Genomic DNA, 115,343 nt, shown 5'->3' with positions numbered 1-115,343 from the left:
GATTTCTACGTTTGTGATAAACAAGGATGGGAAGTATTTATATGCTAATAAATCATTTGCAAATATGTTCAATTTGACAAGAGAAGATATTATAGGAAAATATAATAGTAATTATTGGCAAAATGAAATTTGTGAAGGATTTGAAGTGAATAATAGAGAAGTATTTGAGAATAAAAGACCTAAAGTATTTCACGAAAAACTTGTAGTTGATGATAATATTCAGTGGAATAAAAGTTACAAATGTCCAGTATATGATGAAAATGAAAAATTTAAATACATAGTGGCTACATCCGAAAAAATTAATTTATCAAAAAATGTATCAGAAGACCTATACAAGAACTTTAATAAAACAATAATTAAAAGTGATTACAATGACATTAAGGGAAGTAATACTGATTTGAGGAAAATACTAAGTAATATTGGACAACGGATACTAGAACATACCCAGGCAGATGGTTTATCAATACTTATGTATGACAATCATAAAGAAGGTTTAATACCATTCATAAAATTAAAAAATTCTAATAAATATCTTGAAAGTTTAAAATTTATACCATGTAAAATAGATGAATTATACTCGAATAAAAATAAAAATTATTTCAATATTCTGTACTCTAAGTCAAAAATAAAAAACTTACCAATTTGGGAGAAAATATGTATGGATGATTTGAACTATGCAGGTAACTATAGAATAGAGTTGAGTAATGAATTTATTGGAATTATAGTTTTAAGTTATAATAATAATAATTCACCTAAATATAACTATGATGAATTTATGAAACATATATGTAATAAAATAGCCATGATTGTTAAAAATGTTAGGCTTTCAAATCAGGTATTTGTTGAAAATAAAATGCGTAAGTATACTGAAAAAGAGCTAGAACAGTACTTAAAAGTTTCTGCTGATTTAGTATCCATGGTTGGAAAAGATACATATTTTAAAAGAGTTAGTCCAAACTGGTATAATGTTTTAGGTTGGACAGAAGACGAATTATTATCAATGCCAATAAAAGATATTGTTCATCCTGAAGAGGTGGAGTGTTTTAAAAATAAAAATTATGCAGATAAAGATGGTGAGATCACTAGACATGTTATTCGATTTCGACATAAGAAAGGCCACTATGTTCATCTTGAATGGAGTAGCATGTACATATCTAATCAAGAAGTATATGTGACTTCGGCAAGAGATATTACAAAAAAATTAGAAACAGAAAAAGAAAAAAGAAAATTACAAGAAGCTGTTCAATTAGAAATTGTGAAAAATGAATTTTTTTCAAATATATCTCATGAATTTAGGACACCAATAAATATATTAATAGGTACGATGCAACTTATTAATAAAAATATTGAAAAAAATAATATCGATGTAGAAAATTTAAAGAAGCATCTTAATTATATAAAGCAAAACTCTTATAGATTATTAAGATTAGTTAATAATTTAATAGATATAAGTAAGATGGATACAGGAGTATATGAGCTAAGATCATCCAATCAAAATATTATAAATGTAATTGAGGATATAACTCTTTCTGTGGCAGAATACACAAAAAATAATAATATAAATCTTATATTTGATACAAATGTTGAAGAGTTGATTACTTTTTGTGATCCAGATAAGATAGAAAGAATAATGCTTAATCTTTTATCAAATGCTGTAAAATTTACACCGGAGAATGGATGTATTAAGGTTGATGTTAATGCTACTGAAAAGGATGTAATTGTTTCAGTTTATGATACTGGTATAGGTATTCCAGAGGATAAATTAGATATTATATTTGATAGGTTTGGGCAAGTTGATGGTTCATTTAATAGGATGTGTGAAGGTAGTGGTATAGGATTATCATTAGTTAAAAACTTGGTGGAAATGCATGGAGGAAAAGTTCATGTGAAAAGCAGGGTTAATGAAGGATCTCAGTTTACATTTACAATTCCTATTATATTAAAAGAAGAAAATAATAAAGACTATGATTCTGATAGAAAATTTAAGCACGTGGAAAGATGTGATATAGAATTTTCAGATATATATAGTGTGTAAATAAAAAGAGCTTTTAAATACTAGATTGTAATAGCCTCCTATACAAATATAGGGGGTTATTATTTTGTTAATTTATTATTTTTTGTAAAAATATAGAAATTTTTGTTATTGTTGTGCTACAATGGTTACAAAAGGGTTACAAAAATTACAGAAAAGTTACAAATGAGGTGATGTGTGGAATATGATTTTTAACAAAAATACAAAAAATATTTCAAAAGGAATAGCTGTAGGTATGCTAGCTACAAGCATTATGCCATCAGTAGCTATAAATGAAAATGTAGAAGCTAGTGAAGTTAGGAGTAGCAAAGTTGTAGAAGTTACATGTGATGCTCTTAATGTTAGAACAGGATCTAGTACGAAACATTCTATAGCAGGTACAGTAAGAAAAGGAACAAAACTTGAATATATATCAACATGCAGTAATGGATGGTATAAGGTTAAATATAAAGGTAGCACTAGATATGTAAGTAATAAATATTCAAAATTAAAAGGTGATTCAACTTCAACTTCTAGTTCAAAAACTGTGCAAGTTACAGGAAGTAGAGTTAATATAAGAAGTGGAGCTGGAACAAAATATTCTATAGTAGATACAGTAAGTAAGGGAACAAAACTTAAATACATATCAAGATGCAGTAATGGTTGGTATAAGGTTGAGTACAAAGGAAAAACAAGATATATTACTGATGAATATACTAAAATTTCAGGATCAACAACTACATCAGATTCAATAAGAAAAGTAGGTAAGGTTACAGCGTCAGCACTGAATGTAAGATCAGGTGCTTCAACTAAACATAGTGTTAAAAAAACAATTAAAAAGAATAGTGTTGTTGGTGTAATATCATCGTATAGTAATGGATGGTCTAAGGTAAAACTATCAAGTTCAACTACAGGATATGTATCAACTAAATACTTAAAGGTGTATGCTGGAGACTCAAATGACATAAAAGTAAGTTATACGTCATCGTCTTCCTCATCATCTTCTAATAAGCCATCAAGTAATTCGAAACTTGATAAAGTATTATCTACTGTTAAAGCACAAGTAGGTAAACCATATGTTTATGGTGCTGCAGGACCTAATTCTTTTGATTGTTCAGGGCTTACATATTATGCTTATAAAAAAGCAGGAATTTATTTAAATAGAACATCTAGAGATCAAGCCAAAAATGGAAAACATGTAAGCAAAAGTAATTTAAAAGCAGGTGACTTGGTATTTTTTAATAGTGGAACAAATTCTATTAGACATGTGGGCATGTATGTTGGTAATGGTAAATTTATTCACTCACCAAGTCCAGGAAAATCCGTAAAATATGAAAAATTATCAACATCATATTATGTTAAAGGATATGTTACAGGAAGAAGAATAATCTATTAGATTAGTGTTATTTAAAAGGTAGTAGTAGATTTAAAAATATGTGTATTTGTCAAAAATCACCTCTTTATGAGGTGATTTTTTTATTATGTAGTATAAAATATAAGGTGAAAATCGCATGAAAAATAAAAAAAATAAAAAAAAGTTCGTAAAAAACTTGTAAAAATTTGGAGTAGCGTATATAATTAAAACTGAAAAGACGAACGATAATATGAAAATATATAATTTAGTTTTGATTAGGGGAGAGTTTTATGAACAAGAAAGTAATTTATCAGCTAGACGGAAGACCTAAATTAACAGAAGCAATACCGTTAGGTTTGCAACATATCTTGGCAATGTTTGTAGGAAATGTTACGCCACTTATAATAATTTCAAATGTTTTAAGCCTGGATGCATCTACAAAGGCATTGTTAATACAATGTGCCATGTTTGTATCTGGTATAGTAACATTAATACAATGTTATCCACTTGGGCCAATAGGAGCAAAGCTTCCTATAGTAATGGGAACTAGTTTTGGTTTTGTACCTGCTGCTACAGCAATAGGTGTTAAATATGGGATAGAGGGAATATTAGGAGCTTGCTTAATAGGAGCACTATTTCAGATATTAGTGGGTGGATTAGTATTAAAGCATATAAGAAAATATTTCCCGCCAGTAGTTACAGGGATAGTAGTTTTAACTATGGGAATCGCACTTTTACCAACTGGAGTTAATTATTTTGCAGGTGGTGTAGGAGCAGCCGACTTTGCTTCACCATCAAATTTATTTTTAGGAACAATCGTACTTATAACAGTTATATTTTTTAAACAATATACTAAAGGAATGCTTAGTATATCATCAGTACTTATCGGATTAATAGTTGGATACTTAGTAGCTATACCTATGGGTAAAATAGATTTTTCTTCTTTATCTCAGGCAGCATTTGTATCTGTACCAGTACCATTCCAATTAGGATTTTCATTCCATATGGATGCTATAATAGCAATGATATTTGTATATATGGTTTCAACAGTAGAAACTATAGGAGATACAACGGCCATTGCAAACTCTGGTCTTGATCGTGAAGCTAGTGAGAAAGAAATAATTGGAGCGGTTTTAGCAGATGGTATAGGAAGTTTCTTAGGAGCTATATTTAATGTACTTCCAAATACGTCTTTTGGTCAAAATGTTGGTATAGTAGCTATGACAAAAATAGTTAATAGATTTGTTGTTGCTACAGGAGCTTTCATATTAATAATAGCAGGTATATTCCCAAAAGTAGGAGCTCTTATATCTTTAATGCCAGCTAGTGTATTGGGAGGAGCTTCTATAGTAATGTTCTCTATGATAGTAGTAAGTGGTATAAGACTTATAACTACTGATAAATTAACTGAAAGAAATGCAATGATAATTGCTGTGTCATTAGGATTAGGACTTGGAGTTGCTTATGTTCCAGGATTCTTTGATGCTTTTCCAGAGTCTATACAATTAATATTTGGAGAATCTAAAACTGTATTACCTGCCATACTAGCAGTAATACTTAATATGGTTTTACCTAAAGAAGACATGTGCGAAGAAAAAGCACTTACTGCATAAATAGAAAAAAGATGTATAAGAAATTCTTATATGTCTTTTTTTATTAGGATAATAAAATGTTTATAAATACGAACATTATTTTAAAAAAACAATAAAATGTTTAGAAAAAAATAGCTAGTTATGATATAATATACAAGGTTAAAATTATAATGACAAAATATATTTTATGGGAGGAAGTATTATGTTTACACTAATGGAATTAGTGCAACCTCAGTCACTTGAAGAAGCTTATGAGATACTTACAAAAAGAAAAAACAATATAGTTATAGGAGGTAGTGCTTTCCTTAGAATGGGGAAAAAAAGAATAGGTACTGGGATAGATTTGTCTGCCTTAAACTTAAATATTATAGAAGAAAGTTCAGATTATATAGAAATAGGAGCTATGACTACACTAAGAGATTTAGAAGTTAGTCCTATATTAAATAAATACTTTGATGGAATTTTACCAAAGGCAGTTAGGGATATAATAGGTGTTCAATTTAGAAATGTAGTAACTGTTGGAGGAAGTGTATTCTCTAGATATGGTTTCTCTGACTTAATTGTAGGTTTACTTGCGCTACAAACAGAAGTAGAGTTATATAATGGAGGAAGAATACTGTTAGAAGAATTCCTTAATAAAAAATATGAAAAGGATATACTAGTTAAATTATATATAAAGAAAAACGATACAAATGCTATATATAAATGTATGAGAAATTCAAGAAGTGATTACCCTATATTAAATGCAGCTGTATCTAAAGAAGATGATAACTTAAAAATATGTGTAGGAGCTAGACCTCAAAGAGCAACTGTGGCTTATAAAGCAAGCGAGTTTTTATCAGAGAACGAATTAAATGAAGAAAATATAATAAAAGCAAGTGAAATAGCTGCTGAAGAATTAGTATTTGGTTCAAATATAAGAGCTAGCAAGGAATACAGAAAAGCTATATGTAAATCATTAGTTAAAAACGCTTTAATGGAGGTATCATCATGTTAATCACAATGAATGTAAATGGAAAAAAAGTTGATATAGATGTGGAAGCTGACGAATATTTAGTAGATACACTAAGAAGAGTAGGAAATCTAAGTGTAAAAAGAGGTTGTGACACAGGATGTTGTGGTCTATGTAGTATATGGATAGATGGAAAACCAGCTTTATCATGTTCAACATTATCTGTAAGAGCTAATAAAAAAAATATTACAACAATAGAAGGTTTACAAGAAGAAGCAAGTGAATTTGCTGAGATACTTGTAAAAGAAGGTGCAGAGCAATGTGGTTTCTGTTCACCAGGATTTATAATGACTGTAATAGCTATGAAAAGAGAGTTAGAAAATCCAAGTGAAGAAGAAATAAAACATTATTTAACTGGAAATCTATGTAGATGTACAGGATATATGGGCCAACTTAGAGCAATAAAGACATATATGGGGGTAAAGTAATATGAAAATAGTAGGTAAAGGCATAGAAAAAATAGATGGAATGTCAATAGCTACTGGTAAACCAGTATACACAGATGATTTAGCAGCTAAGGAAGCCTTAGTAGTTAAAATACTTAGAAGTCCACATCCTTATGCAGTTATAGAAGAAATAGATATAAAAAGAGCCATGATGGTACCCGGAGTTGAATGTGTTTTAACATACAAAGATGTTCCACAAAATAAATTTACTTTAGCAGGGCAATCATTTCCAGAACCATCTCCTTACGACAGATTAATATTAGATAAAACAGTAAGATATGTGGGAGATGAAGTAGCTATAATAGCAGCAAAAGACGAAAAAACTGCAATAAAAGCTATGAGGATGATAAAAGTTAAGTACAATGTATTAACTCCAGTAATGGACATGGAAAAAGCTATAGACAATGAAAGTATAGTACATACAGATGATTTACATTGTAACTTTGATATAGGAATGGAAAGAGAGAGAAATATAGTATCTAAACATTTATATGAAAAAGGCAATATAGAAGAAGAATTATCAAAATGTGATATAGTTGTAGAAGACACATATTATACTCAAGCACAATCTCATGGGATGATGGAAACTTATAGAGCTTACAACTACTTAGATCATATGGGAAGATTGGTTGTAGTAAGTTCTACACAAATACCTTTTCATGTAAGAAGACATGTAGCAAGGGCTTTAGATATACCATCAAGCAAAGTGAGAGTTATTAAGCCAAGAATAGGTGGAGGTTTTGGTGGTAAACAAACGGCATGTGTGGAAATATTTTCTGCATTAGTTACTTTAAAAACAGGAAAACCAGCCAAAATAATATATGATAGAAAAGAAACTTTTACATGTACAACATCTAGACATGCAATGAAACTAAATGTAAAAGTTGGGGCAGATAAAGATGGAACAATAAAAGTTATAGATATAGATGCTCTATCAGATACAGGAGCATATGGAGAACATGCTTCTACTACATTTGGACTAGTTGGAGAAAAAACTATGCCTATGTATGGAAAGTTAAAAGCTGCTAGATTTAAAGGAAATGTAGTATATACTAATAAAACGCCATCAGGAGCATTTAGAGGATATGGAGCTACTCAAGGATGTTTTGCAGTTGAAGCAACTATAAATAAGTTAGCAACTAAATTAAATATGGATCCAGTAGATGTTAGGCTTAAAAACATAATAAAAGAAGGAGAGATATCTCCAGCTTATGATAAGCACTTAAATAGTGTTGCATTAGATAGATGTATTAAAAAAGGTAAAGAACTTATAAAATGGGATGAAAAATATCCATCTAGAGAAATATCTCCTACAAAAGTAAGAAGTGTTGGAATGGCACTTACTATGCAGGGCTCTGGAATAGCAGGAATAGACACAGCATCCATAGAAATAAAATTAAATGATGATGGGAACTACACATTACTTACTGGTTCTACAGATATGGGAACAGGGAGTGATACTATCCTTGCTCAAATGTGTGCGGAAATTTTAGAAACTACAATGGACAAAATAGTAGTAAACTCGGCAGATACAGATTCTTCACCATATGATCCAGGTTCTTATGCATCAAGTACTACTTATGTTACAGGTATGGCTGTAGTAAAAGCTGCAACAGAACTAAAAAATAAGATAGTAAATCTTGGTTCAGAAAGATTAGGACTTAATAAAGAAGATGTGGAGTTTGACGGAAATTTTGTAAAGTCACTGGATGGAGATAAATCCATATCAGTATTTGAATTAGCAGTAGACGTGACTGTTGGACCTAATAAAAACCAACTAATAGGATATGCTACTCATGGAAGTCCAGTTTCGCCACCACCATTTATAGCAGGATTTGTGGAAACAGAAATAGATAAAGAAACTGGAAAAGTTGATATAATAGACTATGTGGCAGTAGTTGACTGTGGAACAGTAATAAACAAAAACTTAGCAAAAATACAAGTAGAAGGTGGAATAGCTCAAGGTATAGGTATGGCATTATATGAAGAAGTTGTTTATACAAGTAAAGGTGAATTAGCATCTAATACATTTATGCAATATAAAATACCAACTAGAAAAGATGTGGGCAATATAGTAGTAGATTTTGAAGAAAGCTATGAGCCAACGGGGCCATTTGGTGCAAAATCTGTAGGTGAAGTTGTTGTAAATACACCATGTCCAGCAATAGAAAATGCAATTTATAATGGTATAGGCATAAATCTAAATACTTTACCTATGACACCAGAAAAAGTATTTATGGCCATGATGGAAAAGTAATGAACTTAATTGACGCTTTTGATATAAAAAATAAAGACATAATAACTATTGTGGGAGCAGGGGGAAAAACATCTTTGATGTTCTCTGCTTCCTCTTTACTTAGAAAAAATTATAAGGTGTTAGTTACAACAACGACAAATATATACGTTCCAAGTGGAAAGTTTTATGACAAGATGATTATGCTAAGTGAAATAAAAGATGAGAATTATAAAAAACTAATAGAAAAAAGTAACAATGGAGTTTATGTGATAGGAAACAAAATAGCAAATAACACAGTGGCAAATAAGCTTAAGATAAAAGGTTTAAGCTTTGGAGTATTAGATAAAATAATACCTTACTTTGATATAGTAATAATAGAAAGTGATGGTTCAAAGGAAAAGCCACTAAAAGGATGGAAAGATTCGGAGCCTGTTGTTTATGATAAAACTACAAAAACTGTAGGAGTAGTAGATATTAAAACTATAGGATTAAATATTAATGAAGACAATATTCATAGACTAGATGAATTTTTGGAGATTATAAATGATGAAGAATCGCAAAAAGTAAAAATAAAACATTTAAAAAATCTTATCTTAAATAAAAGTGGATTATTTAAATTCTCTGAAGGAGAAAAAATTTTATTAATTAATAAAGTAGAAGGCATAAGAGATAAAAGAAATTCTGTTTTGCTTACAAATAAAATAAAAGATGAAAATTCATCCTATATTAATAAATTTGTATATGGAAGCATACTACAAAATGAATTTTTAGGTTAAGAGTAAACATACTACCCAATATAGAAGTATACTGTTATAAAGAACTTAGAAAATTATGAAATATTGTATAAATATAGAAAATATATTCAAATGTGTAGTAGTATAAAATTAGAAGCTTATAAACTAGTATCTGTATTCTTATTAGAAGAAGAATAGCTTTTTGGAAAAATAATGATTTTAGGAGAATTATGAAATGAATAATAAGGTAAATAATAATATAGCTACTAAAAATTTGAACAGTTCACAAAACTATAACAAAGATAAGAATGTGTATTTTGCATATTATATAGCAGGGTTAATAATATTGGCAGTATTTTTAAATTTAGCTGTAAAAATTGATAGTACAGATGAGTATTATGAAAAATATTATGTATTAGAAGAGTACATGAATAATTACGAAGATATACACGATAATCAAGACACAGATGATAATGAAGACATGGACAATAATGAAGATTTAGATAATAGTAATGAAAATAATGAGTATATAAATGAAGACGAAAATCCTCATACTGATACTTACACAAATGAAGACTATTAAAACATTTTTAATGAATTAACAAAAAGGATGATAAGCTTGATTTCAGCAATAATTATGGCCTCAGGATTTTCAAGACGTATGGGTCAAAACAAACTTCTTATGAAGTACAATAATAAGTTTTTAATTGAGTATACTTTAAATATAATATCAGAATGTGATTTTAAGCAGAAAATATTAGTTACTCAATATGAAGAAATAAAAGAGTTTGGAGAAAAATTAAATTATAAAATAGTAAGTAATATGTTTCCCAATAAAGGTCAAAGTGAATCTATAAAATTAGGAGTGAAAAACTGTGATTATTGTGAAGGATATATGTTTTTTGTTGGAGATCAGCCTCTTATAAATAAACAGGATACGGAAAAGCTAATAAAAGTTTTCAAAGAAGATACAGATTACATTGTTATACCAACGTATAAAGATAGTAGCGGAAACCCAGTCATATATCCAAGTGCATATAAAGAACAGTTGTTAAATTTAAAAGGAGATAAAGGTGGTAAAAGTATCATAAAATCTTCACACAAAATAAAATATGTTAATGTTAGTGAAAATACTCTATTTGATATAGATAATATAGATGATTTTAATAATCTTTTAAGAAGAAGGTCAGAAAATGAAAAAGGACTTAATAGTAATTAGGGGTGGTGGAGACATAGCCACGGGAACAATACACAAGCTTCATAGATGTGGATTTAAAATAGTAATTCTAGAAATAGAAAACCCATCTGCCATAAGACGGTCAGTTTGTTTTAGTGAAGCCGTATACGAAAATAAAATTGTTGTGGAAAATGTTATATGTGAAAAAGCAAATAATTTAGAGGAAGTATATAATATCTTAGATAGAAATAACATTCCTGTGATTATAGATCCATCTGGTGAATATATTGAAAAATTGAGACCATTGGTATTAGTAGATGCCATATTAGCAAAAAAAAATTTAGGGACAAAAAAGGATATGGCGCCAATAACCATAGCATTAGGACCGGGGTTTTGTGCAGGAGAAGATGTGGACATAGTAATAGAAACTCTGAGAGGTCATGACTTAGGAAGAATAATAGAAAAAGGATATGCCATTGCCAACACAGGTATACCTGGGTATGTAAAAGGAGTAAGCAAAGATAGAGTAATATATTCACCATCATCAGGGATAATATCAAATATTAAAGAAATTGGTGCTATAGTAAAAAAAGGAGAAGTTATAGCTAAAATAATTAATGCTGAAAACGAAACTATAACTGAAGTAAAAGCTACAATAGATGGAGTTTTGAGAGGAATAATTAGAGACAAAAGTAAGATAAAAGAAAGATTAAAAATAGCTGATATTGATCCACGTATAGAAGAAGTCAAAAATTCTTATACCATTTCTGATAAAGCTAGAACAATAGCTGGTGGAGTGTTAGAAGCTATATTATATATGAAACAAAGACATGAGGGTAGATAAATGGACGAAATTTTATTAAAACAAATATACAATGAAGTGAAAAAAGGATACAAAGTGGCTTTTGCCACAATAACAAAAACAATAGGATCTACTCCTGGTAAAATGGGAGCAACCATAGCAGTATTTGAAGGTGGTAATGTTATGGGCACTGTTGGTGGTGGAATGATAGAGCATAAAGTTATAAATAAATGTATGGAATGTTTGAAAACCGAGGGAGATTGTAACTTTGAATATACTTTAAATAATTCTGGAAATTTAGGTATGCAATGTGGTGGAACTGCTTATGGATATATAAAAGTATTTAAACCAAAGCCTAAACTTTTAATAATAGGCGGTGGACATATAGGTTTGGCACTATTTAAAATAGCTAAAAATTTAGACTTTTACACTGTTGTAGTAGATGATAGAGAAGAGTTTGCAAATAATGATAGATTTGAAAATGCAGATGAGGTTTATGCTGGAGATATAGCTAAAATAGTTGGAGATATGGAAATTAACGATAATACTTATGTTATTATAGCTACCAGAGGCTATGAAGGTGATCTTATAAGTTTAAGAAGTGTAATAAATAGAAATGCCAACTATATAGGTATGATAGGTAGTAGAAAAAAATGGATTAAGGTTAAAGAGACTTTAATTGAAGAAAATGTAAATGAAGAAAAACTAGATAATGTTTATGCTCCTGTTGGTATAAATATTTCATCCAATGATGTGGAAGAGATAGCTTTTGGAATAATGGCTGAAATACTTTTTGTTAAGAATAGAGGAAGCCTAACTCACAGGAGAGATAAATAGCTAAATGATAAGGGTATGTCAAGCAGTGATATGCCCTTTTTAAACTAGATATTTTATTTGTAATGAATTAGGTAAAACATTTATATATAATGTAAATATAGAAAAATTTTATTGAAATAATATAAAGGTAGGTATTGTATGAAAAAAATTAATAGAATTTCATCATTTGTATATATAAATATGAGTATATTAATTATAAGTATATTTTTGAATTTTATATCAATTTTTAATGATTCAAACTCACTTAAAAAAAATACTATTATAGTTTCCTTATTAATTACAATGTTAATAATTATATTTGTAATTTTACCAATATTAAAAATTTCAAAAATAGCACCAGAAAAAAGTCCATCTTTTAGAATAGAATCTGACAAAGAAAATATCTCAACATTTATAAATATAGTAGTAGAAGCATATACAATTTTAGTTGTTTTGCTAATTGTTGCTTTGGTTTTTATGTTGTTTGCTAACTTAATAAGTGTAAAAATTGTTTTATCAATTATATCTGTTTTATTTATACCAGCCATATATGTAATGGTTAGAGTTGGAGGAATAGAGGAGAAAAAATGATTATTATAAAAAAACATTTAATTGATGTTCATACTACATTATGTAAGAAGGAGCACAGTATAATAAATAATTATTGTACTGTGCTCCTTTTTAAAGCGTTTATATTAATTCATAAGAATGTAAAACTTGTCTAATATAGCACATCATTTTATGGATTCCTTCTTCGAAAGAGTCATTTGATCTTTTAACCATAAAGTTGTAAAGCATGCTTTGATATATTAATATTATCATTTCACTTATATTAGCAATATCATTATTGTCTAAATTAGGATTTTTACTAACTATATTACTTAAAATTAAATTATCTCTTTCATATATGTTACTTAATTTTAATAAAGGCATAAGTTTAACTGTATTATTATCTGAGTTAGAAAAAATCTCTGAGCAAGTTTTTATTGTCTCTTCTACTATTTCATGATTAAACTCACCAAAAAAAATGGAGTGGAATTTATCAGGATATTTAAAAGAATGTTTACAAAACAACTCCCAAGACTTTAAATAGAAATCTACTGGACTAAGGTTGTGTTTATGTAATAAAGATAAATCATTAGCATATGCATGTAGATATTTTACAGATGTATAAAGAATAAGGTGATTAAGGTTATTAAAATAATTGTAAAGGGTAGCAACGTTATAACCTGCACTATCAGCTACCTTCCTTGCAGTTAAAGGTTCATTTTTATCAGATGATAATATTTCATCTGCAGCGTTTATAAAATAAGTCATCATCCTATTTTTTTGAATAGTTTTATTGTTATTTGACATTAAACTTCCTCCCAAAAACTTCTTAACTTTATAATATCATAAAAAAATATAAGTATCTATAAAATAAACGAAATGACAAAATAAACAATAAATTAAATATAAATAAGATTAAAAAATAAACGTGTTTACAAAAGGTGAAATTATAGATATAATTGAAGAAAAAAGTAATAATAGGGGGAAATAACATGATAGTATTAAAAAATGCACGTATTATACCAGAGTTAACACCAGGGTTTGAAGGACAATATGCAGATATAATTATTGAAGAAGAAAAAATAGCTGAAATATTACTAGCTAATTCAGCAAATTATTCTCAAGCACATGTAATTGATATTGAAGGAAAAACAATTACACCAGGTCTTATAGATGCCCATGTTCATGTAGATTTATGTGGAATGAATACTTTTGAGGAAAACGTTCAGCCAGATACTTTTCGTGTTATTAGAGCATTAAAACTAGCTCAAGATAATTTACATAAGGGTTACACTACATTAAGAGATGTGGGAGATCGTAACAATATAGTCATATCATTAGCTAAAGCAATAAAAGAGGGATACTGTGTGGGGCCAGATATATTAGCTAGTGGAAAAATTGTATCACCAACAGAAGCTGGAAATAACTTCTTTGGAGATATGTATCATGAATGTGATAGCCCAGCAGAATGTGTGAAAGCAGTGAGGCAACATTGGCAAAATGGTGCAGATTTTATTAAGTATATGGGAACCGGAGCTATAATGAATCCTGGGGGAGAGCCGGGTGCATCAATTATTACTGATGAAGAACTTCAGGCAATTGTTGAAACAGCAGATAGAGTTAATTTACCAGTAGCAGGTCATGCACACGGAGCAGAAGGAATAAAGTCTGCTATTAAACTTGGTGTAAGAACTGTAGAACATTCAAGTATAATGGATGACGAATGTATAGAAATGTATAAAAATAGTGATAAAACATTTATGATTCCAACAATGGCTCCATTAACTCATTTCCTTGAGCATGCGGACCAACATCCAAAGCATTATGTTGAGAAAAGTAAAAAATTACATGATGTAATGTGTGAAGGATATAAAAAATCATATAAAGCAGGTATAAAGATGGGATTTGGAACTGATGCAGGTGTATATGCAGGAGGACATGGCGATGGGTTATATGAGTTTAAAGCTAGATTTAAATATATTGGAATTAAACCATTAGATTGTTTAATTCAAGCAACTAAAAATAATGCAGAAATATTATTAATAGATGACTTAGTAGGTACAGTTCAAGTGGGCAAAAAGGCCGATTTAGTTGTATTTGATGGCAAGCCAGATGAATTAATAGATGATTTGGATAATGTGTCATTAGTAATTAAAGATGGTAAAATTGTGAAAGCTTAATAATAGAATTATAAAAAAGATTTCTTGGCATGCCAAGAAATCTTTTTTTATTATAAAGAAAGGTCGCTTAAAAGTTTAACTGGAATCTGAACTTGTGTAACGTACTCATCTTCTAGAGAAGTCTCGTAAACATCTATTTTGTAAATCTCTATAGGGTCACCTAAAATAGTATATTTGTTGATCTCGATAAATTTGTAAAGCATTTCAAAAACTTGTTCATACTGATTATAGTCACCTTTGTAAGTATATGTAACATAGTATCCTTCATCTAAAACAAAGTTATAATCAGAAGAATCATCGTCTAATAAACAAAATGTATGCTTGTAATAATTATAAATTCCGCTGGAAATACTTTTAGAATCAAAAACAGCTCCAAAGTTGCTATTTCCTAATACATAAAACTTATCTTCAAATTTATCACTTAATTTTTGAATTAAATAATCATTATTTTCTGCAAAAGATTCGTTGGAATCCACTGTAAGTGCTTTTCTTTTAGTCATGTATAAAAGTTCTATTCTATTAAAAGTAGTATGTTCAATACATTTATCTATAGATGACAATCTTTTGCTTAAAGAGTCTTTGTGAGAATTTAAAACTTCGACCTTTTTTTCTATTAATTCAATTTCTTCAGAAAGCATTTTTCTAGTAGTTTCAATATTTCTATTTTCAATATATTCTTTGATTCTTTGCATAGAAAAATCTAGAGTTCTAAGCTCACGAATAAGATTTAAATTGCATATATCTTTAATTGTGTACATTCTATAGGAATTGGTATCTCTAGTAGGATTCAAAAGACCTAATTTTTCGTAGTATTTTATTGAATCTCTGCCTAATTTATATATCTTTGAAAGTTCACCAGTTTTATAATATTTTCTTTTCAAAAAATCACCTCAAAAAAATTAAAAAATATTTATTGACATGTGTATTATACCACAGTTTATAGTTTTATAGTGGAAGGAGATGAATAATATGGAAAGTTCAATAAGTTTAAAGTCACAATTTAAAAAGTATGTAATACCTTCAGTAGCAGCAATGTGGGTATTTTCATTATATTCAATGGTAGACGGGATATTTGTAAGTAAAGGAGTAGGTAGTGATGCTCTGGCAGCAGTAAATATATCTACACCATACATTAATATGTTATTTGCAATATCTATTTTATTCGCAACAGGGGCAAGTACTGTGGTTGCTATTAAATTGGGAAGTTCAGAAAATAAAAAAGCAAATGAGTATTTTACGTTGAATTTAGTTGTAATGGCAATTTTAGCAGCAATTATAATGTTAGTCAGTTTATTAAATTTAGATAAAATAGCAATATTTTTAGGAGCAACTAACTCAACAATGGTTTATGTTAAAGAATACGTGGGAACTATAATGCTATTTGTTTTATTCTATTTAGCTTCCTACTACTTAGAAGTACTAATAAAAAGTGATGGTTATCCTCACCTTGCAACAATAGGTGTAATAATATCTGCAATAACTAATATAGTACTTGATTATATATTTGTAATAAAACTAGGTTATGGAGTTAAAGGAGCTGCATATGCAACGGGAATAGCAAGAGTATTTTCATTCTCATTTTTCTTTATACATTTTTTAAGAAAAAGAGGTAAGCTTAAATTTACAAAATTCCATTTTGATTTTACTGTTGTTAAAAAAGTACTGTTTATAGGGATTCCAGATTCTACAACAGAATTAAGTGTGGCAGTTGTAATTTTAATTTTTAATCAAAGTATATTAAGAGTAATTGGTGAAAATGCATTAGTAAGTTATAGTGTAGTTTGTTATATAAACACATTGGTACTAACAACTATGATGGGAATAGCACAAGGAATACAACCTATTTGTAGTTACTATTATGGAAAAAAAGATAAAGACTCTGTACTTTCAATATTAAAAATGGGATTAAAAACAATAAAGATTTCATCAGCAGTATCATTTTTAATAGTATTTGTATTTGCAAATCAATTAGTATCATTATTCCTTAATAATGTGGATGAAGGACTATTTAATTATACAGTAAATGTTTTAAGATTATTTTCTCCAGCATTTTTAATAATGGGATATAATGTAATAACTTCAGGATTCTGTGTTGCTGTAGATATGCCAGTTCAAGCAGGAATAGTATCTTTAGGTAGGGGAGTTGTTGTAATAACAATCACTTTAATAGTAATGATTCTTATATTTGGTGGATTTGGTATATGGATCGCAACTCTTGTATCTGAGCTTATTGTACTTGCGATTTCTAAAAATGTACTTAAAAAGAGTAAAGAAAGTTTAGAATATGAATATAGTGAAGCGGTGTGAAATGAATAAGTTATCAAAAAGGTATATTGTTTACAATATATCTTTTTTCATTTAAAGTTAAATTTGTTTTTAAATTAATATATTTTATTAAAATATATTTGTTACAAAATACGTACAATAAATGTTTATTTGAACTTAATATATGTGTTATAATGATAAATGTATAAAAATATTAAAAAATATTAGTGAAATCTAATTAAATATACGAAAAATAGACATAATTTAGGAGATCAGAGCATGAAACAAATAAAAATAGAAGATGCCATAGGTTGTATTTTATCTCATGATGTTACAAAAATAGTACCTGGAGAATTTAAAGGAAGATTATTTAAAAAAGGCCATGTAATTAAAAAGGAAGACATACCTAAGCTTTTAGATATAGGAAAAGAACATATATATGTTTGGGAACCAAAAGAAGACGAGCTTCATGAAAATGATGCAGCAACAAGAATAAAAGATTTAGTTTTGGGTGAAGGATGCTGTATATCAGAAGAAATAAAAGAAGGTAAAATAGATTTCTTTTCTGCGAAACAAGGGGTATTAAAGATAAACAAGAACTCACTTTTAAAGTTAAATATGTTAGGTGAAATAATAGTATCTACAATGCACAACAATACTCCGGTTAAAGTTGGTGAAAAAATAGGAGCAACTAGAGTTATTCCCTTGGTAATAAATGAAGAAAAAATAATAGAAGCTGAAAAATTAATAAAAGAAAAAATAATAAGTGTAAAAGAAATAAAGCCTAAGAAAGCAGTTCTTATAACTACAGGAAATGAGATTTATAAAGGCAGAATAAAAGATGCTTTTTTACCTGTAATGAAAGAAAAGCTAGAATATTATGGTGGAGAGATTGTAAAACAAGTTATTTTACCTGATGATAAAGATATGATAAGAACAAATATTTTGAAATCAATAGATGAAGAAAAAGCCGACATGATAATTTGTACTGGCGGAATGTCAGTTGATCCTGATGACGTTACACCTTCAGCTATAAAAGATTGTAATGGTGAAATAGTAACTTATGGTGCGCCAGTACTTCCAGGAGCTATGTTTTTATTAGCATACTATAAAGATACACCTATTCTTGGAGTTCCAAGCTGTGCCATGTATTCAAAAAGAACTATATTTGATTTAGTATTACCAAGAGTTTTAGCAGATGAAAGATTATCTTTTGAAGATATAGCAACCTATGGAAACGGTGGAATGTGTTTGAATTGTGGAGTTTGTACTTTCCCTCATTGTTCATTTGGTAAATAGGAGAAATTAAATGATAGACAAATTTGGAAGAGAAATAGACTACCTTAGGATTTCTGTTACAGAAAATTGCAATTTAAAATGTATTTATTGTATAGATGACAACAACATATTAAACACGTGTAATAAAGATATTTTAAATGATGATGAAATAATAAAAATTGTTACACAGTGTGCCATATTAGGGATTAAAAAAATTCGTATTACGGGTGGCGAACCTCTTGTAAGAAAAAATATTGAAAATTTAATTTACAGATTAAGCAATATAGAGGGAATAGAAGAAATCTATATAACAACAAATGGTGTATTGTTACACGATAAACTAGAAATACTTGAGAGAAATGGACTTAGTGGAGTAAACATAAGTTTAGATTCTTTAAGGAAAAATAGATTTAAAGAGCTTACTAAATTTGATAAATTAAGTCAAGTTCTAAGTGCAATAGATAAAGCATTAAAACTGGGACTTAAAGTTAAAATAAATACGGTTATAGTAGATGATATAAATAAAGATGAAATAATAGATTTTATAAATTTAACTAAAAATAAAAATTTAGCTCTAAGATTTATTGAACTTATGCCCATAGGAGCAGCCAAAAAACATAAGAGAACAAATAATAAAGAAATACTAAATATAATAAAATCAAACTTTAAAAATGTAAAAAAAGAAAATAAGATTGAGAGAAGCGGACCAGCAAACTATATAAAAATAGAAGGCTATAAAGGGAAGGTAGGATTTATAAGTCCTATTAGTAGTTGTTTTTGTGAAGACTGCAACAGAATTAGATTAACTTCAAGTGGATTTTTAAAAAAATGCCTGCATTATAACTATGGAGTAGACTTAAAAAGACATCTTGATAATAAAATTTGCAACGAAGAATTAAATGCATTAATTTATGAAAATATTTATGATAAGCCAGAAAAGCATCTTTTCCTGGAAATCTGTGACAACAAAGAAAATAAATATATGAATCAAATTGGAGGATAGACAATGGGGAAAGTATTAGCAATTTGTATAAGTGAGAAAAAAGGAACATTAAAAACTGAAATAAATGAAGCTAAGTTTATAGAAGATTTTGGGATAGAAAATGATGCTCATGCAGGAAAATGGCATAGGCAAGTTAGCTTATTGGAATTTAATAAAATAGATGAATTTAGAAAAAAGGGAGCCAATGTGGATTTTGGAGCTTTTGGAGAAAATTTAGTTGTGGAAGGAATAGAGTTACATACTCTTTTAATAGGTCAGAAAATACAAATAGGAGATGTAGTGCTTGAAGTAACTCAAATTGGTAAAAAGTGCCATGATAAATGTCAGATATATTATCAAGTGGGAGAATGTATTATGCCTAATAATGGGATATTTACTAAAGTTCTTAATAGTGGAACTGTACAAGTGGGAGATCAATGTTTATTAGTATAAAAGTTATAAATTCTAGCTCATGCCATATAAAGGTATGGGCTATTTATATACTCTAAAAACTACAGATATAAAAATTATTGACAAATAATGTAGATATCTGATACATTTTCTGTGGGTAGTATTTTAACGAAACTGCACCATTTTATATTAAAGATTAGATAATCATAAAGGTTAAATGAAGTTGAAGGTAACACACTCTTATATAGGAGGTGGAAACTATAAGATTTGGGTTTATTGGAGCCGGAAAAGTTGGATTTTCCTTAGGCAAATACTTAAAAGAAAATAAAATAAATGTAATAGGGTATTATAGTAAGAACCCGCATTCTTCAAAAGAAGCGGCATTTTTTACAAATACTAAACAATTTCAAAACTTAAATGAATTAGTTAATAACAGTGATGTTATATTTATTACTACACCTGATTCACAAATACAACAGGTGTACAATGAATTAAAACAGTTGAACATAAGAGACAAGGTTATCTGCCATTGTAGCGGTTCAATTTCTTCAACAATCTTTTCAAATGTAAAAAATTACGGTGCATATGCTTATTCTATCCATCCAATGTTTGCTATTTCTAGCAAGTATAATTCTTATAAAGATTTTCAAAAAGCGTTTATTACCATAGAAGGTGATGAAAAATTTAAAGACTATTTTGTGAGTTTGTTTAAAAACTTAGGAAATAAAGTAGGTGTTATTTCCAGCGAAAATAAGATTTTGTATCATGCTGCTTGTGTTACAGTGAGTAATTTAGTTTTGGCCCTAATAAACAAGGGCGTTAATTTCTTAGAAACTTGTGATTTTTCCAGAGATGAGGCATTAAATGCTCTTTTTCCTCTTATAGAAAATAATGTGGAAAATATTAAAAAGCAAGGTCTGGTAGATAGTTTGACAGGTCCAGTAGAAAGAGGAGACCTATATACTATTGTAAAACACTGTGAAGTTTTAAATGAAAATGATAAAGAATTATACAAATTATTATCTAGAGATTTATTAGAGGTAGCGAAAATTAAAAATGAAAATAGAGATTATAAAAAATTACAAAACTATTTGGAGGAAAGATAATGAAAAATACAGTTGTAACATTTAGAGAGGCTAAACTAAAAAATGAAAAGTTAACTATGCTAACAGCATATGATTACTCAACAGCTCAAGCAGTAGATAATTCTGGAATAAATGGAATACTTGTAGGTGATTCATTGGGAATGGTAATGCTAGGATATGAAGATACTTTATCAGTTACAATGGAAGACATGATTCATCACACTAAGGCCGTGGCAAGAGGTGCAAAAAATAGTTTAGTTGTAGCCGATATGCCTTTTATGTCTTATCAGACTTCTGTTTACGATGCTGTAGTTAATGCAGGCAGATTAATAAAAGAAGGTAGAGCTCAAGCAGTAAAATTAGAAGGTGGTGTAGAAGTTGCAGAGCACATAGAAGCAATAGTAAAAGCATCTATACCTGTAATGGGACATATAGGTTTAACACCTCAATCAGTAAATACTTTTGGTGGATTTAAAGTGCAAGGAAAAAGTGAAGAAGCTGCAAAAAAATTAATTGAAGATGCATTAGCTGTGGAAAAATCAGGTGCATTTGCCGTGGTTATGGAAGGAGTTCCATCAAAATTAGCGGCTATGGTTACTGAAAAACTATCTATTCCAACTATAGGAATAGGAGCTGGAGATAAGTGTGATGGACAAATTTTAGTTTATCAAGATATGCTTGGAATGTTTAGTGACTTCACTCCTAAGTTTGTAAAAAAATATGAAAATCTAGGCGATAGAATGAGAAATGCCTTTGCTACATATATAGGTGAAGTTAAAAATGGTTTTTTCCCAAGTGAAGAGCATGGCTTTAAAATAGATGAAGATATTATAGAAAAACTATATTAAGGGGACTTAAACAATGGTAGTTATAGACGCAATTGATCCAATAAGAAAACAAGTAAATGAATGGAAAAAAGAAGGTCTAAGTGTTGGGTTAGTACCTACAATGGGGTATCTACACCAAGGTCACCAAAGTTTAATCGAAAAAGCAGCCCAGGAAAATGACAAAGTAGTTGTAAGTATTTTTGTGAATCCTCGTCAATTTGGGCCAAAGGAAGACTTGGCAACTTATCCTAGGGATTTTGATAGAGATAAACAAATTTGTGAATTTGCAGGAACAGATTTGATTTTTTACCCAAGTGCTGATGTGATGTATAATAAGGATTTTTCTACATCAGTAAATATGAGTGGTCTAACAGATAATTTGTGTGGTAAAAGTAGACCGACACATTTTACAGGTGTATGCACAGTAGTAAATAAGTTGTTTAATATAGTTACTCCAGATAGGGCTTATTTTGGACAAAAAGATGCACAACAACTATTTATCATAAAAAGAATGGTAAGAGATTTAAATATAAATGTGGAAATTGTAGGATGTCCTATAATTAGAGAAGAAAATGGTTTGGCTAAAAGTTCAAGAAATACATATTTATCTGATAATGAAAGGATGGCAGCAACAGTTTTAAATAAATCATTAATAAAAGCTAAGGATTTAATAGAAAATGGAATAAGTAATGTGGACTCTGTGTTAAATATTATTAAAGAAACAATAGAGTGTGAACCTTTAGCAAAAATTGACTACATTAATATAGTTGATATAGATTCATTGCGAAATGTAGATTCAATTGATAGATCTGTATTAGTTGCCATAGCTGTATATGTAAATAAAACTAGATTAATTGATAATTTCATATATGAAATTTATTGATTTCACATAATAATATGATTTGTTTTTATATTTATATATAGTTAATATTAAATATTTTAATAATATAAAATGTGGACTATATGTGTCCAGTTTATTTATTATTATTGAAAATATAACTTACAGAACATGAGAAAAGTATAGCTAATATTCAAAATATGATTATTATATTAGGGTAAATTATGAAACTATAAATAAATAATATAAACTGAATCAATATACTTTAGAATGTAAAAAATAAACTATAATTATAATTATATGAGGTGGAACAATGAATAAATTTATGGAACAAGCTAAATCAATAAAAGAGGATATTGTAACATATAGACGCAGTATTCACATTAATCCTGAAGTTGGGCCTGAGCTGCCAAAAACGAAAGCTTACGTAATGGATAAGTTAAGAGAGTTTGGATATGAGCCAAAGGAAATTTGTGAAAGTGGTATAGTAGCTACAATTGAAGGGAATAAGTCAGGAAAAACCTTTCTATTAAGAGCTGATATGGATGCACTTCCAATGACAGAAGCTACTTTATGTGATTTTAAATCAACTAATGGAGCAATGCACTCATGTGGTCACGATATGCATACTGCAATGTTACTCGGAGCAGCAAAATTGCTTAAAGAAAATCAAGATGAAATAGAAGGTACAGTGAAATTAGTATTCCAACCAGATGAAGAAGGATTTACAGGTGCAAAAAAAATGATAAAAGCAGGTGTTCTTGAAAATCCAAAAGTGGATGCAGCAATGGCAATGCACGTACATTCTGGCTCACCTTCAAATGTTGTTTTATGTGGACTTGGAACTAGTATAGCAGGTTGCAATAGATTTAGAATTGTTGTAAAAGGCACAGGTTGTCATGGAGCTATGCCTGAAACAGGAGTAGACCCAATAAATATTGCGGCTCATATCTACCTATCTTTACAAGAAATAATAAGTAGAGAAATATCAGCTACACAATCAGCTGTAGTAACAATGGGCAAATTTGTAGGTGGGGATGCACCAAACATAATACCCGGTGAAGTAGTTATGGAAGGTACTATTAGAGCTTTAGATAAAGAAATAGGTGAATTCATATTTAATAGAATAAATGATATAGTTATATCTACTGCTAAAATGTTTAGAGGAGATGCCAAATTAATAGAGCTTTCTTCAGTACCTCCTTTAGCTAACGATAATAATTTAGCATATGAAATTACAAATTATATGAAAGACTTAGTAGGTGAGAAATCTGTTGTTTTATTTGAAGGTGGAGGAATGGGATCAGAAGATTTTGCTTCTTATTCTTATGAAGTCCCAAGTCTTTATGTTATGCTAGGAGCAGGTACAAAAGAAGAAAATTCTTTATTTGGTAAGCCTATGCACAATGAGAAGGTTGTATTTAATGAAGATATATTACCTACAGGAGCAGCAATGCATGCATACAGTGCTATAATGTGGTTAAAAAATAATAAGTAACTTGGAAGGAAAGTGCAATGAGATTACTAGATATTCTATTTTATCTATTAAGAAGTAATTCTAAAGTTACTGTTAAGAATCTGGCTGAACTTTTTAATGTGTCTACAAAAACCATACAAAGAGACTTGGATAAATTATCAGTGCTTGGAATACCCATAATTATTTATAGAGGTGCAAATGGAGGTGTAGAGATAGATAAAAACTATATAATAGCAAAACATATATTGAAGTATAGTGATTATGATTCTCTATTATTAGCACTATATATAGGTGAAAATATAAGTAATACAATAAGTGAATCTTTTTTAATTGACAAGTTTAAAACTGTAGATAAAGAAAGGTGTTCTATGGTTTTAAATAAATTAAAAGAGCGATTTATAGTAGATTTATTTGAAGAAAAATTTGATGAAAAAGATATAATCTGCGAAGAAATAAATAAAGCTATGGACTATAAATCTTTTATAAATATAAAAATTGAAAATAAGAATTTAGAAGTATATCCTATTTCTTATGTTTTAAGAAAAGAAGGTTTGTGCCTATATTGCTTAAATAAAGAGTACATGCTTATATTGATTGATAAGATATCAAGTGTCATGATTAATTATAAAAAATATGATAAAAATATTATTAGCTATAATGAAAATAAGGGAAATATTAAGCATGGGAGTGTAAGTTATGTGCAAGGTTGTTAAAAGAGGGCATTTTTCCAGTGATGAAAAAGAGTTTACAGGTAAACATCTTGATAAATTATATAAGGCTGGGCAGGATTTATATTATTTATTAAATCAAGGATATAACATAAAAGGAGCATCAGTTTTTGTGGGCAATCACTACTTATTGTCAGAAAGACAAAGATTAGCTTTATCAAGAGCAATCTCTCCTGAGAAAAATATAAAGATTAGAAAAGAAAAAGAGATTAAGGATAATCTGGAAAATAGTATTGTAAATATTGATGGATTTAATACCATAATAACATTGGAAGTTGCCTTATCCAATTCACTATTAATTAAGTGTATGGATGGAACAATAAGAGATTTAGCAGGGCTTAGAGGAACGTATCGTATTATAGACAAGACAGAATTATCAATTATACAAATAGGAGAAACTTTAGAAAAACATAAAATTAAGAAAGCTAATTTTTACCTAGATGCACCAGTATCTAATTCGGGAAATTTAAAGAAAAAGATAGAAGAATTATTGAAAAACTTTGATTTTAAAGTGGAAGTGATGAATATTAATAATGTGGATTCAACTTTAGAAATATTGGACAATGTTATCAGTAGTGACGCGATTATTTTAGATAAATGCAAAAGTTGGATTAATCTAAACAGAGAAATACTAGATAAAAATATTGAAAATAATTTCTATGTTGAGTTTGATTTATAAAAAATAAAATTTGCATTTTAATTTAAAAATTGAAATTAAAATAGTTTTGATTGCAAAAAAACCATTTATTGTTTAAAAAGTATATTTACTTCAAACAATAAATGGCTTTGTATTTTTAAGCTAAAGATTTTATTTCTTTATAACAATCTAAATCAGTATAAAGTTCACTTGTATATGGATTTGTCTTAGTTTTTCTAGCTTTGTAAACCATATAAACAAATACTGCTATATTTGCAAGTAAAGCAATTAAACTTACTATAAATAATGCAGTTGTATTTTGTGATGCTTTTACTGAGAATTGTGATTGGTCTATAAATGATGGTACAGTCATAGCAAACATTACCCAAAATGCAAGAGTATGAGCACGGTGTTGCAACCAAGCACCTTTTCCAAATATAAATGCACATACAGTAGGTGCAAATAATAAGGCTATACCACAATACCAAGCATGATCTCCTAAACAGTTGTATGTATAAGCAAAGTTCCATAAATCATAAGCTATAATCCAGAACCAACACATATCTGGCCATAACATATCTTTACTTTTCTTCTTGCTAATACAAATTCCAAGCCAACCAGTGATAGTTATAATATTTAAAATACCTGCTATACCATTCATATAATTCCAAGAACCACTAGTTACCATCATACCTTCAAAAATTTGAGCATTATAGCCTAATCCACCAATTTGGAAATCACGTATAACTGCTTCCATAATGTTAATTGCAAGGATTAAAGGTGGGAAATATAAAACCCATTTATGATTAATTGCACCTTTCACATAGCGAATTAACCAAAATCCCATACATCCAGCTAAAGCTGAATAAACTTTTGCAAAGTGGAACCATGTTCCAACACTTGTGCCTTTTGTAGTTTTAGGCCATACAAAAACTGTTAAAATTATAGGTAATACTAAAAAACATGCGAATCCTGCCCACTTCCAGCGACGACTGAATTCATTAAGCAGCATAAGTACTGCGAATACTAATAATAACATTAGCCAATTGCTCATTGGCTGTGCTTCAAATAAAAACATTTTACTGTCCCCCAATATTAAATAATGATTCAATTTTATGAGTCATAAAATTATTATAATATTAGCACCACTAAATTATAAAAAACAAGTGTAAAAATATAATTTAATAATTCTGACAAAATAAGAAACCAGCTGAAAATATTGGAAAACCAACGTTAATAATGTTAAAAAATTATCTAAAAAAATATAAAAATAAATAAAAAAAAGCCGTCTTAATGACGAACTTTTTAATTTGAATTTTTTGGTTTAAAATTAGAAAGTATTAAATTTAAGTCAGATTCCATTCTAGATTCAAGATCATAACTTCCTTGGTAAAGACACCAATCAAATATAGCACCTCTGGAGATTCTCATTATTATCATAGTTAAGTTTGTAGGAGAAATAGAATTATCTAACTCTCCACTTTTAAGTGAATCTTCAACAATAGATTTAACCTTTAGTGCAATATGTCGATCAGGTTTTGTAGAGTATTTTCCCTCAATGGAAAGTAAGTTTTTGTATATTTCTCCTACAAATACCCATCCAAGTTCCTCCATCATCTTAGCACCTTCACATAACAGAAATAATAATTTATCCAGGTTAGAAGAAAAATCTTTTGATTCAAATCTATCCATAACTAATATATCTACTTGTTCATAAGCTGTATTAATTATTTCCATCTTTGACTTAAAGTGATGATAAAAAGCTCCTGTTGAAATTTCCGCAGCTTGGCAAATATCTTGAATTTTTACACTTTCAAACCCCTTTACCTTAAAAAGTTCAGTGGCTACTTGTGTAATTCTAATTTTAGTGGCAATAGCTTGCCTTTGTCTATCTGTTAATTTTTCCATGCAAAATACCTCTTTATAAAACTGCAATGTTATTACAGTAAGTTATATGATTATTTAGTATAGCATAAAAAAAAGCAAATATATAATATTATTTGCAGTAAAAAATAGATAAAAACATTAAGAGGATGTTTGCAAAATATGGTAACCTGTGATATATTTTAATTACAGAATGAGATTCGGTGAATCTTATTCTATATAAAATAATGTTATAAAATTAACAAAATGCTAAGGGGAGAGTTATGGATAAATACAAAGTAATCGAGATAAAGGAAAGTGTTTTCAGTAATAATGACGAACAAGCAGATTTACTTAGAGCAGACTTAAAAAAAGACAAGACTTTTTTATTAAATTTAATGTCTTCTCCAGGTTCAGGTAAGACTACTACAGTTCTAAGAACTATTGAATCCTTAAAAGATGAAATGAGAATAGGTGTTATGGAAGCAGATATAGATTCTGATGTGGATGCTGCAACTGTATCAAAAACAGGAGCAAAAGTAATACAGTTACATACAGGTGGAATGTGCCATCTTGATGCAGACATGACAAAGCAAGGTTTAGTAGAGCTTGGAACTGAAGATATAGATTTTGCAATATTAGAAAATGTAGGTAATTTAGTATGCCCAGCAGAATTTGATACTGGTTCTTCAAAAAATGCCATGATACTTAGTGTACCAGAGGGACATGATAAACCTTTAAAATATCCTTTAATGTTTTCAATTGTTGACGTTGTTTTAATAAATAAAATTGATGCTATGGAATATTTTGATTTTGATTTAGATTTAGTAAAAGAATATATTAAAAAATTAAATCCAAATATAAAAGTTATACCAATATCAGCAAAAACTGGTGAAGGTATGGATGAATGGATTGACTGGGTAAGACAAGAAGTAAAAGAGTGGAATAATTAATTTATATTTTATTAAAATTTAGAGGGGGATTATTATGGCAGTAAAAGAAAAGGTTCTTCAATTTGCAAATCAAGTGAGTGGAAAGAAGCCAGGATCTAGAGGGTATTTTGGTGTAGAAGATGCACGTTATAAAATTTTAGAACCTGTTGTAACGGATGAGATGGCAGAAGTTTTACTTTGTATGAAAATAAGACAAAAGACAACTGCAGAAAAGGTTGCACCTTTATGTGGTAAAAGTGTTGAAAGATGTAGTGAGCTTTTACTAGAATTATCAGAAATAGGTGTAGTATTTGTCAATGAAATAGATGGTGTAGATACTTTCTGGTATGAAACGTGGGTACCAGGAATTATGGAAATGATGGTTAATAAGAAGGATCAAGCAAAAAAATATCCACAAATTCCTAAGGCATTTCATGACTATGGAGTAGAAAATGGACCAAGATCTACAGGAAGTTTTCCTCCTGGAGTAGGGCTTATGCGTGTTATTCCAATAGAAACTGCCATAGATGGTGAAACAAGAAGAGCTTCTTATGAAGAAATATCAAAATATCTAAATGATAGTGATAAGTTCTCAGTATCAGATTGTTCATGTCGTACAGCAAGAGAAAGTATGGGCGAAGGATGTGGTCATCTAAAAGAAGACATGTGTATTCAATTAGGTCATGCAGCTGAATATTATATAAGAACAGGTAGAGGTAGAGAAATAACTAGGGAAGAAGCTTTTGAAATAATAAAAAGAGCAGAAGAAAACGGTTTGATGCACCAAATACCAAATTTAGATGGATCAGGAAAGACTCATGCCATATGCAACTGTTGTGGATGTTCTTGTTTAGCACTGAAAGGAGCAAATATGTTTGCAAATTCTGATATGGTACGTTCTAACTACGTATCTAAAGTAGACAAAGACAAATGTGTTGCTTGTGGTGAATGTGTAGTAAATTGTCCAACAAATGCTCTAAAACTTGGTCAAAAACTATGTTCTAGTAAACCTGTTGTAGATAAAATAGAAAGAAAAGAAACTCCAAGAAATACTAAGTGGGGACCAGAGAGATGGAATGAAGACTATAGAACCAATAGAGAGGATGTAGTAGAAAGTGGAACAAGTCCATGTAAAACTGCATGTCCTGCTCATATAGCTGTTCAAGGATATATAAAACTTGCTTCACAAGGAAGATACAAAGAAGCATTAGAACTTATAAAAAAAGAAAATCCATTCCCTGCAATATGTGGACGTATTTGTCCTAGAAAGTGTGAATCAGCTTGTACAAGAGGGGACATAGATTCACCACTTGCCATAGACGAAATCAAAAAGTTTGTAGCTGAACAAGATTTAAAAGAAGAGCATAGATTTGTTCCTAAAAAGAGACATGATTATGGTAAAAAGATTGCAATTATAGGTGGTGGTCCAGCAGGACTTTCATGTGCTTATTACTTAGCTATAGACGGATATAAAGTAACAGTATTTGAAAAACAAAAGGCTCTAGGAGGTATGTTGACTCTAGGAATTCCTTCTTTCAGACTAGAAAAAGAAGTAGTTAATGCAGAGATAGAAATACTAAGACAAATGGGTGTAGAATTTAAAACAGGGGTAGAAGTAGGTAAAGACATTACTTTGGATGAATTAAGAAAAGAAGGATATAAAGCTTTCTACGTGGCAATAGGGGCACAAGCTGGTAGAAGATTAAATATAGAAGGTGAAGATGCAAAAGGGGTTATCCCAGGGGTAGAATTTGTACGTGATGTTAATTTAGGAAATGATGCAAAACTTAATGGAAAAGTAGTAGTTATCGGTGGCGGAAATGTTGCTATAGACGTGGCAAGAAATGCCGTAAGAGTAGGAGCAGACAGTGTAGAAATGTTCTGTTTAGAAAGTCGTGAACAAATGCCAGCTTTAGAGGAAGAAATTGAAGAGGCATTAGAAGAAGATATAGTAATAAACAACTCTTACGGACCAAGTAAAGTAATTACAGAAAATGGAAAAGTAATAGGTGTAGAATTCAAGAAATGTATTTCTGTATTTGATGAGAATGGAAGATTCTCTCCAAAGTTTGATGAAGATAATATAAAAGTAGTAGATGCAGACTATGTTTTAATTTCAGTAGGTCAAAGTATAGACTGGGGTAATTTATTAGACGGTAGCAAAGTAGAGTTAAATCCTAACAATACAATTAAAGCAGATTCATTCACTTATCAAACAAATGAACCAGATATATTTGCTGGAGGAGATTCATATACTGGTCCAAGATTTGCAATTGATGCCATAGCAGCAGGCAAACAAGGTGCTATATCAATTCATCGTTTTGTTCAACCAGGGCAAAGTTTAGTAAATGGGCGTGATAGAAGAGATTATCATGAATTTGATAAAGAAAGTTTACAAATAGAAGGATATGACAATACACCAAGACAAAAAGCTGAGCATAAAACAGATATAAAAGCAAAAGAATCATTCAAAGATATTCGTCTTACTTTTACAGAAGAACAAATGAAAAAAGAAACAGAAAGATGTTTAGGTTGTGGTGCAACTGTTGTTGATGAATATATGTGCGTAGGATGTGGTCAATGTACTACTAAATGTAAATTTGATGCCATATCTTTAGTTAGAAAATATGACGCAGAAGGCTTAGCTTATGAAGAGCTTAAACCAGCAGTAGTTAAAACAACTATAAAACGTCAAGGTAGAATTGTAGCTAAGAAAGTTAAGGATATATTTGTAAAATAAAACAATAGATAGGAGTACTTATTATGGGAATTTTATATGAACAGATGACATTTCAGGGATGGGCAATATTCCTATTTGTATTATTAGCACTTATGGCTTTTAATGAACTTGGAAGATCAACAAAATGGACGGGAATATTGTTATTTATAATAGTACCTACATTTTTAACAATTTATGTATGGCCAACTACGGCAGCTGCAGGAAATGAATATGGAACAGGAACTTGGTTTAACTGGGTAAAAACATATTCTGCACTAGCTGGATGTGTTTGGTTTATGGCAATTAGATATATACCATCTTTACAAAAGAAAAAATGGGCACTAGCTTTACCAGCAATTATTTTAGCAGTTAACATATTAGAAGCTGCAATAAGAGATTTTCAAATATTCAGTTATGGATTAACTGGAGGAGGAGTAGTTGACAATCTTTGGACTATTTCTGGACCATGGAACATTATGAATGGTATAGCAGGAATATTAAACATAATCACAATATGTGGTTGGTGTGGAATATTCATATCAAAAGATAAAACAAAGGATATGATATGGCCAGATATGATATGGGCATGGATAATAGCTTACGATTTATGGAACTTTGCTTATACTTATAACTGTATATCAGATCACTCTATTTATTGTGGAGCCGCATTATTACTTTCATGTACTATACCAACATTCTTTATTAAAAAAGGAGCTTGGTTACAACATCGTGCTCAAACATTAGCTCTTTGGATTATGTTTGTTATGACTGTACCGCAATTTGCTGATAGAATAGCACCAGTTGCTACAACACATAACCCTACAGCATTCTTTGTAGTAAGTTTAGTATCTTTAGTAGCTAATGCAGCTTTAGCTATTTATCAATTTAGCAAAATAAGAAAAAATAAACTTAATCCTTTAAAGGATGAAATTTATAGACAGTCAAATGCTTATAGAGAAGTAGCTTTTGAAAATAAGTAGAGAGACAATGAGAGTAGGTGAAAAATTTGCATGAACTAGGAGTAGTAATTGAAGTTGTTAAAACTGTGGAAAAAGTTGCAGTAGAAAATGACTTAGCTAAAATAGAAAAATTAGTATTGCAAATTGGAGAATTATCATCAATGATTCCTAAATATATAGAAGCTTGTTATCCAGCAGCAATAGAAAATACAATATTGCAAAACACAGAGCTAGAAATAGAAGTTATGCCAGGAAATGGTATGTGTAAAAGTTGTAATAAAGTATTTAATATAAAAGAAAACAAAGGAGTATGTCCACATTGCGACAGTAAAGTTTGGGACTTACTCAGTGGAAAAGAGTTTATAATTAAAGAAATAGTAGCATACTAAATAAAATGTAGTTACTAAGCATAAAAGCTTGGTAACTACATTTTTGTTGTATAAGTTTTGGTTGGGAGAGAAAAGATATAGTATAGATAAGGAGTTGTGCAAATGTGATAGATGAAATATTAAAAGTGTCATTAAAATCCATAATATCAGTAAGTATACTATTTGTACTAACCAAAATCATGGGCAAAAAGCAAATATCACAACTGACATTATTTGATTATGTTGTAGGTATTTCAATTGGTTCAATATCTTCAGAACTAGCTATAGACGATTCTATTTCTTACATACAAGGTATAACAGGTATGATTATTTATGCTATTTTTCCCATATTACTTTCTATTATTAGTCTAAAGAGCTATTTAGGAAGAAGAATATTAGATGGAGTACCTACTATTTTAATTCAAAATGGTAAAATAAATGAAGGTGGATTAAAAAAGACTAAGATGAATATTAATGACCTGCTTGAAGAGTGTAGATTAAAAGATGTATTCGACATAGGAGATATTGAGTTTGCTATTTTGGAGACAAGTGGAAATATAAGTATTCAGCTTAAGTCTATAAATAAACCATTAACACCAAAGGATTTAAATATTAAAACTGATTATAAAGGTCTATGTGTAAATCTCATTATTGATGGAAAAATACTTGATAGTCATTTGAAATCCATAGGAAAGAGTAATAAATGGCTAAAAAAACAATTACACAACAAAGGTGTTGAAAATTTATCAGATATTTTGCTTGCTTATATTGATAGCTCAGAAAGGGTTAATATATATTTAAAGAATGAAAATATTCCTACTACACCTACACTTTAGATTTTAATATTAATATATCACAAATACTAAAATAGTATTAATATTTTAATTTCGGGAAATTTAAATATAGATTTTAAATTATAGGAGGAGTAAATTATGCAAAATCCAAATGAAAAATGTATAGATAAAAGTAAAATATGTGCGGATGAGTCTTCTAAGATGTAAATAATAATAGTAGCAAAATGAGAGGGTGATACGTATGAATACAACAGTAATAGTAGCAAATCCATCTACTGACTCCTTTAGCAAAAGTATTATGGAAAAAGTACTAAATACACTAAAGGAAAAAGAAAAATCTTATGAAATAATAGATTTATATAATGATGATTTTAATCCCATAATGAGTGAAGAAGATGTTAAGCTTTATGTAAAAGGTGAAACTAAGGATGAATTGGTAAAGAAATACCAAAAAATATTAAAAGAAACAAATCAGTTAGTATGTATATTTCCTATATGGTGGAATAGTTGTCCAGCTATACTTAAAGGATTTTTTGATAGAGTATTACTAAAAGAGTTTGCATTTACAGAACAAGATAAAAGGCCTGTAGGACTTTTAACTAATATAACATCAGCATTAGTTATAACTACTTCAGAAACAGATACAGATTATATGGTAAAAGAGTTAGGAAATCCAATAGAAGCAACGTTTATGAAAGGAACACTAAATATGGCAGGAATTGACAATGTTAAATGGATAAATGAAAATTTAGCAGATAATAATGAAGAAAGTAAAAATAAATTTCTAGATAATATTGCAAACTATGTATAGATTTATTTTAAATAATCTTAAATCTATTAATGAATAATAAAGAAATCTATAAAGCTATTGCGTAAACTTTAAAAGAAGTATAATAATATAAGGTAGGTAACTTAGCCATTGATAAAAATCAATGGCTTTTTTGTGGGATTTATTATATTGAGCAGATTATCTAAATTAAGGTTATGATTGCAATAAATACATTATAGAAAGAATAATTGATATAAATAAGCAAAAAATGTTATGCTAAATAAGGAAGATAAAAATTATGCATAAGGAGGAACTTATGATTAAAATAGGAATTTGTGAAGATGAAAAAGAAATGCAGGACCTAATAGAAAGTCATCTTCAAAATCTATTAAAAAACAGAGAATATAAAATAGAAAAATATATTAGTGGAGAAGAACTATTACAAGCTAATTTTGAAGATATAGATATTTTACTTCTTGATATACAAATGGGAAAACTAAGTGGAATGGACACGGCAAGAAGAATTAGAGAAGTAAACAGTAAAATGGAAATAATTTTTATAACTTCTTTAATAGATTATGTGCAAGAAGGATATGAGGTAAGAGCTTATAGGTATTTGCTAAAACCAATAGAATTAGAAGAATTAAAAAAGCATGTTTTAAATTGTATTAATGAAATTGAAAAAAATAAAAATCATTATATTTTAATAAAGAACAAATCTAATACATACAAGATTTACTCAAATGAAATAACATATATAGAAGTTCAAAAAAAGGATATGTTAATACATACAATTAATAAGGATTTTGATGTAAGGTATAGCTTAGAAAAAGTAGAAAAGGACTTAAATTTAGATAAATTTGTAAGATGTCATAAAAGTTTTTTAGTTAACTTAACTTATGTGGAAAATATAAAATCAAATATTGCCATATTGGAAAGCGGAGAAGAAGTACCTATTAGTAGATATAGATATAAAGAGGTTAAGGAAAAATTTCTAAGATTTATTGGTGATGAGATATGTTAAATATTATGTCTGAGTTATTATTGATTTTATCAATATTTACGCCTTTTATCATATTCAATGGTATATTAACTTATAAAAAAGAAAATAGGCATAGGAGTAAAATTGTATTTTATATTCTATTGTTATTAATTTATATTATAGCAAAATTAACCAGGCTATTTCATATTGAAGAAGCTAATGCCTACAACATGATTACTGTTTTAGTAATTGTTTTGTGGGCAATTTACTATAATTATTTTTATAAGGTGGGATACGTTAAATATGTAATTTTATTTTATTTATTTAATGTATATTACGATTTACTTGTAACTGTTGTATCTAGAAATATATTTTTTATAATTACAGGAATTAATGCGTCATCGAAAGAATCTCTTTTAGTGCCTTACTTGGAGAATATAAAAATTGATGTTTATAGTAATCTCTTTATTATATTTATTTATATATTAGTTTGTTTAATAATTAAGTATCTTAACAAGTATTTAGAATTACTTGATAGTGATAAACGAAATTATATATACTTATCTTTAGGTCTAATAGTGAATTTAATTAATATAATAATAAGTTATGTATCAAAGAAACTTGAGCGATTTAATTTGCATTCAGAACAGTATATACTTAATTATATTGTAACGCCAAAGCTAATATTGGCCAGTACCATAGTCCTCGTATTATTGTTTGTAAAAGTAATACAAGACAATAAAATAAAATCTCAAAATGAAATAATGAAAAATAAGCTAGATATGCAATATGAGCATTACTTAAGTGTTCAAGAATCTCATATGAAAGTTAGGAAGCTTTATCATGATATAAACAATCATATTAGTACAATAGATAATCTTAAAAATAATAGTGAGGAAGTTAATGAGTATATAAGTAATTTAAAGGGTGAAATTGAAGAATTCAAATCTATTTATAATACAGGAAATATGATCTTAGATATTATAATTAATGAAAAAAGTGAAATATGCAATAAAAAAGGAATTAAATTTATCTGTGATATAAACTTTTCGAAAGTTAATTTTATAAAACCTATGGATGTATCTAGTATATTTGCTAACATTTTAGACAATGCCATAGAAGCCTGTGATAAAATTCATGATGATAATATTAATAAATATATTAGAGTTAAAGGAACTATATCGAAATCATATTTTGTGTTGAAATGCGAAAATAGTAAAGTTAATCATATCAAAGTTAATAAGAATATATTTTTGACAGATAAAATAGATAAATTCAAACATGGAATAGGAATTCAAAGTATTAAATCTTCTTTAGAAAAGTATGAAGGAGAAATATTATTTGAAGATGAAAAAGACAAATTTACATTAAATATATATATACCACTTAATAATAATACTGACAGTTGGGTTCATTAACCTACCAGTTGGGGCATAAATATTGATACTAAATACAAGGGATGTTATCTTTTAATAGGAAAAGATAACATCCCTTTTTTAAGCAACTGATATACACGAAGGGGTAGGAAAATTTAAGTGAGTAAGTTATCTCAAAACAGTAAAGCAAGGAGGATTATATGAAAGTTAAAAAATTTATTTTAGTTATGATAGTAGTAGTAAGTGTAACTTCTAGTTTAATGGTGGGTTGCACATCTTCTTCATCTAATATAGATAAAGAAACATATACAGTAGAAGAAGTTTCTAAAATTAAAAAGGATTTTTCTAAGAATATGTCAGAAGCTATAGAAAATAGTGGACTTAGGTTGGTGGAAGCTTCACCAGATGGCAGTTTTGTATTATCTTTAGGAAACTTGGAATACACTAAAAATCAACCTAAACAAGTTTTAAATTATTCTATAAAAAAAGACAAGAAAGAAAATAAAGAAATATTAAATATTCACTGTGTTAAGGACTTTAAATATGATGAAAAACTATCTAAAGATGATAAATTTGTGATGGCTATTTACAACATATATAAGTCATTAACAGATAGTAATTTAACTGAAAAAGAATTTTTTGAAGAAGTAGAAAAAGTATTTAATAAGGGTGAGGGGAATGTGAAACTTTCTAACATGGGAGATGTGATTATTCAAGTAAGTAAAGGTGACAAACCAGCTAAGATTTTAGTATTAAGATATGATGATGAATTTGTTTTAGAATAAGGAGGCATTTATGAAAAAATATAAAGCTATTTTAGTAGCATTAATTATAGGTATTACAGGATTTATTGTATATGATAATTGTTTTAAACCTTGGAATGAAGCACAAAAACGTATTGATAGGTATATGGACAAGCAGAAAGTTTCACAAGATGATATACACAAAATTACAAAAGAAAAAGCAAGAAAAGCAACTTATAATGGAATTCTTTACAAAGTATCTTACAAAGATGATCCAAACTACGAGTATCATTATTTTTATAGTGATCATTACTATGCTCTACCTATAAATAAAGTTTGCTTACAAATTTATGATTTAAGTAATGATAAGAAACTTTTAAAAAACTATGAGGAATTAAGTAGTGTAAAGTACCCACCAATTGAGTTAGATAGGTTAAAATAGGAGGAAAATTTCATGGGAATATACTTGAAAATGTCAATGGCATATTTAAAGAAAAATAAACTGAGAACTTTATTATTGATACTAGGCGTTGCTCTGGGAGTATCTTTAATATTTGGAACAAGTGTTATAAAGGAGTCTCAAGCTAATAATGATGTTAAGGCAATATACAAACTTTATGGAGGATATCATTTAGAGTTTAGTGACTTAAAAGAGTCTGATATTGAAAAAGTCAGCAAAGATGAAGATGTAGAAAAGATTACTACAGTTGAAAACTTAGGAAATATAGTAGATGAAAAAGGAAACTCATTTCCGCTAAAGTCAGCAGATAAAAATTATATTAATAATAAATCTGGAAAACTTGCAAAGGGTAGACTTCCAAAGAACAAGGATGAAATAGTAATGGAAGAAGATGCTTTAGAAGCAATGAATATACCAGATAAATTAAATTCAACTTTAACTTTTAAAATAAAAAAGAAATATAAAGATTCACAGGGAAACAATAAAATTTATACTGAAGATAAAAAATTCAAACTTGTGGGAATTATAGAAAAGCCAAAAGGATTTTACGATTTTTATGATATAAATATTCCATTTGAAGCTTTTACTTATGGAAATAGTGAAAATAACAATGTAATTCCACAAAATATAATAACTTACAATAGTGTGTTAACTCTAAAAAGTGGCTGGCAAAATATTGATGGGCAGGCTAATAGAATAATAGGAGAAAATAATTTAAAAGAAGTTACTTATACACCAAACATGCCTCTTGTACGTCAATTAATGGATAAGAAAATAGAAAAAGAAGATCCAGGAGCTTTTAAAAGAGAAATCTTAATTATAATTACAGCAGCCATTTTTGTATTTAATCTTTTTAATATTACATTAAACGAAACCATAGAAGAGATGGGCATGCTTAGATTAATAGGTGCAAATAAAAGAAGCGTTAGAAGAATGATAATGTACCAAGGTGTAATTATAATGGTTCTTGGAATAATACTTGGGCTTATATTTGGTATTGCATTTTCATATGTGGGAATTAGTAATTTCAATCTTTCTCAGTACAAGGAAGCAGGAATAAAACCAGAGTTATATGTAAGCTCTGCAAATATTATAAAAGCCATAATTACAGGTGCATTTTCTGTATTTGCTTCTTGTATTATACCTATATATAAAGTAGGAAAAATATCAGTTATTGAATCAACAAAGCAAAGTGATAGATTCAAAAGTTATGGTGGAAGCTTTGGACTTGTCAAACTTTTTAGTAAAATATTTGGATTTTATGGATTTATGGGACTGAAAAATATAGGAAGAAATAAAAGTAGAGCATTTATATCCATAATATCAATTGCACTAGGAGGATATGTGTTTTTAACTACATTTTCTAGTATGCAAAACGAGGTAAATGATAAAATTGCAGACATGCAAAAAAGATATGATATTACCATAGGATTTGGACCAAACTCTGATTTGGATGTGGTGAAATATAGTGATAATGATGTAAATAAATTAAAAAATATAAATGGTGTAAAAAATATAAATGGTGTACAAGTAGCAAATGGATTTTTTGATTATAAAAATTATGAAGTAAATAAAAACTTTACAAATATAAGTGAAACACAAGAAAAAGATAAAATGGAATATGAAATGGATTTAAAATTATATGGAAATGACTATATAAACAGCACACTGAAAAACTTTGTACAAGAAGGAAATATAAATGACTTGGGTAAAGTAACAAACAATTATGCAAATGTGGCAGTATATAATTATTTTTATGATGAAAATGATCCAGATAATAAGAAGAATGTTTTTAATAACTTAAAAATAGGAGATATATTAACTATAAAAGTTCCAACAACGAAAGACAATGAAACCGTATATAAAGAAAGTAAAGTAAGAGTATGTGCAATTTTAACATCAGACTGGATGTCTAAGGGAGATGGTAGTCTAGGGCGAAATTTTGAAGTTATCACTTCTAATAGTCATGCTAAAGACATTACTGGAGAGAAAAAGTACACTAAATTAGGTATAAATTTAGTAAATCCTAATGATAAAACTGTAAATAAAAAGGTGGAAGAAGTTTCTAATAGTATTCAATTATCCCAGTTTGAAAGTAAACTAAGTTTTAATGAGATGCAAGAAAATTCTAGCAAAGATTATATGAAAACACAAATAGCAACAATAATACTTGTTTTAATAATAGCAGGAATTAATATTTTCTGTACAATAAAAACAAACTTATTAATAAGAAAAAAAGAAATATCAACACTTAGAGCATTAGGAATGAGTGTAAAAAATATGAAGAAGATGATTGCTTTTGAAGCTTTATCATATGCCATATTAAGTTTTATAATTGCTTTAATTCCATCTATTGTAAATTTAATTAAATTTGTAAATTTGAATAATAATGCTTATAAAAACTACGGTATAGATAGCTTTATGTCATTCACATTCCCAGTTAAGGAATCAATAGTATTTTTCGTAATAACTGTGGCAGTGTGTTTAATAGCAGTTGTGACAAGCAGCAGAGACTTAAAAAATATGAATATTATTGATGGAATAAAAGACAATGACTAAAAAATATTTAATTTACTTGGAGGAAAATATATGAAAACTTTAAAAACTATAGATTTAAGAAAAATATACGGCAAAGGTGATAGTGAAGTTAAAGCTATTGATGGAATCAATTTGGAAATAGAACCTCATAAATTTACAGCAATAATTGGTCAAAGTGGATCTGGGAAAAGTAGTTTACTACATTGTATTGCAGGTCTTGATAAACCAACTGATGGAAAAGTATTTATGAATGATTTGGATTTATATACTTTAAATGATGACAAACTATCTAAAATAAGAAGAGAAGAGTTTGGATTTATATTTCAAAGCTTTAATTTAATACCAGTTATAAATGTATATGAAAATATAATACTTCCTATTTCCCTTAGTGGTAATAAGGTTGATAAGGGTTATATAGATGATTTGATAGATAAATTAGGGCTAAAATCTCAAGTTAAGAAATTCCCAAATGAACTATCTGGTGGTCAACAGCAAAGAGTTGCTATTGCTAGAGCTCTTGCAAACAAACCGTCTGTTATATTCGCAGATGAACCTACGGGAAGTTTGGATAGTAAGACGACTAAAGAAGTAATTGATGTGTTGAAGTTTTGTGTTAAAGAGTACAAACAGACTCTTGTTATGATAACTCATAATGATGAAATTGCTAAGAGTGCGGAGTGTGTTGTTACTATTAGTGATGGTAAGGTTGTGTATAGTTAGTGCGGGAATTTTTCAAGTTTAAATAAGAGACTAACTTTCTTGATGGTTTATAATTTATTGGGTATAGTTAAGTTAATAGAATAAAAGTAATGGTAGAGGGGGTTCGATACGGTTCATCTCCACCATTTAAACCCTCGGAAAGAGTATAAGGAACTACTAGATTTAATCTAGTAGTTCTTTTAATATGTATTAGAAAATGTTTAAGTTATAAATATAATTTAGAAAAGGATTTACGATTGTAATATTAGATATAATAGAGAACAGATTTTTGTATTATTTTACATAGAGCTTATGGTGACTGATTTGTAATTTTATATTCATAGTAGTGTAAGGTTGAAAATTTACAATAAAAATATAAATACAAAAATTAGTAATAATTATGGGGTGGGATAATATGGAGATTTTAAAAATTGAAAATTTAAGCAAGACATATGGTAAAAATGAAGCAAAAGTAGATGCTTTAAAAAATATAAACTTATCTATAAATAAAGGTGAGTTTGTCGCAATAGTAGGACCTAGTGGAAGTGGTAAAAGTACTTTACTACATCTATTAGGAGGGGTGGATAAACCAAGTGAAGGGAAAGTTTACATAAATGATGTAGACATATATAACTTAAAAGAAAAAGATTTATCCATATTTAGAAGAAGGAATGTGGGGTTAATATATCAATTTTACAACTTAATACCAGTGCTTTCTGTTAAGGAAAACATATTGTTACCTGCAGAGCTGGATAATAGAAAAATAGACAAAGAATACTTAGATGATTTATTAAATACTTTAGGACTTAAAGAAAGAGAGACTCATCTTCCAAACGAGCTAAGTGGAGGACAACAACAAAGAACTTCCATAGGTAGGGCTTTAGTTAATAGACCTGCCATAGTACTGGCAGATGAGCCTACAGGAAACTTAGACAGTAAAAATTCAAAAGAAGTTATAGAGTTACTTAAATTATCAGTGAAGAAATATAAACAAACACTTGTAATGATAACTCATGATTTAAACATAGCTCTTCAAGCAGATAGAGTTATAACTATAGAAGATGGAACAATAAAAAGTGATGAGGTGATATAAATGAATTTATATACAGCTCTTACACTTAGATATTTAAAGGAAAATAAAAAAAGAACAATTGTTACAATTGTTGGAATTATATTATCCACTGCATTGATTTGTGGTATAGGTAATATATTTGAAAGTTTAATGGATTATCAAACAAGAAAGACTATTGAGTTATATGGAAGTTTTCATGCAACTTTTGATGATATAAAAAAAGAAGATATAAATTTAATAGTAAAAAGTTCGGGAATATCTAAATACGGATATAGTAATAAGTTAGGCTATTCTAAGATAAATGATAAAAAGGATAATCTAATCGATGTGGAAGTTTTTGATAAAACTATGTTTGAATCATATAACATTATTCTAAAAGAAGGAAAATTTCCTACAAAAGAAAATGAAATAGTATTTAGTGAAACATTTCTAGATTTGAGTAATAAAAAAGTAGGGGATACTATAAATCTTGAAATTGGAAAAAGAGTAACAGCAGATGGAGAAGATTTAAGTGAACCGTGGATATCTGAAAATGAAAAAATCATAAATACCAAAAGTAAAGATTTTAAAATAGTTGGTATAATTAATAAACCAAAATCTGAATATGGGCAAGAAATTATAAATGGAATAACTTATCTAGATATAAATAAAATGCATAGTAAATCCTCTTTGAACGTATCTATATGTACTAATAATCCAGAAGAAATATATAAAGTTGCTCCAGCAATATCAAAGAACTTAGGACTAAAGATAGAAGATACTGAAGAAAAGGGAGGGTCTTATAATTACAATAATAAAAGTGGTCTATACTATGAAAAATTAACATTTAATGAGAATTTATTAAGGCTTCAAGGAGCTAGTGCTTATGAAAATAAAAATGATAGTATGAATAAAATAATAATACTAATTACATCTTTAGTCGTTATATGTACCATATCAACTGTATATAATGCTTTTTCTATATCAATAAGTGAACGTAAAAAGCAATTTGGTATATTAAATTCCATAGGTGCAACTAAATCTCAAACAATGAAATTAGTATTCTTAGAAGCATTTATAGTAAGTGTAATAGGCATTCCAATCGGTCTACTTTCAGGAACTTTTGCAATAGATATAGTGTTTAAAGTAATACAAAATTTATTTGGAAGTTCATCTATAGCAGATATGAATTTAAGAGTAGTTTATAGTCCTTATGTAATTATTATTAGTACAATTGTAGTTTTAACGACTATATTTATCTCTGCTACATTACCAGCTATAACTGCATCAAAGATATCACCTATTGATGCCATAAAAAATAGTAGTAATTTAAAAATAGGAAAAATTAAAGATTCAAAAATAGTACGAGCTTTATTCAAAACAGAAGGAGTACTTGCATATAAAAATCTAAGAAGAAATAAAAAGAAATTTAGAATAACGTTATTTTCGCTTATAGTAAGCGTAGTAATATTTATCTCATTTAGTGGATTTATGAACTTATTTATGAAAGCTAATAGAGTACAGATGGGTGAAATGAATTATGATTTATACTTAGATAAATCTCAAAATAAGAATGATGGTGATATATTAGGTAAACTAAAAAATGTAAATGGAATTAAGAAAATTTCTATGGGTAATTATTATGAAATTATAGTTGATTTAAGTGAAAAAAATATAAATGAAAAAAATAAAGATTTAGTAACGAATTATTATAAAAATTCCGAACATAAGAATGAAGATAATAATGAAATGATTTATAGAGTTGAGCATGCGACCATTAAATTACCAGGAGATATGGAAATTAGGGATATTAATTTAAAAGAAGGTAGTTTTAATAAAGAAGATGCTATAAAAGAAAAAGGTGTAATCCTTATAAATAAAAGTTATTACCAAGATACTGGTAAAGAGGGTGAAATAGAAATGACTAATTATAAGGTTGGGGATACTGTCAAAGTATCTGTAAGATCTTATAATGAAGAAGGAATTGAAGAAAAAGGAAAAGATGTAACACTTAAAATTTTAGGTATAACAGATGATTTACCTACAGGAAGTTCAACGTATAGTTATCTGGGATTAGACTTTATAACATATGATGAAGTTGGAAAAGAATTAGGATTTGAACTTTTAAAAAACTCTATGTATATAGTTAGTGATAAAGAGGAAGATACAAGAAAAGTAGTAAAAGAAATAAGTGATAAATATGGATATAATATGGATGATAAAACGGGACAAGTTAAAGAAATGGAAGATACTTTAAAAGTAATGCAGTTGTTTGTATATGGATTCATAACAGTAATTTCTTTAGTAAGTGTAACTAATATAGTAAACACAATTAGTACTAACATTAATTTAAGAAAAAGAGAACTTTCTATTATTAAATCTATAGGCATAACTTCTGGAGGATTTAATAAGATGGTTTATTTAGAGAGTTTACTATATGGACTCTTATCTTTAATTTATGGAGTGCCTATGGGACTTGGTCTAGTTGTACTTATGAATGTACTTTTAGGAGATGTAATAAAGTTTGGTTTAGTACTTCCTTGGAGCTCGGTTTTAATTTGTGGAATAGGTATATTTATAATAACTTTTATATCATCTTATATTCCTATGAAGAATATAAACAAAGAAAATATAATTGAAAATATTAGACAAGAAAGTATATAGTAATATAAAAAATTGGCTGTTTCAAAAAAGATTGTTCAGAGATAGCCTTATTATATCTCATTTAACATATACTTACTATTTTTTTAATTTCCTTAATATTAAGAAGGGTTTGGCACTTATGAACCTCGGGTGTAAAAATTGTCTAGAATAGTGTAAAAAATCATAAAATTTAAACAAGGTAAATTACACATTATATGAATAAAGGTAGAGTATATGGCTGATATATAAAAATAATTAATTAAATCATAATGCATACGATGATATAGTTAAATGGAATAAGCCATGGTTTGCATATTATTGTAAAATTATCTAAAAATAAGCTATAATAAAGTTTATAAAAGTAAAAAAAGAATAACAATAATAAATATAAATAAAACTAACGGAGAATAAAATGTTAAAAATAGTAATATGTGAAGACGAGTTCAAACAACAAGAGATTCTAAAAGCACACATAAATAAAATACTAAGAGAAATAACAAATAACTATGAAATACTAACTTTCACATCAGGAGAAGATCTACTTGAAAACTATCCACAAAATATAGATATATTCTTATTAGACATACAAATGGACAAATTAGATGGCATGGAAATAGCTAAAAAAATTAGAGAAGTAGATAAAAAAGAAGTGGAGATAATATTCACAACATCATTAGTAAAATATATTCAAGAGGGCTATGAGGTAAGAGCATACAGATATTTATTAAAGCCAATAAAGTTTGATGATTTGAAAAAGCATTTAACATCATGTATTAAAGAAATAAATGATAAAAAAGATAATTACATAGTGGTAAATGGAAAAAATGATGTGTATAAAATAAATGTAAATCATATTACATATATAGAAATTCAAAATAAAGATATGACAATACATACTATAGAGCAGGATTATAATACAAAAATGAGTATTGATAAAATAGAAAAAGAGTTAAGTAGATATAATTTTTTCAGATGCCATAAAAGTTTTCTTGTTAATATTACTTATATTGAAAATATAAAACAATATGTGGCTATTCTCGAGAATAAAGATGAAGTACCTATAAGTCGTCATAGATTCAAAGAAACTAAAGCCAAATTTTTAAGTTATATAGGAAGTGTATTATAATGGGAGAATTTCTGATTTTATCGATAATATATGTGACAAACTCCATACTTTATTTTGTTATATTTTATCTAATGATAAATAAATTAAGAGAGAAAAAACAGTTAAGGAATAGGAAAGAGCATATACTAGTATATACACTTATAATCTTAATATTACTTCTACCTAAGTTTGAAGTCATAAAAATATATTATTGTGCTTTACAAGGTGTAATACTAGCTTTACTATGTAAAAGTTTATTTGAAATTTCTAAAAAAGATTCTTTGATTTACGGTATGGTATTTTCACTTGGATATATTATAATTGAGAATATAGTAAGTTATTTTTTATTAAAAGCATTATTTGAATTCATAATAGCTTATACTCCATTAAAATATAAATTAGCTAAGTACTTAATAGTAAATACTATACTGATAATATTTATTAAAAACTTCAAAAAAATTATAAACTTAGATATAAATAAAAAATACTATATGTATATTGGGTTAACTATAATTATAAATGGTATAAGTATATTTTTTATAATTGTAGGTGGTAATCTTATTTTAGATTTATATAGCATTATTGCAAAGGATTTATCTAATTACACTTCATATGAAGTTAATTTTGGTTTGGCAAATTTTATAAACATAATTCAAAATATAGTACCGATTATTATGATATTTTGTAATATATTTTTGGTAATAGTTATAAATAATTTAATAAAAAGTATGAAATCTAAATCAGAGTTAAAAGCTATCAATGATAAGTTAGATATGCAGTATAATTATTATTTAAACATACAAGAGTCTCAAATGAAAGTAAGAAAATTATATCATGACATTAACAATCATATGGCTTGTATTAATCAGATTGAAAATGAAGATATAAATGAATATATAGATAGTATTAAGAAAGAACTTAAGGATTTTGACAATGCATTTGATAGTGGAAATAGAATACTAGATATAATTTTGAGTGATAAACAATCAGAATGTATGAAAAACAATATAGATTTCTTTTGTGATATAAATTTTGAAAAATGTGATTTTGTAGAAATGATAGATGTATCAGCCATATTTGCAAATATGATAGATAATGCAATAGAAGCTTGTAAAAAAGTTGAAAATGATAGATATATAAATTTAAGAGGAACTATAGTTAAATCTTATTATGTGATAAAGTGTGAAAATAGTAAATCCAACGAAATAAAAATGAAGAATAATAGAATAATTAGTAGCAAGAAAGATTCATTTCTTCATGGAATAGGTCTTTCCAGTATAAAAGAATCTCTTAAAAAATATGATGGAGATATGGAAACTATAGATGAAAAAAATAAATTTACATTAAAAATATATATACCGCTGAGGACTAATTAGCAAACAACTATGACAGTTGCGCTTACATAAATACCACTCACACCGTATATATTGAACATAAAACATAGGGGTGTTATCTTGATAAAGGGAACACCCCCTTAATGTTTTTTGGGGGATAAATTAAGCAATAATTCAATATATAGGGAGGTAGATTATGAAATCAAAGATCATAACTATTAAAATGATATTTACCCTACTAAAAGGGTATTGTTTTAAAAATATAAAGAAATTTTTAATAATGATATTTGCAATAGCTGTTTCAACAACAATAATATTTGGAACTACTGTTGCAAGAAAGAGTCAATCTAAATATACAATGGATGAGATATATAGACAAAGTCCAAGTTATCAAGTTGATTTTGCTAATATGTCGCAAAAGGATTTGAATACTGTTGAAGGTGATGAAAATGTAAAAAGTTGTGTAGATAAGAAATTCTACGGACAAATTATATACAATAAAAAGGGCTATTTTTTAGAAAGCTTTAATAAGTCATATTTCGAAAAATCAAAGCACACTCTTGTTGAGGGAAGATTTCCACAAAACAAGAATGAAATAATAATCGATGATGATTTATTTAAAGAATTGAAGTCTAATAAAAATATTAATTCAACTAACTTAAAGTCACAAGAGTATGATGTGGACTTTAGATATATAAAAGAATATGTAAATAGCAATAAAGAGCAAGAAATACTTGATAAAAGCCAAAAGTTTAAAATAGTAGGAATATACAAAATGACTGATATGATGAAGCAGGCATCAGAGGGGGATGGAGTATATGTTAATAATGACTTTGAATATCCAAAAGAAGCTATTAGTTACAGTGGTTTCATAGATTTAAAATCAGGAACTTCCAATGTTCAAAGAAGAATAGATGAACTTTCACTTAAACTTGATAATGGTGAAATAAATATGAGACCAAATAGAGTTATAACTATGGCAAAGGAAGAAAATCAAGAAGCTTTAAGCAGTTTTAATTTATTTGATACAGGAACTATAATTGCATCTGCGTGTATTATTTTTAATGTATTTAATATAATGATGAAAGAAATTATTAGGGAATTAGGTCTTTTAAGAGTTGTTGGAATGAGTAAGAAGCAATCATTGATTATTTTACTTTTGAAAAATTTACTTATATTATTGGTGGGATCTATGATTGGTTTCTTTGGAGGATATTTACTGGCACAGGGAATGATAAGTCATTTTGAGTTAACTGGAGTTAGCATAGATACATCTAAAGCACCAATTTATATAAGTAGTAAAATAATTGGAAAAACATTAAAGATAACTATTTCCATATTATTTGTATCTACCATAATACCAATAATAACCACATTAAAATCATATCCAATAAATATGATGTTTGGAAAAGTAAAATCACCTTTTGATGCACTAGATGAAATATTTATTAAATTAAAAGTTTACAGAAAGATTAAGTCTTTTATTTTAAAGATTTATAAAAAACTTTTAAAGTATTACAAAAATATTAAGTTAATAATTTCAAATGTAGGTAAGAAGGTAATAAAAATAAAAAAAACTAAAGATTCAATCTCAAAAACAAATATGAAGATAAATATTGCCATAAATAATTCAAAAAGAAATAAGGTTTATATTTTGACCACTGCAATTATTGTAGGTATGGCAGGTGTTTATGGTGTGAAGAAATCTATAACTTCTTATGATAAAACAAATATAGGTAATACCCTAATACAAAATCTAGGAGATTATGATATAGATGTAAGATATACAGGTTATACGGGAAATAGTAGGTATGAAAAAGCAGGGATTCACAATGATGATATTGAAAAAATATCTTCCATAAAAGGAGTAAAGGATATTTATACCTTCACATCAGATGCTGGTTATACAAACTTAAATACAAGTGATTTATCAAAGTATTATAAAGAAAATTTATCAATAAAAGATGAATGTAAAGAGTTTGAAGGTCGATTTGATGTGATTGGGCTAAATAAAGAAGCTTTACATGATATAGAGAAAAAACATGAAGGAATTATTGAAAGTGGAAGTATTTATGATAAGAATAGTGAAGTTTTAGAAGCTGTTGTATATAATAACTTTTTTGACCAGGAATATAGCGGATATCAACAAACTTTCAATGAAAAATATAAGTTGGGAGATATATTAAAGTTTAAGGTTCCTGTAGAAATTGATGGTAAATTACAGTACAAAACTATAGATATAAAGATTGTAGGATTTTTAAGTAAAGAATGGTTTGCTGTGGGAACTTATACTCATTCCAAGGTACCAGATGTATTAGTTGATGCAAATGAGTATGCAAAAATAACAGGAAATCCAAGTTTTAAACAAGTAAAGATAAAGGCTGATGAGGCTAAGTTAGATAGTGTGAAAGCCCAAGTTAAGGATTTATTTAAAAATAGAGAAGACATCAAATACAATGATAAAGAAACTATAACTACAGAGAATGGAGAACTTGCTTGGCAAGCTGTTGTTAGAGATGTATCCAATTGTGCAATGTTATCAATTACTGCAATTATAAATATAATTTTTAGTATTGTAACAAGCATAACTATAAGAAAAAAAGAATTTGGGGTAATGAGATCCATTGGGTTATCAATTAAAGATTTAAAAGGAATTTTATTAATAGAAGGATTTATATATGGATTAGTATGTTCTATGGTAGGTTTCTTATTTATTTTTTATAAAGGTATAAAATGGGCGCATTTACTTAGAATGACGGCTAAATATCAGAACGTACCTTATGAAGGAACATGGTATATACTCCCTAAAGTTCCTATTTTAATATTTGTGCTAATCACCATGGTAATGTGCTTACTTTCAGTAACATTTACCTTTGGTAAACTTAATAAAGATAGTATAGTTGAGCAAATAAAAGAAGATTAGTTTAAATAATAAATAATCAATATAACTAAAGAAGGGAAAATTATTATGAAAACTCTAAGTGTAAAAAATTTAAAAATGATATATGGAAAAGGTGAAAGTGAAGTTAAAGCACTTGATGGAATAAATCTAAATATAGAACCAAAGAAATTTACAGCAGTTGTAGGAACTAGTGGCTCTGGAAAGAGTACACTACTCCATTGTATGGCAGGACTTGATAAGCCAACATGTGGAAGTGTTTGTTTAGATAATATGGATATTTATACATTAAATGATGACAAGTTATCTGAAATAAGGAGGGAAGAGTTTGGGTTTATATTTCAAAGTTTTAATTTAATACCAGTTATTGATGTATATAATAACATTATTTTACCAGTATCACTAGATGGTAAAAAAGTAGACAAAAAATATGTAGATGAACTTGTAGATAAATTAGGACTAAAATCACAAATTAAAAAGTTTCCAAATGAACTATCAGGAGGTCAACAGCAAAGAGTTGCAATTGCTAGAGCTCTTGCTAGCAAACCATCTGTAATATTTGCAGATGAGCCAACAGGAAACTTAGACAGTAAAACTACTATGGAAGTTATGAAACTTTTACAAGACTGTGTTAGAGAATTTGGACAAACTTTAGTTATGATAACTCACAATGACGAGATTGCTAAAATGGCGGATTGTTGCATTAGAATACAAGATGGAAAATTAAATGTTTAAAAATTAAAAAGAAGGAGTATATAATATGAAAAAAATAAGTGCAGTTTCTATATTTTTATTAAGTTTAACAAGTTTAATATTATCAGGAAGGTTGTTTTTTCACTATAAGTTTTTAGCAGATAGCTATAATATACCTTTTATAAGATTACTTGGTGGAGACATATGGATGTTAGTGGAATTGGTGAATTTAGGGATATTAGCTATAATTTCTATAATGACATTATTTAAGTGTATATCTGTATTTAGAAAAGATTTATAGAATTAGTAATGAGGACTTCGTTCTAGAAGAACCCATAAGTGTAAAACTTATTTAGGATAATGTAAAATAGAACTGTAGGTCTTATTCTTGTGAATCATCTTCACCTATATGTATTATAAGAAGCATCACATAAAAGATTATGTTGATGCTTTTTTATTTTATTGTGTTAAGTTAAGAATTAGTAGTAGATATTGATTTAGTAATAATCAATATTTTGTGAACATGTTAAAGACAAATAATTATTGGACAAATTACTGTTTATTTAGTAATATTATAGACAAGAGATAGTGATGTCGTATTTAGATAATTGAGGTGAAAAAATGGCTAGAGAATTTATTTTAGACAAAAACTCAGAGATTCCTTTATATTCTCAATTAAAGAATTATATTATAGGTAAAATTAATAGCGGAGAATATGAAGTTGGGTATAAACTTCCTTCAGAGAAAGAGTTGATGGAGTTTTTTGATGTTAGTAGGACTACTGTAAGACAATCGGTAGATTTATTGATAAGAGAAGGATATTTGGAAATTAAAAGAGGAATAGGAACTTTTGTAAAAAAACGAAAGAAGTATAATGTATGGGGTCTTGAACAATTAAGAAGTTTTGAAGATGAAGCTATAAGACAAGGATTAGAAACTAGAACAGAAGAATTGAGTATAAACATCATACATTTGGACAGTGAATTAGAAGATATATTTGGTGATAAATATGAGAGATTCTATAAACTATCAAGGTTAAGGTTTGTAGAGAATGAACCCTCTGTATTAGTAGACACATATATTCCTTATGATGTTGCGCCAGGGTTAGATAAGTACAACTTTTCAGAAGTTTCTTTATTTTTAACTTTAAAAAAAGAATATAATGTGATTATTAATTATGCTAAAAAAACTTTTAGAGCAATTAATATCAGTAAAAAAGATGCAGAAATATTAAATGTTAAAGAAGGCACTGCTGTACAATTAGTTAATACTGTAATATATGATAAGAATGAAGAACCGTTTGAGTATTCAGTTTCTAGAGATAGAGGGGATATGACTAGATTTAGCGCAATTTTAAAATATGAACGTTAATTAATAATAAAGTTGATGAACTTAAATAGAGTTCATCTTTTTTTGAATTTATAAAAAGTTAAAAAAGAATATGAAAACGATTGACAAAGAGGTAAAGTTACACATATAATAAAATGAGAGATAAGGACATAGCGATGTCGTGAGGAGGTAATGAGTTATGAGATTAAAGGGGAAAACAGCAGTGGTTACTGGAGGTGCTAGTGGTATAGGTGAAGGTGTCTGCGCTGAATTAGCCAAACAAGGAGCAAATGTCGCTGTAACTGATATAAATGAAGAAGCAGCACGAAGAGTTGCTAATGTAATAAAGGAAAAAGGTGGTATAGCTGAGGCTTATAAATTAGATGTGACAGATATAGAAAATATTAAAGAAGTGGGACGTATGGTGAAGGAAAACCTTGGATTAGTTGATATATGGGTAAATAATGCAGGTATATCTATAATAACACCATTCTTTGAACATACTGAGAACATTTGGGATTTAACTATGGATATTAATTTAAAAGGACAGTTTTTGTGTTGTAAAGAAGCTATTAAGCAAATGTTAGAAAATGGAGGCGGCAGTATAATAAATATGTCTTCTCAATCAGGGAAAGTAGGAACATCAAACTATCAAGCATATTGTGCAAGTAAATTTGGAGTAATAGGGTTAACACAATCTTTGTCAAAGGAATTTGCTAAAGATAATATTAAGGTAAACTCAATTTGTCCAGGCGTAGTATGTACTCCAATGTGGGAAAAACAAGCAGCAGATTATGGTAAAAAGAGAAATATTCCAGAAGATAAAGTTATGGATTATTTCAAAGATAAAATACCAGCAAATCGCATAGGAGAAGTAGATGATATAGCAAATTTAGTGGTATTTTTATCGACAAAAGATTCGGATTATATAACAGGTCAAGCATTAAATATTAACGGTGGAGATTTTATGTGGTAGATTATATAAATTGACAATTAATTAGTAAAAGGAGAGGGAAATCTTATGAAATTTTTTATTGATACAGCAAATGTAGAAGATATAAAGAAAGCCAATGATACAGGAGTTATATGTGGAGTAACAACAAATCCATCACTTATTGCAAAAGAAGGAAGAGTATTTGAAGAAGTAATTGCTGAAATAGCAAGTATAGTAGATGGACCAATAAGTGGAGAAGTTAGAGCAACAACAGAAGATGCAGAAGGTATAATTGAAGAAGCTCGTCAAATAGCTAAAATTCATACAAATATGGTTGTAAAAATACCAGTAACAATAGAAGGATTAAAAGCTTGTAAAGTTTTAAGTAATGAAGGAATAAAAACTAATTTAACTTTAATATTTACACCAAATCAGGCCTTACTTGCAGCAAGAGCTGGAGCTACTTATGTATCACCATTTGTAGGAAGATTAGACGATATATCTCAGTCAGGAATAAATCTTATAAAATCAATATCAGAAATGTTCTCTAAATATGATGATATTAAAACTCAAATAATTGCAGCGTCTGTACGTAATGCAACACATGTAACGGAGTGTGCCTTATCAGGAGCAGATATAGCTACAGTTCCATACTCAGTAATAGAACAAATAGTTAAACATCCTCTTACTGATCAGGGAATTGAAAAATTTAAAGTTGATTATAAAAAAGTATTTGGAAAATAAATATGATAAAAAGTAAAAGATGAGAATTGAGATTAAAATCATATAGTGTTTTTAAGGGTATAATCGAAAGTAAATATAAGTTGAATTATTAGGCGCACATATAAACTAAAGGAGGGAATATAAATGGATATAAAAGTGAGAGTACAGAAATTTGGAGGGTTTTTAGCAGGTATGGTAATTCCAAATATAGGGGCTTTTATAGCATGGGGATTAATAACTGCATTTTTTATACCTACAGGATGGTTTCCGAATGAACAATTAGGAAGTATGGTAGATCCAATGATAAAATACTTACTACCTATATTAATAGCTTTTACAGGTGGTAATATGATTTATAATCAAAGGGGAGGAGTAGCAGGTGTTGTTGCTACTATGGGTGCTATAGTAGGTTCAGATATACCTATGTTTATGGCAGCTATGATACTTGGACCTTTAGGAGCATTTTGTATTAAAAAAATTGATAAGTTTCTAGAAGGTAAGATTAAATCTGGATTTGAAATGTTAATAAGCAATTTTACAATAGGAATTTTAGGTATGGTGTTGGCTATTATATCATTTAAAGTAATAGGACCAATAATTAGTTCAACAACTGATGTAGCTGTAGCAGGTATAAATACAATTATAAAAGCTAAATTGCTACCTTTATTAGCGGTAATTATAGAACCGGCAAAAGTTTTATTCTTAAATAATGCTATAGATCAAGGTATTTTTGTACCACTAGGTGTACAAGATATTTCTCAGCATGGCCAGACAATATTTTTCATGTTGGTTTCAAGTCCAGCTCCAGGAGCGGGAATATTGTTAGCATACTCAATATTTGGAAAAGGAAATAGTAAGAAATCAGCACCATCAGCATTACTAATTGAATTTATAGGTGGTATTCATGAAGTATACTTCCCTTATGTATTAATGAAACCTATAATGTTTTTAGCGGTAATAGTAGGAGGAATAGCACAGGCTTTAGTTTGGAATTTACTAGGTGCTGGATTAGCAGGATATCCTCATCCAGGAAGTATCGTATCCTTTTTAATTATGTTACCTAAAGGTGGATTTATTCAAGTAATGCTTGGAATACTAGCAGGTTTAGCAGCATCATTTGCATTAGCTAGTGTATTTTTAAAGGCGGATAAAAGTAAAGAAAATGATGAAGACATGTCATTAGGTGATGAAATAGGAAGCATGTTAGGTATGAGTACTAATAATGATATGTCAGATGTAGTAGCTATGAATAAAAGTGATGAGGTTCTATTTACAAAAGATATAGAGACTATAGTGTTTGCTTGTGATGCAGGTATAGGATCAAGTGCTATGGGAGCAGGTATTTTAAGAAACAAAGTAAATGAATCAAAACTAAATATAAATGTAGTAAATTATGCAATCGACAAAGTTCCAGATGGAGTTAAGTTAGTAGTTTGCCATAAGAATTTATATGACAGGGCAGAAAAAAATATACCAAATGCAAAAATTAAAACCATAGAGTCTTTTTTAAATGATCCTGTTTATGATACTCTTATAGAAGAGCTTAAGAGAGGAGAAGTAAAATAATGCTTATAAACAAAGATATTCTATATTTTAATTTAGATAAAATGGAAAAGAATGAAGCAATTAAATTTGCGGGAGAAAAATTATTGGAACATGGACTAATAGAACCTGAGTACATAGATTCAATGTTAGAAAAAGAAAAAACAGATCAAACATATATAGGGAATAATGTAGCTATACCTCATGGAACACTAGATGGGAAAAAATATGTTAAAAGTTCTGGAATTGTAATACTGCATTTCAGAGATAAGATAGATTATAGTGGAAAAGAAGCTAATATAATTATAGGTATAGCTGGTAAGGATGGAGAACATTTACAGTTATTATCTGAAATAGCTATAACTCTTTCTTCACAGGATAAGGTAAATGAACTGATAAACTCTAATTCAGTAGATGAATTTATAGAAATTTTTCAATCAAAGTAATACTAAAAAGAGTAGAGCCATTCATAGAGTGACTCTACTCTTTTTATCGTGAATCATAAATTAAATTACTTTATATGTTTTATATTTTATGTTATTGAATTAGCTACCATCCTATCTAACGAAAATTAACAAAAAGGCAAGTGTTAGGAAAATTCAACATAGTTACTGCCACTTTATACACAGTTTAAAGTAAGGGTATACGAAAGGGAAAACGAATACCCTTGATTTTCAATGGGAACTACTATATACTATACTTAATTGTAAATAAAAAATAAAATTTTAAATAAAAAAGAACCGTCTTTAAAGAAGGGCTTTTGGTATTGCGCTTATTGCGTTGTATAAAGAGCTCTTCTTTTTTATTAGGGTTCGAAAAGAGATTTGGTAGTTTGAGAAGAGGATATTAAGTTAAAGACCAAAAAGATTCAGACTTTATTTTAAACTGCTTTTGGAAAACGAGTCTAATATTGATGAAATGAAGCAATTTGAGGAAAGTAACAATATATTACATAAATAAAATGGTAGGTAAGCTGTGACAAGCGGCAATAAAAGCCTAACTTCTATCGCCTGTTTCATTGCAACGCACGACGCTGCAATTAAGCATATATAATAAAACAATTTGGAGGAAACAAAATGGAAACTATTAATGTTCAAAAACGTGATTTTAATGTAAAGGCAAAAAAAATGAGACGACTCGGGATGGTTCCTGGAGATGTGTTTGGTAATTCTTTGCCAGAATCAATCTCTATTCAAATGGAAGAAACCGTTGCACGTAAATTGATACGCCTTAAACGTGAAGGCAGTAAAGTGATGATGAATATTGACGGGAAAACATTACCTGTACAAATTAAGGAAAAATCCTTAAATGCAGTTAACAATGAAATTCTACATATCAGTTTTCAAGCGTTAACTGCAGACGAAAAAGTTAACAGTGTAATTCATATCATTGTTATCAATGATGATAAAATCGCAGGCATACTAGAGAGAATACATCTTGAAATACCATATGCTTCTCTACCTGAAGATATGATTGATACCATAACTATTGATGTTGACGGAATGAAGGCAGGGACTGCTTTAACTGTTGGAGAAATTCCTGAACTAAAGAGTGATAAAATTGAATTACAAATTGATCCAGAAAGTATCGTATTGCGTGTAAGTGAAAGAAAAAATTATACTCCTACAGCTGTTGAAGAATAAATAAATATTAAGAACACATAATTATGGAAAGAGCTTGGATGGTCGTGCACTTTTGTGTAAACACATGAAAAGCTCTTTCCTACTTTATTTTGTCTTGCAAAGAAAAATAAATACTTCTGAACAAAACTTGAAAAATTTATCTACTGCAAATATATCATATTTTTTCACTGGTAACATGGCAATACAACCGGCCACCTTATGGCCAACACTACTTAGTTCTCTTAAATTATTTAGACATGATTTAGTGTCTAGTTTGTTTATATCATATAAATATTTATAATTGAATGTTCAAATTGTAGAGGAATGTTATATAACACCTATGCTATAATTTTCTCATAGGATGAAGATGTTTTGTACTTTTGTATATGGAGAAAATAAATAGAGCATCTGAAAAATTGTGATAAGTCGTTGTAATAGTATGACAAATAACAGAAATTCTAATTTAACTTGAAAGGGAGCAAAAATATGAGTAATCAAACGAGTAAGACTATATTGGAAAGTATTAAAATAGAAGATATCGATATGAATAAGTGTTACTTTAATCCGGGTTGTGCCATGAATATATATAAGCCGTATGCAGGAGATGAAATTTTAAAAATATTGAACCAATATTTTGGCATAGTTAAAATGCACAGCATTTGTTGCCATCATAATCCACAATTACCACAAGGCTCTACAATTATAAATAATTGTGCTGGTTGCGATAAAAGATTTAGGTCGCTATATGAAGGTATACAAACAATATCTATTTGGGAAATTTTAGATAGTATTGAAAATTTATCATTACCAAATTATTTGGGTCTGGAGGTATCAGTGCAAGACTCATGTGCATATAGACCTAAACCGCAAGTACATAATGCTGTTAGAAGTCTTTTAGAAAAAATGAACATTAGAGTCATTGATTCAGAATTTAGTAAAATAAAATCTATTTGTTGTGGAGATAGTTATTATCCAATACTACCTATAGAAGAGATACATAAAAAGCAAAAGGAACGTGCTATGCAAATGCCATGCGAAGATGTAGTTGTGTATTGTGTTTCTTGTATTAAATCTATGACAATAGGGGGAAAAACGGCTCATCATATGTTAGATTTGTTATTAAATCAAAAAACAGAACCTCAAGAATTAAATATCGAAATATATCATGATGATTTAGACAAGTATATTGAAGTACATTAAAATTAACTTAGAAAAATTAAATATTTAGGCAGATATATGAAATACATACTTTCTTGTAAATCACCTACGTCAAATAAATCCACGGAGAACCATATTGATGGAATAATTAATATGGTTTTTTATTTTGTATAAATAATTTTAAATATTATATTTAGATTGAAAAATTAATTCTACGAAGCGTAGATTGATTAGTATGCTGAAATAGTATAAATTAATAAATGAAGTAATAAGGTATAATACTGATAAAAGAGGTGATAAATTATGGATAAGTTAAAGAGAAAAGAATTGTTACAACAATACAAAGAAATGAAACCAGAAATGGGTGTATATATGTTTAAATCTATAAAAACAGATACTGTTTATTTAGGTTATGATAAAAATATAAAGGCTACAATAAATGGTGATAAATTTAAATTAAAACTTAATAGCCATAAATGTAAAAAGCTACAACAAGACTGGAATGAAAATAAAGAAGAGAATTTTGAGATAAAAACAGTAGAGATACTACCATATGACAAGGACGAAAGTAAAGTAGATTATAGTGAAGAATTAAAAATACTAAGAGAAATGTGTAAAGATAGATTTACAGAAAAAAAAGTGGAGGAAATATAAAAATAACTAACAACTGCTAAATGCAAAGTAAAGTGGCCTATTTATAGGTCTTTTTTTATTGAGCAAATTGTATTTATTTTTTGGAAAAAATATATCATTATAAAATCTTATGATATCCATAAAGAACAAATATTATCATTTTATGGAAAGCGATGATACTATATAAATATCTGGAAAACGTTTTCTGAATAAATTTTTCGGAGGTACAGATATGAACAAAAACAATTTAGGATTATTAGATATAGCAAGAAAGCAAATTAAAAATGCATGTGAAAAATTAAATTCAGACCCAATGGTCTATGAAGTTTTAAGTACTCCAAATAGAGTTTTAGAAGTTTCATTCCTTGCAAAAATGGATGATGGTAGTTTAAAAAGATTTACTGGATATAGATCTCAACATAATGACTTATGTGGACCATACAAAGGTGGACTAAGATTCCATCCAGCAGTTTGTATGGATGAAGTAAAAGCTTTATCAACTTGGATGACATTTAAGTGTGGAGTAGTTGGGCTTCCTTATGGAGGATCAAAAGGTGGTATAACTTTAGACCCTAGAGACTACTCAAAAGGAGAATTAGAAAGAATTTCAAGAGCTTATGCTAAGGCAATATCACCAATAGTTGGAGAAGATTTAGATATTTCTGCACCAGATGTTAATACAAATGGAGAAATAATGGTTTGGATGCTAGATGAACATACAAAGGTAACAGGCAAATTTGCCCCAGGAACATATACAGGAAAACCTGTAGAATTCTATGGTTCCCTAGCAAGAACAGAAGCAACAGGATATGGTGTATCCTCTATGGCTATAGCAGCAGCTAAGAAAATGAATATAGATTTAAATAATGCAAGAATTGGTATATAAGGATTTGGAAATGTAGGTAGTTTTACAGCAAAATATATGGTGGAAAAGGGATCAAAAATTGTGGCAGTACAAGACCATACAGGTTGTATATATAATGAAAATGGTTTAGATATAGATGAGTTAACAGAGTACAACAAAGTTAATAGATGTATAAAAGGATTCCCAAATTCTACACCAGTTGATGAAAGTATAATAACAATGGATGTTGATATATTATTCCCTTGTGCTCTAGAAAAACAAATAACAAAAGACAATGCAGCATATGTAAAAGCTAAAATTGTTTGTGAAGGTGCAAATGGACCAACTACTCCAGAAGCAGATGAAATACTATACAAAAATGGTATTGTAGTTATACCAGATATACTTGCAAATAGTGGTGGTGTTACAGTTTCATACTTTGAATGGGTACAAAACTTACAAAGATTAACTTGGAGTTTTGAAGAAGTTCAGTCAAAACAAAGTAAAGTTATGAATGATGCCTTTGAAGAAATATGGAATATAATGAATGAATATACAGTTGATATGAGAACAGCAACTTATATGAAATCAATAAAAAGAATTTCTCAAGTACTTGAATTAAGAGGAATATAAAATTTTAAAACTTATAGATAAGTATTAAAAAATTATAATTTTAATTTGAATAGAGGGATATAGTTTTGGAAATTATAAGACTGAACTAAAATTAATGGAGGTATAATTATGAACTTAGCACCAGGAGAATTACATGGCTTGAGTGAATTAATTCTAAGTTGTGTAAACTCTATAACTAATATGGCAATGTTTAGAAATCAAGCCACAGATGTAGAGTTAAAAAACATTATAGAAAGTCAATTTCAAGCACATGTTCAAGACTATAACTTAAAAGTGAGATTTGTAAAAGAAGCAAGTGCTCCATCAGAAAAACTTAATGTACCAATGTTAAAAAGAACTTTAAATGATTTTACAAAAGCACCTGTTGATACTATACCTGTTACACCTAGAGTAAATGTAGAACAATTTAATGATAGAGAAATAGCAACAGGATACCTTCTTACATTAAAAAGAGCTGGAAGAGAATATGCATGGAATGCAATGGATTGTAGTAATCCAGATTTAAGAGAATTTTTAAAGGATGCATTTACAATGTGCTGCAATCACTCTTATGAGGTTTGGCAGTGGATGGTTAGTAAAGGGTATTATCCATTATGCTCAGCACCTCAAGAAGAAATAGCTAAAATAGGAAACATATATAATGAAGTTACACAACAATAAAAAGTAGTTATAAAAAATATAAAATTAAAATGGCTTTGCCGCTTAAAAAGTGGATAAGCCATTTTTTATTTTAAGCAAGTAATTAGTTAATATATAAATATCACATGTTATTATAAAAAATCAATAATAGTTACATAATGTAAAGTGAGATTATTTGTATATACAATAATTTAGATAATAAATAAAAGGGTGATATAGGTGTCGCATATAAGTTCAAAAAATGGATATAAAAGTTTAGAGGAAAGGTTAAATAGATTTCCACAAGGAGCTCCTCCATCAAAAACTTTGTACAAAATATTAGCTATGTTATTTACAGAAAAAGAAGCAGAATTAGTTGCTCAGTTACCAATAAAAGCTTTTCGTGTAAAAACGGCAGCTAATATATGGAGTGTAAGTGAGATTGAAGCTTTAAAAGTCCTTGATACACTTGCTAGTAAAGCAATTTTATTAGACATAGAAGATGATAAGGGAAAACAATATATACTTCCTCCTCCCATGGCTGGGTTTATAGAATTTGCTTTGATGAGAACTAGAAATGATATTGATCAAAAACTTTTGGCAGAACTCTATTATCAATATTTAAATGTTGAAGAGGATTTTATAAAGGACTTATTTTATTCCGCAGAAACAAAATTAGGAAGAGTTTTTGTTCAAGAAGAAGTATTAAGTAGTGATAACGAAGTCACTATATTAGATTATGAAAGAGCTACCCACATAATAGAAGAAGCTGAGCATATAGGAGTAGGAATGTGTTATTGCAGGCATAAAATGAAACATGTGGGGCAAGGTTGTGACTCTCCTATGGATATATGTATGACTTTTAATGGAACAGCAAATTCTTTAATAAAATACAACTATGCAAGAAGAATAGATGCTTCTGAGTGTAAAGAATTATTACATCAAGCATATGAAAATAATTTAGTTCAATGCGGTGAAAATGTAAGAAAAGGAGTAAGTTTTATATGTAATTGCTGTGGATGTTGTTGTGAAGCGTTATTAGCAGCTAGAAAATTTGGGAATATGCATCCAGTAGCAACAACTAGTTTTATACCAAATATTAATTATAATTCTTGCATAGGTTGTGGCAAATGTGAGAGTGCTTGCCCCATAGGAGCAATAAGTAAGATAAAAGAAAATGATAAGAATATAATTAAAATTAATGAAGACGTTTGTTTAGGATGTGGAATTTGTGCTAGAAATTGCCCTAAAAATAGCATATTACTTTTGAAAAGAAAAGAAAAAATAATAACTCCTGCAAATTCAGTACATAGAGTAGTTCTTATGGCAATAGAAAAAGGGCAATTACAAGAACTTATATTTGATAATAAGGCATTAAATAGCCATAGGGCAATGGCGGCCATACTATCTGCAATACTAAAATTACCTCCAGCTAAGAGAGCTTTGGCAAATGAACAAGTTAAATCAATATACTTGGAACGATTATTAAATGTTAAGTAGTAGTTTGCTTGTCCTGTTTAAATATGAAGTTTAGTTTATTGACAATATGGAGTTTATAGAATATATTTGTTATTAGAAAATAGTAGAGGGTTTAGGTAGGGTATAATTTTACTATGAAAATACATTGATGAATTTATCAATGTATTTTTTTATGTAAGTAAAATAAGAAAATAAATTAGAGAGTATGAAACTAGAGACTTTATAACATTTTTATATATTTTAAAAAGAGGTGAGTACATATGGCTAAAATTGATAATATGATGTCAATTTTGTGGATGTTAAGTTCAGATAAAAGAGTAACAGCAAAAGAAATATCTGAAAAACTAGAAATTAATATAAGAACTGTTTATCGTTATATGGATACACTTTGTGCCAGTGGTGTGCCTATTATTTCTGATGCAGGTCATAATGGTGGGTACACATTATTGAATAATTTTGTTGAAGCCCCTCTTTTTTTTCACACTAAAGAGCAAACAGCATTACTTCATGCTGCTATGTTTGCAAAAGAAGCTGGCTATTTTTTAAATGAGGAATTAGATAAAGCAACGTCAAAAATAAAAATGTACTCAAATCAAGAACAGGAAAAAGTTCTAAATCAACATTTAGCAGGATTTGAAGTAATAAAACCAATTGCAAAATCATCTGTGGAGTTATTGCTAAAAAAACTTGAACATAATATAGTAAACAAATTATCAGTAGAAATTAAGTATCGCACTGGTAGTGAAGAAAAAGTAAAAGAAAGACTTATTGACCCATATGGGATTGTTTACTGGAATAACAATTGGTATTTAGTAGCATTTTGTCATTTTAGGAATGAAATTCGTAATTTTAGAGTAGATAGAATTATTAGTACTATAGGTACAGAAAATACTTTTAATTTTCCAGAATCATTTTCTCCTAGTAAATTTTTTATGAAAACATTACTGGAGTATAAAGAAGATACGCAAGATCTTAAGCTTTTAATTATAAGAGGAAAAGCAAATGCTTTGGATAACTTATGTCAGAACTGGTTTTTAGCACATCATATTAAAGAACGAAACTCAAATGAAGTAATATTTTTACTTCAAGAAGAAGTAATTTATAAATATGTACCTGATTTGCTTATACCTTATGGAAAGTCTATTTAGATAATTGAACCACTAAATTTGAAGGAAAAAATGATTGAAGATCTAAATGAGTTAATAGAATATTATCAAGTTTAATAACTTCACTGACACAACATGTCAGTGAAGTTATTTTATAATAAGTCATACCAATTAACTTAAAAGGAGTGGAAATTATGAAAACTAGAAAAGCATATCTTTATGTATTTAATACTATGTCAGATTGGGAAGTAGGATATTTGACTGCAGAACTAAATACAGGAAGATATTTTAAAAAAGGATTAGATCCATTAAAGGTAATTACAGCAGGAATTGATAAAAATACTATAACAACAATGGGAGGATTGAAAATAATACCAGAAGTTTCTATAGATGAGTGCAATCTTCATAGTGAAGATGTTTTGATTTTACCAGGAGGAGAAACTTGGACATCAGTAATTCATGAACCCCTACTAGAAAAAGCAAAAGAAGCTTTGAAAAAAGGAACTGTAGTTGCGGCAATTTGTGGTGCAACTATAGGACTTGCAAAGAAGGGATTATTAGATTCGTCATATCATACAAGTAATGACTTGGAATATCTTAAAATGATAGTATCTAATTATTCTGGAGAAAAATATTATAAGAGAGAAGTTGCAGTAAATGATAAAAATTTAGTTACAGCTTCAGGTATAGCTCCCTTAGAATTTACAGTTGAGGTAATAAGGTTATTAGATGTTTTTAAACCAGAAGTATTAAATTTATGGTTGAATCTTTATAAGACTCATGAATCAAGATATTTCTTTGAGTTAATGGATAAAATTAAAAATGACTAAAAGTAGATGAAAATTCCTTTTTATACCATATATTGGATATGATAAAATAAGTATGTGACTTGATTAATAGTCCAATGGATAAAAATACATAAAGTAACTTTAGGTAGAAAGGAAATTTTTAAAATGAGATATAGTATAACTGATTTAGCTGAGTTATTAGGAGTTACAACAAGTGCTATTAGATATTTTGAAAAAGAAAATTTAATTAAAGTTAATAAAGAAATAAACGGTAATCGTTATTATAATGTGGTTGATGTGTTTCGACTTTTATCTTATACCAAGTATAAAAACATGGAAATTCCTATGAAGATGATAGTTAAACAGTTTAGCGGAGAAGAAAACAATCGTCTGATTATTAAGGAAAGGATGGAAGAATTCAAAAATCAAGCATATGAAAAAGCTAGATATTATCAAGGGTTGGCAGAATCAATGGAAGAAAATATGAATAGTATTTATCTTATTGATGAATTATTAGATAAATATGAATTTGCCAAGTCACCTAAAATATTATTTTTTTATGATGAAGAATGTGGTTGGATTTCAAAAAATAGAGAATCACAAAAAGTAGTTCATCAATGGGTAAAAGCAATGCCAACAGTACAATTAGCAGTTATAAAACATATGGAAAATAATTGTAGCAACTTTGGATATATTGTTTTAGATGACAAAGCAAATGAATTAAATTTGCCAATGGATTTAAATGTTAAAATACTAGAAAGTACTTCTTGCTTACATACAATACAAAGGGTAGATGATGAGTTAACCTTAAATCCAGATGTGGTATTTGAGAAAGGACTGAGCTATGCAAAGTCTAGAGTATTGAAAATAGCAGGAGATATTATAGGAAAAATTTTAATTGTAGAAGTGGAGAAACCTGCTAAATTACATACATACATTGAGCTATGGATACCCATAAAATAATATACTTTAATAAAAAATTAACAAAAACCCTTGCAGATAAAGTTACTTCATATCCTATACTGAATGTTAGATAGTGATTCACTACAAAAATAAATTTAGTATTAGGGGAGGATAATATGATGCAAGAAAAGTATAAAGTTTTATTTGAGCCAATTAAAATCGGTAAGTTGGAGATAAAAAATAGATTTGTACTAGCTCCAATGGGGCCAGGGGGATTGTGTAATCCTGATGGGAGTTTCAATGAAAGAGGAGAAGAGTTCTATGTAGAACGTGCTAAAGGTGGAACTGGCTTAATCATGACTGGGGTAACTATGGTTGAAAATGATATTGAAAAATGTGCACTACCATCTATGCCTTGTCCGACTATTAATCCACTTAGTTTTATTACTAGAGGAAAGGCTATGACAGAACGTGTTCATGCTTATGGTTCTAAAATATTTTTACAACTATCTGGAGGGTTTGGGCGTGTTAGTATTCCATCTATAGTAGGAGATGTAGCAGTAGCGCCATCACCAATACCTCATAGATTCTTAAAAGGTGTAACATGTCGTGAGTTAACAAATGGGGAAGTAAAAGAATATGTAAGAAAGTTTGGAGAATCAGCAGAAATCGCAAAAAAATCAGGATTTGACGGTGTAGAAATTCATGCTGTTCATGAAGGATATCTAATTGATCAGTTTGCAATTGCATTATTTAATAATAGAACTGATGAATATGGCGGAAGTTTAGAAAATCGTTTACGTTTTGCATGTGAAATTGTACAAGAGATTAAAAAGAGATGTGGAGAAGATTTCCCAGTATCTTTAAGATATAGTATTAAAAGTTTTATAAAAGATTGGTGTAAGGGTGGACTACCAAATGAAGAATTCCAAGAGATGGGGCGTGATATTCCAGAAGGAATTGAAGCGGCTAAAATATTAGTTGATGCAGGTTACGATGCCCTAAATGCAGATGTAGGATCATATGACTCATGGTATTGGAGTCATCCACCTATGTATCAAGAAAAGGGACTATACTTACCTTACAATGAAATACTTAAAAACAATGTAAATGTTCCTATAATTAGTGCAGGAAGAATGGAAGATCCAGATTTGGCTAGTGAAGCAATTTTAGAGGGAAAAACTGATATGATAGGTCTTGCCAGACCATTACTTGCAGATGCAGAAATACCAAATAAAATATTAGCAGGTGACTACAAAAGCGTTCGTCCTTGCCTTTCTTGCCAAGAAGGTTGTATGGGAAGATTACAGACTTATGCAAATATATCATGTGCAGTTAACCCAGCTTGTGGTAGAGAAAAAGAGCTAGAAGTTAAAAAGGCAGATGAAAAGAAAAAAGTACTTATTATTGGTGGTGGAGTTGCAGGATGTGAAGCTGCAAGAGTATCCGCACTAAGAGGTCACAATGTGGTACTTATAGAAAAGTCTGAAAGATTAGGCGGAAATTTAATTCCAGCAGGAGCACCAGATTTTAAAGAAGATGATCTTGCTCTTGTGAAGTGGTATGAATTAGAACTTGAAAAACTTGGAGTAAAAATAGATTTTAAAACATGTGCGACAACAGAAACTGTTAAAAAATATGAAGCAGACACAGTAATTATAGCAACAGGATCTAGACCAAGAAAATTATCTATAGAAGGACCTAAAAAGGTATTTACAGCTGAGGAAGTATTACTTAAAAAAGAGGATGTAGGACAGTCTACTATAGTTATAGGTGGTGGTTTAGTAGGATGTGAAACTGCCCTATGGTTAAAGGATCAAGGAAAAGATGTAACTATTGTTGAAATGATGGATGATATCTTGAAAGTTGGAGGTCCTTTATGTCATGCAAACCATGATATGTTAAAAGACTTAGTTGAGTTTAAGAAAATTAATGTAAAATGTGGTGCAAAAATTTCAAAATCAGTAGAAGAAGGTTTTGTTATTGAAGTTGATGGAAAAAAAGAAATAATAAAATCAGACTCAGCAATACTTGCTATAGGATATAATTCAGAAAAATCATTATATGATGAAATTAAGTTTTTACACCCAGAAGTAAGAATGATTGGTGATGCTAATAAAGTACAAAATATTATGTACGCTATCTGGGATGCATATGAAGTAGCAAGAAATATTTAATAATATTAGAAATAATTAAAGACCAAAGTAGTTACTATAAAATATTTGTTAGTAACTACTTTTTTCATTTGAAAATAAATTAAGCTTAAGATATTGAAAGAATATAATTGTTTACCATTTATTTACATTAATTATTGGTTTGATATAATTGGTTTTAGAAGGGGTGAAAATAGAAATGTTTAAGAAAAAAATAGGCTTAATTTTAGTTTTAGCTACTTTAGGTATATCAACAATTGTATTTGTATTTGCAAATAAAAATGATAATGAAAAAATAACGAAAATACCTGAGGTATCTAATGAAAAAAAATCACCTGAAAATTTAGATGATTTGAGTATTAAAGAATTAACAGAAATTAGAGATAAAGAAATTGATAAAAACTTAGAGAGCCTCAAAGGATGTGGATATACGAAAGATGAAATTAAAGAACGTAAACGTTATATTTTAGATCCTGATTGGAGCCCTGGGCTAGTTGGATACATAAACCACAGATATAAGGATTTAACAGAAAAAGATAAATTAATAAGAGAAATTCAGCTTGTTAGATATGTAAATGATAGTAATGAAACAATGGATGCTTCAGGTGCATATTTTAAAGCAACAAATGAAGACTATCAAATAAGTAGTTACCTTTCAAAATATGGACGAAGTGGAAGCTTTGTATCATATGATAATATGAAGTTTTTAATTCAAAATATAGATGAATTATGTAAATATATTGACTTTGAGAGTTATGAAATGGTTGACATTCTTAATCCGTATCATTCAGAAAGTTTTTCAAATGATCAGAAGAAGTCTTTAAATGAAGAGTGGAAAAAGGTCTATTTAAAGGAGAATCTTGATCCAAAGCTTAAAAAAGAAATAAAAAGTATCATAAAATAAAAATGTATATTAAAAAATAAAAAAACAATTAGTTGTAAACCTTTATGGAAAAATAATCTATATTTTGATATAATTACAATGTCAAAATATAGATACAAAGTGAGGGATACAAAATGAAAAAAAAATTAATATCAGTATGCATATTAAGTATGCTTTTACTAGTAGGGTGTAAAAGTGATGCAGCATACAATAAAGCCATAGAGTTGGGGAATGAGGCTTTAAAAAACAAAAAATATGAAGATGCCATAACAGAGTTTGAAAAGGCATTGGAAGAAAAGAAAGATGACAAGGTGGCAACTGATTTATACAATCAAAGTGAAAAATATGTTAAAGCTTTAAAATCTTATGAAAAACGTGAATTTGATCAATCCTTAGAACTTTTAGATGGAGTTATAAATTATGAAAATGGATCTGATATTTTAGTTCAAGAAGCTAAAACTTTAAAAGAGCAAGTTAAAGAAGACAAGGAATTAAATGAGAAAATTGATAAATTAACGAAATCATCCCAAAATTATTTTTCTAATAAAAATTACTCAAAAGCAATAAAAGATATCGATAAAGCTTTACAACTTATAAAAGACAATAAGTCTTATGATTCACAAAAAGAAACTTTAACAAATATAAAAGAAGATTGTGAAGATGCCATAGAAAAAATAGCTAAAATTGCTAAAGAAGAAGAGAAGAGAATACAAGAGGAAGCTAAAAAGAAAGAAAAAAGTTTAAATAGTGATGGAATTTCTGAAGATAAGGCAAAAAAAATACTTAAAAATTATTTTATAAAAGAAATTGGTCATGCTCCAAACACAATTGAAGTATATGAAGTAATAGGAAATAGGTACCATCTGACTGCTGATAACTACGATGACAATGGAATGAGAGAGACTTATGGATGGTGGTATGTAGACAAGTCTACAGGAGAAGTATCTAGATAATTGCTACTATTTAATGATAAATGTGTAAAATTAATGAAAAATAAATTAAAGTGTGTTACACTTATGTCAATAAAATAATTTGAAACGAAGCCATGAAGGTTTTTTATCTTCATGGCTTTTTTTGTTAGGGGGGAATATTTTGGGACAAGCAGATTTTTTTAATTCTGTAGCTAAAAAATGGGACAATATGATTAATGTAGATGAATCTAAAATTAATTATTTATTGGACAAGCTTGAAATTCAAGAAGACGATGAAATTCTGGACATAGGTACTGGAACGGGAGTTTTAATACCATTTTTAAATGAAAGAGTATGCACAGGAAGAATCAAAGGTGTAGATATTTCTAAAGGAATGTTAGAAGTTGCTAAAAGTAAATTTAATCATTTGAGTAATGTTGATTTTGACTTAGTAAATGTTGAAAAAGAAGAGTTAAAACATAAATATGACAAAATAATTCTATACTCCATGTATCCTCATTTAGAAAATAAAACACAAACTATTTCAAATCTTGTGAAAAATAGTTTAAAAGAAGATGGAATACTTATGATTGCTCACTCAGACAGTAGAGAGTTTTTAAATAATCTTCATAGAAATGCTGATGAAAGAGTACATGAATCAATATTAATGGAAATAAATGAACAAAAAAATGTTTTTATTAATGCTGGACTAAAGGTAATTGAAGCCTTTGAAAATGATGATATGTACTATGTAGTTATAGAAAAGAATTAAAAAACTTGAAAGAATTATCAAGGGAATTATATTTATTTAAATTTGTAATTAATAAACAGGGGGATTTATTTTATGAAAACTAAAAAATTAATATTATCAGGATTTTTTATTGCGTGTGGTATTGTTTTACCAATGGTGTTTCACATGTTTAGCATGGGAGGACCTATGTTTTTACCAATGCATATTCCAGTTTTAATAGCAGGATATTTCTTAGGACCTATATACGCAGCAGGTGTGGGAATAATTACACCAGTGCTTAGTGGATTATTAACAGGTATGCCACCTTTAGTTCCAGTTATGCCAATTATGGCTTTTGAACTTTGTGGATACGGATTAATCTCAGGATTAGTATTTAGTAAAACAAATAAAATTTATTTATCTTTAATTTCTGCCATGATAGTGGGAAGATTATTTGCTATTGCAGGAGCATACGCAGTATCTTTGACTTTGGCACCTAAAATAAATCCAATTATGTATGTAGTTGGAGGCTTAACTACTGCCATACCCGGCATGCTAATACAATTGATATTTATACCGATATTAATTAAATTATTAATGAATAATAAAGAAATATCTAAAGCAATAGCTTAAATTAAATAACTATACTTTCATATAAAATAAGTAAATTTGCCATTGAAAAATCAATGGCATTTTATTTGTAAAAAATTCACAATTATAAAAATAAAAATGATAAGATAATATTACAATATAAAAAAGGGTGTGATAAGGATGATAGAAGTAAGGGGAAAATATAACACGGCTAAAATATTTGCTGATAAGATTGATGAAAAATCAAGGGAGCAAATAAAAGAACTTTGTGACCAAGAATTTGTGAAAAATGGCAAAATAAGAATAATGCCAGATGCTCATGCAGGAGCAGGATGTGTTATTGGATTTACTGCTAAGCTTGGGGACATGGTCATACCTAATATAGTAGGTGTGGATATTGGATGTGGAATGTTTACTGTAGAACTAGGGAAAATAGATTTTCCTTTAGATGAGCTAGATAATATTATTAATCAATATGTACCTTCTGGTAAGGACGTTCACGAAGGTAAAAAATATAATTTTACAAAATTACAAGATTTATATTGTTATAGAGAACTAAAAAAAAGCAAATGGATAGAAAGAAGTATAGGAACTTTAGGTGGGGGGAACCATTTTATTGAAGTTGATGAAGATAAGAACAAAAATAAATACTTAGTAATACATTCTGGTAGTAGAAATTTAGGAAAACAAGTTGCAGAATACTATCAAACTTTGGCAGTAGAGTTATGTAGTGGTAAAGAAAAGTTTTATGAAGAAAAAGAAGAATTAATTAAAACATTTAAGGAACAAGGAAGAAGAAAAGAAATTCAAAATGAACTGAAAAAGTTAATAAAAAAATATGAAGGCTTAAAACCGAAATATCCTAAAGAGTTGTGTTTTTTAAGTGGAAAATATAGAGAAGAATATTTGCATGATATGAAAATTTGTCAGGAGTACGCTGAGATAAATAGAGAAGTTATGGCAAATATAATTTTAAATAAATTAATAAATAAAAGTGTTGATGATTTTAGTCACTTCCATACAACTCACAATTATATAAATTTCAAAGATAATATAATAAGAAAGGGAAGCATATCATCTTATGGAGGAGAAAAGCTACTTATCCCAATAAATATGAGAGACGGCAGTATACTTGCCATAGGAAAAGGAAATGAAGATTGGAATTTTTCAGCACCACATGGAGCTGGAAGACTTATGAGTAGAACAGAAGCAAAGGCAAAGTTAAATATCAATGACTTTGAGAAAACTATGAAAGATATTTGGACTACTTCTGTATGTGAAGAAACTATAGATGAAGCACCAATGGCATATAAACCGATAGAGGATATTTTAAAATTTGTTGGTGATACAGTAGATATAATTGATGTAATTAAACCAATATATAATTTCAAATCAAAATAGCAATGTCTTAGGGGGTATTATGTATTCAAAAAAAGAAGATCTTGTTACTTTAGCCAAAGGAAGTAAAAAGTTGCCTAATTTTATTTGGGCAACAATTTTGGCTTTTTTATTTATTACTGTAGGTCAAATTATAGGTGGAATTTGTATAATTCCATTGTATATAATTTTATCTTTCTCACATAATCTATCATCATATCTAAAGATATTAGAACTATTTATTCAATTAGGCTCATTTGTATTTATATCACTTCTAGTATTTGTAAGAGTTAAACATATTGAAAAAAGGAGTATTTCCACACTTGGATTTAACAAAGATAGTTGGCTTAAAAAATACATAAAAGGTTTCATAATTGGTATTGTTATGATGTCTATTGTGGTTTTAATACTGTATTTATTTGGATGTATTTCAGTGGAAAAAAATCCTATTCAGCCTATCGGTATGTCCGCAATTGGTGGTGTAATGTTCATATTAATTGGTTGGATTATTCAAGGGGCAACGGAGGAAATAGTAACTAGAGGATGGCTAATGAATGTTTTAGCTGCTAGATATAATAAAGCTTTTGCATTAATTCTTTCTTCTACCATATTTGGATTTATGCATTTATTCAATCCAGATGTTAACTACGTTGCCGTAATAAATATTATTTTAGTAGGACTTTTTTATGGTATTTATGTTACAAAAACTAATGATCTTTGGGCAGTTTGTGGTATGCATTCAGCATGGAATTTTGCTCAAGGTAATATATTTGGATTTGAAGTCAGTGGACTAAATGTGGGTGTTTCTAGTATTGTTGATTTAAATTTAGTGGGAAGTGATGTTATTAGTGGTGGATCCTTTGGGCCAGAAGCCGGACTTATAGCTACCTTTGTTTTGATTTCTTCTATAGCTATAGTTTTTATACTTGATAAGAAAGGATATTTTACCAAGTAGGAAAATAGGGGGAGATTCATGTTAATTGGGAAAAGCAAAATGAAAAAATATAATTATTTTGATATTTTAGATGCAGAATTTTTAGAAGAATATTTAAGTGAAAAAGCACAAAATGGATGGATGATAAAGAAAATAAGTGCTATGAGTTTGACTTTTGATAAAATAGAGCCTAAGTTGATAAATTTCTTTGTAGATAATACAAAACATGAAATGATAAAAGATCAATATGCACTAAAATCAGATTATATAAATTTATATAAAGAAAATAATTTAGACTATATATGTGGTAATGAAACTTTTCAAATATTTATTAATAATTCAGACACTAAAAATCTTCCACGACAAGAATTGAAATTTAGAAATGTATTTAAAGAATATTATTATTTTATCTTTGGTTTAATTATCTTAGCTATAAATATATATATAATATCTTTAACTGGAGATGGATTAATAGCTTTGCTAACAAGTATGAGTACCATATCTTTTGTTATTTCATTTATATTACTTATAATTTTAAATGTTATTTCTTTTATTATTAAGTTTAAAAAATATAAAGTTGTTGTTAAAAATAAGGGCTTAGAAGTAAATATCAAAAAGAATTTTAAACAAAAATGTTTAGTTAAAAAAATAGGAACTTTTGTGACAGCTTTTTTAATTATTACTGGATTTGCTGCAATAATCAGTGATTCGGATTCCTTAAATAGAGATGCAAATGATGAGATACCATTATCTTTGGAAGATTTTGATCAAAGTATTACAGGGAAAAGAGAAATTTATAAAAATTATTCTTCATCACCTTTGGGAACCTATATAGATTGTTCTGATTATATTTATACAGAAGATAAAAAGAAAATTTATGACGAAGAGACAAAAAGTTATGATTATGAGAATATTGAAGAATCTAAGGGGGAACTTTATTATACAGTAGTTAAAAGTAAATATGATAAAATTTTAGAAATAGCATTAGAATGTACTTTAAAAGAATATGATGAATTTGTTAGTGATTATAAAAAAGATGATATAGAAGAAAGAAAATGGGGAGCAAAGGAAGTCTATGTTTCACATTTTTTCGATAAAAAAATAATTGTTTATGATAATGCTATTATTACTTTTAGTATTTCACAGTTGAAATATAACGAAGATGATATAGAAATGATTAAGGAAAAACTTTTAAATAATTAATAACTTAAAAAAGCTACTGATTTAAAGTCAGTAGCTTTTGTAGTTTAAGTTCACTATAAAATAAATGGTATCTTAACAATTAATAAAGAATAAGTTATTTGTTATTATTTGGTAATTTACTATCTGATTCAAACTTAGACATCCAGAGTACTAGTGATAATAATAAAAAACTGCAAACCCACACAGATTTAGTACTTACAGCAATAGAAATTATAGTCCCAGGTATGGCACCTAGGGCAAAAGAAAATGTAAGAACTGTAAAAGTAAGTAGTTTCACAAGAGAATCTTTACTCTTTTCATCTAATGCACCATAAAATAATTGGCCAACAGTTCTAAGATTTCCTGTACAAATTGTTGTATTATATGCAATACCAAAGCAGTTTCTAAACAGACATAATAAATATCCCATGAAAAAAGAAACAAGATTAGTAACAATATAATCTGGTACATATTTAGGCAATAAACCAATACAAAACAATGCCATAGATTCTAAAACAAGGGCCATTTTTCTCCAATCACCTTTGTATTTCTTTTTTATAATTAGAGATTTAATAAATTCACTAAATGCAGCGCCAAGTATACATGCAACTATGGGAATAAAGTGATTTAGGGCTCTTTGCCATTGACCAAGGGCAATACTAATTCCAAATGTAGACATATTTGCAGTGTGCATATTGGCCAAAATACCATTTCTTGTAATGTATGTATAGGCATTCACATAACCTGCAATAAAGGTTATTATCATTAAAAAAAGAGGCCTATCCCAAGGCGCAATTTTTTTGTTTATTTTTTCTTTATTATTATACTTCATATGCTTATACCTCTTTTCATGTTATATTAACTATTTAACATATTATCATAAAATGCTGGTAAATATTCATTAATTATAGGAAAATATATCATAAGTTGGATTGTAAAATTCAAGTAATGAATCTGATAATTAGAATATGTAATGGAAATAGACTTTAAAAAAATAATATTCGATTTTGTTTTATCATATAGAAAGATAATCACTTAGAATATTACTATTTATAAATTAGTTTAAACGATATATAATCATAGCAATAGGAGGGAATGAAAATGAATGAATTAGAAATAAAAAATTTATTTGAACAAGGTTATAATTGTGGACAAGTTGTACTTACATATTATGCAGAAAAATTAAACTTGGATGAAGAAATGGCATTAAAGATTACTTCTGGATTAGGCGGTGGTATGTTTTCAGGAGATAGTTGCGGTGCTGTTGTTGCAGCTGTAATAGCAATAGGATTAAAATATGGATATTATGAAGAATCAGATTTAAAAGTAAGTAAAGATTTATGTACTGCTAAAACTTTACAATTTAGACATGAATTTTCTGAAAAGTTTGGTTCATGTATGTGTAAAGAATTATTAGAATATGATATATCAATACCTGAAGAGAAAGAAAAAGTTTTTGCAAGTGGAAAATTATTAGAATTTTGCCCATGTTTAGTTAAAGAAGCAATAAATATATTAGATGAAATATTATAAAATTATGGAGATGTTGAGTTTAAACCAACATCTCTTTTTATTGTGATGATTTAGAAAATTAAATTATATATCATACAAATTTTAATTGAAATACATGGAAAATAATGATATTTTTACAAAATTCGATATAAATGTGGTGAAATATTTAGTATAATTAAATGGTGTATGCAAAGGCATTTTATTATTCAAAGGCTTATGAATAAAAATTTAGAAAAAATTATTAAGTAGGAAGGGTAGAATAATGAGCGAAAACAGAATTAATATAGAGCTTGATAACGATGATGTTGTAATAAAGGTTATGGGTATTGGCGGCGGAGGAAACAACGCTGTCAACAGAATGATTAGTGAAGGAGTAAAAGGAATAGACTTTATTTCTGTAAATACTGATAAACAAGCATTATTTTCTTCAATGGCAAACAAGCAAATTCAAATAGGTGAAAAAATAACTAGAGGTTTAGGTGCTGGGGCAAAACCACAAGTAGGTAAAGATGCAGCTAAAGAAAGTAGAACTCAAATAATAAACGAGCTTGAAGGTACAGATATAGTATTTGTAACTGCAGGTATGGGTGGAGGTACTGGAACAGGTGCTGCGCCAATAGTTGCAAACATTGCAAAAGAAATGGGAATTCTTACAATAGGTGTTGTTACAAAACCTTTTGGATTTGAAGGCAGAGTTAGAAAAAATAACGCTGATGAAGGAATAAAAAATCTTCAAGAAAGTGTTGATACATTAATAACTGTACCAAATGATAAGTTGTTACAAATAGTGTCTCAAAATACATCAATGATGGACGCATTTTCTATGGCAGATAATGTATTAAAGCAAGGAATACAATCAATATCTGACTTAATAAAAATGCCAGGACTTATAAACTTAGATTTTGCTGATGTTAGTTCAATAATGAAGGATAAAGGATTAGCTTATATAGGTATAGGTACAGCTAGTGGAGAGAATAGGGCAATTGAAGCTGCTAAAGAAGCTGTAGAATCACCTCTTCTTGAAACTGCAATAACAGGTGCAAAAGGCATATTACTTAATATTGCCAGTGGAGGAGACTTAACATTATTTGAAGTTAATGATGCATCAAATTTAGTAACGGAATTATGTGACCCAGAGGCTAACATTATATTTGGTACTTCTGTTAGAGAAGATTTAGGCGATGAAATAATGTTAACTGTAATAGCTACAGATTTTTAATAAATACATATTGAACTTTGAGGGTGTATCTTTTTTGATACACCCTATTTTAACATATTCTTATAAAATGAAATATACAATGTTTTATAAAAAATGTTGACTATATACAATGTTGTATATATACTTAAATTAATAACAGATATTTAATTGAAAACTAAGGAGAAGGTTATGGTAAAACTAATTATTTTATATTACCTAAATATAAAATCAACTCATGGATATGAAATACAAAAATTCATTCAAGCTACAGGTCTAGATACTTGGGCAAAGGTTAAATCTGGTTCAATATACTATGCCTTAAGTAAGATGGAGAAGAATAGAGAAGTTGAACTATATAAAGAAGAAACCATTGGGTCAAAAGTAAGAAAAATATATAAAATAACTGATAAAGGTAAAGAAGAGCTAAAAAATACTATAGAAGAAGAACTTTCTAAACCGCTTATGCCAACAGGAACAGATAAGTTCATAATACCAATAACATTTAATAGATTAGACAAAGAGGAAGCTATCTCCATAATAAATAAGCATATTAAAAGTCTAGAGGAGACTTTAGATTATTGGGAATACTGGGAGAATATAAAAATTAATGAATCAACTTTACAAGTTGAAAGAATATCATTTGAGATGACTATAAATGTAATTAAGGATTCTATAAGATGGCATAAAGCAATAATTGACGAATATGATGAATATGTGAAATATAGTCAGAGTCAAGAAGTTATGATTAAAAATATTGACTTTGGAGAAGAAAGGGAAGCTAAATACAATAATACTGAAATTAACAGAAATAGGATTGAAGAGCTTAGAGAAATAATTTTGAATAACCCGCAGGAGTCAAAAGAAGCTCTTGAAGAGCTAATGAAAATAATGAGACGAGGAAAATAAAATGTAGTGATAAACTACATTTTTATTTAAAAATAATATACAACATTGTATATAAAACATGGAATATAAAATGGGGGATATGAAATGAATATAATCTTAGAAATAAAATCACTTAAAAAGAGTTTTGGAGAAAAAACAGTAGTAGATAAAATGAGCTTTAAAGTTAATAAAGGTGAGATATTAGGTTTTTTAGGGCCAAACGGAGCAGGAAAAAGTACAACTATAAATATGATTACAACAATACTAGATGCTGATGATGGAAAAGTTTTATTTGAAGGCAGAGAAATAAGTGAAAATGACAATGATTTTAAAAAATCTTTAGGATATGTGCCACAAGATATAGCTTTATTTAATGATTTATCTGCTTACGAAAATGTTAAATTTTTTGGATCCCTTTACGGATTAAAAGGAAATTATTTAAATGATAGAGTAAAAGAAACATTAGAATTAGTGGGACTATATGATAGAAAAAATGATTATCCAGATTCTTTTTCAGGTGGTATGAAAAGAAGACTTAATATAGCATGTTCAATAGTACACAAACCAAAGATACTGATAATGGATGAGCCGACTGTCGGAATAGATCCTCAATCTAGAAATAATATATTGGAAGTTACAAAGAATTTAAGAGATGAGGGAACTACAGTAATATATACATCTCACTATATGGAAGAAGTAGATGCCATATGCACAAGACTTATTATTGTAGATAGTGGTCACATTATAGAATCTGGTGATAAAGAGGAAATTAAGGCTAAATACAAATCTAAAGGATTAAATAATTTAGAAGAGATATTTTTAAATATAACAGGGAAAGAACTTAGAGATTAGGGAGGTTTTATAATGAATGAATTTAAAGTATTATTTAAACTTAATATGAAAAAAAGCATAAAGGATTCCTTTTTAATAGGCTATGGAGTTACTTTTCCATTAATGTTAATTGTCATATTAGGATACATGGCAACAAACTATTATTCTAAAGATGGCACTATTACATCATATTATTACTACTGCATGGTAACTATTCCTTTTTGTACTTTTCTATCATCAATAACACTTATTTACGTTGCTAAAGAAGAAAGCTTACACAAATGTGGAGAAAGATTCATTATAGCGCCTATTAGCAAGACGTCAATAGTTTTATCCAAAATACTTCCAGCAACCATATCCATAGCTGTATATAATTTAATTTTACTTTTAATATGTAATTTTATATTTAAAGTGGATTTTAGAGGGAGATTTCTAGAAATATATATTCTTATAATAAGTCTAGGATTCATGTCATCAGCTTTAGGAACTTTAATTGGACTTTGCAGTAAGGATTTTATGTCTATTAAAAATATAGTAAGTACACCTATTTTAATAATGGCAGTTCTTGGAGGTAGCTTTTTTCCTATAGGTTCATTGGGAACAGTTTTTGAAACAATAAGTTATATATCACCACTTACTTGGATCAATAAAGGCATTTTTATGATGATGAGTGATAACACAGTAACAGTATATATAACATCTTTATTTATAACTATTATTTTAGGATTGTTATTTACAATAAGTTCAATAAAATCCTTTAAAAAGGAGGCATTTATATAATGATTTCATTACTAGTAGCTAAAAAAGAATTTATAAGAAGTTTAAAAGATAAAAAGAAATTAATTTTAACTTTTTTACTACCTTTAGTATCCATAATTGTGGCTATAGGTATTAATAATATGATGAAACCATCAATTAATATTGGAATTATGGAAAACCAATATACTAATACAAAAGTGGAAGAAAAAATTAATAGTATAGACAGAGTTGAAGTGAGTAAGGCAAATAAAAATTCTATTAATACAGATATGATTTTAGCTAAGTATATGGGAGTAATTGAATTTAAAAAGAATAATAAATTTGAAGTTTATTGCTTAGACAAAAATATGAATAAATCTATTGAAGAAGCTGTATCACAGGTTATAAATACTGGAAATATTAGCAAAACAGAAAACTTAATTAGTACTTTAGATGAAGGTAGCTTGAGTGCATCACAAAGAGCTAGTGGATTTATACTTATTACTTTAATTATAACTTGTACTATGTCAGCTGTAGTTATGTTAAAAGATAAAGAAGATAAAATATTTGTAAGATATTCTATAACTCCAAATAAAGTATCTAGTTATATACTGGGAAATTATATTTACAACTTGATAAATACTATATTACAAATAATAGTAGCATCTGCATTTTTATATTTGTTAAAAATAGATATGGGAATATCCATAAATAATTTTATAATTATAGGAATTTTAATAGCAATTGTATCAACTAGTATATCAACATTAGTTACACTCCTATCAAATAGTGAGTTACAAGCTAGTTTATTATCTTCATCTATAGCTCTAATAATGTCATTACTAGGAGGTGCATTTTTACCTATATCAAAGATGCCACATATGTTAGAACTTATAAGTAATGTATCAATTACAAAATGGATAATGGAGTTAACGTATTTAATGGATAAGGGAATCACTTATGAAAATAATTTGAATATAATCATGTTTATAATATTACTATCTATTAGTATAGTATTTATATCAACTAAGATAGGTAAAAAAAGACTTAAATACTGAAAATATAATTGAGCCGCTGAAAATAATCAGTGGCTTTTTTATTATTTCTTTAAAATGCCACTAATATATACACCAATGTTAAGGATAGTTGGTAGAATTAATAGTATATATTAAATATTATTAATATAGGAGGTATGAAATATATGATTAGTATGAATTTAAAAACATTAAGAAAAATAAATAATTACACACAAGAGGAAGTGGCGGAAAAGATAAACGTATCACGTCAGTCAGTCGCAAAATGGGAAAATGATGAGTCCGTTCCAGATGTAAATAGCTGTGCCAAACTTGCAAAATTATATAATGTAACACTGGATAATTTAGTTAATTATTCTGAAGGAAAGTCGGGAGTAGCCATACCACCTAAAGGAAAACATTTTTTTGGTTCTGTTACTGTGGGAGAACGTGGACAAATCGTTATTCCAAAGGGAGCTAGAGAACTATTTGATATTAATACAGGTGATAAGTTATTGGTACTTGGTGATGAAGAAAAAGGAATTGCAATAGTTCATCAACGAAATCTTATAAACTTTATGGGTGGTATGGGAATAGACTTCAATAAATAAAGTAATAAGTTAAATAAAATAAATAAGGGATGAGTAAAAATGAGTAAAGTTGTATTTTTTTCTATACCAGCACATGGGCATACTAATCCAACTATAGAGGTAGTGAGAGGGTTAACTAGTAGAGGTCATCAGGTGTGGTATTATTCTTTTAAAGAATTTAGAGAAAAAATTGAGGGAGCTGGGGCTAACTATATAAGTTGTGATGATTACGTTCCAGAACTTAGACCAGAAGACGAGAAAAAAGTTGGTAAAGATTTTTCTGCCATGATAGAAATGATAGTAGATACAACAGTAGCTTTAGATGAAAAAGTATGTAAAGAACTAAAAGAAATTAATCCAGACTGCATAGTATCTGACTCTTTATGTTGTTGGGGAAAATTATTTGCAAATAAGTTGGGTATTACTTATATATGTTCGACTACAACATTTGCATTTAATCAGTATACTGCACCTATGATGAAGCAAGGTTTTAAAGAGATTATGTACATGGTACTTGGAATGAGAAAAGTTAATAAAAAATTAGAGCTTTTAAGAAGTCATGGTTATGATGTAAAAAATTTTGTTTCAATAATTCAAAATGATAATGATACAAATACCATAGTATATACATCAAAAGAATTCCAACCGATGATTGATACTTTTTCTGATAAATACTATTTTGTAGGACCTTCAGTAGCTGATATAAGTGTAGAAAAAGAAAGAAAAGCATGCAAAAAAATATATATATCTTTGGGAACTGTAAACAACAAAAATATTGATTTTTACAAAAATTGTATAGAGGCTTTTAAAGATGGTGATATAGATGTGATTATGTCTGTTGGAAACAATACAGACATATCGCAACTGGGTAAAATCCCAGAGAACTTTAAAGTGGAAAATAAAGTGGATCAACTTAAAGTTCTACAAGAAGTAAATGGGTTTATTAGTCATTGTGGTATGAACAGTGTAAATGAAAGTTTATATTATGGAGTACCTCTAGTACTTTTTCCACAACAATCAGAACAAAATATGGTATGCAGAAGAGTAGCTGAATTAGGTGCTGGTTTTGTTTTAAAAAACGACAAACCTAAAAATATAAAAGAAGCTGTATTTGAAGTTATCAATAATAGTAAATATGAAGAAAATGCAGTAAAATTATCAAATAGTTTTAAAAATGCTGGAGGTTCAGCTAAAGCAGTAGATGCAATATTACATTTAATACATTAATTAAAAAAGAGAATAATAATGCAAGGGAATATCAAAAAATGATGTTCCTTTTTTAAATGAGCAAAAAACACAAATTAAATGAAAAAGAATGTAAAAATAATTATTACAACAAAGATTAGCCTAATATACAACTAACTTAATTAATAAAGTTTATAATGAAGAGTTTAATTAAAAAATTATCAGTAGTACTATCTTTAATTATGGCCTTTGGCCTGGTTGGTTGTTCAAACTCATGTGGTTTCAGTTATGGACCTAAAAAAATAGCAGTATTATTATCAGGTGAAATAGCTAAAAACTTATTAGGAGAAAAAGTTAATAAAGACAATGTTAATGATTTCGAGGGAGAATGGTAAAATTAAATATTTGAGGATTTTGTAATTAAAAATATATTGACATAATTTAGAAAGTAATTTATTATTTTAACAAGATAAATAATTCAATACATAAATCCTGAGAAAAAGAGAGTAACTTTTTATTAAGTTTCAGCGAGCTAGGGTTGGTGTGAGCCTAGCAACTAGATATAAAGTGAAGAGAGCTTTGGAGGAGACTGTCAGAAATTTTTAGTATGTCAATCGGTGATCTCGCCTTAAGAGATTGAGTGGATAAGTTTTTATTCGTAGGAAATTTTAATTTCCAACTGCTTTAATGAGCAAGTGGTGAAGCACTTGACGACATGAAGTGTAGCGAATTTTATCAATAAGAGTGGTAACGCGGAATAGTTCGTCTCTTGGCTTTATAGCCAAGGGACTTTTTTTGAGCAAGGTCGTTGCCTGAGCGGTAGTGAAGGCATCTCGTTGGCGACATGAAGTGTAGCGCCCACGCAGTGGCTTAAGCGAAGCGAATTTTTTATTTTTTATTATTGAATGATAACTTATCAATGAGAGTGGTAACGCGGATATAATTCGTCTCTTAGTCCTAGGACTGAGGGGCGATTTTTTTGTACCTAAAAAATACTAGTTAATATGGTGCCTAAAAGTTATATATCGCTGAAATACTATTAATAAACAATTTAATATTTATCTTATTTTATATAAAGAGTCTAATAATAAATAACGGAATATTCTGAAATATAATCGATGTTTTTAAAAAGTTATTTTATATTAGATGAAATATTAATTAAAATTTAGGGGGAGAGAATTTATGAAGAAAAAGTTTTTAGCCATAATTATGGCAGTAGCAATGATATTTAGCGTATTTGCATACACACCAGTATCCTTTGCAAAAGAAAACACGGGCTATGGTGATTATGCTTATAGTGTATTACAACATTTAAATCAAAATTTAACTAAAAGAATAGCTGGTACAGATAAAGAACAAGAAACAGCTAAGTACCTAAAGGGACAATTGGAGTCTTTTGGTTATGAAGTGAACAAGACTTTTCTTATGAAAGAAAAAGTGTAACTTATAATTCTCAAAATGTTATAGCAACTAAAAAAGGAGATTCATCTAAAGAGGTTATAATTGGTTCACATTATGATAGTGTAGGAACTAATGGTGTAGATGATAATGGTTCTGGAACTGTTGTAAACCTAGAAACAGCAAAAAGACTTGCTAATAAAAAAACACCTTATACTGTTAAATTCGTGTTTTTCGGGGCTGAGGAAGTTGGACTTAAAGGCTCATCTGCATATGCAAATTCTATGACTAAAGAAGAAATAGCAAACACTGTTTATATGGTAAATATGGATAGCATGCTAGCTGGTACATACCGCTATGTATATAGTGGTAACTACAACAAAGAAACAGATAACGTTGATAATGCATGGCCTGCGTATCAAACACTGAAATTATCGGATGCTCTACAAACAGGTATGAGATTTAATAATACTAAATTAAACTTAGATTATCCAACTCCTTCTACAGGAAATTGGAGTGACCATGCAAACTTTAGAAAACTAATGCCTTACTTATACTTTGAGGCAGTAAATTGGGAAGTACCAGATGACCCAAAACATCCAGAAGAAGGTTCTTCAGGGGCTTATGAAACGGAAATAGGCGAAGTTATGCATAACCCTGAAAGAGATAATCTTGAGTTTATAGAGACTACATGGGGAAGTCGTGGAAAAGAGACTATAAGTGCTTATTGTAAATTACTAGAAGCTGTTGTATATCAATTAAATCCAGATGGACTTAGAACTCCATCTAAAGAAGCATTAAAAGAAGCTATAGAAATAGCTAATGATTTGGATAAAAGTGATTTTTCTGAGTCGTCATATAAAAAATTTCAACAAGCATTAAAAGAAGCTAAAGTAGTTAATAAAACAGAATATGTTTTATTAAAAGACCAACAAACAATAGATGAAGCACTAGCAAAATTAAATGAAACTATGGCAATTGTAAGTTCTAATATAGCAAACACAACAATAAAGGTGAAAAATCAAATTTATAATAATAAATATCAAAGACCAGAAGTGATTGTAAAAGATGGCAAGAAAGTTTTAGAAGAAGGTAAAGATTATACAGTAAGCTATTCAAATAACAAAGAAATAGGAACTGCTGCAGTTACTGTAAAAGGGTGCAACGATTACATGGGATTAGCTAAAGCTACTTTTAGTATATTACCACAAACTGTTGAAAGTCTAAAAACTTCTAATGTTTTAACTAATTCTTTAAAATTATCTTGGAAGAAGATAAATAATGCAGATGGATACAAAATTTACAAATACAATACATCTACTAAAAAATATGATTTATTAAAAACAATATCTAAAAATACTACCACTACTTACAAAGATACAAAAATAGTATCTGCAACTAGTTATTTGTATAAAGTTAGTGCATATAAAAAAGTTGGTAATAAAATTTATGAAGGATTAAAATGTGAAAAAGTAAAAGTTACAAGTAAACCATTACAACCAATATTAAAATTATCATCAACAACTGCTAAAAAAGTTAACTTAAATTACTCTTCAAAAGTAAGTAAGAGAAGTGACGGATATGAAGTTTATATGGCAACTTCAAAAAATGGAAAATACACTTTAATAAAAGATACACCAAGTACTAAAATGACTAAGACAAAATTAACTAGTAAAAAAGGATACTATTTTAAGGTAAGAGCATATAGAAAAGTAGAAGGAAAGAAAGTCTATAGCTCTTATAGCACAATAAAATATATAAAAGTTAAATAATAAAATCTTCATATTTGCAGATTAATAAAAGAAAGACATACACAAAAATGTGTATGTCTTTTAATAATTTAAAGTTTAAATTTTCATGGGAAAATAAGTGGGTATAAATTTATTGTATAAAAGTTATTTTATATAATAAAATGGTAAAAAATACCGGTAGAAATTGAAAAATTTTCATGGGAAAATAATATGTAAATGTATAAAATAATAATGAGGTGATTAATAATGAAATTAAATAATGCATTAGGCCATTTAAAAAATGAATTATCTGATTTATTAAGTATGATGTTAGTATCAGAAAGAACAAACAGTCAAAGATGTCTAAATCAAAATTTAGATACTAGCAAAACAATAATAGATCATAAGGATACTAGTGAAGAATTTTCACAAAAAGATTTAAACTCAATAGGTTTAGAAATACATAAGTTGGCAACAGAAATAAAAGGTATGTACAACATGATGTTAGTGTCAGAAAGAATAAACAGTCAAAGATGTTTAAATCAAAATTTAGATACTAGTAAAACAATAATAGAACATAAAGATACTAATGAAGAATTTACAGAAGAAGAAGTGGATAGTTTAATACAAGAAACAAGAAAGCTAGTAGATACTATGTTAGTATCAGAAAGAACAAACAGTCAAAGATGTTTAAACAAAGACCTGGATACTAGCAAAACAATAATAGATCATAAATGTGAATTACAAGATAGCAAGCAACCAGCAAAAGGTAAAACTAAAAAACAAGAATTAGAAAGTACAATTTATGAATTAAAAGGTATTTTAAATGAAATGCTTATTTCAGAAAGAATAAATAGCCAAAGATGCTTAAATCAAGATCTTGATACTAGTAAAACAATAATAGATTATAAAGAGTAAATAAAAAGCTATAAATTATAGATATATTTTATCTATAACTTATAGCTTTTATTTTGTATATATTACTTTTTAAATAAATAAGCATTTAAATCATCACGGTTTAAGTCTATTCCTAAGTAATAAACAATATTATCTTGTAATAAATAATACACAAATCTAGAAGAATTAAATTCTATATTTTTATTACTAATAGTATATAGATTAGTCCTAAATATTTGAGTATTACCAAATTTTCTATATAGTGAAAATGTTCTTTTAAATCTTTTGTCTACTAAAGTGTCAGTGTTTTTGTATGCTCTAATAAAAGTAACTTCATTTACTACTTTATCATTTATATAAAGGCATTTTAAATCAAAGCTGTCATTTTTACCATTTGATAAATTTTCCCATAAATTAAGTAAATCATTGTTTTTAAATAATTGTATTCCAAAAGTAGGAGGTACAATTATTAAATTAGAAGAAGCTTCTACAGATTCTCTATCATCATCCCAGTTTATATTTAATTCGTCTTCTTCTATAAAGGAAACAACTCCCATTTGTTTAGAATTATTTTTTAATGTTACTATATCACCTACTTCAAAATCAGTTTTGTATGGTGACTTTTCATCAAATATTAATTCATCATTTTTAATAGAGAATGTAGATGCTAATTCTTTATTGTCTAGTTCGTCCTTTGTAATATAGTTCATAAGTTTCCTCCTGAAAATTTCTTTTTATAAAAATGTATATTAATACAATTCCCATAGTAACATATTTATAACTATTTTCAAAATAAATTTTATATGTATATAATATAAAATCCTTACAAGATATAGAAAAATGTTCATATTATTATTTATTCCTGTAAAATTAAGATTATTTCTATATTGTTTGATGAAAAATAAATCAATAATATATATAATATTAATGAGAAAGAATTAGATAATAACTTAAAGAGTAAATATAGACTATAGATTTATTAGGGGGAAAAATGAATAAAGAAAAAAATAAATATCCATGGCTTAAAAAAGCTATATTAGTTTCAATAGGTATTTTAATTATAACAACAGTCATCTGTTCATTTTTTGTTAGCAAAAGAGACTTTGACAAAGAGTTTGCTACAGGGAGCAATATAAAATTAGAACAATTAAATAAAAACCAAAGTAAAAATATAAAAAAATTATGTAAAGTTTGGGGTCTAGTAAAATACTATCATCCAGAAGTGATTTCTGGAAATGTGAATTGGGATTATGAATTATTTAGAATAATGCCTAAGGTATTAGAAGCGAAAAGCTCAAATGAAACAGACAAAATACTATATGACTGGATATACAAATTTGGTGAAGTAGAAGAAAATCCTAAAGAAGATAATAATGAAGAAGTTGTGTTAAAAAGAGATATAGACTGGATAAAAGACGAAAAATATATTAATAAAGAATTAAGTGATTTATTGATTAAAATATCAAATACTAATATATCTAAACGAAATAAAGCTTATGTTAATTTTTCTATGCTTAATGGTTTTTCAGAGTTTAAAAATGAAGAGAAGTATCCTAATATGAATTATGATGACACTGGTTACAAGCTACTTGGTTTATTTAGATACTGGAATGTAATAGAGTATTATTATCCCTACAAAGATATAATAGGAGAAGACTGGGACGGTGTTTTAACAGAGTTTATACCTAAATTTATAGAAACGAAAGATGAATTAGAATACAAATTAGCAATATCAGAACTTACTACCAAAATACATGATTCTCATGCAGGTGTTAAGGACTATAATGGAATTTTAGACAAATATATTGGAGATAAATTTGCACCCTTTGAATTTGCATTAATAGAAAATCAAATTGTTATAAAAAAAGTATTACCTAAATATAAAGATGAATGTAATCTTCAAGAAGGTGATATTGTCTTAAAAATTAATAATAAAGATATATTTGAAGTAGTAAAAGAAAAATCTAAATATAGATCTCTTACTAAGAAAAGCGCAATAGTAAATAGTTTAAAATATCTTTTATTTAGAACTAAAGATGATAATATGCAAATAACTATTAAAAGAGATAATGAAGTGCTTACAAAAAATGTTAAATGTTACAAAGATATGGATATGTTTGAAGTGAAGTCAGATTCACATAAACTGTTAGAAGGAAATATAGGTTATATAAACCCAGGACAATTAAAGTCAGGTGAAATTGATGAAATAATGAAAAAGTTTATGGATACAAAAGGTATTATTATAGACCTTAGAGAATATCCATCTGACATTATAACATATACTTTAGGTGAATATCTTATGCCTAAGGAAGTATCTTTCTCAAAAATATCCATGGTTAATCAATCAGTGCCAGGTGAATTTGTATTACTAGATGAAGACTTAAAAGTGGGTAAAGATAATGAGAATTATTACAAAGGTAAAGTTACTATATTAATGAATGAACGAACTCAAAGTAATGGAGAGTTTACAGTTATGTCTTTAAGAAAAGCACCTAATGCTGTAGTAATAGGTAGTGACTCTATTGGTGCAGATGGAAATGTAGCGGAGTTTAGTCTACCTGGAAATGTAATTACTTCTATTACAGGTATTGGAGTATTTAATCCAGATAAATCACAAACTCAAATAGTAGGCATTAAGCCAGATGTTTATATAGAGCCTACGGTTCAAGGTATAAAAGAAAACAGAGATGAACTTATTGAAAAAGCAATAGAAGTTATAAATAATTAAATCATAAAAAGTAGAAGAGTATGTTAAATAGAATATACTCTTCTACTTTTATTTATGTATTTTATAAACTTATTATTTTATTAAATAAGGAAGCTATACAGTTATATTATTTACGCCCTTTTCTTCCCAATTAGCTATTTCCTTTAATCTATCAATTATAGGAAGATGTTGTGTACATTCGCTTTCACACTGACCACACTCTATACAATCAGCAGCCTTACCTTGACTGTTCATAGTGTAATTCCAACATTCAAGACCATAAATTTCGTCTATCATTTGCTCATCACTTTTTTTGAACATTTGTTTTTCGTTATATAAAAGCATATATGCTGGAGTGTTTATGTCTTGAGGACAGACTTTACAATATCCACATCCACTACAAGTAGCATTCATATGCTCACCTAATTTATTTTTTATGTTTTCTATATCTTCATCACTATAAACTTCATTTTCATCAGCTATGTTACAAGCATGATCTATATCAGAAAAACTACCAAATCCTATTAGAGAAACAGTTATCTGAGGGCTACCTATATTAAATCTTAAAGCAGCGTCTATAGCTGTTTCATCTTCTTTTGCTAAGAAAGACAGTGCATCTTTATGTTGAGGGATAGCGCCACCATTTAAAGGGTTCATTGCTACAACACCATAGTTTTTATTGTATGAATATTCTACACCTTTCCATCTGTAAGGAAAGTTCAATAAGTTTATTCCCATAGTAACACCTTCGAACTTGTTGTCATCTAGTACTTGTAAAACTTCATCACCTGGTTGATGAGAAGAGAATACTATATGATCGATTAGACCTTCTTCTTTACATTTTAATAAACCTTCATATTGTCCACCTGGCTTCATGGCAAGGTTGTAATGTTCCATTTTTCTAATGCACCACACATGATAGAAATCTATTTTATCTACTCCTAAAGTTTTAAGTGATTTTTTTACAGAAGCTACTGTTTTTTCTACAGTATCACAAACAGTTGGTCTACCTTTTGTAGAAACATAAAAATCAGTTTTTCCTTCTTTTTTTAGTTGTCTAAAGGCTACACCTAAAATTTCTTCACTTCTGCCATCACAGTAACCAGGAGCTGTGTCAAAGTAGTTTATACCTTTGTCATAGGCATAAGTTACTAATTTTGCATTTTCTTCATTACTTTTGCTTAAATCAAATCTTAATCCGCCAAATCCTACTACTGAAACATTTTTTCCTGTTTTTCCATACTCAACATATCTCATTTAGATTTTCCCCTTTTAACCTTAAGTTATATTTATTTTAGATAAAATTTAGTTTGCATGATTTTTATGCAACTTTATTACCTCCCTCTGGAAAATTATAATATAAAACCTATTGTAAATATATATTTATAAATTTTTTAATATATTTAAAGAAGTAAATTAGAAGATATATGATTTTTTGAAACCTAGGGTGAGAGATGTATGATAGAAGTTTTATAGTTTTACATAGAAAGAAGCAAGAAAATGGATGCAAGTAAGTTTTCCTTATTGCATCCATTTTTTACTAGACTTATTAAACCTAAGTCTACATGCCTTATATAAATTCTCTTAACCACTGTTTAGTATTATCATCAGCAAAAGTTGAATCTACACTAACTAAGTATAGAGCTTTATAATCTTCTTCACTCATTTCAAAAACACTGTCCACAGTATTAAACTCTTTAGTTAAATTAATATTAGAAACTGTTCTATTATCAGTATTTAGAGTAACTTTTAATCCATCTTTATAAAACTTATAAAAAGGATGATCTTCATAAGAATTTACTGCCTTAGTCTGCACATTACTAGTTGGACACATTTCTAAAACTATATTTTTATTTTTGACTATTTCATATGCTTCTTTTACATCTCTTATACCTATACCATGACCAATTCTTTCAGCTTTTAATATTTCAACTGCTTCTAATACATTTACTCCACTTGCAGCTTCTCCTGCATGTATTGTAACTCTATATCCAAATGACCTTGCCAAATCAATGGCTTCTTTAAACTCTATTGCAAATCCTTCATTTTCAGCACCGCATAAGTCTACAGCTACAACGCCTTTATTTAAAAATTTCTTTCCTTCTTCTACCACATATATTGCATCATCTAAAGTCATAGTTCTCATACAACCCAATATAAGATTGGCCTTTATAGGGTATTTTTCTTCGGCTTTTTTGATTCCGTCTAATATACTTTCTATTACTTCACTTACACTAAGTCCATTTAACGTGTGAAGTAATGGTGCGAATCTTATTTCCATGTATTTTAAATTCTCACTACTGGCATCTTCTAACAATTCAAAAGTTATTCTTTTTAAACTTTCTTTACTTTGCATAACTCTATTTGGTAAATCAAATCTTTTTAAATATTCTACAAGAGAATCACAATTAAAAGGTACTTTTACCATGTTCTCTATTTCTGATAATTCATGTGATGGGATTTCTATATTTTCTTCTTTTGCAATATCTATTATTGTTTGTGGTCTAACACTTCCATCTAAGTGGCAATGTAATTCTATTTTGGGTAATTTTTTTAGCATATTGTATCATCTCCTTATTATTTATAAATTTTTGTATAAAAAAAATTTCTGATTACAAAGAATACTTACTAAATTAAAGTAAGCATTCTTCGTAATCAGAAATTATTGGTTTCTGGTAGAGACCCTCAATCCATATTATTGAGGTTATACGAAATATATATTTCTACTAAGTATATTATTTTTCAAAAACTATGTCAATATATTTTTTAACACTTACAAAAGAACTATGTTTAAAGTAGTTTAGTCAACTTTTTTAACTCTTCAGATAAGGTTTCTTTCGTTATGTTTGATATGGTACTTTTGCTTATAATTTGGAAAAATATTCTTGCAAGAAATAAGTTAAAAGCAAAATGAATATAGAAATCGTACATTATTTCAATTTATTGCTTGTTAAATTATGTAATTTTCAGTAAATTTAGACTATAATAAGAATATAAAATAGAAACTTAAAACACAGGGGGATTATGGTGAAAAACAAAATATTATTTTTGGTTTTTTTAGTTTTTATAATATCTATGGTTGGCTGTAAAAAATCTACGGATTCTTGGTATGGTAAAATGGATAATATTAAATATACTAATGAAAAATTTGGATTTTCAATGGAGACACCAAAAGATTGGACTGCACAAGAAGACATAGACGAAGCTAATATTGATAATGATGGGAATACTAATTTAGATAACTTAGATGAATGTTGCATATTTTCGATGGCAGCGCCTTCAAGTAATGAAGCAGTTAAAGTTAATGAAAAGACTCTTATATCAGAAGGTTTAAATATAAGAGCAGTTAAAACAAAGAAAAGTTTAGAAGGATATACAAATGATATATACAAAACAGAACTTGAATGTAAAATTGAAAATAAAGTATATGATAAAGTTATAGGAGAGAAGCAAGTGAAAGTTATAGAAAATGACTATCAAATATATTATATAACTGAGTCAGAAGACAGAACATTAGTATTTTATTCATGCTATGCAAATAAATCAAAAGATAAAGTTTTAAAATCATTTGAATCATTAAAATTTTATTAATTTGTATTCATATAAGAATACCTAAGTAGATTGAAGCTAGTCATAAGACTGGCTTTTGTTTTTTAACAACTGAGCCACAATTATGCCTGGGTAGCAGAATGGAGCATCTTATGTCAAGTCCTTATAATCGAAATAAATATAAAAATTAGATAAAAATATAATAAGGGGAAATTTTCATTATTATATTTTTAAATGCATAGGAGATTATAATAATGTTTAACACATCTAATACAGGGGATAAAAAAACAAAAACTTCCTTAAAAAAGTACTACACTATTGAATTAAAGAGAATAAATCAGATAAGTAATCCAGAAGAGTTTGAATACTTGAGAGAAGAATATAAGAAGTGCTTATTTTCATATTTTGATAACATAAGTAATATTAAAGTACGTAATTGGTTAGAAAGAATAAAAATAATATATGAATCTTTTATACTTAGAAATAATTTGAAAATATGGCGTAAGATATTGCAAGAGGATGTATGCAACTCTATAGAAACAAAAGATGAAGTAAGAGATTTATTAATCATTCTTCTTATGAAAGAATATTATGTAAGTCAAAATATATTAAAGCTTATTAATGAAAAGTTTGAATTAATAGAAAAGCAAGGTGAATTATATAAGAGATTTCCAACAACATTTATAAATAAATTAATACGTGATATAAATAAAAAAGAATATCCTTTATATGAATTGTTTGAAATTAAAGAAGAGTTAGATTATAATACATTTTTAAATTTATTTTACGAACTCGATTATAGTGTTAAAAATGATGAATTGAAAGAAGCAAAAACACTATTGAAAAAAATAAAATGTTTAAATATTCAACATCCTCAACTTGATGTTATTAAATACATATTTTATTCCAAAAATCATAATAGAATCAAATGCAAAATTATAATTTCTAATTTGAAAAAGCAATATAGTTATTTAACTGATGTAAAAATGCTTCAAGGTGATTCTTGTATGCATAATAATAACTATAAATTAGCAAGTGAGTTTTTGGAAGAAGTTATAAAAGTAGAACCTAGAAATATTTTAGCAATAGAAGGATTATGTAGCTCTTATATTATGCGAGATAAAATGTTAGAAGCAAAAGATTTAATAGAATATTTATCAAACATAGGTTATATAGCAAAAAACGATGAAAGAGTGAAAATAATTAATGAGTCATTTATAAAAAAATCTATTAAAAACAAAAAGGATTATTATTTGAGCTTACAAAAAGCATCTATATACATAGAAATACAAGAATATGAAAAGGCATTATCAATTTTAAGAGAAATAAATATAGATAATGAAAATGAAGCAATATATTATGCATTAATGACTAAATTATATACTCAAACGAAAGAATTATCAAAATCACTTGATTATGCTAAAAAATGGATAGAGTTGATTAAAGACCTAGATCATAATAAGAAAATCAAATTGAAAAAAATATTTGGATATAGAATGGGAAGTTTGCTAGAAGAAGAAAGTGTTACTTTGCAATTAAGCTCAATATATTTTGAATTAGGTAATAAAAATATGTGTCTAGAAAAAATAGAAAGTTTGTTAAGTCAAAATTTACATAATTCACAATATCTATTAATTATTATAGAATTATTGTATAGTATGAAGGAATATGAAAAAACAATAACAATATGTGACGAAATGTTAAAGGATGATAATTATATCTTAATATATAACTATAAAATAGAATCATTATATAATTTAGAACGTTTTGTTGAAGCATATGATATATGCAATGAAGTTTTGAAAAAGACTAAGTATGAACTAAATGTTTATATTTACAAAATAAGAATTTTAATAGAGTGGAATAGAATGAGTGAAGCTGAAAAAATAATTAGGGACTTAAAACGTAAAGGGATCAATATCTATGACTTTGCTAAATTATAATTATATAAAAAGATGATATTCTATATTTAAATCATTTACAAAATAAGGGGAGACAGATGAAGTTTAAATACGATATACACATACATACAAAAGAAATCAGTCCTTGCGGGCGTCTAAGTATAGAAGAAATAATAGACAAATACATAGAGAAAGGTTACTCAGGATTAGTTCTTACAGATCACTTAAGAAAAGACTACTTTAGAAAGTGTAAAAGAGAAGATTGGAAAGAAAAAACGAAGGAATTTTTCTATAGCTATGATAGAGGTATAGAATATTGCAAAGATAAAGATTTTTACATAGGTCTAGGAATGGAAATTAGTTTTAATAAGGATACAAATGATTTTTTAGTATTTGGATTGGAAAAAGAAGATTACCTAGAAAATGAGTGGATGATAGAAATGGGACTAAAGGATTTTTATAATAAATTCAAGGATAAGGCAATTATTATTCAAGCCCATCCTCATAGAAAGAAAGGAAGTAAATTAGAGGATATAAACTATTTGCATGGCATTGAAATATATAACCAAAATCCAAGACACAACAATAATAATGATTTGACAAAGGCTATTTATGAAGAAAATCCAAATCTTATAGCTACAGGCGGTAGTGATGTACATCAAGAAGAAGACTTATGTAGAACAGGTATTTATACAAATAAAAAAATTACATCAGATGAACAACTACTTAACATATTAAGAAATAAAGAATTTAAAATTATTGAAATGAATTAAAACTTTAAATAAAACTAATAACTTGCCTAGATCATCTGTTAATATAAAATAGCTACTTATTACAAAAACTGAGTATTGCCTTAGTGTGATATAATAGATAAGATTACTATGACGAGAAGAAAGAGATGACAAAATGACAAAAACAAACTTTAAAGATTATAAATTAAGCAAGGAAATATTAAAATCACTAGAAATGTTAAATTTCAAAAATCCAACAAAAGTTCAAGAACAAGTTATACCAGTAGCCCTACAAAACAAAGATATACTTGTAAAATCACAAACAGGAAGTGGAAAGACAGCAACTTTTGGAATACCCCTATGTGAGTTAGTTGATTGGGATGAAAATAAACCCCAAGCACTAGTTCTAGCACCAACGAGGGAACTAGCAATACAAGTAAAAGACGATATATTTAATATAGGAAGATTTAAAAGAATAAAAGCCTGTGCCCTTTATGGAAAGTCTTCATTTGCTGTTCAAGAAAAAGAACTTAAGCAAAAGACTCATATAGTAGTTGGAACTCCAGGAAGAACAATTGACCATATAAAAGAAGGAAGTTTTGTTACGGATAATATTAAATATCTTGTAATAGACGAAGCTGATGAAATGCTTAGTTTAGGATTTATTGAACAAATAGAAGAGATAATAGAAGCTCTACCAGTGGAGCGTGTTACCATGTTATTTTCTGCCACATTGCCAGAAGATATAGATGATTTATCAAAAAGATATCTGAAAAATCCTACTAAAATAGAAATAGCAGCTAAAACTTTAACTGTTGATAGAATAGTTCAAGTAGCTTATAAAGTAGAAGAAAATGCAAAACTAAATTTATTAAAAGATGTTACAATAGTTGAAAATCCAGATAGCTGTGTGATTTTTGCCAACACTCAAAGAAAAGTAGAAATGATTTATAATGAGTTAACAGATTTAAAATATCCATGTGACAAAATACATGGAGGTATGGAACAAGACGATAGAATAAAAGTAATGTCTAATTTCAAAAAAGGATATTTCAGATATTTAATAGCTACAGATGTGGCAGCTAGGGGTATAGATATAGAAAATATAACTCATGTAATAAACTTTGACATACCAGTTCTTAGAGAAAACTATGTTCATAGAATAGGAAGAACAGGCCGTGCAGGTAAAGAGGGTAGAGCAATTACCTTTGTAACAAAAGCTGATGACAGACGTGTATCTGAAATTAATTCATATACAGGAAGAGAACTAGTTGTAAGACAAGAAACGCCAAGTAGAAAATCTGTGAAAAAATTAAAAGCTGAATTTGAAAGAAAATTAAGTGAAAAGCCTGAAGTTAAAATGAGTAAAGGTGCAAGTATGAGTTGTGAGATAATGAGACTTCACATAAATGCGGGTAAAAAGACAAAGATGAGACCAGTTGATATAGTTGGTACACTTTGTAGTATAGAAGGAATGACTGCATCAGATATAGGGGTTATAAATATACAAGATGTATCTACTTTTGTGGAAGTTTTAAACAACAAAGGTGAGATGGTACTTAAAACACTACAAACTAAAAACATCAAGGGAAGACCTCGTAAAGTTACTAAGGTGGAAATGTAAGTAAAGTAACTGGATTTTAAATATTTACTAAAAAAGTCTCAGGCTATTTTAACCTGAGACTTTTTTATGCTCTTTTAACTATCTAATAACTAAAGCTTTTTTTCCAACTTTATTGTAAATTGATTCGAATTTAATCTTACTTACACTGTATTTACCTTTTGCAGGATCTGTTATGTAAAAATTATCATCATCAACACCAGTAACTGTCATGACATGAAGATTTTTATTTACCCATATTTGGTCTTTAGTATTTGGGTACCAGTAGCCCATTTGAGGAGTAGCTAAATTAAGAGACATCCAAATAACTGATGGGTTTCCATTTCTAAGCTCTTTTTCTAAGGTTTTTACAGATGCACCTGTTATATCTTCACTATTGGATCTATACTTTTTGGCAGTACTTACTAAAGCTTCTGGATATATTGCTTGGAAAATACCAGGTTGATTTTTATAAGGACTTCCTACGAATCCAAGTGAAGGATTTTTATTTGGTGACTTTTTCATTTTTTTGGCTATAGTAGTTTTTGAAACATTCACGCCTTTAAACTGTAGCAACTGAGCAAGAGAAGTTGCCTCACATCCAAGAGGTAAATCAGGATATTGGCTTATATATGGCACATTTAATATTACACTTTTAGTATTACTTAAATATTCACTGTTAACATAAGCAGCTTTTCCATTATAAGTGAACTTACTCCAACCTTTACTTGTTGAATTAACATTTATTTTAGTATTTCTCTTAAGTTTTCCTAAAACTTTATACTTAGTTCCAGCTCCACTTCTTACATTCAAACTTTTAGCATTTACATATTTTGTAGTAATTGAATTAATCAAATATTTACTACTTACATAAGCAGTTTTCTTATTATAAGTAAATTTACTCCATCCTTTGCTCTCTGAAATAACACTTATTTTAGTGTTTTTAGTAAGCTTTCCTAGAACTTTGTATTTAGTTCCAGCCCCGCTTCTTACATTTAAAGTATTTGTATTTACTACTTTTAAGGTAGCAGCAAAAGTAAGGTTTTTATGAAAAACACTACTTATTAGTACTATGGATATTATTGTAGGTATTAGAATTATTTTCTGTAAATTGTTTTTTAACATTATAAATTTTCTCCCCCATAATTATATTACTTGCACATTATAACATAGGGGTAAATTTATGTAAATTTAAGGCAAAAAACTAAATATTTTTTAAATCCATGGGGGGTGTCTTGACAAATTATGTAAAAATTATGATATAATTATTGCATTGCTTTAAATTATAAGAATAAAATTATTCTTATTTTATGAAATTTTATAGTGATAACTATTAATACAAAAGTGAAAAGAGGTTTTAAATGAGAAATAAATCTTTTAATACATTTATATTAACTATTTTATTAGTAATATGTACATCTTTAAGCAGTGTAGCAAATGGATTAAATAATACAGGTGATATACCGAGTATAATTGCACAATCGGCAATAGTTATGGATATGGACACAGGAGAAGTTATTGCATCGAAAGATGCAAATATTCAAAGGCCTGTGGCAAGTACAATAAAACTACTAACATCATTAGTTTTTGCAGAAAATACTTCTAAGGGAGAAGTTATACAATTTACACAAGAATCACTAAAAACTACTCAAACAGCACTTAATAACTTGAAAAGAATAAATGTGGGTGACAAAATTTCAAGCGATGATCTTATGAAAGCTGTTATGGTTTATTCAGCCAATGATGCTGCATATTTAATGGCAGATTCTGTAGCAGGAAATTACAAAGATTTTGTGAAAATGATGAATGATAAAGCAAAAGACCTTGGCTTAGAAGATACAAAAGTAGTAAATCCGTGTGGCTTAGAAGCTAATGCAGTAGATCCAGACAATAAAGAGATTAATATGTCAACAGCCTACGATATAGCAGTAATAGCAAAAGAAGCTTACAAAAACCAATGGATTAGAGAAACAATATCAGATCAAAGTCCAAATATAACAATTAATATAGAAGGAGAAGCTGTACCAATTAAATTAAGAAACAAAATCCTTGGTCAATATGGTAATGTAGGTGGAAAAACAGGTAATGAATCTCAAGCTGGTCATTGCTTTGTTGGTTTCTTCCAAAGAGAGGGCAGAAATCTAGTTACTGTAGCTCTTAATTCTGATTATGGAATAGATGGCACAAATGTATTTAATGACACAAAAACTATTGTAGACTATGGTATTGCAGCTGAAAAACAAGTATTTAAAAAGGCTGGAGAAGAAGTTGGAACAATTGAACTTCAATACAGAAAGTACGGTATTATTGGACCTAAAAAGAATATAACAGCTCCAATTATAGCAACAGAAGATATTATGTATTATAAGAATCAAATTAATGATGAAAATGCAAAAATAGAATACAATAATGAAAATAAAAGTGCCTGGAAGTTGGCAAATAAAGATGTGAAATTTAATTTTACTCTACCTAATTACTCATCAGAAGTAAATGGAAAGGTGAATTTAAGTAAACTAGATTTACTTAAAATTTACGCATCATCATTTATTATATTTATAGTAAAAACTTTAGTAGTACTTGCAATAGTAGCATATATTATTAGATTAATAAACTTAAGAAGAAAAAGAATGAGAAGAAAAAAAAGAAACAATAAGAGAAAAAAATAATATTATCATAGAAATAGCTCCTCCTTAGTTAACAATTTATAATTTTTAAACTAAGGAGGAGCATTTTATTTTTGATATGAACTTTTGGATTAGTATTAGATTTCCATATAAACATTGTACCAATCAATGTCCAAACTAGATTTAGGATGGTTGTTAATATCAGAGTAAATTTCTTTTGAAATTTTGTCTCTCCAAGCTTTTGCCTTATTTTTGTTTTTATGCATCATATTCTGATTATGGTGGTGTGATGATGATTTTTTTTCGATTTATAATAATAAGAGACTTAAGCTAACAATTTAAAAGTGGTGATATGTTACTAATATGCTATGATTGTGGTAAGAACTTATTAATTGGATAAAAGACATCTTATTTGCTGATTAATATGGTAAAAAAGCAATATATTAAAACATTTGAGACGATATATAAGAATGAAATAGAAAAATATTATAAAACTTACAGAACTTTATGGTGAGAGAATTACTTAAAGTTAAGATACAAGGGGGAGAGTTATATGGAAGATAAAAAAACAAATAGAGCTTTTAATGAGATGTATATAGCAGCCAGAAAACGTTTAGAGAACAAATCACCTGTAGATATTGCTAAAAATACGGGGGTAGAATTTTGTGAAGAAACATCAACTTTTAAAATAAAGAGTTTAGACAAGATTATTGAATTGACTTATCCATCATATGAGACTAAGGAAAAGTTAGAAGATTGGCATGCTTTAATTTTACTACATTATCTAGATATAGGAGATGGAACACCTCTATCTTTTAAGGCAGTTCATTTTGGTGAATTGAAAGATGGACTAATAAGGGGAGTTAGATTTGACAAAACTGTGGAGATAGAACTAAGTCGTTTTTTAGCTAATAAGAAACCAGAAGAAGTTATAAAGGTGTGTAAATCATTAGGTGGAGAAGTTGTAAAGTCTAAATTTGACTTATGCGTTGTGTTTTATCTTTTTCCATACTATCCAGTAACTTTAAATGTGTGGTTTGCAGATGAGGAATTTGAAGCGGTTGGGAAAATGTTAGTGGATAAAAGCTCAGACAATTATCTTACAATAGAAGATGCCGTTTTAGTTGGAGAACTTATGTTAAGGCGTATTTTGCAAAGATATGATGAGGTACAACTATAAATTCATAATTTCTACATATTTAAAAAATATAATTAAGGTACAAAATAAATATGTAGGAGGAATAAAAAATGAGCAAAAAGCTTTTAATTGAAGGTATGAAATGTAAACATTGTAAACAAAATCTAAAAGAAGCACTTACAGAAGATATTGATGGTGTAGAAGTTTTAGATATAAGCATAGAGGAAGGATATGCACTTGTTAATATGAATCAAGATGTACATATTAATGATATAAAAAATATTGTAGAAGATTTAGGATTTAAACTAATTGATGTTAAATAAAAGTAAATAAAGTTGCCTATTCTATGACTTAATTAATCATGGGAAAGGCGACCCTTTTTTTTATCTTACCATTAACCACTCTTCAAATAATCCACAGTTATGTTTAGTACAAAGACCATATTCTAAAGCTGAAATATCAATATTATGAATATAGAAATTGTTTATAAAAACAGAAATAAACACATTTGATATATTTAGCATTCAAATCAGTAATATTAGCAGGGGTACACGATATCAAAAATCGCTCCCATACTGTCACCAACGACGTTATACGTTTCTTAAAAACTTAAAAATTAAGTTTAGAGATCATAGAGAAGTTAAATATAATTTACCCTGGAATATAGCAGTAAACTTTGAGATAGATATGAGCTTTAACAAAAATGAAAAACATTATTGATAAAATATAAATGAGGCGAAACTTATGAACAAGGCCTTTTACCAACATTGTAACAACGAGGTAAGTTATCATGTTATTAAAGGGACTATAAAAGACTATAAAGTAGATATATTACAAAATATGGGTGTGAGTAATATATGCAGGATTTAAAAATAGAATTAAAATAAAAATAAAGCACGCTATCTTTAGTCAGATAGGTGCTTTTTCATTTTTCATATTTAAACCCCAAAAATGGTGTATTATAGCATATTTTGCAACTAATAAAATTTCAATCATATATTTTAATAAATAGTAGAAAATAAATATATTAAGGATTGAGGTGATTAATATTAAACTAACTAAAAATGTAAACCAAAACTATACTAATATCTTATCCAAACTTAAAGTCAAAAAAAGTTTTGATTTAGTTTCAAGAGAAATAAACATTGGAGGTAGAAAAGCCTACCTATTCTTTGTTGATGGATTTATGAAAGACGAAGTTGCAGAGAGAATATTAAATAAATTCATTTCCATAACAAAAGAAGAAATGAATAAAGTAAATAACGTTACAGATTTTATGAGTTCCTATATAGCTCACATTGAAGCAGACAAAGAAAACGATATTGATAAAATAGTATCTGGTGTACTATCTGGACCAATGGCTATAATTATAGATGGATTAGACGAAGCAATTATGTTAGATGTACGTACTTATCCAGCTAGAGGACCTGAAGAACCACAAAAAGAGCAAAGTCTAAAAGGTTCAAAAGACGGGTTTGTTGAGACTTTAGTAATGAATACAGCACTTATAAGAAGAAGAGTAAGAGATGAAAATTTAGTTTTTGAAATGATGAATGTAGGTAACAAATCTAAAACAGATGTTTGCATAGGTTACATAGAAGGACTTGCGAAAACAGACAATATTGAATTAATAAAGAAAAAAATAGAAAGTATTGATGTAAGAGCATTAGTAATGGGAGATCAAAGTTTAGTTGAAACACTAACAAAATCAAAATGGTATAACCCATTTCCTAAAATAAAAACTACACAAAGACCAGATGTAGCATCAGCTCATGTATTAGAAGGTAAAATACTTATATTAATAGATACTTCGCCAAATATTATAGTAGTTCCAGTAAGTATTTTTGATTTTATGCAAGAAGCAGATGATTATTATCAACCTATAATAACGGGAAATTATTTGAGATTTATTAGAAATTTAACATTATTAATCACGTTGATTTTGACTCCAGTGTATTTATTGTTAATAGAATATATTGATAGACTACCAGTATGGATAAAATTTATTGAACCAGAAAAAGGCTATGCAGTACCATTAATAATACAGTTTTTATTACTAGAGTTAGCGGTAGATGCTTTAAAACTTGCTTCATTAAATACACCAGGTGCTTTAGGAATGTCACTATCTGTTGTTGGAGCACTAATACTTGGGGATTTTGCTATCAAAACAGAATGGTTTGTTCCTGATACCATCCTATATACAGCTATTGTATCCTTAGGAGGATTTGCTCAAACAAGTATTGAGTTGGGATTTGCAATAAAACTGTGTAGGATGCTTTTATTAGTTTTAACCTCGTTATTTAAAGTATGGGGATTTATAATAGGATTGATAATTACATTAATACTACTTGCTACAAATAAGACTATAATGGGACAATCATATATTTACCCATTATATCCATTTGATGGTAATGCATTAAAACATTTATTATTTAGAACACCAATAAAATCTAATGAAAAGAAGTGAAGAAATTATTAGAATAATAATTAAAAATATTTACTATAAAAATAATGTAAGGAGTAAGTCATGGAGAAAAAATTACTATATATAAGTGTTAACTCAAAGCCAGAACACTTATCATCATGCAAAACTGTTGCTAGAACATTTATAAATAAGTTTTTAGAAAAATATAAAGATTTTAAAGTTGAGGAAGTCGATTTATACAAAGATCACATTCCAAGACTAGAATATCAATATTTCGAAGATAGAAATTGTATAATAAAAGAAGAAGCTGCAAAAAAATTACCTAAAAAAGACCAAGATGAAATAAAAATAATAAGAGATTTATGCGAACAATTCAAAAATGCTGATATGTATGTAATAGCTGCACCTATGTGGAGTTTATCTTTTCCTGCACCACTTAAAGAGTACATTGACTGTGTAGTACAAGTTGGAAAGACGATTACTTTTGAGAAAGGTAAGAAACCACAAGGACTACTAAGTGATAAGTATAGAGCTTTAGTTTATGTTGAATCTGCTGGAGGAAATATACCTTTTCTACTAGATCCTATAATGGACAAGGGTGAAAATTATGTATCAAGTATAATGAAAACAATAGGAATTAAAAAAGTTCGTGAGCTAAAAGTAGACAATACTGGAACCACAGAAGAAGAAAGAAAAGTAGCTTTAAATAAAGCTGAAAATGAAATAGATAATATACTTAATAATTTGAAGTTTTAATTTCAAAAAAGAATAATTATAAAAAAGACAAAGGGCGTTACATTTTTGTAACGCCCTTTTAAAATATGTTAAAACTACCACAAAAATTGGTATAATATACATATACAAAAAAAGGAGGAACATTATGATTTCAAGAGAAATAGCAACTAAAGTGCTAGAAAAATGCCTAATCACAGGTGGGGATTTTGCAGAAATCTTTGAAGAAGACTGTATAAATAACAACCTAAGTCTTATAGATAGTAAAATAGAAAATGTCCTAGGGGGAAGAACTTACGGAATAGGAATAAGAATTTTCAAAGGATTCAACAGCGTTTACGCATACACAAATGACAATTCGCTTCAGTCCATGCTAGATACTGCTTACAAAGCAGCTTTAGCTCTAGGAAAAGTTACAAATGAAGAAAAAATAATAGTACTAAACAATTGTAAGAGAAGTACAAATATTAATCCAATAAAACTAAGTCCAAGTAGTACTGATTATCAACATAAAATAAAAGTAATGAAAAAAGCTTATAAAAGTGCAAAAGATTTCAACTCTGACATATCACAAGTAAGTGTAAACTACTTAGACAAAGAGCAAAATGTGCTAATTGCCAACACGGAAGGATTATACACAGAAGATAAAAGAGTAAGAACTAGACTTTCCATAACTTCAGTTGCATCAAAAGGAAATGAAAATCAAACAGGACATGAAGGACCTGGAGCTTGCAAAGGCTTTGAACTATTTGAAGATATAGATCCAGAGTATTATGGAAAAGAAGCTTCAAGAGTGGCATACACTATGCTAAATGCAAAAAACTGCCCAGCAGGTCAAATGACTGTTGCCATAGACAACGGATTTGGAGGAGTTATCTTCCACGAAGCTTGTGGACACTCTCTTGAGGCAACATCAGTAGCCAAGGGTAATTCAGTATTTACGGATAAAATAGGGCAGCAAATTGCATCTAGCAAAGTTACTGCCATAGATGATGGAACTATACCAAATCACTGGGGATCTGCAAACATAGATGATGAAGGAACTCCAACTCAGAGAAATGTATTAATAGAAAATGGAATTTTAAAATCATACATGGTAGATAAATTAAATGGACGAAGAATGAAGACTAAACCTACTGGAAGTTCTCGTAGACAAAGTTACAAATTTGCTCCAACATCTAGAATGACAAATACATTTATAGCAGCAGGAACAGATAAAACAGAAGATATTATTAAATCCATAGACAATGGTCTTTATGCTAAAAAAATGGGTGGAGGCTCTGTAAACCCAGTAACAGGAGAGTTTAACTTTGCTGTAGCAGAAGGATATTTAGTTAAAAACGGAGAAATAAAAGAAGCAGTAAGAGGAGCAAGCCTTATAGGAAAGGGTAGCGAAGTTCTTATGAATATAGATATGGTAGGAGACAATTTAGCTCAGGCTCAAGGAATGTGCGGTTCAGTTTCTGGCTCTATTCCAACAAACGTAGGTCAACCTATGATAAGAGTGAAAGAGATAACTGTTGGTGGAAGGAGTGAAGAATAGATGGAATTTTTACAGTTTAAGAATTTATTATTTGAAAAAGCAAAAATTGCTGGATTTGATGAGTGTGAGATTTATTTTAGTGATGGCGAAAGTATAAGTATCTCTGTTTATGAAGGAGAAGTGGAAAAATATAATTTAGCTAAGTCTTTTGGACTTTCTTTTAGAGGAAAAATCAACAATAAAATGGGATATTCTTATACTGAAATATTAGACGAAGCTGCTATAGATATGTTAATTAATAGTGCTAAAAACAGTGCAAACCTAATTGAAAACGATGATGAAACTTTTATTTATGTTGGAGATAAAACATATAGTGAAGTAAAAACTTATTCTAAAGAATTAGAAAATATAGATCCAGGTAAAATGATAGATTTAGCATTAGATTTAGAAAAAGAAGCTAAAAACTACTCAGAGAAAGTTGTAAATATAAATGGTTGTAAAATTTCTTATTCTTCATCAAACTACGGAATTTACAATACTAAAGGTTTAGAACTAAATAATAAAGGTAATATCCTAACGTCTTATGTGGTGCCAGTAGTGCAAGATGAAAGTGGAAAAAATGATGGTGTGGGTTATGTGGTAGCATCCTCTTTAGATGAAGTTAAACCAAGACAAATGGTGGCGCAAGGTGTGGAGGAAGCCTTATCAAAATTAGGTGGAAAAAGCATTCCATCAGGAAACTACAAAACAATTATATACAACGAAGCAATGGTACAGTTATTAGAAACATTCGCATCAACTTTTAGTGGAGATGCAGCACAAAAAGGTCTTTCACTTTTAAAAGGAAAAGAAGGGCAAATGATAGCTTCACCAATTGTTACTATAGTTGATGATCCACTAATGGATGATGGTCTTGCGACGTCACCTTTTGACGATGAAGGTGTGGCAACTTTCACAAAGGAACTAGTTTATGAAGGAAAATTAAACACATTACTTCATAACTTAAAAACTGCTCACAAACAAGGAGTAAAGTCTACAGGCAACGGGTTTAAAGCTTCATATGCATCTTCAGTAGGTGTAAGTGAAAGCAATTTATATCTTAGAAAAGGGGAAAAATCTTTTGAAGATTTGATGAATAAGATTGGTGAAGGTGTAATTATAACAGATTTAGCAGGACTTCACTCAGGAGCAAACACTGTAAGTGGAGATTTCTCTCTTGCAGCAAAAGGTTTCTATGTGGAAAATGGTAAGAAGACTTTCCCAGTGGAGCAAATCACACTAGCAGGAAATTATTTTGATTTACTTAAAAACATAGTGGCTGTAGGAGATGATTTAAAATTCCCTATGAGTAATGTTGGTTCACCATCAGTAATCGCCACAGGACTTTCCATAGCAGGAAAATAACAAATATAAAAAGGGGAAAAAAATGAGATACTATTCAAAGATAAACTAAGTGTAACTAGTAAGTATGGAGACTTAACTATTAAAGGTGACTATTTTGACCATAATTATGGAATATATAAAGGTGGAGAACTTATAGCTCAAGTGGCTAAAGAGTTTTTCTCATTTACTGATAATTATTATATAGATATATATTTTGAAGATGAATCTTTTGTCTTAGCTTTGGTTGTTATAATAGATAAGCAAAAAAATAATAATTAGTAATAAGCAAGCCGTTGAAAAGCTATCCATTAGATAGAGTCTGGAAATATAATTGTGTATTCTTCAGAAAAAATTGAAATTTAAGAGTGATAATTTAAGTTATATTTTAGGCTATGGTTTTGTAAATCATAGCCTTTTATAGTTCTCTCTTGCATAGATAAAGGTATTTAGATATTTTTCTCCTTACTTATTAGAAAAAGTAAAATTAATATCAAAATGATAATAAAAATATTGACAATTGATAATATTTATCATATTATAAAAATAAGCAAATGATACATATTATCAAATGTTAAAATATATCATCAAATAATTTCACTCAGGAGGGAAATATGACACTTAAGAAAAAATCAATAATATCATTAGCAACAATTGCTATGCTAACAATAGGAGTAGCAACGGGGTGTGCTCCAAAAACATCGAAATCTCAGGAAAATGTAATAAATGTATATTCAGCTAGACATTATGATGTAGATAAAGAATTATACAAAGAGTTTGAAGAAAAAACAGGAATAAAAGTAAATGTAGTAGAAGGTAAAGCACCAGAGTTACTTGAAAGATTAAAACGAGAAGGTAAAGATACTCAGGCAGATGTGTTTGCAACAGCAGATGTAGCAAATCTGTATCAAGCAATAGATGGAGAATTAACTCAGCCAATAGAATCAGAAACAGTTAATAAAAACATACCAAAAAATCTAAGAGGAAATAATAATGAGTGGGTAGGTCTTACTACAAGAGCTAGAATAGTAGCATATGATAAAGAAAAAGTAGATCCATCTCAGTTATCAACTTATGATGATTTAACAAGTGATAAATGGAAAGGAAAAATATTAACTAGATCTTCAGATTCTAGTTATAACCAATCTTTACTGGCTTCATTTATAGAGCTTAACGGAGAAGAAAAAGCTCAAACTTGGGCTAAAGGAATGGTAAATAATTTTGCTAGACAACCGGAAGGAAACGATAGAGATCAAGTTAAAGCTATAGCTGCAGGAGAAGGAGAATTAGCTATAGTCAATACTTATTATGTAGGGCAAATGTTAAACTCAAAAGACCAAGAAGAAGTAAAGGCTGCAAAAAAGGTTAAAGTATTCTTCCCTAAAAACACTCATGTAAATGTAAGTGGAATAGTTTTAAGCAAATACTCTAAAAATAAAGAAAATGCAATTAAATTTATAGAATTTTTAACAGAAGAAAAAGCTCAAGAGGCTATAACAAATAACAACTTTGAATATCCTGCTAATCCAAATGTAGAGCCAAGTGAATTGTTAAAATCTTGGGGTGAATTTAATCCTCAAAATATAGACTTAACAAAAGTTGGTGAATATAACAAGAAGGCAGTAGAAATATTTAACCAAGTAGGTTGGAAATAATATTAAAAGGTATTATCAAATTTGATAATACCTTTTATAAATTGTAGACATAAGAAAAGGTGGGAATTATGAAGAAAATTAAATTTAATGGTTGGGCATTACTTAGCACAATATTTATGCTTATGATAGTGCTACCAAACATTGACGTTATAGTACATTTATTTCAAAAGCCTAATGAAAATTGGTATCACATAAAAGAATATTTATTACAAGACTATATAAAAAATACAATAACAATAGCATTGTATACAGGAATTTTTACAATGATAATAGGAACATCTCTTGCTTGGCTAGTGTCAGCCTATGAATTTCCTATGAGAAAGTTTTACAGATGGGCACTAGCTCTTCCTCTTGCCATACCACCATATATTGCAGCATACACTTATGCTGGTATGTTAGGTTATACAGGAGGGATACAAACCTTTTTAAGAAACAAATTAAATATGGAAGTTAATCAAAAGTATTTTGATATTATGAGTATGGAAGGAGCTATATTTATTTTTACAATATTTTTACTTCCTTATGTATATATGGTAGTAAGAGCTTATTTAGAAAAACAGGCAGCATCTTTAGTAGAAAGTGCTAGGATGCTGGGAGAAAATGCTATAGGAGTATTTTTAAGAGTAGTTGTTCCAATAAGTAGAGGAGTAATAGTTGCAGGTGTAACATTAGTAGTATTGGAGGTACTTAGTGACTATGGTGTAGTTTCATATTTTGGAATACAAACTTTTTCTACAGCTATATTTAAGAGTTGGTTTAGTATGAGCGATGTTGACAGTGCTATAAGGTTGGCGGGAATCTTAATAGTTGGGGTATTTATTGTAATGACTAGTGAAAAATTATTAAGAGGAAGAAAAAGATACAGCTCAACAAATACAAAAGTAAGACCTTTAACAAGAAAAAAATTAACAGGAATGAAAGCTGCTTTAGCTTTTTTAAGTTGTTTTATAATTTTTGCTTTAGGTTTTTTAATACCAACATTACAGCTTTTAAAATGGGCTTTTATGAGTTATTCAAAAGTATTAAATATGGATTTTTTTAATCTTGTATATAATTCAATATGGATAGCAGGAGTATCTAGTTTACTGGTTATAGTAATGGCACTTATAATAGGAAACTATACGAGAATAAATAATAACTTATTATCAAAGTTATATTCTAAGATAACTCTTATAGGATATTCCATACCTGGTGCAGTTGTTGCCATAACAATAGTTTTATTTTTCGTAGATATAGATAATAAAATGTCCTGGTTATATAAAATATTCGACCCTAATGCACCTACTTTATTGCTAAGTATGAGTTTAGTAATGTTAGTGTTTGCATATATGATAAGATTTTTGGCTGTGGGATACCAATCTATAGAAGGTGGATTTGACAAAATAGGAAAGAAATTTTATGAAGCTTCAAGAACTTTAGGATACTCAAGAACAAAAACATTTTTTAGAGTTGACTTGCCTATGATTAGACCGGCAATAGTAAGTGGATTTGCTTTAGTTTTAGTAGATATAATAAAAGAATTACCTCTAGCACTTTTGCTTAGACCATTTAATTTTAATACATTGGCAACAAAAGTTTTTGAATATGCAAATGATGAAATGATAGTAGAGGCCTCAGTGCCATCACTATTAATAATATTAGTAAGTTTTATAGCCATATATATGTTATATAAAGTAGGAGATAAGGAGGAAGAAAATGCTTAAGATTAAAGATTTACATTTTAAATATAAAAATTCAAAAACAAATAATATAGAAGATTTTAATATAGATATAAAAAAAGGAGAAATTATAGGAATACTGGGAGAGAGTGGTAGTGGGAAAAGTACCATGTTGAGAATAATAGCAGGTTTAGAAAGTGCATATAAAGGTAGAATTGTTATAGATGATAAGGTAGTATATGACAATAAAAACTTTGTAGAACCTGAAAATAGAGGAATTGGAATGGTATTTCAGGATTATGCATTATTTCCACATATGACTGTAGCTAAAAATATAATGTTTGGATTAAAGAAAATGAGTAAGTCAGAGAAAGAAAAAAGAATGACAGAAATGTTAGAACTAGTTAATCTAGTAGAACATAAAGATAAATATCCTCATGAATTAAGTGGTGGACAGCAACAGCGTATTGCAATAGCTAGAGCCCTAGCACCTAATCCATCCATACTTTTACTAGATGAACCATTTAGTAATTTAGATGCTCATTTGCAAGAAAAAATAAGAACAGAGCTTAAAGAAATTATACAAAAGGCTAATATTACATCTATATTTGTAACTCATGACAAAGAAGATGCAAAGGCCCTTGCAGATAAAGTAGTAGTATTAGAAAATGGTAAGATTATAAAATATGGAGATGTAAATATAGTATAGAAGTAAAAGGCACTTATTGAATTAGGTGTCTTTTTATTTGAATAAAAATATAAAAAATATATAATATAAATAGGTAGCATTTGAAAAGATTTTTCTAAAAGGAGAATGACGCATGAAAAAAATATATTTTAACGGAAATATAATAACAGTAGACAAAAATGAATCTGTTGCTGAAGCTATCTTAATTGAAGATGGTAAAATTAAAGCTGTTGGAAGCAATGAGGAAATTTTATTATTAGAAAAGAACGCTGAAAAAATTGATTTAGAAAAGAAAACAGTTTTACCAGGGTTTATTGATCCACATGGTCATATAGTTGCAATGTCACAAACATTAATGATAGTAATGTTAGGAAATGTAAATTCTAAAGAAGAGTTACTTGAAAGATTAAAAAAAGAATTAAAAGAAAACCCAGTAGAAGAGGGGAAATGGCTAATAGGATTTGGATACGATAATTCTAAGTTTGAAGGCGGATTACATCCAACTAAATTTGACTTAGATACTGTTAGCAAAGATATACCAATAAGTATTTCTCATGCATCAGGACATTTAGCTGCTGTAAACTCAAAAGCATTAGAGCTTTACGGATATAGTGGAGATGATTACATAGTACCAGAAGGTGGAGTTGTAAGAACTGTTTCACCAGATTCAAAAGAAGCAAATGGCGTTTTAGAAGAAAATGCCATACTTGATAGTGAAAAGAAAAAAATAATACCAAGCCCAGGATTTGAAGATGTATTAAAAGCTGTAGTTAAAGCTCAAAAACTTTATGCGTCACTGGGAATTACTACTACGCAGGATGCATCTGTAGAAGAAGCTAATCATTACAATGATATTTTAGAAACTTGTGCTAAGAATAACATGTTGTTTTTAGACATAGTAGGTTTAGCTACTCAACCCTCAACTAAAAACTTAATGAAAAATGAAAAAACTCCAAAGAGAGAGTACAGAAATCATTATAGATTAGGTGGAGGTAAAACTTGGTTAGATGGTTCACCACAAGGATTTACTGCTTGGCTGAGCAAGCCTTACTATGTAGTACCAGAGGGAAAATCAGTTGACTACTGTGGGTATGGAACTCAAAGTGATGAAGCAGTAACTAATTATTTTGTTGATTGTATAGAAATGAATATTCAAGTTAATGTTCATACAAATGGAGATGAAGCTTGTGAGCAATTCTTAAGATGCTACGAAAAAGCTGTAGAAATAACAGGTCATGGAAAAGAATTAAGATCAGTTATGGTTCATTGCCAAGCTCTAAGATATGATCAATTAGATAGAGTAAAAGAATTAAATGCAATACCTACATTCTTTAACGATCATGTTAGGTTCTGGGGAGATTTACATTATAACAAAGTATTTGGACCTGAAAGAGCTCAAAATATATCTCCAATAGGATGGGCGTTAGAAAAAGGCATAAAATTTACACTACATCAAGATCCTCCAGTAAAGGTTCCAAATCAGATATTAGCTATTCACAATGCTGTTAATAGAAAAACTGAGTCTGGAAGAGTTTTAGGTGAACACCAAAGAATTTCAGTAATGGAAGCTATAAAGGCAGTTACCATAAATGGAGCTTATCAATATTTTGAAGAAGACAGTAAAGGATCTTTAGAAGTTGGTAAACTAGCCGATATGGTAATAGTAGATAAAAACCCACTGGAAATACCTGTAGAAGAACTAGAAACTATAAAAGTATTAGAAACAATTAAAGAAGGAAAACAAATATTTGTCATATAAAAATTAAGCTCACTGTAAGATAACGCAGTGAGCTTAATTTTTTATTATTTATATTGACATAGAGAAGAAAAACTGATTTAATTATACTTATTAAAACACTTTTTAAAACTATTTTAATAAGTATAATCGGAGGTGGTAAAATTAAATGGCAAATTCAGAAACTATAAAAAGTATAAACATTAAAACAGTTTGTAATATATTGAAGGAAAACGAATCCATAAGTAAAACAGATATAGCTAAATATACAGGATTAAGTTTTCCAACTGTAAGTACAGTAATAGAACATTTAATTGAAAAAAATGAAGTTACTGAAGCTGGTATGAAAAATTCTCTTGGGGGAAGATGTGCGAAAAAGTATAGCTTAAACCCCATGTATGCAGTTTCATTAATCTTATATTTAGAAGGAAATAAGATTAATTGGATAGTAAATGATTTTTGTAAAAATAAAATAGATAATGGATGTACTGATTTAAAAAATAGAATACTTGAAGAAATGGACAATATAGTATCATTAGTAAAATCACAATACACTCAATTAGCAAGTATAATGATTGGAGTAGCAGGCACTGTTAAAGATGGGAAAATTGTATCTTTTATAGAATATAAAGAGTTACAAGGAATAAATTTAATTGATTATTTTATAAAAAAATATAATGTTCCTGTAAATGTGGAGAATGATATGAATGTTGCTGTTAAAGGATATTGGGAAAGACATGACACAAAGAATAAAGAAGCAGTAGTTAATATATATAAGGGTCACAATGGAATAGGTTCTAGTATGGTTTTAGAAGGAAAGGTATGGAAAGGAACACGTAACTTTGCCGGAGAGTTACACTACCTTCCCATATGTGATGATAATTTAGAATATGCCACAAGTGGTTTTAATGGAGTTAATATTGTTGAATATTATGGAAAAATAATTCAATCATATATCGTTTTAGTAAATCCAAATTTAATTGTTCTATATAATAATGCATACATTGCTGATAAATTAGATGAAATAAAAAATTACTGTACACTTTTAATTCCAAAAGAAGTAATGCCAGAGGTTATTATTTCAGATGAATTTATAAATGATTATGAATATGGGTTAATAAAAATGGCTAACGATTTAGTAGATTGATAATATAATTGGGGGATATTTATATGAAATATACGCATATAGTATTTGATGTTGATGGTACTTTAATAGATTCAGAAAAAGCAGTTTTAAAATCATTACAAAAAACTATAGAAGAAGAAGGTATTAATAAAAGTTTAGATGACTTAAAGTTTGCCTTAGGCATACCTGGAAAGGATGCTTTATCCGTACTTGGGATAGAAGATTTAGAAGGTGTTGAAGAAAGATGGAATGAAAACTTATTAAAATATTCTGATGAAATGAAACTTTTTGAAGGAATAAAGCAAGTTATTCAAGAGTTAAAATACAAAAACGTCAGTCTAGGTATTGTAACATCTAAGACAAGAAAAGAATATGAAACAGATTTTTTAAAATTTGGACTAAACTCATATTTTGATTTAGTTATTTGTGCAGATGATACTAGAAAACACAAACCTGACAAAGAGCCTATAGAGAAGTATATAGAAATCACGAAAGCAAAGAAAGAAGAAACTATATATATAGGTGATTCTATTTATGATATGCAATGTTCAAAAGATGCAGGTGTTGACTTTGCACTAGCATTATGGGGGGCAAATGAAACAGAAAAAATAAAAGCTGAATATAAACTAAAAACTCCTAAAAGTATATTAGGTATTATAATGAAACCTGATGTAAAGAATATGGAATGGTTAGATTGGGCAATTGAATTACAGCACTTAGCACAAGTAGGACTAGCATATTCAAAAGATCCATATGATATAGAACGATTTAAAATGGTACGTCATATATCAGCAGAAATAATTAGCTCAAAAACAGAATTAAATTTTGATAAAGTTAATGATTTATTTTGCAACGAGACAGGATTTCAAACGCCTAAGCTAGATACAAGAGCAGCAATTTTTGAGGATAATAAAATATTACTAGTGAAAGAAATTAGTACAAATACTTGGTCTTTACCAGGAGGCTGGGTTGATGTAGATCAGTCTATTTACTCAAATACTGTTAAAGAAGTTAAAGAAGAGGCAGGTCTTGATGTTATTCCTAGTAAGCTAATAGCAATTCAAGATAGAAATAAACATAATATACCAAGATATGCTTATGGAGTATGCAAAGTTTTTATGTTATGCAAAGCACTTGGTGGAGAGTTTAAAGAGAATATTGAAACATGTGATAGTGGATTTTTTAGTTTAGATGAATTGCCTGAATTAGATATGGCAAAAAATACAAAAGATCAAATAAAAATGTGTTTTCTAGCAGAAAAAGATCCTAATTGGCAAACAATATTTGATTAAATAATAAATTTACTAAAAAGTAAAATAAAAAGAGATGCTATTTTTGGTGCCATATTTACTTATCAAAAAAACATCCTAAAGCTCAATTATCACTATATTTCTAGTTTAAACTATTAATACTATGAGAAAATAGATAGGCTAACTGAAGAGGATAGTTTATAAAAAGAGTATATTATTATTAAATGGATAGAATAATCCTATAAAAAGACTTATGCAAGTGGTGAACATTAATGATTAAAAACAAAAAGTTATTGTTTTGTATTTTTATAGGATTAATTTTATTAATATTTTGGATACAAAAAACAGATTCAGATTATATAATTGAAAGAGATATAGGTATTCATAACAGAGTTTTTAAAGAATATGTTGTGTTTTACCCTCAACACCAAGATGATGAGGTATTGTGGGGAGGAAGTGCTTTAAAAAGAGCTGTAAATACATTAGGTCCAGAACATGTATTTGTAGTACTGGGATCAGATGGAAGTGGAGTCAATGTATTTAAGGATAAATTTTATAAAAATAAAAGTAGAAAAGAAAAAGCAGAACTAAGAAACAAGGAGTTTTATGCAGCACTGTATGATTTGGGAATTAAAGAAGAAAACATTTTAATACTTGCAGATATGGATAATAAATCAGGAGATCACTTTGATTTAATGAGAGAAGTTGCTTTAGGTTTTGAAAAAAAATATAAAAGTGTGACTCATGTAGCTCATACGTACAAATACGACGACCATCCCATGCATAGAAAAAATGGAAGTATAATTATTGATTTATACAATTTAGGAAAAATAAAAGATGCAATGTTTTATTTAAAACCTCAATATATAAAAAAAGTTCCATCAGATAAAAGAGTCATATATAAGGCAACGAATAACGAAGACTATGAGGCTATTGTCAATGCCTGCAATGAATATAGGGTTATTAACAAAGATGAAGATAGACATGGAATAGGATATATTTCTGCTCATAGTCATTTTGATCAATTGTTAAGTGATCCTGAATTAACATCTGTATTTCATCTGCCCTATTAATTTTAAAACAAAAGTTCAAAAAGAGAGCTAATCAAAAATAGCTCTCTTTTTTATGTTCAAAATATTCTTCTTTGGTTTGCCCGTATATTAAATGAAATACATCTTTTCCGTTGTGTTCTCTTATGTAATTATCTATAACCTTCATCCCTAACTTTTCAGCAACTTTAATTGAATTAACATTTTCAGGGATTACTTGAGCTATATATTTATCAGCATTAAGAACATTAAATATATAGTCTACACATGATTTCATTCCTTCTGTGGCATATCCTTTGTTCCAAGATTTCTTTTTAAGTATATAAGCCACTTCAATGTAGTTTACTTCTTTTATAGTTATTGGCAGTATTCCCATTATTCCAATTACTGAATTAGTTGATTTTTCTATTGATATATAATAACTATATCCAAAGTCTTCATATTGCTGTGTGATTTTATTAATCCAAATTTGAACCTCTTTATCGGAGTAAGTTTTCC

106 protein-coding genes, 3 pseudogenes, 1 riboswitch and 1 other annotated feature (2 of these 111 cut by a window edge) are annotated in these 115,343 nt (G+C 28.4%); of the genes and pseudogenes, 98 read left to right on the top strand and 11 right to left on the bottom strand.

Going from position 1 to position 115,343, the window contains the following annotated elements:
- The 12 genes from TEGL_RS11945 to TEGL_RS11890 form a co-directional block, all read left to right on the top strand.
- Positions 1-2,035, top strand: partial view of an ATP-binding protein gene (locus TEGL_RS11945; RefSeq protein ID WP_018590506.1) — the 3' portion only. Its footprint begins 362 nt before the window's first position; 2,035 of the gene's 2,397 nt are visible here — the last part of the coding sequence; the start codon falls outside the window, past its left edge; it ends in the stop codon at positions 2,033-2,035.
- Between the two features lie 181 nt (positions 2,036-2,216).
- On the top strand, positions 2,217-3,407 hold the full coding sequence (locus tag TEGL_RS11940) for a C40 family peptidase (RefSeq protein ID WP_018590507.1): 1,191 nt from the start codon (positions 2,217-2,219) through the stop codon (positions 3,405-3,407).
- 248 nt (positions 3,408-3,655) lie between these two features.
- Positions 3,656-4,978 (top strand): uracil-xanthine permease family protein, encoded by a 1,323-nt coding sequence (locus TEGL_RS11935; protein ID WP_018590508.1) that lies wholly within the window; start codon positions 3,656-3,658, stop codon positions 4,976-4,978.
- A 181-nt stretch (positions 4,979-5,159) separates the two neighbouring features.
- Positions 5,160-5,954 (top strand): FAD binding domain-containing protein, encoded by a 795-nt coding sequence (locus TEGL_RS11930; RefSeq protein WP_018590509.1) that lies wholly within the window; start codon positions 5,160-5,162, stop codon positions 5,952-5,954.
- Positions 5,948-6,397 carry a (2Fe-2S)-binding protein gene (locus TEGL_RS11925; protein WP_018590510.1) on the top strand — a complete coding sequence of 150 codons (450 nt, stop codon included), beginning with the start codon at positions 5,948-5,950 and terminating at the stop codon, positions 6,395-6,397. Before TEGL_RS11930 ends, TEGL_RS11925 begins: the two co-directional genes overlap by 7 nt.
- A 1-nt stretch (position 6,398) precedes the next feature.
- A complete protein-coding gene (locus TEGL_RS11920) occupies positions 6,399-8,672 on the top strand; it encodes a xanthine dehydrogenase family protein molybdopterin-binding subunit (RefSeq protein WP_018590511.1) in 2,274 nt (757 codons plus the stop codon).
- Positions 8,672-9,427, top strand: a complete 756-nt coding sequence (gene yqeC, locus TEGL_RS11915; protein WP_018590512.1) for a selenium cofactor biosynthesis protein YqeC — start codon at positions 8,672-8,674, stop codon at positions 9,425-9,427. Before TEGL_RS11920 ends, yqeC begins: the two co-directional genes overlap by 1 nt.
- Before the next feature lie 193 nt (positions 9,428-9,620).
- A complete protein-coding gene (locus tag TEGL_RS11910; RefSeq protein ID WP_018590513.1) occupies positions 9,621-9,968 on the top strand; it encodes a hypothetical protein in 348 nt (115 codons plus the stop codon).
- A 27-nt stretch (positions 9,969-9,995) separates the two neighbouring features.
- Complete coding sequence (gene mocA, locus TEGL_RS11905) at positions 9,996-10,604, top strand: molybdenum cofactor cytidylyltransferase (RefSeq protein ID WP_051082133.1); 609 nt, start codon at positions 9,996-9,998, stop codon at positions 10,602-10,604.
- Complete coding sequence (gene yqeB / locus TEGL_RS11900) at positions 10,579-11,406, top strand: selenium-dependent molybdenum cofactor biosynthesis protein YqeB (RefSeq protein ID WP_018590515.1); 828 nt, start codon at positions 10,579-10,581, stop codon at positions 11,404-11,406. The genes mocA and yqeB overlap by 26 nt, the downstream gene beginning before the upstream one ends.
- Positions 11,407-12,201, top strand: a complete 795-nt coding sequence (locus TEGL_RS11895; RefSeq protein WP_018590516.1) for an XdhC family protein — start codon at positions 11,407-11,409, stop codon at positions 12,199-12,201. It abuts the gene before it with no gap.
- Between the two features lie 138 nt (positions 12,202-12,339).
- Entirely contained in the window at positions 12,340-12,771 is a 432-nt protein-coding gene (locus TEGL_RS11890; RefSeq protein WP_018590517.1) for a hypothetical protein, read from the top strand.
- 99 nt (positions 12,772-12,870) lie between these two features.
- On the opposite strand, the gene TEGL_RS11885 is transcribed toward TEGL_RS11890, so the two are convergent.
- On the bottom strand, positions 12,871-13,536 hold the full coding sequence (locus tag TEGL_RS11885; protein WP_018590518.1) for a TetR/AcrR family transcriptional regulator: 666 nt from the start codon (positions 13,534-13,536) through the stop codon (positions 12,871-12,873).
- Between the two features lie 185 nt (positions 13,537-13,721).
- On the opposite strand from TEGL_RS11885, the gene TEGL_RS11880 reads away from it, so the two are divergent.
- Positions 13,722-14,909, top strand: coding sequence for a metal-dependent hydrolase family protein (locus TEGL_RS11880; RefSeq protein WP_018590519.1), 1,188 nt, complete (start codon positions 13,722-13,724; stop codon positions 14,907-14,909).
- Positions 14,910-14,959: 50 nt separating this feature from the next.
- Here the strand turns inward: TEGL_RS11880 and TEGL_RS11875 are convergent, their stop codons facing one another.
- On the bottom strand, positions 14,960-15,790 hold the full coding sequence (locus TEGL_RS11875; RefSeq protein WP_018590520.1) for a MerR family transcriptional regulator: 831 nt from the start codon (positions 15,788-15,790) through the stop codon (positions 14,960-14,962).
- Between the two features lie 88 nt (positions 15,791-15,878).
- Between TEGL_RS11875 and TEGL_RS11870 the strand changes: the two genes are divergently transcribed.
- From TEGL_RS11870 to TEGL_RS11825, 10 genes are all read left to right on the top strand, one after another.
- Complete coding sequence (locus TEGL_RS11870; protein WP_018590521.1) at positions 15,879-17,216, top strand: MATE family efflux transporter; 1,338 nt, start codon at positions 15,879-15,881, stop codon at positions 17,214-17,216.
- Positions 17,217-17,453: 237 nt separating this feature from the next.
- On the top strand, positions 17,454-18,473 hold the full coding sequence (locus TEGL_RS11865; protein WP_018590522.1) for a molybdopterin-binding protein: 1,020 nt from the start codon (positions 17,454-17,456) through the stop codon (positions 18,471-18,473).
- A 10-nt stretch (positions 18,474-18,483) separates the two neighbouring features.
- Positions 18,484-19,455 (top strand): GTP 3',8-cyclase MoaA, encoded by a 972-nt coding sequence (gene moaA / locus TEGL_RS11860; protein WP_018590523.1) that lies wholly within the window; start codon positions 18,484-18,486, stop codon positions 19,453-19,455.
- Positions 19,456-19,458: 3 nt separating this feature from the next.
- Positions 19,459-19,887, top strand: a complete 429-nt coding sequence (locus TEGL_RS11855) for an MOSC domain-containing protein (RefSeq protein WP_018590524.1) — start codon at positions 19,459-19,461, stop codon at positions 19,885-19,887.
- 209 nt (positions 19,888-20,096) lie between these two features.
- Complete coding sequence (locus TEGL_RS11850; RefSeq protein ID WP_018590525.1) at positions 20,097-20,951, top strand: Rossmann-like and DUF2520 domain-containing protein; 855 nt, start codon at positions 20,097-20,099, stop codon at positions 20,949-20,951.
- Positions 20,951-21,778 (top strand): 3-methyl-2-oxobutanoate hydroxymethyltransferase, encoded by an 828-nt coding sequence (gene panB, locus TEGL_RS11845; protein ID WP_018590526.1) that lies wholly within the window; start codon positions 20,951-20,953, stop codon positions 21,776-21,778. The genes TEGL_RS11850 and panB overlap by 1 nt, the downstream gene beginning before the upstream one ends.
- Positions 21,779-21,791: 13 nt before the next feature.
- Positions 21,792-22,640, top strand: coding sequence for a pantoate--beta-alanine ligase (gene panC, locus TEGL_RS11840; protein WP_018590527.1), 849 nt, complete (start codon positions 21,792-21,794; stop codon positions 22,638-22,640).
- A gap of 268 nt (positions 22,641-22,908) precedes the next feature.
- A complete protein-coding gene (locus TEGL_RS11835; protein WP_018590528.1) occupies positions 22,909-24,093 on the top strand; it encodes a M20 metallopeptidase family protein in 1,185 nt (394 codons plus the stop codon).
- Between the two features lie 17 nt (positions 24,094-24,110).
- Positions 24,111-24,785 carry a helix-turn-helix transcriptional regulator gene (locus TEGL_RS11830; protein WP_018590529.1) on the top strand — a complete coding sequence of 225 codons (675 nt, stop codon included), beginning with the start codon at positions 24,111-24,113 and terminating at the stop codon, positions 24,783-24,785.
- Entirely contained in the window at positions 24,769-25,479 is a 711-nt protein-coding gene (locus TEGL_RS11825) for a DUF434 domain-containing protein (RefSeq protein WP_018590530.1), read from the top strand. Before TEGL_RS11830 ends, TEGL_RS11825 begins: the two co-directional genes overlap by 17 nt.
- 115 nt (positions 25,480-25,594) lie before the next feature.
- Here the strand turns inward: TEGL_RS11825 and TEGL_RS11820 are convergent, their stop codons facing one another.
- Together TEGL_RS11820 and TEGL_RS11815 are read right to left on the bottom strand one after the other, a co-directional pair.
- The gene (locus TEGL_RS11820; protein ID WP_018590531.1) at positions 25,595-26,515 is read right to left on the bottom strand and encodes a DUF5692 family protein; all 921 of its coding nucleotides are present in this window, start codon (positions 26,513-26,515) and stop codon (positions 25,595-25,597) included.
- Positions 26,516-26,742: 227 nt separating this feature from the next.
- On the bottom strand, positions 26,743-27,345 hold the full coding sequence (locus TEGL_RS11815) for a TetR/AcrR family transcriptional regulator (protein WP_018590532.1): 603 nt from the start codon (positions 27,343-27,345) through the stop codon (positions 26,743-26,745).
- 239 nt (positions 27,346-27,584) lie between these two features.
- Here TEGL_RS11815 and hypB point away from each other — a divergent pair, with 239 nt between their 5' ends.
- From hypB to TEGL_RS11605, 41 genes and pseudogenes are all read left to right on the top strand, one after another.
- Entirely contained in the window at positions 27,585-28,253 is a 669-nt protein-coding gene (gene hypB / locus TEGL_RS11810; RefSeq protein ID WP_018590533.1) for a hydrogenase nickel incorporation protein HypB, read from the top strand.
- Between the two features lie 34 nt (positions 28,254-28,287).
- Positions 28,288-30,972 carry an FAD-dependent oxidoreductase gene (locus TEGL_RS11805; protein WP_018590534.1) on the top strand — a complete coding sequence of 895 codons (2,685 nt, stop codon included), beginning with the start codon at positions 28,288-28,290 and terminating at the stop codon, positions 30,970-30,972.
- A 23-nt stretch (positions 30,973-30,995) separates the two neighbouring features.
- On the top strand, positions 30,996-31,931 hold the full coding sequence (locus TEGL_RS11800) for a DUF5692 family protein (protein WP_018590535.1): 936 nt from the start codon (positions 30,996-30,998) through the stop codon (positions 31,929-31,931).
- A 26-nt stretch (positions 31,932-31,957) separates the two neighbouring features.
- Entirely contained in the window at positions 31,958-32,299 is a 342-nt protein-coding gene (locus TEGL_RS11795) for a hydrogenase maturation nickel metallochaperone HypA (protein WP_018590536.1), read from the top strand.
- A 104-nt stretch (positions 32,300-32,403) separates the two neighbouring features.
- Positions 32,404-33,114, top strand: coding sequence for a DUF421 domain-containing protein (locus TEGL_RS11790; protein WP_018590537.1), 711 nt, complete (start codon positions 32,404-32,406; stop codon positions 33,112-33,114).
- A 199-nt stretch (positions 33,115-33,313) separates the two neighbouring features.
- Positions 33,314-33,883 (top strand): NAD(P)H-dependent oxidoreductase, encoded by a 570-nt coding sequence (locus tag TEGL_RS11785; protein WP_018590538.1) that lies wholly within the window; start codon positions 33,314-33,316, stop codon positions 33,881-33,883.
- 274 nt (positions 33,884-34,157) lie between these two features.
- Positions 34,158-34,865: a LytR/AlgR family response regulator transcription factor gene (locus TEGL_RS11780; protein ID WP_018590539.1), complete on the top strand. Its 708-nt coding sequence runs from the start codon at positions 34,158-34,160 to the stop codon at positions 34,863-34,865.
- Complete coding sequence (locus TEGL_RS11775; protein ID WP_018590540.1) at positions 34,859-36,241, top strand: GHKL domain-containing protein; 1,383 nt, start codon at positions 34,859-34,861, stop codon at positions 36,239-36,241. Before TEGL_RS11780 ends, TEGL_RS11775 begins: the two co-directional genes overlap by 7 nt.
- A 158-nt stretch (positions 36,242-36,399) precedes the next feature.
- Complete coding sequence (locus TEGL_RS11770) at positions 36,400-36,984, top strand: hypothetical protein (RefSeq protein ID WP_018590541.1); 585 nt, start codon at positions 36,400-36,402, stop codon at positions 36,982-36,984.
- Between the two features lie 10 nt (positions 36,985-36,994).
- Positions 36,995-37,384 (top strand): DUF3139 domain-containing protein, encoded by a 390-nt coding sequence (locus tag TEGL_RS11765; RefSeq protein ID WP_018590542.1) that lies wholly within the window; start codon positions 36,995-36,997, stop codon positions 37,382-37,384.
- Positions 37,385-37,396: 12 nt separating this feature from the next.
- Positions 37,397-39,961, top strand: a complete 2,565-nt coding sequence (locus TEGL_RS11760) for an ABC transporter permease (protein WP_018590543.1) — start codon at positions 37,397-37,399, stop codon at positions 39,959-39,961.
- Positions 39,962-39,991: 30 nt separating this feature from the next.
- Positions 39,992-40,660 (top strand): ABC transporter ATP-binding protein, encoded by a 669-nt coding sequence (locus TEGL_RS11755; RefSeq protein ID WP_018590544.1) that lies wholly within the window; start codon positions 39,992-39,994, stop codon positions 40,658-40,660.
- 394 nt (positions 40,661-41,054) lie between these two features.
- Entirely contained in the window at positions 41,055-41,732 is a 678-nt protein-coding gene (locus TEGL_RS11750) for an ABC transporter ATP-binding protein (RefSeq protein WP_018590545.1), read from the top strand.
- On the top strand, positions 41,733-44,354 hold the full coding sequence (locus TEGL_RS11745; RefSeq protein ID WP_018590546.1) for an ABC transporter permease: 2,622 nt from the start codon (positions 41,733-41,735) through the stop codon (positions 44,352-44,354).
- A 391-nt stretch (positions 44,355-44,745) separates the two neighbouring features.
- Entirely contained in the window at positions 44,746-45,459 is a 714-nt protein-coding gene (locus TEGL_RS11740) for a LytR/AlgR family response regulator transcription factor (protein ID WP_018590547.1), read from the top strand.
- Positions 45,460-45,530: 71 nt separating this feature from the next.
- A complete protein-coding gene (locus TEGL_RS11735) occupies positions 45,531-46,814 on the top strand; it encodes a sensor histidine kinase (RefSeq protein ID WP_161618787.1) in 1,284 nt (427 codons plus the stop codon).
- A gap of 154 nt (positions 46,815-46,968) precedes the next feature.
- Positions 46,969-49,695: an ABC transporter permease gene (locus TEGL_RS11730; RefSeq protein WP_018590549.1), complete on the top strand. Its 2,727-nt coding sequence runs from the start codon at positions 46,969-46,971 to the stop codon at positions 49,693-49,695.
- A gap of 45 nt (positions 49,696-49,740) precedes the next feature.
- Entirely contained in the window at positions 49,741-50,406 is a 666-nt protein-coding gene (locus TEGL_RS11725) for an ABC transporter ATP-binding protein (RefSeq protein ID WP_018590550.1), read from the top strand.
- Positions 50,407-50,431: 25 nt separating this feature from the next.
- On the top strand, positions 50,432-50,665 hold the full coding sequence (locus tag TEGL_RS11720; RefSeq protein ID WP_018590551.1) for a hypothetical protein: 234 nt from the start codon (positions 50,432-50,434) through the stop codon (positions 50,663-50,665).
- A 320-nt stretch (positions 50,666-50,985) separates the two neighbouring features.
- Positions 50,986-51,735: a GntR family transcriptional regulator gene (locus tag TEGL_RS11715; RefSeq protein WP_018590552.1), complete on the top strand. Its 750-nt coding sequence runs from the start codon at positions 50,986-50,988 to the stop codon at positions 51,733-51,735.
- Positions 51,736-51,892: 157 nt separating this feature from the next.
- Positions 51,893-52,669, top strand: coding sequence for an SDR family NAD(P)-dependent oxidoreductase (locus TEGL_RS11710; RefSeq protein ID WP_018590553.1), 777 nt, complete (start codon positions 51,893-51,895; stop codon positions 52,667-52,669).
- Between the two features lie 45 nt (positions 52,670-52,714).
- Positions 52,715-53,371: a fructose-6-phosphate aldolase gene (gene fsa, locus TEGL_RS11705; protein WP_018590554.1), complete on the top strand. Its 657-nt coding sequence runs from the start codon at positions 52,715-52,717 to the stop codon at positions 53,369-53,371.
- Positions 53,372-53,494: 123 nt separating this feature from the next.
- On the top strand, positions 53,495-54,916 hold the full coding sequence (locus tag TEGL_RS11700) for a PTS mannitol transporter subunit IICB (RefSeq protein WP_018590555.1): 1,422 nt from the start codon (positions 53,495-53,497) through the stop codon (positions 54,914-54,916).
- Positions 54,916-55,338: a PTS sugar transporter subunit IIA gene (locus tag TEGL_RS11695; RefSeq protein ID WP_018590556.1), complete on the top strand. Its 423-nt coding sequence runs from the start codon at positions 54,916-54,918 to the stop codon at positions 55,336-55,338. Before TEGL_RS11700 ends, TEGL_RS11695 begins: the two co-directional genes overlap by 1 nt.
- A 630-nt stretch (positions 55,339-55,968) precedes the next feature.
- Positions 55,969-56,535 (top strand): 50S ribosomal protein L25/general stress protein Ctc, encoded by a 567-nt coding sequence (locus TEGL_RS11690; RefSeq protein ID WP_018590557.1) that lies wholly within the window; start codon positions 55,969-55,971, stop codon positions 56,533-56,535.
- Positions 56,536-57,000: 465 nt separating this feature from the next.
- On the top strand, positions 57,001-57,714 hold the full coding sequence (locus TEGL_RS11685) for a hypothetical protein (protein ID WP_018590558.1): 714 nt from the start codon (positions 57,001-57,003) through the stop codon (positions 57,712-57,714).
- Between the two features lie 261 nt (positions 57,715-57,975).
- Positions 57,976-58,326, top strand: coding sequence for a GIY-YIG nuclease family protein (locus tag TEGL_RS11680; RefSeq protein ID WP_018590559.1), 351 nt, complete (start codon positions 57,976-57,978; stop codon positions 58,324-58,326).
- Between the two features lie 211 nt (positions 58,327-58,537).
- Positions 58,538-59,782 (top strand): annotated as a pseudogene (locus TEGL_RS19815) (Glu/Leu/Phe/Val family dehydrogenase).
- A 108-nt stretch (positions 59,783-59,890) separates the two neighbouring features.
- The gene (locus TEGL_RS11665) at positions 59,891-60,442 is read left to right on the top strand and encodes a spore coat protein (protein WP_018590562.1); all 552 of its coding nucleotides are present in this window, start codon (positions 59,891-59,893) and stop codon (positions 60,440-60,442) included.
- A 198-nt stretch (positions 60,443-60,640) separates the two neighbouring features.
- Positions 60,641-61,900: a 4Fe-4S dicluster domain-containing protein gene (locus TEGL_RS11660; RefSeq protein WP_018590563.1), complete on the top strand. Its 1,260-nt coding sequence runs from the start codon at positions 60,641-60,643 to the stop codon at positions 61,898-61,900.
- A 239-nt stretch (positions 61,901-62,139) separates the two neighbouring features.
- The gene (locus TEGL_RS11655; protein ID WP_018590564.1) at positions 62,140-63,027 is read left to right on the top strand and encodes a helix-turn-helix transcriptional regulator; all 888 of its coding nucleotides are present in this window, start codon (positions 62,140-62,142) and stop codon (positions 63,025-63,027) included.
- A gap of 152 nt (positions 63,028-63,179) precedes the next feature.
- A complete protein-coding gene (locus TEGL_RS11650; protein ID WP_018590565.1) occupies positions 63,180-63,815 on the top strand; it encodes a type 1 glutamine amidotransferase family protein in 636 nt (211 codons plus the stop codon).
- 123 nt (positions 63,816-63,938) lie between these two features.
- Positions 63,939-64,736, top strand: a complete 798-nt coding sequence (locus TEGL_RS11645; protein ID WP_018590566.1) for a MerR family transcriptional regulator — start codon at positions 63,939-63,941, stop codon at positions 64,734-64,736.
- 116 nt (positions 64,737-64,852) lie between these two features.
- The gene (locus tag TEGL_RS11640; RefSeq protein WP_018590567.1) at positions 64,853-66,853 is read left to right on the top strand and encodes an FAD-dependent oxidoreductase; all 2,001 of its coding nucleotides are present in this window, start codon (positions 64,853-64,855) and stop codon (positions 66,851-66,853) included.
- A gap of 175 nt (positions 66,854-67,028) precedes the next feature.
- Positions 67,029-67,733 carry a hypothetical protein gene (locus TEGL_RS11635; protein WP_018590568.1) on the top strand — a complete coding sequence of 235 codons (705 nt, stop codon included), beginning with the start codon at positions 67,029-67,031 and terminating at the stop codon, positions 67,731-67,733.
- A gap of 113 nt (positions 67,734-67,846) precedes the next feature.
- Positions 67,847-68,665: a hypothetical protein gene (locus tag TEGL_RS11630; protein ID WP_018590569.1), complete on the top strand. Its 819-nt coding sequence runs from the start codon at positions 67,847-67,849 to the stop codon at positions 68,663-68,665.
- A gap of 139 nt (positions 68,666-68,804) precedes the next feature.
- A complete protein-coding gene (locus TEGL_RS11625) occupies positions 68,805-69,395 on the top strand; it encodes a class I SAM-dependent methyltransferase (RefSeq protein ID WP_018590570.1) in 591 nt (196 codons plus the stop codon).
- Between the two features lie 72 nt (positions 69,396-69,467).
- Entirely contained in the window at positions 69,468-69,986 is a 519-nt protein-coding gene (locus TEGL_RS11620) for an ECF transporter S component (RefSeq protein WP_018590571.1), read from the top strand.
- 138 nt (positions 69,987-70,124) lie between these two features.
- A complete protein-coding gene (locus TEGL_RS11615; RefSeq protein ID WP_018590572.1) occupies positions 70,125-71,345 on the top strand; it encodes an RtcB family protein in 1,221 nt (406 codons plus the stop codon).
- A 19-nt stretch (positions 71,346-71,364) separates the two neighbouring features.
- Positions 71,365-72,276 (top strand): CPBP family intramembrane glutamic endopeptidase, encoded by a 912-nt coding sequence (locus tag TEGL_RS11610; RefSeq protein WP_018590573.1) that lies wholly within the window; start codon positions 71,365-71,367, stop codon positions 72,274-72,276.
- A gap of 18 nt (positions 72,277-72,294) precedes the next feature.
- The gene (locus TEGL_RS11605) at positions 72,295-73,458 is read left to right on the top strand and encodes a DUF2812 domain-containing protein (protein ID WP_018590574.1); all 1,164 of its coding nucleotides are present in this window, start codon (positions 72,295-72,297) and stop codon (positions 73,456-73,458) included.
- Positions 73,459-73,552: 94 nt separating this feature from the next.
- Here TEGL_RS11605 and TEGL_RS11600 read toward each other — a convergent pair whose 3' ends face one another.
- Positions 73,553-74,269 (bottom strand): YoaK family protein, encoded by a 717-nt coding sequence (locus tag TEGL_RS11600; RefSeq protein ID WP_018590575.1) that lies wholly within the window; start codon positions 74,267-74,269, stop codon positions 73,553-73,555.
- Between the two features lie 269 nt (positions 74,270-74,538).
- Between TEGL_RS11600 and TEGL_RS11595 the strand changes: the two genes are divergently transcribed.
- The 13 genes and pseudogenes from TEGL_RS11595 (at position 74,539) to TEGL_RS11535 (ending at position 85,435) form a co-directional block, all read left to right on the top strand.
- Entirely contained in the window at positions 74,539-74,970 is a 432-nt protein-coding gene (locus tag TEGL_RS11595) for a C-GCAxxG-C-C family protein (protein ID WP_018590576.1), read from the top strand.
- Positions 74,971-75,211: 241 nt separating this feature from the next.
- Positions 75,212-76,165, top strand: a pseudogene (gene ftsZ / locus TEGL_RS11590) (cell division protein FtsZ); the annotation flags it as partial.
- 171 nt (positions 76,166-76,336) lie between these two features.
- Positions 76,337-77,053, top strand: a complete 717-nt coding sequence (locus TEGL_RS11585) for a PadR family transcriptional regulator (protein ID WP_018590578.1) — start codon at positions 76,337-76,339, stop codon at positions 77,051-77,053.
- Between the two features lie 84 nt (positions 77,054-77,137).
- Entirely contained in the window at positions 77,138-77,884 is a 747-nt protein-coding gene (locus TEGL_RS11580) for an ABC transporter ATP-binding protein (RefSeq protein WP_018590579.1), read from the top strand.
- A gap of 12 nt (positions 77,885-77,896) precedes the next feature.
- Positions 77,897-78,643: an ABC transporter permease gene (locus tag TEGL_RS11575; RefSeq protein WP_018590580.1), complete on the top strand. Its 747-nt coding sequence runs from the start codon at positions 77,897-77,899 to the stop codon at positions 78,641-78,643.
- Entirely contained in the window at positions 78,643-79,659 is a 1,017-nt protein-coding gene (locus tag TEGL_RS11570) for an ABC transporter permease (protein ID WP_018590581.1), read from the top strand. The genes TEGL_RS11575 and TEGL_RS11570 overlap by 1 nt, the downstream gene beginning before the upstream one ends.
- 134 nt (positions 79,660-79,793) lie before the next feature.
- Positions 79,794-79,979: pseudogene (locus TEGL_RS11565) on the top strand (helix-turn-helix transcriptional regulator); the annotation flags it as partial.
- Positions 79,980-80,015: 36 nt separating this feature from the next.
- Positions 80,016-80,225 carry an AbrB/MazE/SpoVT family DNA-binding domain-containing protein gene (locus TEGL_RS11560; RefSeq protein ID WP_334290557.1) on the top strand — a complete coding sequence of 70 codons (210 nt, stop codon included), beginning with the start codon at positions 80,016-80,018 and terminating at the stop codon, positions 80,223-80,225.
- Between the two features lie 39 nt (positions 80,226-80,264).
- Positions 80,265-81,431, top strand: coding sequence for a macrolide family glycosyltransferase (locus tag TEGL_RS11555; protein ID WP_018590583.1), 1,167 nt, complete (start codon positions 80,265-80,267; stop codon positions 81,429-81,431).
- 155 nt (positions 81,432-81,586) lie between these two features.
- Positions 81,587-81,784, top strand: coding sequence for a hypothetical protein (locus tag TEGL_RS11550; protein WP_018590584.1), 198 nt, complete (start codon positions 81,587-81,589; stop codon positions 81,782-81,784).
- 90 nt (positions 81,785-81,874) lie between these two features.
- Positions 81,875-82,162 (top strand) — a binding site (T-box leader).
- A gap of 409 nt (positions 82,163-82,571) precedes the next feature.
- Positions 82,572-82,832 (top strand): hypothetical protein, encoded by a 261-nt coding sequence (locus TEGL_RS11545; protein ID WP_018590585.1) that lies wholly within the window; start codon positions 82,572-82,574, stop codon positions 82,830-82,832.
- Between the two features lie 20 nt (positions 82,833-82,852).
- Positions 82,853-84,559, top strand: a complete 1,707-nt coding sequence (locus TEGL_RS11540; protein ID WP_081617875.1) for a M20/M25/M40 family metallo-hydrolase — start codon at positions 82,853-82,855, stop codon at positions 84,557-84,559.
- 225 nt (positions 84,560-84,784) lie between these two features.
- A complete protein-coding gene (locus TEGL_RS11535) occupies positions 84,785-85,435 on the top strand; it encodes a hypothetical protein (protein ID WP_018590587.1) in 651 nt (216 codons plus the stop codon).
- Between the two features lie 62 nt (positions 85,436-85,497).
- Here TEGL_RS11535 and TEGL_RS11530 read toward each other — a convergent pair whose 3' ends face one another.
- Positions 85,498-86,124 carry a hypothetical protein gene (locus TEGL_RS11530; protein ID WP_018590588.1) on the bottom strand — a complete coding sequence of 209 codons (627 nt, stop codon included), beginning with the start codon at positions 86,122-86,124 and terminating at the stop codon, positions 85,498-85,500.
- 281 nt (positions 86,125-86,405) lie between these two features.
- Here TEGL_RS11530 and TEGL_RS11525 point away from each other — a divergent pair, with 281 nt between their 5' ends.
- The gene (locus TEGL_RS11525; protein ID WP_018590589.1) at positions 86,406-88,142 is read left to right on the top strand and encodes a S41 family peptidase; all 1,737 of its coding nucleotides are present in this window, start codon (positions 86,406-86,408) and stop codon (positions 88,140-88,142) included.
- A gap of 93 nt (positions 88,143-88,235) precedes the next feature.
- Here the strand turns inward: TEGL_RS11525 and TEGL_RS11520 are convergent, their stop codons facing one another.
- Entirely contained in the window at positions 88,236-89,378 is a 1,143-nt protein-coding gene (locus TEGL_RS11520) for an aldo/keto reductase (RefSeq protein ID WP_018590590.1), read from the bottom strand.
- Between the two features lie 313 nt (positions 89,379-89,691).
- Positions 89,692-90,681, bottom strand: a complete 990-nt coding sequence (gene add / locus TEGL_RS11515) for an adenosine deaminase (RefSeq protein WP_018590591.1) — start codon at positions 90,679-90,681, stop codon at positions 89,692-89,694.
- Positions 90,682-90,753: 72 nt separating this feature from the next.
- Positions 90,754-90,853: riboswitch (purine riboswitch) on the bottom strand.
- Positions 90,854-91,148: 295 nt separating this feature from the next.
- Between add and TEGL_RS11510 the strand changes: the two genes are divergently transcribed.
- From TEGL_RS11510 to TEGL_RS11495, 4 genes are all read left to right on the top strand, one after another.
- Positions 91,149-91,712, top strand: a complete 564-nt coding sequence (locus TEGL_RS11510; protein ID WP_018590592.1) for a hypothetical protein — start codon at positions 91,149-91,151, stop codon at positions 91,710-91,712.
- 212 nt (positions 91,713-91,924) lie between these two features.
- Positions 91,925-93,613 carry a tetratricopeptide repeat protein gene (locus TEGL_RS11505; RefSeq protein ID WP_018590593.1) on the top strand — a complete coding sequence of 563 codons (1,689 nt, stop codon included), beginning with the start codon at positions 91,925-91,927 and terminating at the stop codon, positions 93,611-93,613.
- A gap of 56 nt (positions 93,614-93,669) precedes the next feature.
- Complete coding sequence (locus TEGL_RS11500) at positions 93,670-94,344, top strand: PHP domain-containing protein (protein ID WP_018590594.1); 675 nt, start codon at positions 93,670-93,672, stop codon at positions 94,342-94,344.
- 133 nt (positions 94,345-94,477) lie between these two features.
- Entirely contained in the window at positions 94,478-95,926 is a 1,449-nt protein-coding gene (locus tag TEGL_RS11495) for a DEAD/DEAH box helicase (protein WP_018590595.1), read from the top strand.
- A 78-nt stretch (positions 95,927-96,004) separates the two neighbouring features.
- On the opposite strand, the gene TEGL_RS11490 is transcribed toward TEGL_RS11495, so the two are convergent.
- The gene (locus tag TEGL_RS11490) at positions 96,005-97,027 is read right to left on the bottom strand and encodes a C39 family peptidase (protein ID WP_018590596.1); all 1,023 of its coding nucleotides are present in this window, start codon (positions 97,025-97,027) and stop codon (positions 96,005-96,007) included.
- 236 nt (positions 97,028-97,263) lie between these two features.
- Here TEGL_RS11490 and TEGL_RS11485 point away from each other — a divergent pair, with 236 nt between their 5' ends.
- Entirely contained in the window at positions 97,264-98,568 is a 1,305-nt protein-coding gene (locus TEGL_RS11485) for a D-alanyl-D-alanine carboxypeptidase family protein (protein ID WP_018590597.1), read from the top strand.
- A 95-nt stretch (positions 98,569-98,663) separates the two neighbouring features.
- On the opposite strand, the gene TEGL_RS11480 is transcribed toward TEGL_RS11485, so the two are convergent.
- Positions 98,664-98,795 (bottom strand): hypothetical protein, encoded by a 132-nt coding sequence (locus TEGL_RS11480; RefSeq protein ID WP_278244888.1) that lies wholly within the window; start codon positions 98,793-98,795, stop codon positions 98,664-98,666.
- Between the two features lie 284 nt (positions 98,796-99,079).
- Between TEGL_RS11480 and TEGL_RS11475 the strand changes: the two genes are divergently transcribed.
- From TEGL_RS11475 to TEGL_RS11405, 15 genes are all read left to right on the top strand, one after another.
- Positions 99,080-99,706: a DUF3786 domain-containing protein gene (locus TEGL_RS11475; RefSeq protein ID WP_018590598.1), complete on the top strand. Its 627-nt coding sequence runs from the start codon at positions 99,080-99,082 to the stop codon at positions 99,704-99,706.
- A gap of 68 nt (positions 99,707-99,774) precedes the next feature.
- Positions 99,775-99,987, top strand: a complete 213-nt coding sequence (locus TEGL_RS11470) for a heavy-metal-associated domain-containing protein (RefSeq protein ID WP_018590600.1) — start codon at positions 99,775-99,777, stop codon at positions 99,985-99,987.
- Positions 99,988-100,408: 421 nt separating this feature from the next.
- The gene (locus TEGL_RS11465) at positions 100,409-100,534 is read left to right on the top strand and encodes a hypothetical protein (RefSeq protein ID WP_278244889.1); all 126 of its coding nucleotides are present in this window, start codon (positions 100,409-100,411) and stop codon (positions 100,532-100,534) included.
- Positions 100,535-100,703: 169 nt separating this feature from the next.
- Complete coding sequence (locus tag TEGL_RS11460) at positions 100,704-102,131, top strand: spore germination protein (protein WP_018590601.1); 1,428 nt, start codon at positions 100,704-100,706, stop codon at positions 102,129-102,131.
- 60 nt (positions 102,132-102,191) lie between these two features.
- A complete protein-coding gene (locus TEGL_RS11455; RefSeq protein ID WP_018590602.1) occupies positions 102,192-102,845 on the top strand; it encodes an FMN-dependent NADH-azoreductase in 654 nt (217 codons plus the stop codon).
- Positions 102,846-102,969: 124 nt separating this feature from the next.
- Positions 102,970-104,364 (top strand): TldD/PmbA family protein, encoded by a 1,395-nt coding sequence (locus TEGL_RS11450; RefSeq protein WP_018590603.1) that lies wholly within the window; start codon positions 102,970-102,972, stop codon positions 104,362-104,364.
- Positions 104,365-105,708 (top strand): TldD/PmbA family protein, encoded by a 1,344-nt coding sequence (locus TEGL_RS11445; RefSeq protein WP_018590604.1) that lies wholly within the window; start codon positions 104,365-104,367, stop codon positions 105,706-105,708.
- Positions 105,709-105,735: 27 nt separating this feature from the next.
- Positions 105,736-105,966, top strand: a complete 231-nt coding sequence (locus TEGL_RS11440; protein WP_154650636.1) for an LURP-one-related family protein — start codon at positions 105,736-105,738, stop codon at positions 105,964-105,966.
- Between the two features lie 332 nt (positions 105,967-106,298).
- Positions 106,299-107,339 (top strand): Fe(3+) ABC transporter substrate-binding protein, encoded by a 1,041-nt coding sequence (locus tag TEGL_RS11435; RefSeq protein WP_018590606.1) that lies wholly within the window; start codon positions 106,299-106,301, stop codon positions 107,337-107,339.
- Positions 107,340-107,407: 68 nt separating this feature from the next.
- Positions 107,408-109,042 (top strand): ABC transporter permease, encoded by a 1,635-nt coding sequence (locus TEGL_RS11430; protein WP_018590607.1) that lies wholly within the window; start codon positions 107,408-107,410, stop codon positions 109,040-109,042.
- Complete coding sequence (locus tag TEGL_RS11425) at positions 109,035-109,706, top strand: ABC transporter ATP-binding protein (RefSeq protein WP_018590608.1); 672 nt, start codon at positions 109,035-109,037, stop codon at positions 109,704-109,706. The genes TEGL_RS11430 and TEGL_RS11425 overlap by 8 nt, the downstream gene beginning before the upstream one ends.
- 112 nt (positions 109,707-109,818) lie before the next feature.
- Positions 109,819-111,444 carry an amidohydrolase gene (locus tag TEGL_RS11420; RefSeq protein WP_018590609.1) on the top strand — a complete coding sequence of 542 codons (1,626 nt, stop codon included), beginning with the start codon at positions 109,819-109,821 and terminating at the stop codon, positions 111,442-111,444.
- Positions 111,445-111,589: 145 nt separating this feature from the next.
- The gene (locus tag TEGL_RS11415; RefSeq protein ID WP_018590610.1) at positions 111,590-112,567 is read left to right on the top strand and encodes an ROK family transcriptional regulator; all 978 of its coding nucleotides are present in this window, start codon (positions 111,590-111,592) and stop codon (positions 112,565-112,567) included.
- Between the two features lie 23 nt (positions 112,568-112,590).
- Positions 112,591-113,838, top strand: a complete 1,248-nt coding sequence (locus TEGL_RS11410) for an NUDIX hydrolase (RefSeq protein ID WP_018590611.1) — start codon at positions 112,591-112,593, stop codon at positions 113,836-113,838.
- Between the two features lie 230 nt (positions 113,839-114,068).
- Positions 114,069-114,869, top strand: a complete 801-nt coding sequence (locus tag TEGL_RS11405; RefSeq protein ID WP_018590612.1) for a PIG-L family deacetylase — start codon at positions 114,069-114,071, stop codon at positions 114,867-114,869.
- A gap of 31 nt (positions 114,870-114,900) precedes the next feature.
- Here TEGL_RS11405 and TEGL_RS11400 read toward each other — a convergent pair whose 3' ends face one another.
- Positions 114,901-115,343, bottom strand: partial view of a GNAT family N-acetyltransferase gene (locus tag TEGL_RS11400; protein WP_018590613.1) — the 3' portion only. It continues 109 nt past the right edge of the window; the window shows 443 of its 552 coding nt (coding positions 110-552); the start codon falls outside the window, past its right edge; its stop codon occupies positions 114,901-114,903.

The organism is Terrisporobacter glycolicus ATCC 14880 = DSM 1288 (genome assembly GCF_036812735.1).
GTDB lineage: Bacteria > Bacillota > Clostridia > Peptostreptococcales > Peptostreptococcaceae > Terrisporobacter > Terrisporobacter glycolicus.
This window is presented reverse-complemented; position numbering and strand designations above follow the sequence as displayed.

Excerpts from the sequence above, each read along its gene's own strand:
- TEGL_RS11940 (WP_018590507.1), top strand. The coding sequence starts at position 2,217 with ATGATTTTTAACAAAAATACAAAAAATATTTCAAAAGGAATAGCTGTA.
- TEGL_RS11935 (WP_018590508.1), top strand. The coding sequence starts at position 3,656 with ATGAACAAGAAAGTAATTTATCAGCTAGACGGAAGACCTAAATTAACA.
- TEGL_RS11930 (WP_018590509.1), top strand. The coding sequence starts at position 5,160 with ATGTTTACACTAATGGAATTAGTGCAACCTCAGTCACTTGAAGAAGCT.
- TEGL_RS11925 (WP_018590510.1), top strand. The coding sequence starts at position 5,948 with ATGTTAATCACAATGAATGTAAATGGAAAAAAAGTTGATATAGATGTG.
- TEGL_RS11920 (WP_018590511.1), top strand. The coding sequence starts at position 6,399 with ATGAAAATAGTAGGTAAAGGCATAGAAAAAATAGATGGAATGTCAATA.
- yqeC (WP_018590512.1), top strand. The coding sequence starts at position 8,672 with ATGAACTTAATTGACGCTTTTGATATAAAAAATAAAGACATAATAACT.
- TEGL_RS11910 (WP_018590513.1), top strand. The coding sequence starts at position 9,621 with ATGAATAATAAGGTAAATAATAATATAGCTACTAAAAATTTGAACAGT.
- mocA (WP_051082133.1), top strand. The coding sequence starts at position 9,996 with ATGATAAGCTTGATTTCAGCAATAATTATGGCCTCAGGATTTTCAAGA.
- yqeB (WP_018590515.1), top strand. The coding sequence starts at position 10,579 with ATGAAAAAGGACTTAATAGTAATTAGGGGTGGTGGAGACATAGCCACG.
- TEGL_RS11895 (WP_018590516.1), top strand. The coding sequence starts at position 11,407 with ATGGACGAAATTTTATTAAAACAAATATACAATGAAGTGAAAAAAGGA.
- TEGL_RS11890 (WP_018590517.1), top strand. The coding sequence starts at position 12,340 with ATGAAAAAAATTAATAGAATTTCATCATTTGTATATATAAATATGAGT.
- TEGL_RS11885 (WP_018590518.1), bottom strand. The coding sequence starts at position 13,536 with ATGTCAAATAACAATAAAACTATTCAAAAAAATAGGATGATGACTTAT.
- TEGL_RS11880 (WP_018590519.1), top strand. The coding sequence starts at position 13,722 with ATGATAGTATTAAAAAATGCACGTATTATACCAGAGTTAACACCAGGG.
- TEGL_RS11870 (WP_018590521.1), top strand. The coding sequence starts at position 15,879 with ATGGAAAGTTCAATAAGTTTAAAGTCACAATTTAAAAAGTATGTAATA.
- TEGL_RS11865 (WP_018590522.1), top strand. The coding sequence starts at position 17,454 with ATGAAACAAATAAAAATAGAAGATGCCATAGGTTGTATTTTATCTCAT.
- moaA (WP_018590523.1), top strand. The coding sequence starts at position 18,484 with ATGATAGACAAATTTGGAAGAGAAATAGACTACCTTAGGATTTCTGTT.
- TEGL_RS11855 (WP_018590524.1), top strand. The coding sequence starts at position 19,459 with ATGGGGAAAGTATTAGCAATTTGTATAAGTGAGAAAAAAGGAACATTA.
- panB (WP_018590526.1), top strand. The coding sequence starts at position 20,951 with ATGAAAAATACAGTTGTAACATTTAGAGAGGCTAAACTAAAAAATGAA.
- panC (WP_018590527.1), top strand. The coding sequence starts at position 21,792 with ATGGTAGTTATAGACGCAATTGATCCAATAAGAAAACAAGTAAATGAA.
- TEGL_RS11835 (WP_018590528.1), top strand. The coding sequence starts at position 22,909 with ATGAATAAATTTATGGAACAAGCTAAATCAATAAAAGAGGATATTGTA.
- TEGL_RS11830 (WP_018590529.1), top strand. The coding sequence starts at position 24,111 with ATGAGATTACTAGATATTCTATTTTATCTATTAAGAAGTAATTCTAAA.
- TEGL_RS11825 (WP_018590530.1), top strand. The coding sequence starts at position 24,769 with ATGTGCAAGGTTGTTAAAAGAGGGCATTTTTCCAGTGATGAAAAAGAG.
- TEGL_RS11820 (WP_018590531.1), bottom strand. The coding sequence starts at position 26,515 with ATGTTTTTATTTGAAGCACAGCCAATGAGCAATTGGCTAATGTTATTA.
- TEGL_RS11815 (WP_018590532.1), bottom strand. The coding sequence starts at position 27,345 with ATGGAAAAATTAACAGATAGACAAAGGCAAGCTATTGCCACTAAAATT.
- hypB (WP_018590533.1), top strand. The coding sequence starts at position 27,585 with ATGGATAAATACAAAGTAATCGAGATAAAGGAAAGTGTTTTCAGTAAT.
- TEGL_RS11805 (WP_018590534.1), top strand. The coding sequence starts at position 28,288 with ATGGCAGTAAAAGAAAAGGTTCTTCAATTTGCAAATCAAGTGAGTGGA.
- TEGL_RS11800 (WP_018590535.1), top strand. The coding sequence starts at position 30,996 with ATGGGAATTTTATATGAACAGATGACATTTCAGGGATGGGCAATATTC.
- TEGL_RS11785 (WP_018590538.1), top strand. The coding sequence starts at position 33,314 with ATGAATACAACAGTAATAGTAGCAAATCCATCTACTGACTCCTTTAGC.
- TEGL_RS11780 (WP_018590539.1), top strand. The coding sequence starts at position 34,158 with ATGATTAAAATAGGAATTTGTGAAGATGAAAAAGAAATGCAGGACCTA.
- TEGL_RS11775 (WP_018590540.1), top strand. The coding sequence starts at position 34,859 with ATGTTAAATATTATGTCTGAGTTATTATTGATTTTATCAATATTTACG.
- TEGL_RS11770 (WP_018590541.1), top strand. The coding sequence starts at position 36,400 with ATGAAAGTTAAAAAATTTATTTTAGTTATGATAGTAGTAGTAAGTGTA.
- TEGL_RS11765 (WP_018590542.1), top strand. The coding sequence starts at position 36,995 with ATGAAAAAATATAAAGCTATTTTAGTAGCATTAATTATAGGTATTACA.
- TEGL_RS11760 (WP_018590543.1), top strand. The coding sequence starts at position 37,397 with ATGGGAATATACTTGAAAATGTCAATGGCATATTTAAAGAAAAATAAA.
- TEGL_RS11755 (WP_018590544.1), top strand. The coding sequence starts at position 39,992 with ATGAAAACTTTAAAAACTATAGATTTAAGAAAAATATACGGCAAAGGT.
- TEGL_RS11750 (WP_018590545.1), top strand. The coding sequence starts at position 41,055 with ATGGAGATTTTAAAAATTGAAAATTTAAGCAAGACATATGGTAAAAAT.
- TEGL_RS11745 (WP_018590546.1), top strand. The coding sequence starts at position 41,733 with ATGAATTTATATACAGCTCTTACACTTAGATATTTAAAGGAAAATAAA.
- TEGL_RS11740 (WP_018590547.1), top strand. The coding sequence starts at position 44,746 with ATGTTAAAAATAGTAATATGTGAAGACGAGTTCAAACAACAAGAGATT.
- TEGL_RS11735 (WP_161618787.1), top strand. The coding sequence starts at position 45,531 with ATGATAAATAAATTAAGAGAGAAAAAACAGTTAAGGAATAGGAAAGAG.
- TEGL_RS11730 (WP_018590549.1), top strand. The coding sequence starts at position 46,969 with ATGAAATCAAAGATCATAACTATTAAAATGATATTTACCCTACTAAAA.
- TEGL_RS11725 (WP_018590550.1), top strand. The coding sequence starts at position 49,741 with ATGAAAACTCTAAGTGTAAAAAATTTAAAAATGATATATGGAAAAGGT.
- TEGL_RS11720 (WP_018590551.1), top strand. The coding sequence starts at position 50,432 with ATGAAAAAAATAAGTGCAGTTTCTATATTTTTATTAAGTTTAACAAGT.
- TEGL_RS11715 (WP_018590552.1), top strand. The coding sequence starts at position 50,986 with ATGGCTAGAGAATTTATTTTAGACAAAAACTCAGAGATTCCTTTATAT.
- TEGL_RS11710 (WP_018590553.1), top strand. The coding sequence starts at position 51,893 with ATGAGATTAAAGGGGAAAACAGCAGTGGTTACTGGAGGTGCTAGTGGT.
- fsa (WP_018590554.1), top strand. The coding sequence starts at position 52,715 with ATGAAATTTTTTATTGATACAGCAAATGTAGAAGATATAAAGAAAGCC.
- TEGL_RS11700 (WP_018590555.1), top strand. The coding sequence starts at position 53,495 with ATGGATATAAAAGTGAGAGTACAGAAATTTGGAGGGTTTTTAGCAGGT.
- TEGL_RS11695 (WP_018590556.1), top strand. The coding sequence starts at position 54,916 with ATGCTTATAAACAAAGATATTCTATATTTTAATTTAGATAAAATGGAA.
- TEGL_RS11690 (WP_018590557.1), top strand. The coding sequence starts at position 55,969 with ATGGAAACTATTAATGTTCAAAAACGTGATTTTAATGTAAAGGCAAAA.
- TEGL_RS11685 (WP_018590558.1), top strand. The coding sequence starts at position 57,001 with ATGAGTAATCAAACGAGTAAGACTATATTGGAAAGTATTAAAATAGAA.
- TEGL_RS11680 (WP_018590559.1), top strand. The coding sequence starts at position 57,976 with ATGGATAAGTTAAAGAGAAAAGAATTGTTACAACAATACAAAGAAATG.
- TEGL_RS11665 (WP_018590562.1), top strand. The coding sequence starts at position 59,891 with ATGAACTTAGCACCAGGAGAATTACATGGCTTGAGTGAATTAATTCTA.
- TEGL_RS11655 (WP_018590564.1), top strand. The coding sequence starts at position 62,140 with ATGGCTAAAATTGATAATATGATGTCAATTTTGTGGATGTTAAGTTCA.
- TEGL_RS11650 (WP_018590565.1), top strand. The coding sequence starts at position 63,180 with ATGAAAACTAGAAAAGCATATCTTTATGTATTTAATACTATGTCAGAT.
- TEGL_RS11645 (WP_018590566.1), top strand. The coding sequence starts at position 63,939 with ATGAGATATAGTATAACTGATTTAGCTGAGTTATTAGGAGTTACAACA.
- TEGL_RS11640 (WP_018590567.1), top strand. The coding sequence starts at position 64,853 with ATGATGCAAGAAAAGTATAAAGTTTTATTTGAGCCAATTAAAATCGGT.
- TEGL_RS11635 (WP_018590568.1), top strand. The coding sequence starts at position 67,029 with ATGTTTAAGAAAAAAATAGGCTTAATTTTAGTTTTAGCTACTTTAGGT.
- TEGL_RS11630 (WP_018590569.1), top strand. The coding sequence starts at position 67,847 with ATGAAAAAAAAATTAATATCAGTATGCATATTAAGTATGCTTTTACTA.
- TEGL_RS11620 (WP_018590571.1), top strand. The coding sequence starts at position 69,468 with ATGAAAACTAAAAAATTAATATTATCAGGATTTTTTATTGCGTGTGGT.
- TEGL_RS11615 (WP_018590572.1), top strand. The coding sequence starts at position 70,125 with ATGATAGAAGTAAGGGGAAAATATAACACGGCTAAAATATTTGCTGAT.
- TEGL_RS11610 (WP_018590573.1), top strand. The coding sequence starts at position 71,365 with ATGTATTCAAAAAAAGAAGATCTTGTTACTTTAGCCAAAGGAAGTAAA.
- TEGL_RS11605 (WP_018590574.1), top strand. The coding sequence starts at position 72,295 with ATGTTAATTGGGAAAAGCAAAATGAAAAAATATAATTATTTTGATATT.
- TEGL_RS11600 (WP_018590575.1), bottom strand. The coding sequence starts at position 74,269 with ATGAAGTATAATAATAAAGAAAAAATAAACAAAAAAATTGCGCCTTGG.
- TEGL_RS11595 (WP_018590576.1), top strand. The coding sequence starts at position 74,539 with ATGAATGAATTAGAAATAAAAAATTTATTTGAACAAGGTTATAATTGT.
- TEGL_RS11585 (WP_018590578.1), top strand. The coding sequence starts at position 76,337 with ATGGTAAAACTAATTATTTTATATTACCTAAATATAAAATCAACTCAT.
- TEGL_RS11580 (WP_018590579.1), top strand. The coding sequence starts at position 77,138 with ATGAATATAATCTTAGAAATAAAATCACTTAAAAAGAGTTTTGGAGAA.
- TEGL_RS11575 (WP_018590580.1), top strand. The coding sequence starts at position 77,897 with ATGAATGAATTTAAAGTATTATTTAAACTTAATATGAAAAAAAGCATA.
- TEGL_RS11570 (WP_018590581.1), top strand. The coding sequence starts at position 78,643 with ATGATTTCATTACTAGTAGCTAAAAAAGAATTTATAAGAAGTTTAAAA.
- TEGL_RS11555 (WP_018590583.1), top strand. The coding sequence starts at position 80,265 with ATGAGTAAAGTTGTATTTTTTTCTATACCAGCACATGGGCATACTAAT.
- TEGL_RS11550 (WP_018590584.1), top strand. The coding sequence starts at position 81,587 with ATGAAGAGTTTAATTAAAAAATTATCAGTAGTACTATCTTTAATTATG.
- TEGL_RS11545 (WP_018590585.1), top strand. The coding sequence starts at position 82,572 with ATGAAGAAAAAGTTTTTAGCCATAATTATGGCAGTAGCAATGATATTT.
- TEGL_RS11535 (WP_018590587.1), top strand. The coding sequence starts at position 84,785 with ATGAAATTAAATAATGCATTAGGCCATTTAAAAAATGAATTATCTGAT.
- TEGL_RS11530 (WP_018590588.1), bottom strand. The coding sequence starts at position 86,124 with ATGAACTATATTACAAAGGACGAACTAGACAATAAAGAATTAGCATCT.
- TEGL_RS11525 (WP_018590589.1), top strand. The coding sequence starts at position 86,406 with ATGAATAAAGAAAAAAATAAATATCCATGGCTTAAAAAAGCTATATTA.
- TEGL_RS11520 (WP_018590590.1), bottom strand. The coding sequence starts at position 89,378 with ATGAGATATGTTGAGTATGGAAAAACAGGAAAAAATGTTTCAGTAGTA.
- add (WP_018590591.1), bottom strand. The coding sequence starts at position 90,681 with ATGCTAAAAAAATTACCCAAAATAGAATTACATTGCCACTTAGATGGA.
- TEGL_RS11505 (WP_018590593.1), top strand. The coding sequence starts at position 91,925 with ATGTTTAACACATCTAATACAGGGGATAAAAAAACAAAAACTTCCTTA.
- TEGL_RS11500 (WP_018590594.1), top strand. The coding sequence starts at position 93,670 with ATGAAGTTTAAATACGATATACACATACATACAAAAGAAATCAGTCCT.
- TEGL_RS11495 (WP_018590595.1), top strand. The coding sequence starts at position 94,478 with ATGACAAAAACAAACTTTAAAGATTATAAATTAAGCAAGGAAATATTA.
- TEGL_RS11490 (WP_018590596.1), bottom strand. The coding sequence starts at position 97,027 with ATGTTAAAAAACAATTTACAGAAAATAATTCTAATACCTACAATAATA.
- TEGL_RS11485 (WP_018590597.1), top strand. The coding sequence starts at position 97,264 with ATGAGAAATAAATCTTTTAATACATTTATATTAACTATTTTATTAGTA.
- TEGL_RS11480 (WP_278244888.1), bottom strand. The coding sequence starts at position 98,795 with ATGATGCATAAAAACAAAAATAAGGCAAAAGCTTGGAGAGACAAAATT.
- TEGL_RS11475 (WP_018590598.1), top strand. The coding sequence starts at position 99,080 with ATGGAAGATAAAAAAACAAATAGAGCTTTTAATGAGATGTATATAGCA.
- TEGL_RS11470 (WP_018590600.1), top strand. The coding sequence starts at position 99,775 with ATGAGCAAAAAGCTTTTAATTGAAGGTATGAAATGTAAACATTGTAAA.
- TEGL_RS11465 (WP_278244889.1), top strand. The coding sequence starts at position 100,409 with ATGAACAAGGCCTTTTACCAACATTGTAACAACGAGGTAAGTTATCAT.
- TEGL_RS11455 (WP_018590602.1), top strand. The coding sequence starts at position 102,192 with ATGGAGAAAAAATTACTATATATAAGTGTTAACTCAAAGCCAGAACAC.
- TEGL_RS11450 (WP_018590603.1), top strand. The coding sequence starts at position 102,970 with ATGATTTCAAGAGAAATAGCAACTAAAGTGCTAGAAAAATGCCTAATC.
- TEGL_RS11445 (WP_018590604.1), top strand. The coding sequence starts at position 104,365 with ATGGAATTTTTACAGTTTAAGAATTTATTATTTGAAAAAGCAAAAATT.
- TEGL_RS11435 (WP_018590606.1), top strand. The coding sequence starts at position 106,299 with ATGACACTTAAGAAAAAATCAATAATATCATTAGCAACAATTGCTATG.
- TEGL_RS11430 (WP_018590607.1), top strand. The coding sequence starts at position 107,408 with ATGAAGAAAATTAAATTTAATGGTTGGGCATTACTTAGCACAATATTT.
- TEGL_RS11425 (WP_018590608.1), top strand. The coding sequence starts at position 109,035 with ATGCTTAAGATTAAAGATTTACATTTTAAATATAAAAATTCAAAAACA.
- TEGL_RS11420 (WP_018590609.1), top strand. The coding sequence starts at position 109,819 with ATGAAAAAAATATATTTTAACGGAAATATAATAACAGTAGACAAAAAT.
- TEGL_RS11415 (WP_018590610.1), top strand. The coding sequence starts at position 111,590 with ATGGCAAATTCAGAAACTATAAAAAGTATAAACATTAAAACAGTTTGT.
- TEGL_RS11410 (WP_018590611.1), top strand. The coding sequence starts at position 112,591 with ATGAAATATACGCATATAGTATTTGATGTTGATGGTACTTTAATAGAT.
- TEGL_RS11405 (WP_018590612.1), top strand. The coding sequence starts at position 114,069 with ATGATTAAAAACAAAAAGTTATTGTTTTGTATTTTTATAGGATTAATT.